Source organism: Rothia sp. QJM3NY_36, from assembly GCF_056173115.1.
Genome location: NZ_CM149658.1, coordinates 1,764,953 through 1,877,104 on the forward strand (window position 1 = coordinate 1,764,953; position 112,152 = coordinate 1,877,104).

The following is a 112,152-nucleotide window of genomic DNA, read 5'->3' on the forward strand; positions in this document are numbered from 1 at the left end:
CTGATCGGCCCAGCCGGCCGCGTCCTGCGGGTAGGCGATGCGCTCCAGGCACAGTCCCTCCGGCGGGGCCAGCCGGATCTCGGAGTCCCGCACGGGGTGCTCCAGGCGCCCGCGCAGCCAGGCCTCGTCCCGGCGGCCCTCCCCCACCGCCAGGCAGGCCCCGACGATCGCGCGCACCATGTGGTGGCAGAAAGCGTCGGCCTGAAGGCGGGCCTCGATCAGCCCGGACTCCGCCCGACGGAAGTCCACCGAGCGCAGCTCGCGCACGGTCGTGGCGTGCGGGCGGGGCTTGCAGAAGGAGAGGAAGTCGTGCAGGCCCAGCAGCTGCCGACCCGCGGCGCTGAGCTGCTCGGGGTCCAGCTCCCGCGGGGTCCAGGCGGTGTACCCGCGGGTCAGCGGAGACTGGTGCCGGGGGCCGTCGGCGATCCGGTAGACGTAGGAGCGAGACAGCGCGGAGAAGCGGGCGTCGAAGGAGGGGTCCACCGCCGCGGCCGAGCGCACGAGGATCGCCCCCAGCCCGGCGGGCCGGGCGCCGGGGCGCGGGGCCGGGGCGATGCCGGAGAGCACCCGGGTCAGCGCCCCGTTGAGCTTGCGCACCAGCGCCGCACCGGGGTCATCCGGGGCGTGGCGCTCGGCCGTCCCGCGGCGTCCGGGCAGCGCCTCCCAAGCTGCGCGCGGCAGGTCCAGGTGGGCGACCTGGTGCTGGGCGTGAACCCCGGCGTCGGTGCGCCCGGCCACGGTCAGGTGCACCGGATGGCGCAGCACCAGCTGCAGGGCGTCCTCCAGGCAGCCCTGCACGGTGGTCAGCCCCGGTTGACGGGCCCACCCGGAGAAGGGGGCGCCGTCATAGGCGAAGTCCAGGCGCACCCGCACCGGCGGGTCGGTCTCCGGGAGCGCCGCGCCCAGCGGGTGCTCGCCCGGGGCCTCCGGGGCGGGCTGGGGGCGGGACGCGGCGTTCACGGCGGGGACCTCCTGACGGGCGGGGCGGCGACGGTGCGGGAAGCAGGGTTGCGGGACTGCGACGGCTGCGGGAAGCGGGATTGCGGTCTGGTGCGGATGCGCCACGGGCCCCGAGGCCCCGGTGGGGGTGCCTCGGGGCCCGTGGCGGGTCCGCGATGGGAGCCGGTGATCCGAAGGATCTGCTCCCGGGCTCAGGTCGTGCCGATCAGGAGACCTGCTGGGCGGCCTCGCCGCCGGCCGGGGCGTAGCCGGCGGCCTTGGCGGACTCGGCGGTGTCGAACCAGATCTCCGCAGTGGTGGACTTGTACCAGCGGGAGCCGGGCACGTGGTACTTCATGGAGTCCGAGTTGCCCTTGACCTCGAAGCCCTCGGGGGCCTCGCCGGACTCCAGCGGGGCGTGCGCACCGGCCGGCAGCTGCTCGTCGGCGGAAGCCTCGGCCTGGGCCGGGGCCTCGGCGGCGGCGGCCGAGGACTCGGCCGGGGCCTGTTCGGCGTTCGAGTTGGCGGCGGCGCGGGCGGCGGTGGTCGCCTCCTCGACGACGGCGCGGGAGGCCACCGGCTCCATGACCAGCTCGATCACGGCCATCGGGGCGTTGTCCCCGGAGCGGTTGCCGATCTTGGTGATACGGGTGTACCCGCCGGGCCGATCCGCCATGGCCGGGGCGATGCTGGTGAACAGCTCGTGGACCACGGACTTGTCGGTCAGGGAGCGCATCACGCGACGGCGGGAGGCCAGGTCGCCCCGCTTCGCGAAGGTGATCAGGCGCTCGGCCACCGGGCGCAGGCGCTTGGCCTTGGTCACGGTGGTGGTGATGCGCTTGTGCTCGAACAGCTGCTGGGACATGTTCGCCAGGATCAGCCGCTGGTGGGAGGGGCTGCCCCCGAGGCGGGGTCCCTTGGTGGGAGTAGGCATATCAGTGAATCTTCCGTTTCGTGCGGTCCCGGGTCCGGCGCATCAGCCGCGCCGGGACGGGACCAGGGTTTGCTTCTCGAGTGCGAACGGCCGGTGGTCCGGCCCGAGCGGATCAGAAGGAGGTCTCCTCCTCGTCCTCCTCCTCATCCACCGCGGCGAAGGGCTCGAAGCCGGCCGGGGAGTCCTTCAGGGACATCCCGAGCTCCTGCAGCTTCTCCTTGACCTCGTCGATGGACTTCTGGCCGAAGTTGCGGATGTCCATGAGGTCCGCCTCGGAGCGGGAGACCAGCTCCCCGACGGTGTTGATGCCCTCGCGCTTCAGGCAGTTGTAGGAGCGCACGGACATGTCCAGGTCCTCGATGGGCAGGGCCAGATCCTGGGCCATGGACTCGTCGGCCGGGGACGGCCCGACCTCGATGCCCTCGGCTTCGGTGTTCAGCTCCCGGGCCAGCCCGAACAGCTCCACCAGCGTGTTGCCGGCCGAGGCCACGGCGTCGCGCGGGGCGATCACCTCCTTGGTCTCGACGTCGAGCACGAGGCTGTCGAAGTCCGTGCGCTGCTCCACGCGGGTGGCGGCGACCCGGAAGGTCACCTTCAGCACGGGCGAGTAGATGGAGTCCACCGGGATCCGGCCGATCTCCGACTCGCCGGCCCCGGCCTTGTTCTGCTGGGCCGAGACGTAGCCGCGGCCGCGCTCCACGGTCAGCTCCGCGGAGAACGCGCCCTGCGCGTTGAGGGTGGCGATGTGCAGATCCGGGTTGTGGATCTCCACCCCGGCGGGCACCTCGATGTCCGCCGCGGTGATCTCGCCCGGGCCCTGCTTGCGCAGGTAGGCGACCACGGGCTCGTCGTTCTCCGAGGAGATCGACAGCTTCTTGATGTTCAGGATGATCTCGGTGACGTCCTCCTTGACCCCGTCCACGGTGGAGAACTCGTGCAGCACGCCGTCGATGCGGATGCTGGTCACGGCGGCGCCGGGGATCGAGGACAGGAGGGTACGCCGCAGCGAGTTGCCCAGGGTGTAGCCGAAACCGGGTTCGAGCGGGGAGATGGTGAAGCGCGAGCGGTTCTCCGCGACGACTTCTTCACTCAGAGAGGGGCGCTGTGCAATGAGCACTGATGTTTCCTTTCAGCGAGCATCCGCTATATGACGCAACACAGGTGGGGGAAAACAGGATCGGTGGGCGCCGCCCGGAGGTGGCGGCCGTAGACGGCCCCGCCGACAGGCGGGGTCTTCCGGACCGGGCCCGCCCCTCCCCGGAAGGAGGATGCGCTCGGTGCCGGCAGAGGCGGCGGATCAGACGCGACGGCGCTTGGGAGGGCGGCAGCCGTTGTGGGCGCTGGGGGTCACGTCCTGGATAGAGCCGACCTCCAGGCCGGTGGCCTGCAGCGAGCGGATCGCGGTCTCACGGCCGGATCCCGGACCCTTGACGAACACGTCCACCTTGCGCACGCCGTGCTCCTGAGCGCGTTTGGCGGCGTTCTCGGCGGCCATCTGGGCGGCGTACGGGGTGGACTTGCGGGAGCCCTTGAAGCCCATCTCGCCGGCGGAGGACCAGGAGATCACCGCGCCGGAGGGATCGGTGATGGACACGATCGTGTTGTTGAACGTGGACTTGATGTGCGCCTGTCCGGCGCTGATGTTCTTCTTGACCTTGCGGCGAGAGGTGCGGGCGGCCGCAGCGCGAGTCTTTGGGGGCATGAGTTGGTTCTCCTACGCGAGAGGGTGCTTACTTCTTCTTACCGGCGACCGTGCGCTTGGGACCCTTGCGGGTGCGGGCGTTGGTCTTGGTGCGCTGACCGTGCACCGGCAGGCCGCGGCGGTGGCGCAGGCCCTGGTAGCTGCCGATCTCGACCTTGCGGCGGATGTCGGCGGCCACCTCGCGACGGAGGTCACCCTCGACCTTGAAGTTGCCTTCGATGAAGTCGCGCAGCGCGACGAGCTGGGCGTCGGAGAGGTCCTTCACGCGGATGTCCGGGCTGACGCCGGTCGCTTCCAGGGCCTCGTGGGCGCGGGTGCGGCCCACGCCGTAGATGTAGGTGAGGGCGATCTCCACGCGCTTTTCGCGGGGCAGATCCACTCCTGCGAGACGAGCCATGACGGCGGTTCTCCTTGTAGTTGATCCAGAGGTTTGAGGCATCACTGCCCGGGTGTCCCCGGTCTCCGGCCTCTGTGTCCGGAGGTATCCCCGCGTGTCACGGGGAGCGGTGCCATGTTCTCGAAGCGTCGGAAGCGATCAGTCCCGACAAGGCCGGGGCTTCAGCCCTGGCGCTGCTTGTGACGCGGATTCTCGCAGATCACCATGACCACGCCGTGGCGGCGGATCACCTTGCACTTGTCGCAGATCGGCTTGACGCTCGGCTGAACCTTCATCGCATTCCTTTGCGTTGTTGCAACTGGGGGTCGGACGGCGCGATGCGCGGATCCCGGAGGGATCCGGCGGCGCCGTCGGGGAGCCCTACTTGTAGCGGTAGACGATGCGGCCGCGGGAGAGGTCGTACGGCGAGAGCTCCACTACCACGCGATCCTCGGGGAGGATGCGAATGTAGTGCTGTCGCATCTTCCCGGAGATGTGGGCGAGCACCTTGTGGCCGTTGTCCAGCTCCACGCGGAACATCGCGTTGGGCAGTGCTTCGACCACGGCTCCCTCGATCTCGATGACGCCGTCTTTCTTGGCCATATCCTCCGCTAACGTCGGTGCCCCGCCTGCCGTGGCCCGCGGGGCAGTCTTGCTCGTATCGGTCGGCTCCCCCGCGGCACCTCACCGCGGACACGGGAGGATGACGGCAGAGACGGCCAACAGTCGAGTGTACGGCATCCCCGCGGGAAAGTTAACCCCGGCGCGGGTGAGCTGCGGCTCACGCGGCGGCGAGTCCCACCCTCGCCCCGCCCGACGGCGTTCGGCCCGGCCGGGGCCGATGGGTCGGGGGCCGGTGGCTCACGAAGCGGCGGATCAGGAGGCGGCGGCCAGCTGCCCGCAGGCGCCGTCGATGTCCGAGCCGCGGGTGTCGCGCACCGTGGTGGGGATGCCGTGGGCGCGCAGGCGCTCCACGAAGTTCTGCTCGACCCCGGGGCGGGAGGCCGTCCACTTGGAGCCGGGGGTCGGGTTCAGCGGGATGGGGTTCACGTGCACCCAGCCGCGCCCGCGCTGGGCCAGCTTCTTGCCCAGCAGGTCCGCCCGCCAGCCCTGGTCGTTGATGTCCCGGATCAGCGCGTACTCGATGGACACCCGCCGTCCCGTCTGGCGGTAGTAGTCGTAGGCCGCGTCCAGGGCCTCGTCCACCTTCCAGCGGGTGTTGATCGGGATCAGCTCGTCGCGCAGCTCGTCGTCCGGGGCGTGCAGGGACAGCGCCAGGGTCACCGGCAGGTTCTCCATCGTGAACTTGCGGATGCCCGGCACCAGCCCGACGGTGGACATGGTGATCCCGCGCGCGGAGATGCCCAGCCCCTCCGGGGAGGGATCGATCAGCCGGTGCACCGCACCCAGGGAGGCCTTGTAGTTGGCCAGGGCCTCCCCCATGCCCATGAACACGATGTTGGAGACCCGCAGCGGACGGGTCGCCTCCGTGCCGTGCTCGGCCTGCTCCAGGCCCTGCATGGACTTCAGCCGCCGGGCCCCGGCCACCACCTGCTCGACGATCTCCGCGGTGGAGAGGTTGCGGGTCAGCCCCGCCTGCCCGGTCGCGCAGAAGGGGCAGTTCATCCCGCAGCCGGCCTGCGAGGAGATGCACATGGTCACCCGGTGCTCGTAGCGCATCAGCACGGACTCCACCAGGGCGCCGTCGAAGAGCCGGTACACGGACTTGATGGTGTCACCGCCGTCGGCCTCCAGGGTGCGCACCTCGGTCAGCAGCTGCGGCATCGCCGCGGCGACCATCTCCTCCCGGGTGGCCGCGGGCAGATCGGTCATGCGCTGCGGATCCGTGGTGAGGTGGTCGAAGTAGTGCGTGGACAGCTGGCTGGCCCGGAAGCCGGGGTGGCCCAGCTCCGTGAGGAACTCCTTGCGCCCGGCCAGGTTGAAGTCCGCCAGGTGCTTCGGCGGCTTCCCGCGGCGCGGGGCCTTCAGCAGGATCCTGCCGGGTTCGGGCCGGGTGGTGATCTCCACCGGCGTGGCGGTGCTCTCAGACACGTGGGTGCCCCTTGATCTGTGGTGGTGTGCGTGGTTCCGGTGCGGGCCCGCGGCTACTGCGGGATCGGCGCCACCCGCACGCCTCGGCGCGCGAGCTCCTCGGCGCCGCCGTCCTCGGCGGTCAGGACCCAGATCCCGTCCCGGTGGAAGGCCACCGAGTGCTCCCACTGGCTGGAGTGCGAGCCGTCCAGGGTCACGACCGTCCAGTCGTCCTCGAGGACCTCGGTCTGCGTCGATCCTGTCACGAGCATGGGCTCGATGGCCAGGGCCATGCCCGGCTTGATCCTGGGACCCGCCTCACGGGTGCGGTAGTTGGGCACGTCCGGGGCCATGTGCATGGCCGAGCCGATGCCGTGGCCCACGTAGTCCTCGATGATGCCGTAGGTCCCGCCGGACTCGGCGCGCACGAAGTCCTCGATCGCCGCCCCGATCTCCCCGACCCGCTGGGCCGAGGCCGCCGCGGCGATGCCGTGCCACATGGCTTCTCGGGTGATCTCGGACAGCTCCCGATCCTCGGAACCGGCTCGGGGCATCAGCACGGTGCGCGCGGAGTCCCCATGCCAGCCCTCCACGATGGCCCCGCCGTCGATCGAGATGATGTCGGCCTCCCCCAGGGCCCGCGGGCCCGGGATGCCGTGGACCACGATCTCGTTCGGGGAGGCGCAGATGGTCGCCGGGTAGTCGTAGTAGCCCAGGAAGTTCGACGTCGCCCCGTGCTCGGCGAGCACCTCGCGGAAGACGGCGTCCAGGTCCGCGGTGGACACCCCCGGGGCCGCGGCGGCCACGGCCGCGTCCAGCGCCCGCGAGGTCACGACCCCGGCGCGGGCCATGGTGCGCAGCTGCGCGTCGGTCTTGTACTCGATCCTCCGGCGTCCGAACATCAGGACCGGCCCAGCGCGGCCAGCAGGCGCTCGGCGACCTCCTGGACCGTGCCCAGGCCGTCCACGCGGGCCACCAGGCCCCGCTGCTCGTAGAGCCCGATGATCGGGGCGGTCTCGGCGCGGTAGACCTCCAGGCGGTGGCGGATGACCTCCTCGGTGTCGTCGCTGCGGCCCTGCTCGGCGGCCCGGCCCAGCAGACGCTGGACCAGCTCGTCATCCTCGGCGGTCAGCAGCAGGACCCGGTCCAGGGACTGGCCGAGCTCCTCCAGGATCGCGTCCAGCTCCTGCACCTGCGCGGTGTTGCGCGGGTAGCCGTCCAGCAGGAAGCCGCCCCGGGCGTCGTCCTGGCCCAGGCGGTCGCGCACCATGCGGTTGGTGACCTCGTCCGGGACGAGGTTGCCGGCGTCGATGTAGGACTTCGCCTCCCGGCCCAGCTCGGTCTGCTCCGAGATGTTCTTGCGGAAGATGTCCCCGGTGGAGATCGCGGGGATGCCGAGCTCCTCGGCGATCCGGGCGGCCTGGGTCCCCTTACCGGCCCCGGGGGGACCGATGATCAGCAGGCGGTTCATCGCAGCAGTCCTTCGTAGTGTCGTTGTTGCAGCTGGGCGTCGATCTGCTTGATGGTGTCCAGACCGACGCCGACCACGATCAGCAGCGAGGTGCCGCCGAACGGGAAGTTCTGGTTGGCGTTGACCAGCACGAGCGCGACCAGCGGGATCATCGCGATGATCCCCAGGTACAGCGAGCCCGGCAGGGTGATGCGGTTGAGCACGTAGGCCAGGTAGCGCTCGGTGGGTCGACCCGCGCGGATGCCCGGGATGAAGCCGCCGTAGCGCTTCATGTTGTCCGAGACCTCCTGCGGGTTGAAGGTGATCGAGGCGTAGAAGTACGCGAAGGCGATGATCAGCAGAAAGTACACGGCCATGTACAGCGGATGGTCCCCGCGCACCAGGTAGGAGTTGATCCAGTTGACCCACTCCGGCGGGGCCGTGCCGTCCTTCGGCGTCGCGAAGTTCGCGATCAGCCCGGGCACCATGAGCAGGGAGGAGGCGAAGATCACCGGGATCACGCCGGCCATGTTGACCTTCAGCGGGATGTAGGTGGAGGTCCCCCCGATCGTGCGCCGCCCGATCATGCGCTTGGCGTACTGCACGGGGATGCGCCGCTGGGACTGCTCGACGAACACGACGGCGACGATCACCACGAGGCCCACCAGCAGGATCAGGGAGAACACCCAGCCGCCCTGCTCCTTGAAGATGTTGCCCAGGGCGGTCGGGAAGGAGGCGGCGATCGAGGTGAAGATCAGCAGGGACATGCCGTTGCCGACGCCCTTCTCCGTGATCTGCTCGCCCATCCACATGATGATGCCGGTGCCCGCGGTCAGGGTGATGATCAGGATGATGACCATGAGGATCGAGTCATCGGGGATGATCGGCAGCGGGCAGCTGCCCAGCAGGGAGCCGGAGCGGGCCAGGGAGATGATGGTCGTGGCGTTCAGGGCCGCCAGCGCCAGGGTCAGGTAGCGGGTGTACTGGGTGAGCTTCTGCTGGCCCTGTCCGCCCTCCTGGTGCAGCTCCTGGAAGCGCGGGATGACCACGCGCAGCAGCTGCACGATGATCGAGGCGGTGATGTAGGGCATCACACCCAGGGCGAAGATGGACAGCTGCAGCAACGCGCCGCCGCTGAACAGGTTGACCATGTCGTAGATGCCGCCGGTGGTGCCGCCCAGGGCCAGGCACTGCTGGACGTTGCCGTAGCTGACCCCCGGGGCGGGGATGAACGTGCCCACGCGGTAGATGACGATCATCGCGAGGGTGAACAGCAGCTTGCGTCGCAGGTCCGGGGTCTTGAACGCCCGTCCGAAAGCGCTGAGCACATGGCCTCCTGTGGCAGAAGATGGGGTGGCGGGGATGACGCCGCGGGCCCCGCGCACCGTCGGGGCGGGCGGGCGCCGTCGACAGACGGCGGGATCTCCCCGGGCCAGTCTAGGACACTCTACCCGGGGTCGCCGGGCGGGGCCGGGACGGGTACGGGGGAACGGCGCAGGCCCCTCCCCCGGAAAGATCGCTCTCCGGGAGAGGGGCCTGGCCTGATCGAGGAGGGTCCGACGCCGAGGGCGCCGGGACCCCCTCGACTACTGGGCGGTCGCGGTGGCGGTGCCGCCGGCGGCCTGGATCTTCTGCGCCGCGGAGGCGGAGAACTTGTCCACGGTGACGTCGACCTTCACGGTCAGCTCACCCTGGCCCAGGACCTTCACGGGCTGGTTCTTGCGCACCGCGCCCTTGGCGACGAGGGACTCCACGGTCACCTCACCGCCCTCCGGGTACAGCTCCGAGATGCGGTCCAGGTTCACGACCTGGTACTCCACCCGGAACGGGTTCTTGAACCCGCGCAGCTTCGGCAGGCGCATGTGCAGCGGCAGCTGCCCGCCCTCGAAGCCGGCCTTGACCTGGTTGCGGGCCTTGGTGCCCTTGGTGCCGCGCCCGGCGGTCTTGCCCTTGGACGCCTCGCCGCGACCCACGCGGGTCTTGGCCTTGTGCGCACCGGGGGCCGGCCGCAGGTCGTGCAGCTTGATGGCGCCCTGGCGCTCTTCGTTGGTCTCTGCCATGGTTACTTGACCTCCTCAACCTTCACGAGGTGAGCGACGGTGTTGACCATGCCGCAGGTCACCGGATCCGCGGTGCGGGTCACGGTGTTGCCCGGGCGCTTCAGGCCCAGGGAGCGCAGGGTGTCGCGCATGTTCTGCTTCTGGCCAACGTAGGACTTGATCTGCGTGATCTCCAGCTTCGCGTCGCTGGGCTGAATCCGCTTGCCGGTCATTACGCACCTGCCTTTTCGCTGCGACGCAGGTAGCTGGGGATGACCTCGTCGTTGGGCAGGCCGCGACGGGCTGCCACCGCGACGGGCTCCTCCAGCTGCTTCAGCGCCTCGACGGTCGCGTGGACGATGTTGATCTGGTTCGAGGAGCCCAGGGACTTCGACAGGACGTCGTGGATCCCGGCGCACTCGAGCACGGCGCGCACCGGACCGCCGGCGATCACACCGGTACCGGCGGTGGCCGGACGCAGCATGACCACGCCGGCCGCGGCCTCACCCTGCACGCGGTGCGGGATGGTGCGGTCCTCGACGCGGGGGACGCGGAAGAAGTTCTTCTTGGCCTCCTCCACGCCCTTGGAGATCGCGGAGGGCACCTCCTTGGCCTTGCCGTAGCCGACGCCGACCATGCCGTTGCCGTCGCCGACGACGACCAGCGCGGTGAAGCTGAAGCGCCGACCGCCCTTGACGACCTTGGACACGCGGTTGATGCTCACGACGCGCTCGAGGAACTTGTCCTTGTCCTCATCGCGCCCGCCGCGGCCGCGGTCGTTGCGTCCGCCGCGGTCGTTGCGACCCCGGCCGCCGCGCTCACCGCGACCGCCGCGGCGGTCGTCGCGCTGCTGGGCGCCGTTGTTCTGGGCCTCGGTGCTCTCGGGTGCAGCGGTGTTGTCTGCCACCTGGGTTTCCTTCTCGTTCGTGGTCTGCTCGCTCACAGTGCCAGCCCACCTTCCCGGGCGCCGTCGGCCACCGCGGCCACGCGGCCGTGGTACTTGTTGCCGCCCCGATCGAAGACGACGGACTCGATGCCGGCGGCCTTGGCGCGCTCGGCGACCAGCTCGCCGACGCGGCGGGCCTTGGCGGTCTTGTCCATCTCGGTTGCGTTGCGCAGCTCGGCCTCCAGGGTGGAGGCGGAGGCGATGGTGTGCCCCTTGGTGTCGTCGATGACCTGCACGAACATGTGCTGGGTCGAGCGGAACACCGACAGCCGCGGGCGGGCCGGGGTCCCGGACACGTGCTTGCGCACGCGCTGGTGACGACGCGTGCGAGCAGCGAACTTCGTCTTGTTAGCCATGGATTACTTACCAGCCTTTCCGACCTTGCGGCGGATCTGCTCGCCGGCGTAGCGGATGCCCTTGCCCTTGTAGGGGTCCGGGGCCCGCAGGCCGCGGATGTTGGCGGCCACCTGGCCGACCTGCTGCTTGTCGATGCCCGAGACGGTGAGCTTGTTGTTGCCCTCCACCGCGAAGGTGATGCCCTCGGGGGCCTTCACCGTGATGGGGTGGGAGTAGCCCAGCGCGAACTCCAGGTCGGTGCCCTTGGCCATCACACGGTAGCCCGTGCCGACGATCTCGAGCTTCTTGGAGTAGCCCTCGGAGACACCCTGGATCATGTTGGAGATCAGGGTGCGGGACAGCCCGTGCAGCGAGCGGGAGACCCGCTCGTCGTCCGGACGGGAGACGGTGATGACGCCGTCGTCCTGGGAGACGGTGATCGGCGCGGAGATCGTGCGGGAGAGCTCCCCCTTGGATCCCTTGACCGCGACGCGCGAACCGTCGATGGTCACCTCGACACCAGCCGGCACCGAGATGGGGAGACGTCCGATACGTGACATAAGATCTCTTCCTTTCTCTATGTACCGACTACCAGACGTAGGCGAGGACTTCCCCGCCGACGCCCTTGGCAGCGGCCTGCTTGTCAGTGAGCAGACCGGAGGAGGTGGACAGGATGGCGATGCCGAGCCCGCCCAGCACCTGGGGCAGGTTGGTGGACTTGGCGTACACGCGCAGGCCCGGCTTGGAGATGCGGCGCACCCCGGCGATGGAGGACTCGCGGTTCTGGCCGAACTTCAGGTCCAGGGTCAGCGTCTTGCCGACCTGGGCCTCCTCTTCGTGCCAGTCCTTGATGTAGCCCTCGGACTTGAGGATCTCGGCGATCCGGCCCTTGAGCTTGGAGAACGGCATCGACACGGAGTCGTGGTGCGCCGTGTTGGCGTTGCGCAGGCGCGTGAGCATGTCTGCGACAGGATCTGTCATGGTCATGTGGGCTCTGGCCCTTCCTCGTGACGGTTTCCTCCCGCCCGCGGGCGGGGGACCTGAAACGTAGTCGTTAGTTGGTCTTGAACGGGAAGCCGAGCGCCTTGAGCACGGCGCGGCCCTCGTCGTCGGTGCGGGCGGTGGTCACCACGGTGATGTCCATGCCGCGCACGCGGTCGATCGAGTCCTGGTCGATCTCGTGGAACATCGACTGCTCGGTCAGCCCGAAGGTGTAGTTGCCGTTGCCGTCGAACTGGCGGTCGGACAGTCCGCGGAAGTCGCGGATGCGCGGCAGCGCCAGGGTCACGAGGCGGTCCAGGAACTCCCACATGCGGTCACCGCGCAGGGTCACGTGGCAGCCGATGGGCTGGCCCTCGCGCAGCTTGAACTGGGCGATGGACTTCTTGGCCTTGGACACCTGCGGCTTCTGACCGGTGATGAGGGTCAGGTCGCGCACGGCCGAGTCGATGAGCTTGGAGTCGCGGGCGGCCTCGCCCACGCCCATGTTCACGACGACCTTGACCAGCCGCGGGGACTGCATCGGGTTGGCGTAGCCGAACTGCTCCTGCAGCGCGGGCACGACCTCGTCGTTGAACTTGGCCTTGAAGCGGGGGGTGGTCTTGGTCTCAGTCATCACAGATCCTTCCCCGAGCTCTTGGACACGCGCACGCGCACGGTGCGCTGGCGTCCGTCGCGCTCGACGGTCTCTTCGCGGAACCCGACGCGGGTGGGCTTGCCGGTCTCCGGGTCGACGATCGCGACGTTGGAGATGTGGATCGGGGCCTCGGTCTTGACGATGCCGCCGCCCTCACCGGTGGTCGGGTTGGCCTTGGTGTGCTTGGTGATGACCCGGACGTTCTCCACCAGCACGCGCTGGGTGGAGGGGAACACGTGCAGGACCTTGCCCTGCTTGCCCTTGTCCGCGCCGGAGATGACCTGAACGAGGTCGCCGCTCTTGATCTTCGCCATGAGTTACAGCACCTCCGGGGCCAGCGAGATGATCTTCATGAACTTCTTGTCGCGCAGCTCGCGCCCGACGGGCCCGAAGATGCGGGTGCCGCGGGGGTCGCCGTCGGTGTTCTTGAGGATCACCGCCGAGTTCTCGTCGAACTTGATGTAGGAGCCGTCCGGGCGACGGGTCTCCTTGCGGGTGCGGACGACGACGGCCTTGACGACGTCGCCCTTCTTCACGTTGCCGCCAGGGATCGCGTCCTTGACGGTGGCGACGATGATGTCGCCGATGCCTGCGTAGCGACGGCCGGAGCCGCCGAGAACGCGGATGGTCAGGATTTCCTTCGCACCCGTGTTGTCGGCGACCTTGAGCCGTGACTCCTGCTGAATCACTGAATACTCCTGTCGTCTCGCCGGTTCTCACGCCGCCGCCGGATGCGCCCTTCGTGAGGGCGGCAGGGCCGGCCGACGCGCCGTGGGCCTTGCGGAACACTTTGGTCGGGATGAGGTGACGCGCCGGTCTCCGCGGCCCGTCCGCTGGGAAGCGGACAGCTGCGGGGTTGGCGGTCGCGCCTGGGATCCCCCATGCCAGGAGCATCTGGACCCGCCCGAGGTCTCGGGCGAATGCGCCCGTCTCAGCGGCATTATGCACTGGCACGAAGGATCCGTGGTGGTGTGCGGTCACGAAGGCCGCACGAATACACAACCATACCACAGCGCACGCGACGGCGCCCCCGCCGCGTCGCGGGGACGACGGGCGGGGGCGCCGACGGGGCGGGTCAGATCACTGCGCGGAGACGGTCACCTTGTACCGTCCGGAGAAGCGGTCCACAAAGGCCGCCATCTGGTCCCGCTTGATCGCGGTCCAGGGACGGAAGGTGCCGTCATCGTAGCCCTTGGTGATGCCGCTGTCCTGCAGCCAGGCGATCTCCTTGTAGAAGGTCTCCCCGCGCTGCACATCCGAGAAGGCGGGGTTCCCGGCCCGGTACTGCGGGGAGCCCGCGGCACGGTAGAAGAACGCGGCCATAGCCCCGCGCTCGACCTTGGCGTTCGGACGGAACGTGCCGTCGCTCCAGCCCTGGGCGATGCCGGTGGCGTGCAGCCAGGAGATCTCCTTGTAGAAGGGGTCGTCCTTGCTGACGTCGGTGAACTGCGGGGTGGCCGGCGCCGTGTAGGACGGGGAACCGGCCATCCGGTAGATGTAGGCGGCCATCTGCCCGCGCTCGATGTTGGCCCAGGGGCGGTAGGTGTTGTCGTCCCAGCCCTCGGTGATGCCCTTGTTGGCGATCGAGCGGATCTCCTTGGCGAAGATCGTGGAGTCGGTGACGTCCTTGAAGTCCCGGTCCGTGAGGACCTTGTCCGTGGTCTTCGTGGCCGCCGGGTAACCCTGGAAGGCGGTGGCCTGCGGGGAGACCTGCGAGACCTCGGAGGCCTCGTCGGCGGAGGCGGGGGCAGCGGCGACGCCGACGGTGAGCACCGCGTTGCGGGCCACATCCCCCTCCTTGCCGGACCCGGAGAGCACGTGGATCGTGTGGGTCGAGCCCACCGTCCAGGCGGCATTCGAGTTCCCGGATCCCGGGAACGGGAAGGTCGCGGAGAACTCGCCCTGGGCGCTCGCGTCCACCGTGGCCACCACGGCATCACCACCGATGGTGGTCTTGCCCTTATCCAGCTTCACACTCACATTCGAGCCCGAACCGTCCTGGGCCTTCCACCCGGTGCCGGTCACCGTCACCTCAGCGCCCTCACGGACCGTCTTCACCGAGGTCACCGTCGCCGTGCCGTCGGAGGCCTTCACAGTCTGCTCCTCCGCGGGAGCCTCCGACTCCGGGGAGGTCTCGGTGACCTTGGTGTCGATCTTGTAGAGGGTGTCCGCGTTGATGGGGCTCAGCTGGGCGCCGTAGCCCTTCTGCTCGGTGTTGGAGGTGCGGGTGGTGCCGCTGGTGAAGTCCAGGGTGAACGGCACGGACTGGTTGGCGTAGGCGCCGGCCTTGTCCACCGCGAAGGCCCCCTCGGGGGTGACCAGGACGTCGTTGGTCGCCCGGGAGCCGGTGTCCACGGAGCTGACGACCTTGCCGGTGCGGGCGTCGATCACCCCGACCTCGCCCTTGCCGAAGTCGGTGACGTAGACCAGGTCACGGGCCTCATCGTTGTCGATGGCCAGGGCCTGGGTCCCGAAGGGGATGGACTTCTTGTACTCACCGGTGGTCAGGTCGTAGACCGTGACCCCGGAGTTCTTGCCGCCCTTGCCCTGGCTGGAGACGTAGATCTCGTTCAGGGACTTGTCCACCGTCACGTCCGACGGGGACAGGCCCGCGGAGGAGTCGTCCGCGTGCACGGTGATGGTCTGCACGACCTTGAGGGTCTTGGTGTCGATCACGCTGACGACGCCGCGGGAGATGTCCGGGGTGTACAGGCGCCCGGCCTCCTCGTCCAGGAAGGAGTTCATCCCGGTGCCGGCGCCCTCGCCGACGTCGATGCGCTGGGCCTCGTGGGTGGTCAGGTCGAAGGCGACGACGCCCTTCCCGTCGGTGACGAAGGCGCGGCCAGTGGCGTCGTCGATCTTGACCTCGCGCGGGTGGTCCACGACCTGCTCGGAGGCCGCCGGGTCGTAGGAGGTCCAGATCTGCTTCAGGGTGGTCTGGTCGAACACGGATACCGCACTGGAGCGGGTGTTGGTGACCCAGACGGTGTTGTTCGCATCGTCCGCGGCGATCCCGTAGGCGCCGTTGTACTGGTAGCCGGCGTTCTGGCCGGTGCCGGTGCGCAGCGTGGGCATCGCGGCGTTGGCCTCGATCTTCATCGTCGAGGGTTTCACCCGGGCGATGGTGGCGGTCTCGATCGGGGGACGCCCGGAGGAGCCGGTGACCCACAGCTTGTCGTTCTTCTGGGAGTAGGCCATCTGGTACTGACCGGGCAGGCCCTGGGTCTGCTGGGCCGAGACTTCGACGCTGCGGGCGCTCGAGGCGGCGCTCTCGGCCGGGGCGGCCTGGGCCGGGACCATCAGGGCGGAGGCCAGCAGGGAGGCGGCGGTGGCTCCCACGGCCAGGTTCTTCAGACGGCGCCGGGGGCGCTGGCAGGAGATCGTCATCTTTCCTCATTCATCGGGTCCCCGCCGTGGGCGGGGACGGTGCGAGGTGGACAGCCGCGCATCACAGGACACACAGCTTAGCATTTCCTAAAGGTGGGCTGAGATAGAGCTTACGCCTCAGTGCGCCGTGCGCCAATGCCGTGGCCGATCGGGATCGACGCGCCGGGCTCAGCCCCGCCCGTCGCCCAGCATCGAGGCCAGGGCCCGGGCGCCCGCGCCCCGGATGACCGCGGCGTGATCCCCGGGCACGGTCTGACGCTCCAGCGCCCCGGTGCGGGCCCAGGCCTGCGCCGGGGCCCCTTCGCCCAGGGTCCGCTCGGCCCCGACGTGCAGCAGCCGGGCGCGCACCGGGGCCGGGTCCGCCCCGCGGGTGTGGGCCATGGCCCGGCGCACCGCCGCGATGCTGGTGCGCAGGGCGGCGTCGTCCAGGGCCGCCAGGGGCGAGCCGTGCTCGCGCAGAGCCGCCAGGGTCTCCTCCAGGTTTCGCGGCGGGGCCTGCGGTTCCACCCCGCCCATGCGCATCAGGGCCCGCCACAGCTCCCCCGGGCCCGGTGCGGGCAGGGACCGCCAGTACGACGGCGGGTAGGCGTCCAGCAGCCCCACCGCACCGATTCGCGGGCCACCCTCCCGTTCGGCCAGGCCCGCCAGGTGCACCGCGGCCATTCCGCCGACGGACCATCCGGCCAGATCCGCGCCGTCGGGGGCGATCTCGCGCAGCAGCGGCAGCTGCTGGGGGGCCAGCTCCTCCAGGTCCGCAGGCTCCGGAGCCTGCGGGTCGGTGAACTGCGGGGCCTGCAGCGTCCACACGGTGCGGGCCGGGCCCAGGGCGGGCAGCAGCCCCGCGTAGCACCAGCCGAGACCCCCGGCCGGGGGCAGCAGCACCAGGGGTGCTGCGGCAGGGTCCGAGCCGCGGCGCAGCAGCAGCGTCGGCGCCAGATCCGCCCCGAGACCGGCGCCCGATTCCTCCCCCAGGGCCGCGGACAGTGCGGCCGGGGTCGGGTGGGCGAAGATCTGCGCCAGGGAGCAGGGCAGGCCCAGCCGCTCGTCGATCCGGGCCACCAGCTCCAGCGCGGTCAGGGACGCGCCCCCGGCCGCGAAGAAGTCCGCGCCGGGCCCCAGCGGCTCGCGCTCGAGCACCTGCCCGAACAGCTCTCCCAGGACCGCCTCCCGCCAGGTGGCCGGGCCGCCCTCCCGTCCTGGGGCGCCGTCCTGCCCCGGGGCCTCGGTGATCTCCCGTTCGGCCAGCGCCCGGCGGTCCGCCTTGCCGTTGGCGGTGATCGGCAGGCGCTGCAGCACCTGCCAGACCGTGGGCACCATGTACCCGGGCAGGTGCCGTTCGGCGTGGTCCCGGGCCCGCTGCACGATCCGGTCCTCCTCCGCTGCGGCCTCCAGGAAGCCGACGAGCACCTCCTGCGCCCCGATCCGGCGCACCAGGGCGACGGCGGCGCTCACCCCGGGCACCGCGGCCAGCACGGTCTCCACCTCGCCCAGCTCCAGGCGCTGCCCGCCGATCTTGACCTGGTGGTCCGTGCGTCCCCGGTACTCCAGGGCCCCGTCCGGGCGCCACCGGGCCAGATCCCCCGTGCGGTAGACCCGCACCCGCTCCGGGCCCTCGTCCCCGAGCCGTCCGGCCGGCAGGTGCCGGAACGCGGCGGCGTCGGCCTCGGGGCGGTGCAGGTATCCGGGAGTGACCTGCACCCCCGACAGGCACAGGTGCCCCACGACCCCGACCGGGCAGCGGTGCCCGCTCGCGTCCAGGACGTGCACCCCGGTGTTCCAGGCGGGCCGGCCGATGGGCACCACGGGCTCCTCCGGGTGCTCCTCGGTGGCCCAGGCGGTGACGTCCACGGCGGCCTCCGTGGGGCCGTAGAGGTTCAGCGGCCCGGTGCCGAGCATCCGGCGGCACCCGGCCACCTGCTCCCGGGTCAGGGCCTCCCCGCTGCACACCACGGTGCGCGGCCGGTGCGCCCCGGCCGCGAGCGTCCGGGCCGCCCCCGGGGAAGCCAGGAACGCCGAGAGCATCGTGGGCACGAAGTGCAGGCAGTCCACCCGGGCCTCGGTGATCAGCCGGGCCAGGTGCTCCGGGTCCTTATGCCCCTCGGGGGCCGCCACGACGACGCCGGCCCCGTGTCGCAGCGGCCAGTACAGCTCCCACACGTGCACGTCGAAGGAGACGGCCGTCTTGTGCGCCACCCGGTCCCCCGGACCCACGGGAGCCAGGTGCTGCTGCCAGGCCAGCCGGTTGTCGATCCCTGCGTGGGTGATGGGCACGCCCTTGGGACGCCCGGTGGACCCGGAGGTGAACAGGATATAGGCGAGGTCCTCCGGGGCGCGCCGGGTGCCGGGCAGCGGGTCCTCGAGGCCTGCGGATGCGGCCTGCTCAGCGCACACCCGCTCCTCGGCCCGGGCCAGGTCCGCAGCGGTCAGCGCGGTCACCGGGTGCTCGGTCACCGGGTGCTCGGTGGCCGAGGAACCCAGCTCCAACGGGTCCAGGCCCGGGCCCTCCAGCAGCCAGGGGCAGCCTGCGTCGGCGAGCATCCCGGCGACCCGTTCGGCCGGCAGCTGCGGGTCCACCGGCAGATAGACCGCACCCGCCGCGAGCAGGGCGTACACGCTGACGTACTGGTCCAGGCCGCGGTGGGTGCGCAGGGCCACCGGGTCCCCGGGGGCCACGCCCAGGCTCGCCAGGGCCGCGGCGCGGGTGCGCGCGGCCTCGGCCAGCTCGGCGTAGGTCAGGCGCCGACCGCGGAACCCCTCCCCGGGGCCCGGGTAGGCCGGGCCCTCGATCACGGCGGTCTCCTCAGGGTGCTCGGCCACGGCGGCCGCGAAGCCCTCCCACAGGGTTCCGGAGCGCCGCGGCACCCGGGTCTCCGCCAGCTCGTCCAGCCGGGCTAGCTCCGCCGGGGTGGCCTGCTCCAGCTCGTCGACGTCAGTCCCGTCAACGGCCGCCCGCCCCCACGCGCCCACCCAGTGCACCAGGCGCTCGGCGTGGGCCTCGGCCTGCTCACGGCCGTACAGGGCGGGGTTGGCGTCCAGCTCCAGGCTGATCGGGTGCCCGCGCCCGGGCATCCCCCGCACGGTCACCGTCAGGTCCGGGACCGGCCCCGCGCTGACGTTGTGCACGCGCGCCGTGCCCTGCCCGAAGGGCAGGACGGCGTCGAAGGGGACGACGTTCAGCTGCGCACCGAACAGCCGGGCCCCGCGGCGCCGGGCCTGCCGCTCCAGCTCCTCCTGGCGCACCAGCCCATGGGCCTGGTTGCGGGCCAGCTGAGCGGTCACCTCCCCCAGCTGCGCTGCCGGGCTCCCGCCGGCGGACACGGCCACCGGCAGCAGGTTCGCCGCCGTGCACCCGGTGCGCGCGGCCATCCGGGGCCCGCCGGGCAGCACGCGGTTCATCTGCGGGACCCCGTAGCGGGCGCTGGACAGGCCGAGCACCCGGGTCAGGTAGGATCCGGCCGCCGCGACGACGGCCGCGGGCCACCCGGTCCCGGCGGCCTTCCCCGCCCCCAGCAGCGCCTCCTGCAGTGCCGGGTCCAGCTCCCGGCGGGCCCGGTGGGCCACCGCCGGGGCGTCCGCGGCGCGTCCGGCCAGGGAGTGATCCTCCCCCTGCTCCAGCTCCTGCAGCAGCGGCTGGAAGGCCTCGGCGTGCTCGGCGCGCACCGGGACGTCGTCGGCGTCCTGGGCGGCCAGCTCGGCCAGGCCCGGGCGCTGCGACGGGACCGGGTCCTGCCCGTTCAGGATCTGCCCGTAGACCCGGCCCAGCCGGCGCAGGGCGTCGAAGGCCGCGAAGCCGTCGGCGACGAGGTGGTGGAAGCAGTGCAGCAGGAAGAACCGGCCTCCGCACTCGATCAGGGCGCTGCGCACGGTCTGCCCGGACAGCGCCTCCAGGGGGTGCCGCAGCTGCTCGGAGCACCAGGCCAGCACCGTCTCGCGGATCGCCTCCTCCCGCTCCCCGTCCGTCTGATCCCCCGCGGCCTCGGGGGCCGGGAGGGTCACCGGGCGCAGCACCTCGACGCCGTCCAGGAACCGCTCCAGCGGGATCTCCCGCCACAGCACCCGCCCGTCCCGCTCGGCGCAGCGCACGCGGAACCCGGGGTTCTCCGCGTACACCAGGCGCAGGGCCCGCTCCAGGGCGGCGACGTCGGGCGCGGCGGGCAGCTGCACGCACTCGGCGGTGGTGTAGCAGGGGTTCTCCGGGTCCAGGCGCGCGGCCATGTAGATGCCGCGGGCGGCCTCGGTGATCGGGTGCCAGGGGTGCTCGGGGGCTGTCATCGGCGGATCCGGTCCTAGCGCTGGGAGGCCTCGCGCAGGAAGGACACGGTGGGCCGGGAGATCAGCTCCGTGAACTCCGCCTGCACCCCGGCCGCGGCCAGGTCATCCAGCAGGGCGAAGGTCGCGATGGAGTCCAAGCCCAGCTCGAACAGGCTGGCCTCCGGGTCGGCCAGGGCCCGCTCGGCGGCGTCGGCCTCGGGCAGGTGGGTGCTCAGGATGGTGCGCAGGGTGGCGTCGTCGATCATGGTGGTGCTCCTCCTCAGATGGGGATGGTGGGTGCGTCAGTCGGCCAGGCGCTCGGCCAGGTGGGCGCGCAGCTGCTTGCGGGAGATCTTCCCGACGTTGGTCAGCGGCAGGCGGTCCATGACCACCACCCGCTCCGGGATCTTGAACTCGGCCAGGCCCGCCTCGCGGAAGCTCGCGCGCACCGCGGCCCGCGGGTCCTCCCCCAGCTCCTGCCCGGGGCGGGGCACCAGGATCAGACCCACCCGCTCGCCCACGGCCTCGTCCGGGATGCCCACCGCGACGGCGTCGGCCACGGCCAGGCGGTCCAGGGCCAGGTCCTCCAGCTCATCCACCGCGATCTTCTCCCCGGCCCGGTTGATCTGGTCCTTGGCCCGGCCGGTGACCTCCAGGTGCCCGGAGGGGTGCCGGCGCACGATGTCCCCGGTGCGGTAGAAGCCGTCCTCGGTGAAGGAGGTGCGGTTGGCGTGCTCCTCCCCGTAGTACCCGCGGATGGTGTAGGGACCGCGGGTCAGCAGGTGCCCGGGCTGCCCCTCGGGCACGGGCCGACCCTCGTCGTCCAGGATGAGCACCTCGTCGTCCGGGCTGATGGGGGTCCCCTGGGTGGTGAGCACCAGCTGCTCGTCGTCGTCCTCCCGGGTGTAGTTGACCAGGCCCTCGGCCATCCCGAAGACCTGTTGCAGCCGGGCCCCCAGCACGGGCCGCACCTGCGCGGCCGCGGCCGGGGCGAACCGCGCCCCGCCCACCTGCACGAGGCGCAGGCTGGACAGATCCGGGGCCCGACGCTTGGCGGAGGCGATCCAGGCCTGGGCCAGCGGCGGGACCAGCGGGGCGATGTCCGCCCGCTCCCGCTCGATCAGCGCGAAGGCCGTCTGCGGGCTGGGGTCGGCGGCCAGGATCACCGCGCCCCCGGCCCACAGGACGCCGAGGATGCCCGGGGAGCTCATCGTGAAGTTGTGCGCGGCGGGCATGGCCACGAGCATCCGGCTGGAGGCATCCAGCCCGCAGATCCGGGCGGATTCCCGCACGGAGTACAGATAGGCGGCGTGGGTGCGCGGGATGAGCTTGGAGACCCCGGTGGTCCCGCCGGACAGCTGCAGGAAGGCCGCGTTCTCGGACAGCCGCTGCGCCCCGCGGTTGCGCACCGGCTCGGGCAGCTCCTCCCGGCGCAGCGGGGTCGGGGCGTGCGCCTGCGGGTCCGCGACGTCGATCAGCGTCGGGGGGATGAGCCCCTGCTCCTCCAGCCGGGCGGCGTACTCGGCGTGCAGGGCCCGGTAATCGTGGTTCTCCGCGCCCTGGGCCACCACGTGCGCGGCGGCGTCGGTGCGCGCGGCGAACTGCTCCAGCTCCCCCGCCCGGTGCTTGGGCAGCGCGAACACCGGCAGGGCCCCGTACAGGAAGGCCCCGACCATGTGCGCCAGGAACTCCACCGTGTTGGGCAGCTGCAGGATCACCCGGTCCCCCGGGCGCACCCCGGCCTCCCGCAGGCGAGCGGCGGCGGCCAGGGCCTGCTCCTCCAGCTGCCCGTAGGTCCAGCGCACCGTGTCCAGGCTGGATCCGCCGGGCAGGCCGTCGGCGGTGCGCCCGACGACGGCGAGGCTCTCCCGGTGCGCGTCGATGCTGCACAGCAGGAACTGCTGGAAGGTCTCATCCACCCAGTGCCCGGCCTCGCGGTAGCGGCGGGCGGCCTCCTCCGGGATCGCGGGAAACGGCGCCAGCGGCGAGCGCCCGGCGGCGCCGGTGCTGGTCGGGGAGGATGTGCTCACGGAAACGGTCTCCTTTGCGGGGTCGGTTCGATGGGGCTGGGCCCGGCGGGATCGGCGGGCCCGGCTCAGTCGGCGGGGTACAGCCGCACGAGGGCGGGGATCAGGGAGCCGCGCCAGCAGGCGTAGTCGTGTCCGCCGTCGTAGCGCAGGTACTCCACCCGGGCCGGGCTGCGGCGCAGCTCGCGGGCGAAGTCGTCGTGGGGGCCGGTGAGCACCCACTCCTGATCCCCGACCTCCAGCACGAAGCGGGAGTCAGCCAGGGCCTGGGCGCCGTCGCGCTCCAGCAGCTCGGCCAGGGCGCGGGCGGGGGCCTCCTGCCACAGGGAGGCCGACTGGGAGACCACCGCGCCCACGACCCGCGGGGCCAGCAGCCCGCACAGCAGGCTGGCCAGGCCGCCGAGGGACTGACCGACCGCGCAGGTGCGCGCCGGGGCAGGGTCCAGCCCGTGCTCGGCGCGCAGCCACGGCAGCAGTGCTTCGGCGACGTAGCGGTGGATCGGCTCGGTGCCGTCCAGCTCCCGCCAGCGCCGCTCCCGGCCGCCGGAATCCAGCAGGACCAGGTGCACCGGTGCCAGGTCCCCGGCGCGCACCGCCTGCTCGACGGCGCCGATCAGTCCGTGCCGGGCCCAGACCTCGCCGTCGAAGATCAGGATCACCGGGGATTGCGAGTCGGCCCCGGCGCTGCGGTGCAGGGCCACCCGGTGCTCTTCGGGGGCGGCGTGCCAGACCAGCTGGGTCTCATCCGCCGGGGCGAAGACGTAGGGCTGCCGGGGTGCGTCGGCCAGCTCCACCACGCTCAGCGCCCGCCCGTCCCGGTTGGGGCAGGTCAGCGCGTTGCGCGGGTCCGGGACCCCGGCGTCCAGGGCCGCGCGCAGCTGCACGTGGTCCTGGGCCGAGATCCAGGGGGCCGGGGCACCCGGGCTCGCGGGGATGAAGCAGTAGGAGGCCCGCCAGGTCCGGCGCATCCGGAAGGAGGCGTGCCAGGGGCCGTCGGGCCCGAGCCGGTGCATCAGCGTCGCCCCCAGCGCGGATTCGTCGGTGAGGCGATTGGCGAAGAGCAGGACCTGCTCGGCCTCGTCGTCCTCGTAGAGGAAGGTCACGATCTGCCTGGCGGGATCCTGCGGGTCCTCCTCCAGCAGCGGCAGCGGCCCGTCCAGCAGCTCGCGCAGCCGCCGGTGGGCCGCGGCGGCGGCCTGCGGGTCGGCCAGCTCCTTCTCGAGTGCGCTCAGGTGCGGCGAGTCCGTGCGGGGCACGGGCTCGCGCCGGGGCGGCTTGGGCGGGCGGCGGGCGGCGGGCATCGGCTGCGTCATTCCTCCTCCTCGGTGGGCACGACCATCGGCGAGCTCGTGCACGGGTCCGGCACGATCACGCAGTCCAGGTCGAAGACCTCGCGGATGATCTGCGCCGTCACGATATCCCGCGGGGCCCCCTGGGCCGCCACCTGCCCGTCCTTCATCAGCACCACGTGGGTCGCGTAGCGGAAGGCCAGGTTCAGGTCGTGCAGCACGACGACGACGGTCTTCCCCGCCCGGTGCAGGCGCCGGGTGAGGTTGAGGACCTCGATCTGGTGGGTGATGTCCAGGTACGTGGTGGGCTCATCCAGCAGCAGCAGCTCGGTGTCCTGGGCCAGGGTCATCGCGATCCAGACCCGCTGGCGCTGCCCGCCGGACAGGGCCTCGATCGGGCGGTCGGCCAGCTCCAGCACCCGGCAGGCGGCCATGGCCGCAGAGCAGATCCGCTCGTCCTCCCGGCTCCAGGTGCGCAGCAGGGACTGGTGCGGGTACCGGCCGCGCCCGACGACGTCGGAGACCGTCACCCCGCTGGGGGCCTCCGGGGTCTGCGGGAGCATGGCCAGGGCGCGGGCGACCTCCTTGGAGCGCCAGTCCCGCAGGGGCGTCCCGTCCAGCAGAACCTGCCCGGAGGCGGCCGGCAGCACCCGCGAGAGGGTCTTCAGCAGCGTGGACTTGCCGCAGGCGTTGGGCCCGAGGATCACGGTCAGCTCGGCGTCGAGCACGTCCAGGTCCACCCCGTGCAGCACCTCGCGGTGCTCGTAGCCGCCGTGCAGGTCCTCGGCCCGCAGCCGGGCGGGGGCCTCGGGGGTCGTGGTGGATGCGGTCATGGTCTTCTCCGTTCCGCGGCGATGAGGTAGACGAGGTAGCACCCGCCCAGAGCCCCGGTGACCACTCCGACGGCGAGGGTCCCGGGCAGGGCGTGCTGGGCGAGCAGGTCAGCCCCGAGGACGAGCACCGCGCCCGTGAGCGCGGCCCCGGCCAGGCCGGCCCCGGTGACTCGGGTGAGGGTCCGGCAGATGTGGGGGGCCGCCAGGGCCACAAAGGCGACGGGCCCGGTGGTCGCGGTGGCCAGGGCCACCAGCAGCACCCCGACGAACAGGGAGAGCACCCGCACCCGGCCCACGGGCACGCCGATGCCGGCGGCGACGGCGTCGCCGTACATCAGCGCGGTCAGGGGCCGGGCCAGCCACAGCAGCGCGGGCAGCAGGATTAGCAGCGCGATCCCGAGCAGGGCGACCTTGGCCCACGTCATGGCGTTCAGCGAGCCCACGAGCCAGGCGGCCGCGGTCTGGGCCTGCGTCAGGGAGGCCCGCACCACCAGCAGGGAGTTCAGGGCGGACAGGGTGGACCCGACCCCGATGCCGATCAGCACCACCCGGTAGCCGCCCAGGCCGGTGCGCCGGGTCAGCCCCCACACGACCACGGCGGTGCCCAGCCCGCCGAGCACCGCGCCCAGGGCGACCCCGCCGGGGCCGGCGTCGAAGACGATGATCTGCAGCAGGGCCCCGGTGGCCGCCCCGTGGGTGAAGCCGATGATGTCCGGGGAGCCCAGCGGGTTGCCGGAGACCACCTGGAAGATCGCCCCGGACAGTCCCAGGGCCACCCCGACGAGGATCGCGGCGAGCACCCGCGGGGCGCGCACCTCGGTCACGAAGTACCGGGCCAGCCGGGGCCCGCCGCCGGTGAGGGTGTGCAGGACCTCCCCGGGGCTCAGCCGGTACTCCCCCTGCATCAGGGCGAGCACGGCCAGCCCGAACAGCACCACGGCCAGTGCGGTCAGCACGAGCGTCTGGCGCAGGCTCACCCGGAGCCCGAATCCGCGGGGCCCGCCGCCCAGGCGCAGGGTGCGCGCGGGGCGGGTCTGGGTCGGGGGACGACGGCGCACGCGGTTCACAGGGCCTCGACCTTCCTGCGGCACATCAGGGCCACGAACACGGGGGCGCCCACGAGGGTCGCGATGATCCCGACCTGCGTCTCCTCCGGGGCCAGGATGGTGCGCGCGAGCACGTCGGCCAGCAGCAGCCAGACCGGTCCGAGCAGCAGGCTCAGGGCGGTGACCCAGCGCAGGTCGGCACCCATGAGCTGGCGGGCGATGAACGGCACCGCGAGCCCGACGAAGGTGATCGGCCCGATCGCGGCCGTGGCCGCCCCGGCCAGCACCGCCACGCACACCAGGGCGATGGTCTGGGTGCGCCGCAGGTGCACACCCAGGGCCACCCCCGCCTCCTCGCCCATCGACAGGGCGTTGATCGCCGGTGCCGCCCAGAGGGCCAGGGCCAGCCCCAGCAGCATCAGGGGCGCCACCGCTGCGGCGATGTCGTAGCCGCGGTTCTCCAGGGATCCGGCCACCCAGAAGCGGAATTCGTTGAAGGCGGTCTGGTCCGCGAGGATCAGCGCCTGGTTCAGCGCGGCCAGGGCCGCGGAGATCGCGACGCCGGCCAGGGCCAGGCGCACCACGGAGGACCGACCGGTGCCCCCGGAGCCCAGGGCGTACACCGCGACGGCGGCCAGCCCCGCGCCGACGAGGGCGCACAGCAGGTAGGCGTGGATCCCCAGGGCCCCGAACAGCACGACGCAAAGCACGACCGTCACGGAGGCGCCGGCGTTGATGCCCAGCAGCCCGGGCTCGGCCAAAGGGTTGCGGGTCAGGGCCTGCATGACGGCCCCGGCCACCGCCAGGCTCGCCCCGCACATGATCCCGAGGAGGGTCCGCGGCAGCCGCTGCTGGGTGACGATGGTCTCGGCCTGGCCCTGGCCGTGCCCGGTCAGCGCCGCCCAGACCTCGCGCGCAGGCAGGGCGTGGGAGCCGAAGGCGATCGACGCGGCGATCGCGGCGACCAGGAGAACGGCCGCGGCGATCAGCCACAGGACCCGGCGGCGTCGGCGCCGGGTCGCGGAGATGGAGCCCATCTAGTCGGCGGACCCCGCGGAGTCGGAGGACTCGGCCTGAGCCGCACGGCGGCGGCGCACCAGCACCACGGCCGCCACGATGGCGACGGCGGCCAGGGCACCGGCCCCGATCCACGGGAACTGGGAGCCGGAGTCCTCGGTGGTGGCCGAGGCCTCGCGGGCGCCGCGGGAGTCCGCGGAGGCGCTGGCCGAGGCCGAGGCGCTGGCGGTGGGGGTGGCCGAGGCCGAAGCCGACTGGCTCTCCTCGACCTCCTCGGTCACCTCCTTGACCTGCCCGCCCTTGCCCTCCTCCTGCAGGGCCTTGGCCTGCTCCTCGGTCAGGGGGTTGCCGTTCTCGTCCACGTACTGGGTGGTGGTCCCGCCCTGCCCGGAGGTCCCGGCATCCGAACCGGAGCCGCCGTTGGACCCCGAGTTCCCTCCGGACCCGGAGCCGGAGCCCTGGCCACCGTTGGATCCGGAGTTCCCGTTGGAGCCGGAGCCGCCGTTGGACCCGGAGCCGGACCCGCCGGAGTTGGAGCCGGCGTTGGGATCCACCTGGGTGCCGGACACGGACCCGCCGCCCTGGGCGGCGGAGTTCACGCCGGTCACGGTGAACTGCGGGCTCTTGTTGGAGTACCCCTTGGAGGACCCGTCATCGCCGACGCGCACCGCGGTGAGGAAGCGCAGGGTGTGCTTGCCCTGCTTGATGTCCTTGGGAACCTGGAAGGAGCCCTTCAGCAACCCGTTGGAGGGGACGACCTGCTGGTGCACCACGCAGGCCCCCTGGGGCGCATTCGAGGAGCAGGTGTTGCCGTCGTCGAACTTGATGGACACGGTGGATCCGGCGGGGAAGCCGTTGAGGGTGAAGCTCAGGTAGTCCCCGGCCCGCACGGATCCGGAGACCGTGCTGGAGGTGCCGGGGCTGTTCCCGGAGGCGCCGCCCGGGGGCAGGGCCGTGGCGGCGGAGGAGCCGATGATCAGGGCGGCGAGGACGGCGACGAGGGTCGCCAGCCATCGGCGGATGCTGGGGCGAGGGTGCGTGCGCATGCTCAATCCTTGGTTGCGGAATCGGAGGCGGAGCCGGCGGCGCCGGCCGTGGTCTGGGTCTTCTTCTTGCCGCCGGTGAGCATGAGGGCCAGGAGAATGGCGGCGGCGGCCACGAGCAGCAGGTTCTCCCAGGAGAACCAGGAGTGCTTCCGGGCGGTGCTCTGGGCGGCGGCCTGGTCCTGATCCTGCCCGGAGCCCCGGGCCTGCTGGGCCTGGGCGGCCTGGGCGGAGGGGCTGGCGGTGGGCTTCTTCGCGACCTTCTTCTTCACCACGCGCTTGACCACGGTCTCGGTGTCCGAGCCCGGGGCCCGGCGGACCACGACGTAGGAGGTCTGGTCCTGCGCGGTGTCGGAGAGGCTGCTGGCGTTCCCACCGGGCACGGCCGCGCCGGTGAGCACCGAGGTGCTCCCGGAGCCCGCCACGGGGCCGGAGGTCTGCTCCGCGGTGCCGGAGGTGCGGTTCGGCGAGGTCGCGGTGGCGCGACCGGAGCCGCTGGTGCCGTGGCCGCCGGAGGAGCCGGAGTCCCCGGAGCCGGTGTCCTTCAGCTCCAGAGTGGTCCAGCCCAGGATCTCCCCGACGTGGCCCTCGTTGCCGTTCTGCACCAGGAGCTGGTACTTCCCGGCCAGCAGCACCTCGCGGTCCACGGTGTAGGTCACGGACCTGCGCGCGTCCAGCTGGTGCCACTCCCCCAGCCAGGCGCTGCGTCGGGAGCCGTCCGTGTAGGCGCTGGTGTGGATCCAGTCTCCCTGCCGGCCCTCCGGCACGGTCACGGTGAGCTTGTCCCCGTCCAGCGTCGCGGAGACGCCGTGCCGGTTGCCGGAGGTCAGTGCGGAGCCCGGATCCACCGGGTCCGGGGCGCCCTGCGGACGGTACTGCCCGACCACGAAGTCGGCGACGCCGGCCCCGCCGACGGTGGAGCCCTTGTCTCCCGGCTTGAGCGAGCCGGAGAGGAAGCGCAGGGTGTGCGCCCCCTCGGGGAAGGCCGGGGTCGAGGTCTTATCGGTGCCGTCGGGCAGCTGGATCCAGGCGTCGAAGGTGCCGTTGGACTGATCGGTCTCGATGATCTGCCAGATGGTCCGGTTGGTGCTCACGGCGTCATCCAGGCGGCTGTACTTGCCCTCGTCCAGCTTCACGGCCACATGGGCGGCACCGGTGTTGGCCGTGGGGTTGCAGTATCCGGAGCCGGTGACGTGCACCTTCCCGCCCACGCCGACGTTCTTCGTCTCCACCGTCACGGTGGGCCGGCTCGTGACGTCGGTGCACTTGACGTCGGAGGTCTGGCTGTCCTCGTCGGCAGCCACCCCGTCGACCTTCAGTGGCCCGACGGCCGTGGAGCGCTGCACGTCCTTCCAGGACGCATCGACATACTCCGCGTTCTTACCGGAGAGGAACTGGGCCTTGAGGTACTGGCCCTGCTTCAGCCCATCGGGCAGGGCGATGTCGACATCGAACTCGCCCTTCTCATCGATGTGGAAGATGCCCGCGGCCTTGTCCTCCTTGGACTGGTCCGGGGTGAGCAGCACCCACACGCTGTCGTTGTTGCCCGCCCGAGCGGTCAGATAGTCGTTGATCTTGGTGTTGGGGGTCCGGGTGTAGGCGTCGCCCTTGCTGTTCTTCAGCAGCTTCACGGCGATGACGGAGCCGCGCTTGCCGTCGGCCATGGTCCAGCCCTCGCCGTGCAGCTTCAGGCGGGCGCCGTCTCCGGTCCCGATCGGCGCGATGCGCACGGTGGCGTCATCGACGGCCGTGTCCCCCACCTTGCCGGGGATGGCGTAGGAGTCCCAGTGCTGCGGATCGTCGGGGTCCACGGTGGTCCCGTCGGCCTTCACGACGCCGACGGTGAGCACCGCGTTGCGGGCCACATCCCCCTCCTTGCCGGAGCCGGAGAGCACGTGGATCGTGTGGGACGAGCCCACCGTCCAGGCGGCATTCGAGTTCCCGGATCCCGGGAACGGGAAGGTCGCGGAGAACTCGCCCTGGGCGCTCGCGTCCACCGTGGCCACCACGGCATCACCACCGATGGTGGTCTTGCCCTTATCCAGCTTCACACTCACATTCGAGCCCGAACCGTCCTGGGCCTTCCACCCGGTGCCGGTCACCGTCACCTCAGCGCCCTCACGGACCGTCTTCACCGAGGTCACCGTCGCCGTGCCGTCGGAGGCCTTCACGGTCTGGGTCTCGTCCTCGGCCGCATGGGCCGGGCTCAGGCTCGGCAGACCCGCGGGCAGGAGCAGGGCCAGCGTCAGCAGCGCGGCCACGGCCAGGCGCAGCGGGTGGGAGATGAGGCGGTTCACGGCGGCGGGGGCTTCCTTCGGGGTGCGGTGGGCGGACAGCGGACGGATCACTGGTCCAGCTCCTTCATCACGTCGGCGACGATGCCCTGCATCAGCAGCGGGCCGCCGGTGGAGGTCCATCGGGAGCCGTCCACGGGGATGATGTGTCCGTCCTTGTAGGCGGTCAGGTCGGTGAAGCCGGAGGCCTTCTCGGCTTCCTTCAGCGCGGTCTGCGCGCCGCTGAGATCGGCGGTGCCGCCGGCGTTGGGGTTGTCCTGGCTGGATCCGCCCAGGGTGCCGAAGAACATGTAGTCGGCGTCGATCTGGTTCAGGTTTTCCAGCGAGACCGGGTCGGAGTGGCCCAGGCCCATGCGGTCCTGGTTCTGCGGGCGCTTGAGCCCGAGGTCGGTCAGGGCTCGGCCGGCAGGCAGCTCCTTGAGGATCAGGGAGGCTCCGCCGCCCTGCCAGCGCACGATGGAGAAGGTCTTGTCCCCGTAACGACCGGCCAGCTTCTGCCTGTCCTGCTCCACGGTGGAGCGGTAGTCCTGTTCGATCTGCCGTGCCTTGTCCTGCAGGTTCAGCGCGTCGGCCACCCGGTCGAAGTTCTTCTCCCAGGGTCCGCCGGCGTACCCGGTGAACACCACCGGGGCGATCTTGCGCAGGATCTCCAGGACGTCCGGGCGGTTGTTCACGCTGGTGCCGTCCACCAGGATCAGGTCCGGGTCCATCGCGCCGATGGCCTCGTAGTCCAGCTCCGAGACGCTGCCCAGCAGCTTCACCCCGTCGGCCTTGTCGGCCAGGTAGTGCGGCACCCCGGACTGCCCGCGCCCAGCCACGGACCCGACGGGCTTGACCCCCAGGGCCAGCGCCCCGTCCAGGGTCGGCTCGGACAGGGTCACGACCCGCTGCGGGTTCTCCGGCACCTGCACCTCGGTGCCCTCGATGTCCTTGACGGTGCGGGTGGGCCCGGCGGAGTCGGACTCGGCGTCCCCGGCGTCGGACCCGCACCCGGCCAGCACGCTGGCGCACAGGAGTGCCAGCAGGAGGGCGAGGAGGGTGCGCAGACGCCCGGTGCGGCGCGGTCCGGCTGGGACGATGACGGGCATGAAGGCTCCCCGGAGTGATCGATTAGCTCAGGCTCACCTTAGTCGGCGGATTCGTTCGCTTCAAGCGATAGCAGCCCCGGGTCACGCAGATGCGACGCAGGACACGAAGGAGCCCCTCCCCCGCAGACGGGGAAGGGGCTCCTTCACGGGATGGAGACGGCGCGCTGGGCACCGCACTCCCGGAGACGCAGGGCTTACTTGGCCCGCTCCAGGATCTCCACGATCCGCCACCGCTTGGTCGCGGACAGCGGGCGGGTCTCCATGATCCGCACCAGGTCGCCGACGCCGGCGGTGTTCTGCTCGTCGTGAGCCTTCACCTTGGAGCTGCGGCGCATGACCTTACCGTACAGCGCGTGCTTGACGTGGTCCTCGACCTCGACGACGACGGTCTTGTCCATCTTGTCGGAGACGACGTAGCCGCGGCGGGTCTTGCGCAGGTTGCGCTCTTCCGTCTTGACTTCACTCACTTGGCATCACCTTCGCTGGCCTTCGCGGCCTTCTTCGCAGCCTTGGCGGCCTTCTTGTCGGCCTTCTTGTCCGAGGCTTCCGGGGCCGAGGCCTCGACCTCGGGGCGGATGCCCAGCTCGCGCTCGCGCAGCACCGTGTAGATGCGGGCGATGTCGCGCTTGACGGCCTTGAAGCGGCCCGGGTTCTCGAGCTGGCCGGTGGCCTTCTGGAAACGGAGGTTGAACAGCTCCTCCTTAGACTCACGCAGTTTCTCGGTCAGAGCCGCGGAGTCCAGGTCCTCGAGCTGATCGATCGACAGATCCTTCGATCCAACTGCCATTTCTATTCACCACCTTCGCGGCGCACGATGCGTGCCTTCATGGGGAGCTTGTGGATGGCCAGGCGCAGGGCTTCCTTCGCCACCTCATCGGTGACGCCGGACAGCTCGAAGAGCACGCGGCCGGGCTTGACGTTGGCGACCCACCATTCCGGGGAGCCCTTACCGGAGCCCATGCGGGTCTCGGCGGGCTTCTTGGTCAGCGGGCGGTCCGGGAAGATGTTGATCCAGACCTTGCCACCGCGCTTGATGTAGCGGGTCATGGCGATACGCGCCGCCTCGATCTGGCGGTTGGTCACGTACGCCGGGGCCAGCGCCTGCACGCCCCACTCCCCGAAGGACACCGTGGTGCCGCCCTTGGCGACGCCGGTGCGCTTGGGGTGGTGCTGCTTGCGGTACTTGACGCGACGGGGAATCAGCATTTATGCCTCACCATTCTCTGCGGTCGTGGTCTCGGCCTGCGCGGAGGCACCGGTGCGAGCCGCATCGCCCTGGGGCTGCTGGCTGTCGGTGCGCCGCTCCTGCCGATGCTCGGCGGAGGCCCCGCGACGACGGCGCTCGCCGCCGCGACGCTCGCCGGCACCGCCGCGACGGTCCCCGCCGCGGCCGCCGCGCCGGTTGCCCTGCGCGGCCTGCTGGGCGGCCAGCTCCTTGTCGGTCAGGTCGCCCTTGTAGATCCAGACCTTCACGCCGATGCGGCCGAAGGTGGTCTTGGCCTCGAAGAAGCCGTAGTCGATGTTCGCCCGCAGGGTGTGCAGGGGCACGCGGCCCTCGCGGTAGAACTCCGAGCGGGACATCTCGGCCCCACCCAGACGCCCGGCGCACTGGATCCGGATGCCCTTGGCACCGGCGCGCTGAGCGGACTGGATGGCCTTCTTCATCGCGCGGCGGAAGGCCACGCGGGAGGCCAGCTGCTCGGCCACACCCTGGGCGACCAGCTGAGCGTTGACCTCGGGGTTGTTGACCTCGAGGATGTTCAGCTGGATCTGCTTGCCGGTGAGCTTCTCCAGCTCGCCGCGGATGCGGTCGGCCTCGGCGCCGCGGCGGCCGATCACGATGCCGGGGCGGGCGGTGTGGATGTCCACGCGCACGCGGTCCCGGGTCCGCTCGATCTCGACGTTGGCGATGCCGGCGCGGTCCATGCCCTTGGACATGAGCTCGCGGATCTTGATGTCCTCACGAACGAAGTCCTTGTAGCGCTGGCCTTCCTTGGTGGAGTCAGCGAACCAGTGCGACTTGTGGTCCGTGGTGATCCCCAGTCGGAATCCGTGCGGGTTGATCTTCTGTCCCACTTAGCGGTCCTCCTCGTTCTCCGGGGTAGCGAGCACCACGGTGATGTGGCTGGTTCGCTTGTTGATGCGGTACGCGCGCCCCTGGGCCCGCGGCTGGAACCGCTTCATGGTGGGGCCCTCGTCCACGAAGGCCTCGGACACGTACAGGTCCTCCTCCGTGAAGGCGACGCTGTCGCGCTGAGCCAGCTGGCGGGCGTTGGCCACCGCGGACTCCACGATCTTGAACACCGGCTCCGAAGCGCCCTGCGGGGCGAACTTCAGAATCGCCAGAGCCTCATTCGCCTGCTTGCCACGAATCAGGTTGACGACGCGCCGGGCCTTCATAGGCGTCACGCGAACGTAGCGCGCAGATGCCTTGGCTTCCATTGCCTATCTCTCTTTCGTCTTCTAGCCGAAGAGCGTGAGCTGCTGGATCGGGGGAACCCGACCTAGCGGCGCTTGCCCTTGCGGTCGTCCTTCACATGGCCGCGGAAGGTCCGCGTGGGAGCGAATTCGCCGAGCTTGTGCCCGACCATCGACTCGGTGATGAACACGGGGATGTGCTTGCGTCCGTCGTGCACGGCGATCGTGTGCCCGAGCATGTCGGGGATGATCATCGAGCGGCGGGACCACGTCTTGATGACGTTCTTGGTGCCCTTGTCGTTCTGAGCGGCGACCTTCAGGTAGAGGTGCTGATCGACGAAAGGGCCCTTCTTCAGACTGCGAGGCATGTGTCAGGCTCCTTAGCGCTTCTTGCCGGTGCGACGGCGACGGACGATGAGCTTGTCGCTGTCCTTGTTCGGACGGCGGGTGCGCCCCTCGGGCTTGCCGTTCGGGTTGACGGGGTGCCGACCGCCGGAGGTCTTGCCCTCGCCACCGCCGTGCGGGTGGTCCACCGGGTTCATGACGACGCCGCGCACGGTCGGGCGGATGCCCTTCCAGCGGTTGCGCCCGGCCTTGCCCCAGTTGATGTTGGACTGCTCGGCGTTGCCGACCTCGCCGATCGTGGCGCGGCAGCGCACGTCAACGTTGCGGATCTCCCCGGAGGGCAGGCGCAGCTGGCCGTACTTGCCCTCCTTGGCCACCAGCTGCACGGAGGCGCCGGCGGAGCGGGCGAGCTTGGCGCCCCCGCCGGGACGCAGCTCCACCGCGTGGATCACGGTGCCCACGGGGATGTTGCGCAGCGGCAGGTTGTTGCCGGGCTTGATGTCGGCGTTGGGGCCGGACTCCACGACGTCGCCCTGCTGCAGGCGGTTCGGGGCGATGATGTAGCGCTTCGCCCCGTCCACGTAGTGCAGCAGCGCGATGCGCGCGGTGCGGTTCGGATCGTACTCGATGTGCGCGACCCGGGCGTTCACGCCGTCCTTGTCGTGGCGGCGGAAGTCGATCAGGCGGTACTGGCGCTTGTGGCCACCGCCCTTGTGCCGGGTGGTGATGCGCCCGGAGCTGTTGCGCCCGCCGTTCTTGGGCAGCGGACGGACCAGGGACTTCTCCGGGGTCGTGCGCGTGATTTCTGCGAAGTCGGCGACGCTCGAGCCGCGGCGGCCCGGGGTCGTCGGCTTGTGCTTACGGATTGCCATAGTTGTCTTCCTCGTTCAAGTGGTCTCCGCAGGCTCAGGCCTGCGGACCGCCGAAGATGTCGATGCTGCCTTCGCGCAGGGTCACGACGGCACGCTTGGTGCTCTTGCGCGCTCCCCAGCCGAAGCGGGTGCGCTTGCGCTTCCCGGCACGGTTGATGGTGTTCACACCCGAGACCTTGACGCCGAAGATGCGCTCCACGGCGTCCTTGATCTCGGACTTGTTCGAGCGGGGGTCGACCTCGAAGGTGTACTTGCCTTCGTCGATCAGGCCGTAGCTCTTTTCCGAGACGACGGGGGCGATGATGACGTCACGGGGATCCTTGATGGTGGCGCTCACTGGGCGACCTCCTGGTTCTTTCCGGCCTTGCTGGCCACGACCACGAACACGTCGTAGGCGTCCTTGGTGAAGACCACGTCGTCGGCCAGCAGCACGTCGTAGGTGTTCAGCTGGTCGGCGTAGAGCACGTGGGCGTTCACCAGGTTGCGCACGGACAGCGCGACGGCGTCCTCCTTGCGGTCGATGACCACCAGGACGTTCTTGCGCGGGGTGATCTCGGCCAGGGCGGCCTTCGCGGCCTTGGTGGACACGGAGTCCACCAGGGAGGAGACCACGTGGATGCGACCGTGGGCGGCCCGATCCGAGAGGGCCTGGCGCAGGGCCGCGGCCTTCATCTTCTTGGGGGTGCGCTGGGAGTAGTCGCGCGGGACGGGCCCGTGGACGATCCCGCCGCCGGTCATGTGCGGGGCGCGGATGGAGCCCTGGCGGGCCCGGCCGGTGCCCTTCTGCTTGAAGGGCTTGCGCCCGGCCCCGGAGACCTCTCCGCGGTTCTTGGCCTTGTGGGTGCCCTGGCGGGCGGCGGCCAGCTGCGCGATGACGACCTGGTGCAGCAGAGCCGTGTTGGGCTCCAGCGCGAAGACGTCGTCGGGCAGGTCGACGTTCAGGGTTTCGACTGCCATGGTGTCAGGCTCCCTTCACAGCGGTGCGCACCAGAACGACGCCGTTCTTGGGGCCGGGGACGGCGCCCTTGATCAGCAGCACGTTGTTCTCGGTGTCGACACCCTGGATCGTGAGGTTCTGGGTGGTGTGGCGGGTGTTGCCCATCCGCCCGGCCATGCGCATGCCCTTGAACACGCGCGCGGGGTAGGAGGCGCCGCCGATGGACCCGGGCTTGCGGTGGTTCTTGTGCGCACCGTGGGAGGCGGAGACGCCCTTGAACCCGTGGCGCTTCATGACGCCGGCGAAGCCCTTGCCCTTGGTCTTGCCGATGACGTCGACCTTCTGGCCGGCCTCGAACATCTCGACCTTCAGCTCCTGGCCGAGGGAGTACTCGGAGGCGTCCGCGGTGCGGATCTCCACGAGGTGGCGGCGCGGGGTGGTCCCGGCCTTCTCGAAGTGCCCCGCCATGGGCTTGGTGACCTTGCGCGGATCGATCGCACCGAAGCCGATCTGCACCGCGGAGTAGCCGTCGGTGTCCTGGTCGCGCAGCTGGGTGACGACGTTGGAGTCGGCCTTGACGACGGTCACCGGCACGAACTTGCCGTTCTCGTCCCAGACCTGGGTCATGCCGAGCTTGGTGCCCAGCAGGCCCTTCACCTGGCGCTCGAAGTGGTTAGTCATGGGGATGCGATCCTCTTTACAGCTTGATTTCGATGTTCACGTCTGCCGGGAGGTCGAGGCGCATGAGCGAGTCGACGGCCTTCGGCGTGGGATCGACGATGTCGATCAGCCGCTTGTGCGTGCGCATCTCGAAGTGCTCGCGGCTGTCCTTGTACTTGTGCGGCGAGCGGATCACGCAGTACACGTTCTTCTCGGTGGGCAGCGGCACGGGGCCGACCACCGTGGCGCCCGCGCGGGTCACCGTCTCAACGATCTTGCGAGCCGAGGAATCGATGACCTCGTGGTCATACGACTTCAGCCGGATGCGGATTTTCTGTCCCGCCATCTGTCGGACTCTCTTTCTTCAAGTACTTCCCTGTGATGGGACCGGACGGTCCCTTGTGGTGGCGTCTTCAGGCAAGCGCCCGCGAGCCGCTCGCCGCTGGGGCGATCGCTACGGGATCCTGGCGCCGCTTCGCACGAGCTGAATCCGGACGGATTCCGGGTTCCTCACCTCGCCGAAGCACCGACCCCCGAACTCGGGCGTGTCGCGCGCGCTGCGCGCGGAGACGCCGTGAACATCTCGGACCGGGTCGTTGTGGCTTGCGCGGAGCGCACCGCCGTGAGCCGGAAGCGGGACTTCCGGTGCACGCGGCGCATCGACGCCTGCAAGCGCTTGAACAACGTCCTCCATCCTGCCATGCCCGGCAAGCCGCCCGCAAGCGCTGGAGGGATTCGTGGTCGAACACACACCCACCGAGGGCAGCGGGCGATGGCGGCGACCCATGGCCGGCGATCGCGCGGCACGCGCCCGGGGACGCCGGAAGGCCCCGACACACCTGAAGTGTGCCGGGGCCTTCTCGCAGATCCGGTCGGCGCGAGGGCTGCCCGCGCCGACCGAGCAGGTCGGGTGACCTTACTTGACGATCTTGGTCACACGACCGGAGCCCACGGTGCGGCCACCCTCGCGGATGGCGAAGCCGAGGCCCTCCTCCATGGCGATCGGCTGGATCAGCTCGACCGACATCTCGGTGTTGTCACCGGGCATGACCATCTCGGTGCCCTCGGGCAGGGTGATGACGCCGGTGACGTCGGTGGTCCGGAAGTAGAACTGCGGACGGTAGTTCGAGTAGAACGGGTTGTGACGCCCACCCTCGTCCTTGGACAGGATGTAGACGTTCGCCTCGAAGTTGGTGTGCGGGGTGATGGAACCCGGCTTCACCACGACCTGGCCGCGCTCGACGTCGTCGCGCTTCAGGCCGCGCAGCAGCAGACCGCAGTTCTCGCCGGCCCAGGCCTCGTCGAGCTGCTTGTGGAACATCTCGATCCCGGTGACCGTGGTCTTCTGGATCGGGCGGATGCCGACGATCTCGACCTCGGAGTTCAGGGCCAGGGTCCCGCGCTCGGCGCGACCGGTCACCACGGTGCCGCGCCCGGTGATGGTGAAGACGTCCTCGATGGGCATCAGGAACGGCTTGTCCTTGTCGCGCACGGGGTCCGGGATGTACTCGTCCACGGCCTCCATGAGCTCCTCGATGGACTTGACCCACTTCTCGTCGCCCTCCAGCGCCTTCAGCGCGGAGACGCGGATGACGGGGGCGTTGTCGCCGTCGAACTCCTGGGAGGACAGCAGCTCGCGGACCTCCATCTCGACGAGGTCCAGCAGCTCCTCGTCCTCGACCATGTCGGCCTTGTTCAGGGCGACCAGCAGGGTCGGCACGCCGACCTGGCGGGCGAGCAGCACGTGCTCGCGGGTCTGGGCCATCGGGCCGTCGGTGGCGGCGACCACGAGGATCGCGCCGTCCATCTGGGCGGCACCGGTGATCATGTTCTTCACGTAGTCCGCGTGGCCGGGGGCGTCCACGTGGGCGTAGTGGCGCTTCTCGGTCTGGTACTCGATGTGCGCGATGTTGATGGTGATGCCGCGCTGCCGCTCCTCGGGAGCGGAGTCGATCATGCCGAAGTCCTGGAGCTCGTTGAGGTCCGGGTACTTCTCGGCGAGGACCTTGGAGATCGCGGCGGTCAGGGTGGTCTTGCCGTGGTCGACGTGACCGATGGTGCCGATGTTGACGTGAGGCTTGGAGCGCTCGAACTTAGCCTTAGCCAAGGGTGTTCCTCCTAGAACGTTTGTGTGGAAGCTTGCGCTGGCCGCGCGCAGTCCGCTGTGGAAGACGGATTCCCTGTCTACCTTAGCGGATTTCCCGCAGACGCGTGAAGCGCCGGCGCAAGCCGGGGGTCCCCGTCGGCCCGCCCCGTGCGGGGCGGACCGGCGGAGTGGGGATCACTCCCCGCGGGACTTCTGGATGATCTCGTCCGCCACGGCCTTGGGGACCTCGGCGTAGCTGTCGAAGGTCATCGAGTACACCGCGCGGCCCTGCGTCTTGGAGCGCAGGTCGCCGATGTAGCCGAACATCTCGGACAGCGGGACGAGGGCGGCCACCAGCTTGATGCCGGCGACGTCCTCCATGGACTGGATCTGGCCGCGCCGGGAGTTCAGGTCGCCGATGACGTCGCCCATGTACTCCTCGGGGGTGCGGACCTCCACGGCCATCAGGGGCTCGAGCAGGACCGGGTTGGCGCGCCGCGCGCCTTCCTTGAAGACCATGGAGCCGGCGATCTTGAAGGCCATCTCGGAGGAGTCGACGTCGTGGTAGGCGCCGTCCACCAGGGTGGCCTTCACGCCCACGACCGGGTACCCGGCGAGGATGCCCAGCTGCATCGCGTCCTGGATGCCGTGATCCACGGACGGGATGTACTCGCGCGGCACGCGCCCGCCGGTGATCTTGTCCTCGAACTCGTAGAGCTCCTCGGAGTCCAGGGCGATCGGCTCGAAGGAGACCTGCACCTTCGCGAACTGACCGGAGCCGCCGGTCTGCTTCTTGTGGGTGTAGTCGACCTTCTCCACGGCCTTCTTGATGGTCTCGCGGTAGGCCACCTGGGGCTTGCCCACGTTGGCCTCCACGCGGAACTCGCGCTTCATGCGATCCACCAGGATGTCCAGGTGCAGCTCGCCCATGCCGCCGATCTCGGTCTGGCCGGTCTCCTCGTTGAGGTTCACGGTGAACGTGGGGTCCTCGGCGGAGAGCTTCTGGATGGCGGTGGACAGCTTCTCCTGGTCGCCCTTGGTCTTGGGCTCGATGGCCACGAAGATCACGGGCTTCGGGAAGGTCATGGACTCCAGCACGATCGGGTGGGCCGGATCGCACAGGGTGTCCCCCGTGGTGGTGTCCTTCAGCCCGATCGCCGCGTAGATGTGCCCGGCCTGGATCTCCTCCACCGGGTTCTCCTTGTTGGAGTGCATCTGGAACAGCTTGCCGATGCGCTCCTTGCGGCCCTTGGTGGAGTTGGTGACCTGCTGGCCGGAGGAGGCCACGCCGGAGTAGACGCGGATGTAGGTCAGCTGGCCGTAGAACGGGTGCGCGGCGACCTTGAAGGCCAGGGCCGAGAACGGCTCGTCCTTCGAGGGCTTGCGGGTCAGCTCGACCTCCTCGTCCTTGGGGTCGTGCCCGATCATGGGGGGCACGTCCAGCGGGGACGGCAGGTAGTCGATGACCGCATCCAGCATGGGCTGCACGCCGCGGTTCTTGAAGGCCGAGCCGCAGAACACGGGGTAGGCCTCGTTGTTCACGGTCAGCTGGCGCACGCCGGCCTTGATCTCGTCGATCGTGAGCTCTTCGCCCTCGAGGTACTTCTCCATGAGCTCCTCGGAGGCCTCCGCGACGGCCTCGATCAGCTCGTTGCGGTACTGCTCCGCGCGGTCCTTGAGCTCCTCGGGGATGTCCCGGGTCTCGTACTCCGCACCCATGGTGACATCGCCCTTGGCGTCGCCGGGCCACACGTAGGCCTTCATCTCCAGCAGGTCGACGACGCCGACGAAGTCGTTCTCCGCGCCGATCGGCAGCTGCATGACCAGGGGCTTGGCCCCCAGGCGCTTGACGATGGTGTCCACGGTGAAGTAGAAGTCCGCTCCCAGCTTGTCCATCTTGTTGACGAAGCAGATGCGGGGGACCTCGTACTTGTCGGCCTGGCGCCACACGGTCTCGGACTGGGGCTCCACGCCCTCCTTGCCGTCGAAGACCGCCACGGCGCCGTCGAGCACGCGCAGGGCGCGCTCGACCTCGACCGTGAAGTCCACGTGGCCGGGGGTGTCGATGATGTTGATCTGGTTGTTCTTCCAGAACGTGGTGGTCGCGGCCGAGGTGATGGTGATGCCGCGTTCCTGCTCCTGGGCCATCCAGTCCATCGTGGAGGCGCCGTCGTGGGTCTCACCGATCTTGTGGTTGATGCCCGTGTAGAACAGGATGCGTTCGGTCGTCGTGGTCTTGCCGGCATCGATGTGGGCCATGATGCCGATGTTGCGGACCTTGTTCAGGTCGGTAAGCACGTCACGTGCCACGGTGTCTCCTTCAGGTGGATCCGTGCCCTCGGGACCCGCCCGCCGGTGCCGGCGGGCGGGTGGGGCATGAGATTACCAGCGGTAGTGGGCGAAGGCCTTGTTGGACTCGGCCATCTTGTGGGTGTCCTCGCGGCGCTTCACAGCGGCACCGAGACCGTTGGAGGCATCCAGGATCTCGTTCATCAGACGCTCGGTCATGGTCTTCTCGCGGCGCAGCTTGGAGAAGCCGACCAGCCAGCGCAGGGCCAGCGCGGTGGCGCGCCCGGCGCGCACCTCGACCGGCACCTGGTAGGTGGCGCCGCCGACGCGGCGGGAGCGGACCTCCAGGGAGGGCTTGATGTTGTCCATGGCCTTCTTCAGCGTGGCCACGGCGTCGCCGCCCTCGGCCTTCTGCGCCACGCCCTCGAGGGCGCCGTAGACGATGCGCTCGGCGGTGGACTTCTTGCCGTCCTGTAGGACCTTGTTGATCAGCTGGGTGACCAGCGGGGAGCCGTAGACCGGGTCGACGACGAGAGGACGCTTGGGAGCGGGACCCTTACGAGGCATTACTTCTTCTCCTTCTTCGCGCCGTAGCGGGAGCGGGCCTGGCCGCGGTTCTTGACGCCCTGGGTGTCCAGCGCGCCGCGCACGATCTTGTACCGCACGCCGGGGAGGTCCTTCACACGACCGCCGCGCACGAGCACGATGGAGTGCTCCTGCAGGTTGTGGCCCTCACCGGGGATGTACGCGGTGACCTCGACGCCGCCGTTGAGCTTCACGCGAGCGACCTTGCGCAGCGCGGAGTTCGGCTTCTTCGGGGTGGTGGTGTAGACGCGGGTGCACACGCCGCGCTTCATGGGGCTGCCCTTCAGTGCGGGCGCCTTGGTCTTCTCGACCTTGGGAGTCCGGCCCTTGCGGACCAGCTGCTGAATGGTAGGCACTGTTCGTGTTCTCCAGTTGGTGCTTCGCCGCGGCCGTCCCCGTGCTGGACACGGGGGAAGCCGCTGCTCGGTGTCTGTCCCAGGCGGTCTCGGGTGAGGAGCCGGTTCTGAGGCACTGATACGTCGCCGACCGGCGGGCGGGGAGATCGGAGCGGTTTTGGGCACGCGGAGACGATGGCATTTTGGCGCAGAGCGTGCGCGCCAGAGGACCGTATCCATACCTGCCATTGATTCCGAAGCCCACCGCCGTGATCGCCTCCGGTGTCGCGTCCGCGAGACTCCGAAGCCGGAGCCCTGTGGGCACGCACCCGCGCTGGGGCTGGTACTTCGTCGTCCAGCATACACGAGGCCCCGCCGCCCCGGAAGAGCCCATGAGCCACCGCACACCCGACGGCCCCGGGCGCTGCCGCCCGGGCCGGACTCACACCCGGTGCTCCCCCAGGCGCAGCTGCTCCTCGATCCGGCCCGCGCAGTCTCGCAGCGCCTCCAGGGTGGGCCCGAGCAGCCGCCGCGGCTCCGCGTGCTCCGTGCCCACGCGCGTGGAGACGTTCAGCCCCGCCACGACCTCTCCCCCGGCCCCGCGCACCCCGACGGCCAGCGAGCGCAGCCCGACCTCCAGCTCCTGGTCCACCAGCGCCCACCCGTCCCGGCGCACCTGCTCGATCCGCTGGGCCACGGCCTGCGGATCGGTCAGCGTGTGCCGGTTCAGCGCCCGCGGAGGGTGCTCACCCAGGTGCCGGTCCACCTCCTGCGGGGATCGCCCGGCGAGCAGGACCCGGCCCATCGACGTCGTCGCGGCCGGCAGCCGGGTGCCCACCGAGATGTCCACGGCCATGATCCGCTGCGCGGCCACCCGCGCCAGGTAGACGATCTCCGGCCCGTCCAGCACGGACAGGGACACCGACTCCCCCAGCCGGGCCGACAGCTCCCGCAGCGGGACCTCGGCCACCTGCTTGAGGGTCTGCCCGGACAGGTAGGCGTAGCCTAGGGACAGCACCTGCGGGCCCAGGCGGAAGGCCCGGCCCTCCACCTGCACGTAGCCCAGGTGGGCCAGGGTGTGCAGGAACCGCCGGGCGCTGGCCCGGCTCATCCCCGTGCGCTCGGCCACCTGCGCCAGGGTGAGCTCCGGGTGCTCGGCGTCGAAGGCCCGGATCACCGCCAGGCCCCGCTCCAGCGACCGCACATACGTGCCGGCGGCCGGCTCCTGCTCGTCGCGGCTCACGCGGCCTCGCCGTCGGGGAAGACCAGGGGCACCTCGGGCATCAGCTCGCGCAGACCGGACTCGTCGATCCCGTGCATCTGGCGCACCCGCACCTTCCCGTCGCCCTCCAGCAGGAACACCCCCAGGTCCGTGTAGACCCGGGAGACGCAGCCGACGCCGGTGAGGGGGAAGGTGCACTCGGGGACGATCTTGGCCGTGCCGTCCCGGGTGAGCAGGCGCATCATCACCCAGGTGGACTTCGCCCCGATCGCCAGGTCCATCGCCCCGCCCACCGCGGGGATCGCACCGGGCTTGCCGGTGGACCAGTTGGCCAGATCCCCGCCGGCGGAGACCTGGTAGGCCCCCAGCACGCACACGTCCAGGTGCCCGCCGCGCATCATCGCGAAGGAGTCCGCGTGGTGGAAGTAGGAGGCGCCCGGGGTCTCGGTCACCGGGATCTTCCCGGCGTTGATGAGGTCCTCGTCCACCTCCTCCCCGTGCGCGGCCCGGCCCATGCCCAGCATCCCGTTCTCGGTGTGCAGGGTGACCCCCTGCTCGGGGCCGAGGTGATCCGCGACGGTCGTGGGCTGGCCAATGCCGAGGTTGACGTAGGAGCCCGGGGCGATGTCCGCGGCGACCAGCCGGGCCAGGGCCTCCTTCTCCAGGGGCCCCTCGTCGGGGGACTGCGGCTCGGGCGTCTGCTGCTCGGGGGTGCTCATCGGCGGTCTCCTTCCGCGGGGGTGCTGGACGGCCGCCCGGCGCGCTCGCGCGCGGCCAGCCGCCCGGATTCGCTGGGGATGCGCACCAGCACGTCGGTGTAGACCCCGGGGGTCACGATGACCTCCGGGTCCAGCGGCTCCCGGGAGATCTCATCCACCTGCGCGATGGTGCGCCGGGCGGCCGTCGCCATGACGGGGCCGAAGTTCCGGGCGGTCTTGCGGTAGACGAGGTTGCCCCAGGCATCCGCGGCGAAGGCCTTGATCAGGGCGGCGTCGGCGTGGATCGGGGTCTCCAGCACGTGCCCGCGCCCGTCGATCATCCGGGTCTCCTTGCCCTCGGCCAGGGCCGTGCCGTAGCCGGTGGGGGTGAAGAACCCGCCGATGCCGGCCCCGGCCGCGCGCAGCCGCTCGGCCAGGTTCCCCTGCGGGACCAGCTCCAGCTCGATCCGCCCGGCCCGGTAGGCCTCGTCGAAGTGCCAGGAGTCGGACTGGCGGGGGAAGGAGCAGATGATCTTGGCGACCCGCCCCTCCCGGATCAGCCGCGCGAGCCCGACGTCGCCCTGCCCGGCGTTGTTGTTGACCACGGTCAGGCCCGTGGCCCCGCCCTCCAGCAGGGCGTCGATCAGCTCCATGGGCTGCCCGGCGTTGCCGAAGCCCCCGATCAGCACGGTCGAGCCGTCCTCGATCCCGGCGACGGCCTCGGCCGCGCTCTGCGCGATCTCGGTCATGCCCGCTCCTTCCCGTCATTCTCCTCGGACCGGGGTTCCTCGTCCCCGGCGACGTTCTCCAGGACCACGGCCAGGCCCTGGCCCACCCCGATGCAGATCGCGGCCACGCCCCACCGGCTGCCGGTCTCCCGCAGCCGCGCGGCCAGGGTGCCCAGGATCCGCCCGCCGGAGGCGCCCAGGGGGTGTCCGATGGCGATGGCCCCGCCGCGGGCATTGACGATCTGCGGATCCACCTCCCAGGCGTCCAGGCAGGCCAGGGACTGGGCGGCGAAGGCCTCGTTCAGCTCGATCGCCCCGACCTCGCCCCAGCCGATGCCGGCCCGGGCCAGGGCCTGTTCGGCCGCGGCCACCGGAGCGATGCCGAAGTCCTGCGGGACCAGGGCGTGGGCCCCGCGCGCGGCGATGCGGGCCACCGGGTCCCGCCCGATCAGCTCCGCGGCCTCCTCGCTGCCCAGCAGCACCGCGGAGGCGCCGTCGTTCAGCGGCGAGGCGTTTCCGGCGGTGATCCGCCCGCCGTCCTTGCGGAAGGCGGGGTTCAGCCCGGCCAGCTTCTCCTCGGTGGTCCCCGGGCGCAGGGACTCGTCCCGGGTCAGCTCGGTGTCCGGAACCTGGGCCACCAGCGCGTCGTAGAAGCCCTCCTCCCAGGCCTGTGCCGTGAGTCGGTGCGAGCGCGCGGCGAAGGCGTCCATCCGCTCGCGGGTGATCCCGCGGGTCTCGGCCAGCTGCTCGTTGGCCTCCCCGAGGGACACGGTCCAGGCCGGATCCATCCGGGGGTTGACCAGGCGCCAGCCCAGGGTCGTGGAGGCCAGCTCCAGGTTCCCGGCGGGGAAGGGCCGCTCGGTCTTGGGCAGCACCCAGGGGGCCCGGGACATGGACTCCACCCCGCCGGTCAGCACGATCCGCGCATCCCCGACGGCGATCTGGCGGGAGGCCTGCATCGCGGCGTCCAGGGAGGAGCCGCACAGCCGGTTGATGCTGGTGCCGGGCACGGACACGGGCATCCCCGCCAGCAGCGCGGCCATGCGGGCGACGTTGCGGTTCTCCTCCCCGGCGCCGTTGGCGTTGCCCAGCATCACCTCATCCACCGCCGCCGGGTCCAGCGCGGGGCTGCGCCGCAGGATCTCGGCCAGCACGAAGGCCGCCAGGTCATCCGGGCGGGTGCCGGACAGGCCGCCGCGGAAGCGCCCGAAGGGGGTGCGCACGGCGTCGTACACGTAGGTCTGTGCAAGGGCGCTCATCGGCGCTCATCCTCCTGGGCATCGGTGGGGTCATCGGCGTGGCCGGGGTCCTGGGCCGGGCCCGGATCCTGGGCAGCGGCCGGGGGCAGGTCCCCGATCTCGCGCAGGACCCGCTGGGCGCGGGCGAAGGCCGTGTTGGCCGAGGGCACGGAGCAGTAGATCGCGGTCTGCAGCAGGATCTCCTGCAGCTGGGCCACGGTGACGCCGTTGCGCCTGGCGGCCCGCACGTGCATGTCGAACTCCTCCCAGTGCTGCCCGGCGATCATCGCGGTCAGGGTCACGGCGCTGCGAGTCGGCCGGTCCAGACCGGGGCGGGTCCAGATCTCCCCCCAGGCGTAGCGGGAGATCAGGTCCTGGAAGGGGGCGGTGAACGCGGTGGCGGTGCGCGCGGCCCGATCCACGTGCGCGTCGGAGAGCACCTGGCGGCGCACCGCGGTGCCCTCGGCGTGGACCCGGTCCCGGTCCGCGGACCGCTCGGGCAGCTCGCCGTTCGGCCGGGAGCCGTCGGCCTGCACGGCGTCGGTGGGGGCGGCATCGCCAGCCGCGGGGGCGGCGCCGGCGGCCGCGGCGTCGGCGGCGGGCCGGTGCTCGGCGAAGAACTCCCGCAGCGCCCCGGCCACCTCCCTGGGCTTCTCCGCGCAGGCCAGGTGCGCGGCACCCTCGATGACCGCCAGGCGCCCGTCGGGCACCCCGTCGGCGATCTCGCGCAGGGATGCCGGGGGCGTGGCGGGGTCCTCGGCCCCGGCGATGGCCAGGACCGGCACCCGGATCTCCCGGAGGCGCTCGCGCAGATCGTGGCGGCTCAGGGCCCGGCAGATCTGCGCGTAGCAGTGCCGGTCCGCCTCCTGCAGGCTGTGCATCAGCTCGGTGGCCACGACCGGCTGGGCCGCGAGGAAGCCGTCCGCGAACCAGGTCTGGGTGCTGCGGATGACCTGGCTGGGGGTTCCGGAGGCGGCCGCGAACTCCGCCCGCTCCAGCCAGGCCTGCTCGGTGCCGATCTTCGCCCCGGTGCACAGGGCCGCCAGGGCGCTCACCCGCTCCGGGTGGGCCAGCGCCAGCTCCAGGCCGACGGCCCCGCCCACCGAGACCCCGGCGTACAGGAACGGGGTGTCCTCGGGCAGGCCCCGCTCGCGCTGCAGGCGCGCGGCCAGCGCGGCCACGCCCTCGGCCAGCTCGGCCAGGCTGTGCTGCGCGGTGTCGGCGGCCCCGCGGCCGTGCCCGGGCAGCTCCCAGCCGACCGGCTCGACGTCGCCCGCCAGCTGCGCGGCCGCCGGGGCCCACAGCGGGGTCACGGCGGTGCCCAGGGAGGGTCCGAGCATCAGCAGCGGACGGCGCGGGCGGTGGGCCGGCGCGTCGGGTTCGTCCCGGAGGTTCTCCCCCAGGGCGACGGCGGTCAGGGTCGGGGTGCTCATGGGCGTGCTCCTCGGTTCGCGGGCTCATCCGGTGCGATGCGGTCGCGCCATCGGCGGGCGGCGGCCAGGGCCAGGGCCACGGCGTCGCCGTAGGTCCCGGTGTCCTCGGGGTCGGTGTCGGGGGCCTCGGGGAAGGTCAGGGCGAGGTTGCGGGCCATCGGCTCGGGGTGGACCTCCAGGCCCTCCAGGAGACGACGCCCCAGAGCGGCGGCGATCATCCCGTGGGCCAGGACCTCGCGCAGCGGCTCCCACCCCAGGTGCCAGGCCACGTCCGAGCGCTCCTCCAGGGCCAGCGCGGCGCACTCGTGCAGCCGGCCCATCGCCGAGGCGGCGGCCAGCCCGGAGCGGCGCATCAGCACGGACAGCACGGGGTTGCGCTTGTGGGCCATGGCCGAGGAGCCCCCGCACCCCGGTGCCGCGGGCTCGGACAGCTCCCCGATCTCCCGGCGCGCCGAGACGACGACGTCGCCGCCGATCCGGGCGAAGCACTGCGCAGTCAGGGCCGGGGCCTGGGCCGCGGCGAGCACCGGCTGTCGCCGGGTGTGCCAGGGCGCGGCGGGCAGCGCCAGGCCCAGGCGCCGGGCCCAGGCCGCCAGCAGGGCCTGGGGGTCCCGCCCTCCCCGAGGGTCCCGGGGCAGCTGGGCACCGGTGCCCGCGGCCCCGCCGATCGCGACCGGCAGCCGCCGCAGGCTCGCGGTCAGCTCGGCCCGGGCCTCGGCGAGCCCGTCCAGCCAGCCGCCGGCCCGGGCCCCGAAGGTCGTGGGCAGGGCGTGCTGGGCCAGGGTGCGCGCGATCATCGGGGTGCGGGCCTGCCGCTGCGCGATCTCGGCCAGGGCGTCCCCGGCGGCCATCACCTCCGCGAGGATCCGCTCGGTGCCGGCGCGCATGCGCAGCATCAGCGCGGTGTCCATGACGTCCTGGCTGGTCAGCCCGCGGTGCACCCAGGCCCCGGGATCGGAGTCCGGCCCGTCCGGGGAGCCGGTGCCGCCCAGCCGGGACCGGACCCGCTCGCGCGCGGCGCGCACCAGCCCGATCACGGGGTTGCCCCCGGCTTCGGCCTCGGCCGCCAGGCCCGGCAGGTCGTAGTCCTCGGCCGCGCCGAGGGCCGCGGCCACCTGCTCAGCCCACCCGGAATCGAGGATGCCGGTCTCGGCCTGCGCCATGACCCAGGCCCGCTCGACCTGGAGGAGCGAGTCCAGGAAGGCCTCGGGGTCCAGGGCCTCCCCCGCGTGCTGCCCGCCGGGCAGCAGCAGGTCGCGGAACTCAGCCATCGGCCGCGACCCCCCGCCGGTCGGCGCGATCCTGCCCGACGCCCTCCTCATCGGCACCCTCCTGTCCGGCGTCGTCGGCCGCGGCCTCCGGGCCGGTGCCCGGCAGCTGCCCGGGGGCGGGATAGGCGTCGTTGCCCGAGTACTGCAGGAAGACCGTCTCGTCCTCGCCCTGCAGGGTGATGTCGAAGCGCACCGAGCCGTCCGCCTCGCGATGGGCGATCAGGGTGCGCCGGCGCTGCGGGTCCAGGGAGGCCAGCAGCGGGTCCGCCGCGAGCGCCTGCTCGTCCTCGGGCAGGTACGCCCGGGTGAACAGGCGGTTGAGCAGCCCGCGGGCGAAGATCGTGACCAGCCAGAACGGGGCGTGGCCGGGATCGGTCGGGCCCGGCTGCACCGTGGTGAAGGAGAACGTCCCCTCCCGGTCCACGAAGTCCCGGCCCCAGCCGGTGAACTCCCAGCCGCTGCGCACCAGGGAGCCGGTGCGCTGCGGGATCGAACCGTCCCGATCGGCCTGCCAGATCTCGATCATCGCGTCCGGGACCGGCTGCCCGGCGCCGTCGCGCACGGTGCCGAAGAAGCGCATCGCGCCCGGCACGCCGACGTGGACCAGCTCGCTGCCCCCGCCGAAGGGCAGGCCGTTGTTCTCGTAGGCCGTGGCGTAGCCGAAGAACGGGCCGATGGTCTGGCCCGGCGTCGGCGTGAGGTCCTCCGGCGGGTCGGTGACGGGCCGGCCGCGGCTGACCGGCACGGTCACGGGGGTGCGGTTCTGGGTGCTCATGCGTCCTCCTCGGGTTCCATCCAGGTGCGGCCGCTGCCGCCGAGCACGATGTCCCAGCGGTAGCCCAGCAGCCATTCGTGCTCGGAGACCTCGTGGTCGTAGGCCGCGATCAGCCGGTCCCGGGCCTTCTGGTCGGCGATGGACTGGTAGATCGGGTCCAGCGGGAACAGCGGGTCCCCCGGGAAGTACATCTGGGTGATCATCCGCTGGGTGAAGTCCGTGCCGAACAGGGAGAAGTGGATGTGCGCTGGGCGCCAGGCGTTGCGGTGGTTCTTCCACGGGTACGGCCCGGGCTTGATGGTCACGAAGGAGTAGGAGCCGTCCTGCCCCGTGATGGTCCGGCCGATGCCGGTGAAGTTCCGGTCGATCGGCGCCGGGTGCTGGTCCCGCTTGTGGATGTAGCGCCCGGCCGTGTTGGCCTGCCAGATCTCCACGAGCTGCCCGCGCACCGGGCGCCCGGCCGAATCCAGCACGCGCCCGCTGACCCGGATGCGCTCCCCGATCGGCTCCCCGCCGTGCTGGATGGTCAGGTCGCTCTCCAGCTCGCCGACGTCGCGGTGCCCGAAGGCCGGGGAGGTCAGCTCGATCAGCTCGGGGTCGGTGTGGTGCAGGTCCTTGGTCGGGTGGCGCAGCGCGGAGCTGCGGTAGGGGGCGAAGTCCAGGCGCGGCTGGGTCTCCCGCGTCCCCGAGGCCGCGTACTGCTCGTGCTGCTCCCGGATCTCCCGGCTGATCGCCTGCTGGCTGGCCGCGGCGGCGTCGGGGTCGGTGGGCACCTGAGCGTTCGTCTCGGCTCCGGCGGGCCGTTCGTCGTGGGTGGTGTGGGTGGTCATGGCTCGTCCTCTCGCGGGCTCGACGGCGGATGCGGGGTACCCGGGCCGACGCCGCGGGCGGCGTCGGCCCGGGCGGGTATCAGGTGCGGACTCGGCGCCGCTCGGCGTCGCTGCGCCGCTGCTCGGCGGCGGCACGCCGCTGCTCGCGCACCGCCTGCTGCACGGCCTTCCCGCCGAGCCGCTCCTGCGGCACGAAGGCCGTCTCCCGGGCCGAGAGGATCGTGACGCAGCTGATGAGGATGGAGACGACGACGAAGACGACCACGCCCTGCCAGCCGAAGCGCGGTTCGATGATCGCGGCGATCGAGGGAGCGAAGCCGATGAGCACCAGACCCAGCTGGTTGCCCATGGCCATGCCGGTGTAGCGCACGGGGGCGGCGAACATCTCCGGGAAGAACACCGTCCACACGGCGTTCCAGCAGGAGTAGAACAGGCCCTGGTTGACGATGCACAGCAGGAAGATCAGCCCCCAGCTGCCGGCGTGGATGGCCTCGAAGTAGAACCAGACGCTCACGATGCAGCCCAGGGCGCCGACCAGCAGCACGGGCTTGCGCCCGACCCGGTCCGAGAGCACCGCCAGCAGCGGGATCGCGGCCATGGACACCGCCATCGCCACGGCGTTGACCAGCAGCATCCGGGAGCGGTCCAGCCCGACGACGTTGGAGGCGTAGTTCAGGGCGTAGACCATCATGATGGACTGCACCACGGAGAAGAAGGTGATGAGGAAGACCCGCAGCACGTCCGTGCCCTGGGTGCGCAGCACCCCGACGGCGGGCACGGCCTGCAGCTGCCCGGTCTCCTTGGACTCCTCGAAGGCCGGGGTCTCATCCAGGTGGGCCCGGACGAAGTAGGCCAGGGCCAGCACGACCCCGGAGATCAGGAACGGGATGCGCCAGCCCCACCCGTACAGGGCGTCCTCGGGCAGGTTGGCCACGGGGATGAACACCAGGGCTGCCAGGACGTTGCCGGCCGAGCAGCCGATCATGGTGAAGCTGGTGAAGAAGGCCCGCCGCCCGTCCGGGGAGTGCTCCATGGTCAGGGTGGAGGCCCCGGCGGCCTCGGCCCCGGCGGAGAAGCCCTGCGCGGCCCGGCACAGCACGAGCAGCACCGTGGCCCAGGCGCCCACGGCCTGGTAGGTGGGCAGCAGGCCGATGGCCACCGAGGACAGGCCCATGATCATCAGGGTGATCAGCAGGGACAGCTTGCGCCCGACCCGATCCCCGATGTGGGACATCACCAGCCCGCCGATAGGCCGCACGATGTAGGCCACGCCGAAGGTCGCCAGGGAGGCCACGGTGGCGACGACGGGATCCCCCTCCGGGAAGAAGATGTGCCCGAAGACCAGGGCCGAGGCGGTGCCGTAGAGCACGAAGTCGTAGTACTCCAGGGTGGCCCCCAGGAAGGCGGCCAGGGCGGATTTGCCCGGTGTCTTGCGCACCGGATCCGACGGATCCGGGGCGTGCGATCCGGTGCGGGAGGCGTCCGGCGCGGGGGCCGGGGTGGTCTGCTCGCTCATGGGACTCCTTCGTCTCGTGGGCACGGGCGGCGCGCGGTGCGACGCCCGCCGCAGAAGGGCCCATGTGTTCGCTGTGCGAACTGTTGTACGTGATGCGCACCTCCGCGTAGTGTCGACGACGATACCCCGTCGGCGAGATCTGCGCCACTGCGGCGCCGCTGCCCCGACGCACCGACCCCGGGGACCCTCCCCGGACCAAGGAGCATCCCCATGAGCCTTCCCGGCCGATCCCACCTCGTGGGTCTGATCGGCGGCGGCATCACCGCCTCCCTGACCCCTCCCCGGCACGAACGCGCCGCGGACCGCCTCGGGCTGCGCTACCTCTACCGCCCGGTGGACCTCGAGGCCCTGCCCGGACACCCCGGTCCCGTCTCCGCCCAGCACGGGGTGGAGCTGCTCGGCGCGGCCCGCGAGCTCGGCTTCAGCGCCTGCAACGTGACCCACCCGTGCAAGCAGCTGGCCGTGGCGCCGATAGACGAGCTCTCCGAGGAGGCCGCCCGGCTGGGCGCGGTGAACACCGTGCTGTTCCGGGACGGACGGATGATCGGGCACAACACCGACGTCACCGGCTTCGCCGCCGCGCTGGCCGCGGGCCTGCCCGCGGCAGACCTGACACGGGTGGTGCAGCTGGGCACCGGCGGTGCCGGCTCGGCCACCGCCTACGCCCTGCTGGCCGCCGGCGCCCAGCGCCTGGAGCTGTTCGACGTGGATCGGCAGCGGGCCGAGGAGCGGGCCGCCGAGTACGCCCGGCTGTTCCCCGGGGCCGAGGTCCGCGCCCTGTCCCGCGAGCAGCTGCCCGAGGCCGTGGGCGAGGCGACCGGACTGCTCAACGCCACCCCCATCGGGATGCACCACCACCCCGGTGCGCCCCTGGATCTGGAGCTGGTGCACCCGGGACTCTGGGTGGCCGATGTGATCTACCTGCCGCAGGAGACCCCGCTGATCCGGCGCGCCCGCGCCCTGGGCTGCCCCGTGCTTCCCGGCGGCGGCATGGCCGTGGGGCAGGCCGTGGACGCCTTCACCCTGATCACCGGGCAGGCCCCGGACCGGGAGGCGATGGCCCGGGACTTCGCCGAACTGGTCACCGCCCAGCAGGGGCCCGGCACCCCGACGCCGCCGTCCCCCGCCGAGTCGACCCCCGCCCACGCGGAGAGCCAGCCCGCCGCCGAGGACGAGGAGGCCGGACGATGAGGACCTCGATCGCGACCGTGAGCCTGTCCGGGACCCTGGTGCAGAAGCTGCGCGCGGCCGCCGCGGCCGGATTCGACGGGGTGGAGATCTTCGAGCAGGACCTCGTCGTCGCCCCGGAGTCCCCGGAGCGGATCCGGGAGCTGGCCGCCGGGCTCGGGCTGAGCCTGGACCTGTACCAGCCCTTCCGCGATGCCGTGGGGGTCAGTCAGGAGGACTTCGCCCGGGTCCTGCACCGAGCCGAGGCGAAGTTCAAACTGATGGGCCGGCTCGGGATGGACCTGATGCTGGTCTGCTCCACCGTCGCCGGCGGGGTCACGGCCGATGACGCCGTCGGCGACGAGCTGACCGCCCGGCAGCTCGGGGAGCTGGCCGACGCCGCCGCGGCCCACGGCATCCGCCTGGCCTACGAGGCCCTGGCCTGGGGGGCCGCGGTGAACGACGTGGACCACTCCTGGCGGATCGTGCGCGCCGCGGACCGGGGGAACCTCGGGATCTGCCTGGACAGCTTCCACATCCTCTCCCGGGACTGGCCCACCGAGGGCATCCTGGACATCCCGGCGCAGAAGCTGTTCTTCCTGCAGCTGGCCGACGCCCCGCCGATGTCCCTGGACGTGCTCTCCTGGTCCCGCCACCACCGGGTCTTCCCCGGGGAGGGCGGCTTCGCCCTGGCCCGCTTCCTGGACACGGTGCTGCGCGCCGGCTACGCGGGGCCGCTGTCCCTGGAGATCTTCAACGACTCCTACCGCCAGACCAACGTCTACCGCACCGCCCAGGAGGCCCACCGCAGCCTGGTGTGGCTGCAGGACCGCGTGGCCGCGCTGCGGGCGCAGCGCGGGGAGGACGAGCGGCTTCCCGCCGATGCCGCGCTGACCCGGCTGCCGCAGGCCCAGGCACCCACCGGGATCCAATGGGCGGAGGTGCGCGGGCAGCGCACCGACGGGCTGCAGGCCCTGCTGGCGCAGCTGGGCTTCAGCCCCCGCGGGCGGCATCGGACCAAGCCGGTGCGGCTGTGGGAGCAGGGCGCGGCGCGCGTCGTGCTCAACGAGGACCATTGGGCCCGGGAGGAGGCGAGCCTGGCCTCCCTGGCCGTGCAGGTGCCCTCCGCGCAGGCCACCGCCCGCCGGTGCCGCGAGCTGGGCTTCCGCGAGGTCGCGCGCCTCGCCCACGACGACGAGCAGCGCTTCCCGGCCTTCCTCGCCCCGGACGAGACCGAGGTCTTCCTCACCGAGGCGACCGAAGGCCAGCCCGCGTGGGTCGCGGAGTTCGACCGGCCCGACGTCGGCGCGGCCCCCGCGGCCCAGCCGGAGGCCGACGCGGCGCTGATCACCGGGATCGACCACGTCAACCTCGCCCAGCCCCGCCACCACCAGGCCGAATCCATGCTGTTCTACCGCGCGGCCCTGGGCCTGGAGCGGCGGGCGGCCACGGACGTTCCGGGACCGGACGGGCTGATCAGCTCCCAGGTGGTGCGCACCGAGGACGGGTCGGTGCGCCTGCCGCTGAACGTGGCCCCGGACCTCAGCGCCCACCCCGGCCGGGAGCACGTGGCCTTCGCCTGCCGGGACATCCTGACCCTGGCCCGGCGGGCCCGGGAGGCGGGGCTGGGCTTCCTGCCGGTGCCGGAGAACTACTACGAGGACCTCGCGGCCCGCTTCGACCTGCCGGACTCGCGCCTGGGCACCCTGCGGGAGCTGGACCTGATGTACGACCGGGACGAGCGCGGGGAGTTCCTGCACTTCTACACCCGCACCGTCGGGCAGGTGTTCTTCGAGGTGGTCCAGCGCCTGGACGGCTACGACGGCTACGGCGGACCGGACGCCCCGGTGCGCCTGGCCGCCCAGGCCCGCCTGGCCGACGGGCTCTGAGAGCCCCGGCGAAGCACCTGGGAAACGGGGAAGGGCCCCGCACCGGCCCCCGACGCTCATCAGGCGTCGGGACCGGGGCGGGGCCCTTCACGGTGCCGTCACCGTGCGGGCGCGGTGCTCACCGCGCCCGCACGGTCCGGCATCAGGAGCCGTACCCGGGGTACTCCTCCAGCGGGATCGCGTGGAACTCCGCGGCCACGGAGCCGTCCGTCTCCCCCGCGTAGGAGAAGTCGGCGAATCCGGTGGAGTTGGCGTACATCTGCTCGCGCGCCTCCTCCGTGGGCTCCACCTCGATGTCGTTGTACCGATCCAGACCGGTGCCGGCCGGGATCAGCTTGCCGATGATCACGTTCTCCTTCAGGCCCACCAGCGGGTCGGACTTGCCCTCCATCGCCGCCTGGGTCAGCACCCGGGTGGTCTCCTGGAAGGAGGCGGCCGACAGCCACGAATCCGTGGCCAGGGAGGCCTTGGTGATGCCCATCAGCTCCGGACGCCCGGCGGCCGGGCGGGCCTGCTCCTGCACGGCCTTCTTGTTGGCCTGCTGGAACTGGACCGTCTCCACCAGCTCACCCGGCAGCAGATCGGTGTCACCGGACTCGATGACGGTGATCCGCCGGGTCATCTGGCGCACGATGACCTCCACGTGCTTGTCGTGGATGCCCACGCCCTGGGAGCGGTACACGCCCTGGACCTCGTCCACCAGGTGCTTCTGCGCCTCGCGGGGCCCGCGGATGCGCAGCACCTCCTTGGGATCCACCGCACCGGAGACCAGCTGCTGGCCGACCTCCACGCGGTCCCCATCCGAGACCAGCAGCCGCGCCCGGCGCAGCACCGGGTAGGACATCGGCTCGTCGTCCTTGCTCTCCGGGGTGATGACCACCTTGAGGGACTTCTCCGTGTCCTCGATGGACACGGTCCCGGCGATCTCGGAGATCGGGGCCACGCCCTTGGGGGTGCGGGCCTCGAACAGCTCCTGGATGCGGGGCAGACCCTGGGTGATGTCATCCGCGGAGGCCACACCGCCGGTGTGGAAGGTGCGCATGGTCAGCTGGGTGCCCGGCTCGCCGATGGACTGCGCGGCGATAATGCCCACGGCCTCGCCGATGTCCACCAGGTTCCCGGAGGCCATCGAGCGGCCGTAGCACTTGGCGCACACGCCCACCGCGGACTCGCAGGTCAGCACGGAGCGGACCCGCACCTTCCGGATCCCGGCCTGGTACAGCTTCTGGATCACGGCGTCGGAGACGTCCGCGCCGCCCTCGGCCAGCACCGTGCCGTCCTCGTCCTTGACGTCCACCGCGAGCACGCGCCCGTGGATGGAGTTCTCGACGTCGTCGTGCAGGTGCACGGCCCCGGTGTCCGGGTCCACCTGGACCAGGTCCAGGTTCAGGCCCCGCTTGGTGCCGCAGTCCAGCTCCCGCACGATGACGTCCTGGGAGACGTCCACCAGACGCCGGGTGAGGTACCCGGAGTTCGCGGTGCGCAGCGCGGTGTCGGCCAGGCCCTTGCGGGCGCCGTGGGTCGCGATGAAGTACTCCAGCACCGACAGACCCTCGCGGTAGGAGGACTTGATCGGACGCGGCATGATCTCGCCCTTGGTGTTGGACACCAGCCCGCGGATGCCCGCGATCTGGCGGACCTGCATCCAGTTGCCCCGCGCCCCGGAGGAGACCATCCGGTTGATGGTGTTCAGCCCGGTCAGGTTCTCCATCATCGCCGCGGCGACCTCGTCGGTGGCCTTGGTCCAGATGTCGATCAGCTCGGAGCGGCGCTCGTCGTCGTCGATCAGACCCATGTCGTACTGACCCTGGATCTCGCTGGCCTGCTTCTCGTAGCCGGCCATGATCTCCGGCTTGGACGGCGGGGTGGCGATGTCGGAGACGGCCACCGTGACCCCCGAGCGGGAGGCCCAGTAGAACCCGGTGTCCTTGAGGTTGTCCAGGGTGCGGGCGACCACGTGCATCGGGTAGTTCTCGGCGAGGTCGTTGACCAGCGAGCCCAGGCCCTTCTTATCCGCGATCCCGGTGTACCAGGGGTAGTCCTCCGGCAGGGTCTGGTTGAACAGCACCTGCCCCAGGGTGCACTCCAGCAGCACCGGCTGACCCGGGTCCCAGCCCTCGGGGGCTTCCCAGCCCTCGTAGGGCACGAAGTCCTCCAGCTCGATCTTCACCATCGAGTTCAGGTGCAGCTCGCGCCGGTCCAGGGCCATCAGGGCCTCCGCGATCGAGGAGAAGGACCGGCCCTCGCCGGCGGCCCCCTCCCGGACCGTGGTCAGGTGGTACAGCCCGATGATCATGTCCTGGGACGGCACCGCCACGGGGCGCCCGTCCGAGGGCTTGAGGATGTTGTTCGAGGACAGCATCAGCACGCGCGCCTCCGCCTGGGCCTCCGGGCTCAGGGGCAGGTGCACGGCCATCTGGTCGCCGTCGAAGTCCGCGTTGAACGCCGAGCAGACCAGCGGGTGCAGCTGGATGGCCTTGCCCTCCACCAGCTGCGGCTCGAAGGCCTGGATCCCCAGGCGGTGCAGGGTGGGGGCGCGGTTGAGCAGCACCGGGTGCTCGGTGATGATCTCCTCCAGCACGTCCCAGACCTGCGGGCGGAAGCGCTCCACCATCCGCTTGGCGGACTTGATGTTCTGCGCGTGGTTCAGGTCCACCAGGCGCTTCATCACGAAGGGCTTGAACAGCTCCAGGGCCATCTGCTTGGGCAGACCGCACTGGTGCATCTTCAGCTGCGGGCCCACCACGATGACCGAGCGGCCCGAGTAGTCCACGCGCTTGCCCAACAGGTTCTGGCGGAACCGGCCCTGCTTGCCCTTGAGCATGTCCGACAGGGACTTCAGCGGGCGGTTGCCCGGCCCGGTGACCGGGCGACCGCGCCGGCCGTTGTCGAACAGGGAGTCCACGGCCTCCTGCAGCATCCGCTTCTCGTTGCTCACGATGATCTCGGGCGCGCCGAGATCCAGCAGGCGCTTCAGGCGGTTGTTGCGGTTGATGACCCGACGGTACAGGTCGTTCAGGTCCGAGGTCGCGAAGCGGCCGCCGTCCAGCTGCACCATCGGACGCAGCTCCGGCGGGATCACCGGCACCGCGTCCAGGACCATGCCCAGCGGGGAGTTGCTGGTGGTCAGGAACGCGTTGACGACCTTCAGCCGCTTCAGGGCGCGGGTCTTGCGCTGGCCCTTGCCGTTCTGGATGGTCTCCTTCAGGGCCTCCGCCTCGGCGGCCATGTCGAAGGTCTCCAGGCGCTTCTTGATCGCCTCGGCGCCCATCGCGCCCTCGAAGTACATGCCGAACTTGTCCACCATGGACCGGTACAGCGCCTCGTCGCCCTCCAGGTCGGTGACCTTGAGGTTCTTGAAGCGGTCGAAGACCTTGTCCATGTGGGCGATTTCGGCGTCCACGCGCTTGCGCACCTGGGCCATCTGACGCTCCGCGGCGTCGCGCAGCTTGCGCTTCTCCGCGGCCTTGCCGCCCTCGGCCTCGATGCGGGCCAGCTCCTCCTCGGTCTCCTTCGCGATCGCGGCGATGTCCGCGTCCCGCTCGGATTCCAGGGTCCTCTTGTCCCGGTCGTGGGCGGCCTGCAGGTTCGGCAGGTCCTCGTGCCGGGCCTCCTCGTCCACGGAGGTGATCATGTAGGCGGCGAAGTAGATGATCTTCTCCAGATCCTTCGGCGCCAGATCCAGCAGGTAGCCCAGGCGGGAGGGCACGCCCTTGAAGTACCAGATGTGCGTGACGGGCGCGGCCAGCTCGATGTGGCCCATCCGCTCACGGCGCACCTTGGCCCGGGTCACCTCGACGCCGCAGCGCTCGCAGATGATGCCCTTGAAGCGCACGCGCTTGTACTTGCCGCAGTAGCACTCCCAGTCGCGGGTCGGCCCGAAGATCCGCTCGTCGAACAGACCCTCCTTCTCCGGCTTGAGGGTGCGGTAGTTGATGGTCTCCGGCTTCTTGACCTCGCCGTACGACCACGAGCGGATGTCCTCGGCGGTGGCCAGACCGATCCGCATCAGTCCCAGTGAAGATTCGTTGGACATGGGGTCCTTTTCTCTTGAAAAACGAATGAACGATCTCGTGGATGGGGTGGGAGGATCAGACCTCTTCGACCGAGCTGGGCTCGGCGTGGGAGAGGTCGATGCCCAGCTCGTCGGCGGCCCGGTAGCTCTCGTCCTCGGAGTCGCGCATCTCGATGGCGTGCCCGTCGCTGGAGAGGACCTCCACGTTCAGGCACAGGGACTGCATCTCCTTGATGAGCACCTTGAAGGACTCCGGCACCCCCGGCTCGGGGATGTTGTCGCCCTTGACGATGGCCTCGTAGACCTTCACGCGACCGTGCACGTCATCGGACTTGATGGTCAGGATCTCCTGCAGGGTGTAGGCCGCGCCGTACGCCTCCAGGGCCCACACCTCCATCTCGCCGAAGCGCTGACCGCCGAACTGCGCCTTACCGCCCAGCGGCTGCTGGGTGATCATCGAGTACGGGCCGGTGGAGCGGGCGTGGATCTTGTCGTCCACCAGGTGGTGCAGCTTCAGGATGTACTGGTAGCCCACCGAGATCGGGTCCGGGAACGGCTCGCCGGTGCGCCCGTCGAACAGCTGGGCCTTGCCGGTGGAGTCGATCAGCCGCTCGCCGTCGCGGTTGAGGTTGGTGTGGTCCAGCAGGTCGAAGATCTCGTCCTCGTCCGCGCCGTCGAACACCGGGGTGGCGACCTTGGTGGGGCCGGACTCCTTGGGGAAGTTCGGCAGCTTCTCCAGCCACGCCGGGTTCCCCTCGATCTTCCAGCCCTGCTTGGCCAGCCAGCCGGTGTGCACCTCCAACACCTGCCCGATGTTCATGCGCCCGGGCACGCCCAGCGGGTTGAGGATGACGTCCACCGGGGTGCCGTCGGCCATGAAGGGCATGTCCTCCACGGGCAGAATCTTGGAGATCACGCCCTTGTTGCCGTGGCGCCCGGCGAGCTTGTCCCCGTCGGTGATCTTGCGCTTCTGGGCCACGTACACGCGCACCAGCTGGTTGACCCCGGGGGGCATATCCTCGTCGTCGTCCTCGCGGTCGAACACCCGCACCCCGATGACGGTGCCGGACTCGCCGTGCGGGACCTTCAGGGAGGTGTCGCGCACCTCGCGGGACTTCTCGCCGAAGATCGCGCGCAGCAGCCGCTCCTCCGGGGTCAGCTCGGTCTCGCCCTTCGGGGTGACCTTGCCGACCAGGATGTCCCCGGCCTCGACCTCGGCGCCGATGTGGATGATGCCGCGCTCGTCCAGGGCGGAAAGCACGTCCTCGGAGACGTTCGGGATGTCCCGGGTGATCTCCTCGGCGCCGAGCTTGGTGTCGCGGGCGTCGATCTCGTGCTCCTCGATGTGGATCGAGGTCAGCACGTCGTCGGAGACCATCCGCTGGGACAGGATGATCGCGTCCTCGTAGTTCAGCCCCTCCCAGGACATGTACGCCACCAGGAGGTTCTTGCCCAGGGCCAGCTCGCCCTGGTCCGTGGAGGGACCGTCGGCGATCAGCCCGCGCACCTCCACGCGGTCCCCCTCGGAGACCACGACGCGGTGGTTGTAGCAGTTGCCCGGGTTGGAGCGCTGGAACTTGGAGATCGGGTAGGAGGTGGTGGTCCCGTCGTCGTTGCCCACCACGACCAGGTCCGCGGAGACCTCCCGGACCACGCCGGCCTTGCGGGCCAGCACGGAGTCCCCGGAGTCCAGGGCCGCGTAGCCCTCCATGCCGGTGCCGACCACCGGGGACTCGGACTGCAGCAGCGGCACGGCCTGACGCTGCATGTTCGCGCCCATCAGCGCGCGGTTGGCGTCGTCATGCTCCAGGTACGGGATCAGCGAGGTGGCCACGGAGACCATCTGGCGCGGGGAGACGTCCATGAACTGGACCTCGTCCGCGGCGATCGCCTCGGCCTCGCCGGAGCCGTTGGCCGCACGGCACAGGACGGTGTCCTCGGCGAAGCGCTGGTCCTCGGTCAGCGGGGCGTTGGCCTGCGCGATGATCGAGCCCTTCTCGTCATCGGCGGTCAGGTACACGACCTTGTCGGTGACCTTCCCGTGCTCGACGACGCGGTACGGGGTCTCAATGAACCCGAAAGGGTTGATCCGGCCGAAGGTGGCCAGCGAGCCGATCAGGCCGATGTTCGGGCCCTCAGGGGACTCGATGGGGCACATGCGGCCGTAGTGGGAGGGGTGCACGTCGCGCACCTCCATGCCCGCGCGGTCGCGGGACAGACCGCCCGGGCCCAGCGCGGACAGGCGCCGCTTGTGGGTCAGGCCCGCCAGCGGGTTGTTCTGGTCCATGAACTGCGACAGCTGGGAGGTCCCGAAGAACTCCTTGATCGAGGCCACCACGGGGCGGATGTTGATCAGGGTCTGCGGGGTGATCGCCTCGACGTCCTGGGTGGTCATGCGCTCGCGCACGACCCGCTCCATGCGGGACAGCCCGGTGCGGATCTGGTTCTCGATCAGCTCGCCGACCGCGCGGATGCGGCGGTTGCCGAAGTGGTCGATGTCGTCGGTGTCCACGCGGATGTCCACGGACTGCCCGTCGCGCACGCCCTTCATGGTCGTGCCGCCGTCGTGCAGGGTCACCAGGTAGCGGATCATCGCGACGATGTCCTCCTGGGTCAGCACCGAGGAATCGTTGTCCGCGAGGTTCTTGTCCAGGCCCAGCTTCCGGTTGATCTTGTACCGGCCGACCTTCGCCAGGTCATAGCGCTTGGGGGTGAAGTACATGTTGTCCAGCAGGGACTGGGCGGCGTCCACCGTCGGCGGCTCACCCGGGCGCAGCTTCTTGTAGATGTCGATCAGCGCCTCGTCGCGGGTCTCGACGGTGTCCTTCTCGAGGGTCGCGCGGATCGAGTCGAACTCGCCGAACTCCTCGAGGATCTTGGACTCGGTCCAGCCCAGGGCCTTCAGCAGCACGGTCACGGACTGCTTGCGCTTGCGGTCCAGGCGCACCCCGACCTGGTCGCGCTTGTCGATCTCCAGCTCGAACCAGGCCCCGCGGGAGGGGATGATGCGCGCGGAGTAGATGTCCTTGTCCGAGGTGCGGTCCGCGGACTTCTCGAAGTAGGCGCCCGGGGAGCGGACCAGCTGGGAGACGACGACGCGCTCGGAGCCGTTGATCACGAAGGTGCCGGACTCGGTCATCAGCGGGAAGTCGCCCATGAACACGGTCTGCTGCTTGATCTCGCCGGTCTCGTTGTTCATGAACTCGGCCTTGACGTACAGCGGGGCCGAGTAGGTGGCGTCGCGGTCCTTGCACTCCTCCATGGAGTACTTGGGGTCGGCGAACTCCGGCTCGGAGAAGGACAGGGACATGGTGCCCTGGAAGTCCTCGATCGGGGAGATCTCCTCGAAGATCTCGGTCAGGCCGGAGACGGTGGACACGGAGGTGTCCCCGGTCTTCTCCGCCTCGGCGACGCGCTGGGCCCAGCGCTCGTTGCCGACCAGGCGGTCGAAGCTGTCCGTCTGCAGGGCCAGCAGATTCGGAACGCTCAGCGGCTCGTGGATCTTCGCGAATGAGATGCGGGACGCGGAGCCGTCGTGCTGGGCTCCGGTCGCGCCAGCGGCGTCGTTGTTTGAGGTGCTCGAGGCGACCAAGATTGGATCCTTCCACAGACCTGTCTGTACTCGAAGGCTCCCCTTCAGGATCCGACCGCTCCCGCGGGTCCTTGGCGCTGCACGACGCTCACCCGGCGCCCGCGCCGCGCGGTGGCGGCGGCGTCATGCGGTGCGGACGGTGGTCGTGCTGGCGTGGACGGGAGGAAGCTGGATCCATCGGTTGTACCCACCGCTATATGAAGGCACAAAGAACTAGGGAAAGCGCAAATCTCCACACTACACACACCCTGCCGTCCTGTCCAGGGGACGGGCTCAGCGCTTCCCGCGGTCTCGACGACGCCGCCGGGGCGCTCGGGCGCCGGGCTCGGGACTGGAGCTCAGGCGCCGGTGGCCTCGTACCGGCGGACCCCGCCCTCGATGCCGACGAAGCGGTAGGGGCCGGCGGTGACCCGCGGGTTGGCCTGCTGCTCGGCGGCGGAGACCGCCGTGCCCGGGTGCAGCTCGCGGTAGCGGGTGACGTCCACGGGCTCGCGGGCGGCCAGCTGGGCGGCGTGCTCGGCCCGGTGCAGGTGGGCCCGGTAGCCCGGGAGCACCCGCACGGAGAAGAACTCGGAGACCGCCCCGGAGCCGTAGGAGAAGATCCCGATGCGCCGCCCGGTCAGGTCCGCGTCCCCGTCCAGCAGGGCCAGGAGGGCCAGGAACACGGAGGCGGTGTAGCTGTTGCCCACCACGCGGTTGTATCCGACGGTCGGGGCGAGCTCCTCGACCACCTCCGCCTTGGGCAGGGGCTCCCCCACGTGCCGGCGCAGGCGCTGGTGGGCCTTGACCGCCATCATGGTGAAGGGCTGATGGTAGCAGAAGGCGTCGATCTCCTCGAAGGCGGCCCCGCCGTGGGCGCGGTAGTCCTCCCACGCCCCCTCCAGGGCGTCCATGTACGCGGAGATGGAGAACTTCCCCTCCACCAGCGCCGTGACCCGGTGGTTGGGCCGCCAGAAGTCCGGGACGTCCGCGGTGTGCACCCCGGAGGCCGGCTCCACCTCCAGCAGGGCGGGATCGGCCTGCACCAGGAAGGCCACCGCGGCCGCGCCCTGGGTGGGCTCCCCCGGGGAGTCCAGGTCGTAGCGGGCCACGTCCGAGGCGATGACCAGCACCTTCTCCTCCGGGTGCCGGGCCACCACGCCCAGGGCCAGCTGCAGGGCCCCCGCCCCGGAGTAGCAGGCCTGCTTGGTCTCCAGCACCCGGATCTGGGCGGGCAGGCCCAGCAGGGCGGCCACGTGCACCCCGGCGGCCTTGGACTGGTCGATCCCGGATTCGGTGGCGAAGATCAGGGTGCGCAGCCCCTCGACGTCGTTGTCGGCCAGGATCCGGGCCGCGGCGGCGGCGCCCATGGTGACGACGTCCTCGTCCTCGGCGGGCAGGCTCATGGCCTCCTGACCGATGCCCACGGAGAACTTGGCGGGGTCGATGCCCAGGTGCTGGGCCAGCAGGTCCAGGTCCAGGCGGTGGTGGGCGGTGGCGAAGGTGATGTCCTGGATGCCCAGGGCGGGGGTGGTCATCGGGCGTTCCTCTCGATCTTCACGTGGGCGGCCATCAGCTCACCCGGATTGGTCTGGGCGGCCAGCAGGGACAGCTCCCCGCACAGCACCGCGCCCGCGCACAGCACGGCCAGGCGCCGGGCGTTGGCCCCGGGCTCGCGCTCCTCGCGGCAGCCCAGCCGCCGCAGGTTCTCCTCCACGGTCTCCAGCCCCGCGCCCTTGCCGTTGCCCACCGAGCCGACGATGAGGCTGGGCAGGTTGCAGGCGAAGTACAGGTCCCCGTCGCGCACCTCGGCCTGGGTGATGCCCTGGGAGCCCTCCACGATGTTGGCCGCGTCCTGCCCGGTGGCCAGGTAGAAGGCCAGCAGCATGTTGGCGTAGTGGGCGTTGGCCGAGCGCAGCCCCCCGGCCAGGGTGGTGCCGATGAGGTTCTTCTCCGTGTTCAGCCGGGCGATGGCCTCCGGGGTGGATTTCAGCAGCCGCTGCACGATCCGCCGCGGGATGGTCAGCTCCGTGACCACGTTCTTGCCCCGGCCCAGGATCCCGTTGACGGCGGTCGCCTTCTTGTCCGAGCAGAAGTTCCCGGAGATCGAGCCGTACTCCAGCTCGGGGTGCAGCTGGAGGATCCAGGGCATCAGGTGGTCCGCGGCGAGGGTGACCATGTTGTGCCCGGAGGCGTCCCCGGTGGTGAACTCGAAGCGCACGAACAGCAGGTTCCCGGCGTGCTGCACGTGCAGGTCCACCAGCCGGGCGAAGCGCGAGGCCCCGGAGACCACCTCCTGCATCTGCTCCCGGCGGGTGCGCAGGTCCTCGGCGGCGGCCAGCGCGGCCCCGGCGTGCTCGGCGCGGAAGTACACGGAGCGGCTCATCCGCTCGTCCACCAGGGTCGCGCGGATGCCGCCGTCGACGAACGCGGAGACCTTCGCCCCGCGTTTGACGGAGGGCCACAGTGGGGATTCGTAGGTGGCCAGCGGGACGCTGACCTCCTCGCCGTCGATCACGTTGCCGCTGAAGCGCAGCGGGCCGACCCATTGCAGGGGGATGGGGGCGTAGAGGGGCTGATCGGTCATGCGCGGTCCTCCTCGAAGGCGGTGGTCTCGGAGCGCGCGGCCAGGGCGGCCAGGTCCGCTCCGCGCAGGGCGGCGGCGTGGGCCAGGCGGCCCTCCACGAGCACGTCCGTGCGGGTCAGCTCGGCCGGGGTGCGCACCCCGAGCAGGGCGCACAGCTCGCGCAGCCGCTCGGTCCAGGCGCGGATCAGCCCGGTCAGGCGCTCGGCGCCGTCGGGGGCGACGGGCCCGGCGGACCCGGCCGGATCCTCGGCGAGCACGGCGTGCAGGAAGGTCCCGGCCACCCCGACGGCCCGCGCCCCCAAGGCCAGTCCGCGCACAACGTCGTAGGGGTGGCGCACCCCGCCCGAGGCCAGCAGGGCGGGCAGCCGGGTTCCCGCACGGGCGCCGAGGGCGTCGAGCAGGACCATCGGGGCGGACTGCCCGAAGCCCTGCAGGAAGGCGTAGTCGCGCCCGTCGCGCCGGTCGTTCTCGATGCGGGCGAAGTCCGTGCCGCCGCGCCCGGCCACGTCCACCAGCTGGACCCCGGCGCGGGCGAGCTTGGCCAGGGTGGTGCGGGTCATCCCGCAGCCGACCTCCTTGACCACCACCGGCACGGGCAGCTGCTCGGCCAGGGCCGCGATGCCGTCGCACCACGCGGAGAAGCCGCGGGCGCCCTCGGGCATCACGGTCTCCTGCACCGCGTTGATGTGGATCTGCAGGGCGTCGGCCTCCAGGGCCTCCACGACGCGGCGGGCCTGATCCGGGGTGGCCTCGGCGGAGAGGTTGGCCATGACGAAGCCCTCCGGGTTGGCCTCGCGCAGCACCCGGAAGCTGGGCAGGGTGGAGGGGTCCTTGAGGTACATGCTCATGGACCCGGTGGCGATCGGCAGGCCGGTGGCCGCCGCGGCCTCCCCGAGGGCTGCGTTGACCGCACCCGTGTGCTCGGAGCCGCCGGTCATGCCGTTGAGGTAGAAGGGCACGGGCCAGCGCACCGGCCCGCGCTCCCCGGCCCAGGGCAGGGTCACGGACAGGTCCACGTCCTCGGCCTCGATCCCGGCCAGGGCCTCGTGCAGCAGGCGCACGTCGTCCCAGTCCGTGGGGACCGGGTCCCGGTGCAGCCGCCGCTGCTGGCCGGCGGCCAGGTGCAGGTGGTCGTCCTTGCGCTGTCCGCTCATGCTGCCGCTCCTCGGCTCATCGGCTGCTCCTCCTCCCGCGTGCGGCGCACGCGCAGTCCCTCGGGGGCCACGGCCAGATCCAGCGGGCGGATCCCGGCCGCACTCCAGGCCGCGCCCAGCCGGCCCGGGTCCGTCTCGCGCGCGGCCAGGGCGATCCCGCAGTCCCCTCCCCCGGCTCCCGAGGACTTCGCGGCCCAGCCGTGCGCGGCGGCGGTCTCGCACAGCACCCGCAGGTGCGGGGTCTCGATGACGGTGCCGCGCAGCGCGGACAGCTCGGCCAGCACCGCGCGGGCCGCCTCCACGGCCTTCCCGGCCGCCTCGACGTCCGCCGCGCGCAGGGCGGCGCGGAAGGCGGTCACGGCGGCGTCGCTGCGCTGCAGCAGGTGCTGGGGGATGCCCGCGGTGCGGCGCACGGCCCCGACCAGCTCGGGGGTGTCCGCGGGGGTTCCGGTCCACCCGATGGCCAGGCGCACCGGCAGGGGCGTGCCGGCGGGCAGGGCCGGTTCCAGGCGCAGCCCGGGCCAGGGAGCCCGCAGGGTGCGGCTCACGCCGTCGCGGGCCAGCATGTCCGCCACGGCCTGGCGGTCCGGGGAGGCGTAGTGCACCCACCCGCCCAGGGCGGAGGCGGCCAGGTCCCCGCCGGAGGTCAGGGTCGTGACCATGACGGTGGCCATCAGGGCCAGGCGGTAGACCTGCTCGGGGGTGGGATCCAGCCCGTAGGCCGCGGCCACGGCCCCGACGACGGCCACGGTGACCGCCGCGGAGGAGCCCAGGCCGAACTTCGCGCCGGAGACGGCGTCGTCCAGGCCGCTGGTGATGCGCAGTCCGTAGTGGCGCGGGGCCAGCCCGGATTCGGCGCGCCAGGTCTCCACCACGGTGATCGCCGCGCGCACGTACCGGTAGTAGCCCTGGCCCTCCTCGGAGAAGCTCGGCCCGCCCGCACCGTGGCGCCAGGTGACCGGGGTGGGGTCCGGGGCGTGGGGGGATTCCAGCAGCCCGGTCTCCTCCAGGTCCCGCAGCTGCACGGTGACCCGCCGGTCCACGGCCACCAGCACGGCCTGGCGTCCCGGCTCCACGACGGCGTACTCCCCCAGCAGGTACAGCTTGCCGGGGGCGTCGGTCGTGACCCGCGGGGCGGGGTCCTCCGGGATCATGCCCGCCCCCGGTCCAGCAGGTGCGCCCCGGGGCCCGCCTGGGCGCTGATCAGCCGGAGATCCGGGAAGCGCTCGGCCAGCCGGTCCCGCAGGGCCGGGACATCCTCGGCGCGGGTCAGCACGGCGACGTTGGGGCCGGCGTCGGCGGTGGCCCAGGCGCCCAGGCCCTCGGCGCGCAGGGCGGCGACGGCGTCGAACAGCGCCACGGAGGTAGGGGCGAGGTAGCGCACCGGGGGCCGATTGCCCATGATCGCGGCGTGCATGCGCAGGGCGCTGGACTCGGTGAGCTCTCCGACGGCCTCCACGTCCCCGGCGGCCAGAGCCGCGCGCATGTCCCGCAGATCCTGAGCGGTGGACTCCACCCAGCCGGGGAAGTACGGGGAGGTGGCCACGGTCTCGCGCATCGCGGTCCGGGAGGAGACGGCCTTGGTCCGCGCGGAGACCACCGCGATGACCATGCCGAGCTGCGGGCCGGGCACCTGCTCGGCGAAGGAGGCGGCGTCGGGATCCTCGGCCCCCTTGCCGTCGTGCCAGATCACGAGGTTGCCCAGCACCGAGCGGGCGGCGGAGCCGGAGCCGCGCCGGGCCAGGCGGGAGACGGTGCGGGCGTCCTCCGGCAGGCCGTAGGCGGCGGCCGCCGCGCGGGACAGGGCGGCGAAGCCCGAGGCGGAGGAGGCCAGCCCCGCCCCGGTGGGCACGGAGTTCTCGGAGACCACCCGCGCGTGCGCGGTGGAGCCGGCCAGCCGGCGCACCAGGTCCAGGAAGGCGGTGACCCGTGCCGCGGAGGTGCCGGTCTGCTCGACGCCGTTGAGGGTGAAGGCGTCCGCGCTCAGTTCCGGGTCCGGGGTGACGGTGGTGGTGGTCGGGAAGACGTCCAGGGTCAGGGAGAGGCTGCCGGTGTGCGGCAGGACGAGCTGCTCGTCGCGTTTGCCCCAATACTTGATCAGGGCGAGGTTGGGGTGGGCCACGGCGGTGGCGGGCTGCCGGCTCACGCGGTGAACTCCTCGGGGTCGATGATCCAGGTCTGGGAGGCCCCGGCCTCCTCCAGGGCCCGGGCCAGTTGGGGGGCGTGGCCCCGGTCCCGGGCCAGGGCGATGATGCAGCCGCCGCGCCCGCCGCCGGTGAGCTTGGCCCCGTGGGCCCCGGCCGCGCGGGCGGTGCCGACCAGGTGGTCCAGCTCCTCGCAGGAGACGGACAGGATCTGCAGGGTCTCGTGCACGGCGTCCATGTGGGCGCCGAGGGAGGCGGCGCGGTCGGCGGCGAGGTCCGCCCGGGCGGCGACGGTGTGGTGGCGGATGGTCTCGAAGTAGTCGGCGGCCAGCTCCGGGTCCGAGCGGCGGATCTCCCCGACGGCGGCCACCGCGGAGTGGGTGTCCCCGGGGCGCCCGGAGTCGGCGACCACCAGCGGGGCGGACAGCGCGACCTCGAGGTCCTCGACCCGCCCGGCCTGGAACCAGATGGGCCGCTGGGTGACCACGGTGTAGGCGTCCAGCCCGGAGGGGCTGCCGTGGGCGACCCGCTCCCCGGTCTGGACCAGCTCGTAGCGGGTGCGCTCGTCCAGCTCGGTGCCCATCAGGTCCGCGAGCGCGTTGACGATCGAGGAGGCCCCGGCCGCGCTGGATCCGAGGCCGCGCTCCAGGGGGACGTCGCCCAAGCAGGTCACGTGCACGCCCTCCAGGGGGTGGTGCAGCAGGTCCAGGGTGGATTCGATGGTGGTGACCAGGGAGCCGAGGCGGGCCGGGGCGTGGGCCAACGGGCCGTCGTAGATGTCCACGGTCAGACGCAGCGGGCCGGGCACGGGAGCGGCGGTGGCCTGCAGGCCGATCTTGCGCAGCGGGAAGGCGATGGCGGGCTGCCCGTGGACCACGGCGTGCTCGCCGAAGAGGATGATCTTGGCGTGGGCCCACCCGGTGCCGATGTGCCCGGGGGCCGCGGCGGTGTCGGGCCCCGGGGTCCGGGTGGGGTGGGCGGCCGGGTGCGCGGGGGTCTGCGGGGCCGCGGGGAGGGGGTCGGTGGCGCCGGGTGCGGCGCGCAGGTCCGAGCGGTTCTCGACCGCGCCGTGTTCCATCCTGAGCTGTTTCCGTTCCTCGCCTGTGCTGTGCCGGGCCCCGCGGGCGGCGTCCGCTCGGGGCGCGGCGCGTGGGGGCCGTGGTCCTCCCGCCCGCGGCGAGGGGATCCCCTCGATCCTACGTCCTGTCCCGCGGGAGGGCCCATTCGGCCCCTGTGCGCCCCCGTCAGCACTCGACGACGTTGACCGCCAGCCCGCCCTCCGAGGTCTCCTTGTACCGGTGGGACATGTCCGCGCCGGTCTGGCGCATCGTCTCGATGACCTGGTCCAGGGAGACCCGGTGCTCCCCGTCCCCGCGCAGGGCCATCCGGGCGGCGTTCACGGCCTTCGCCGCGGCCATCGCGTTGCGCTCGATGCACGGGATCTGCACCAGCCCGCCCACCGGGTCGCAGGTCAGACCCAGGTTGTGCTCCATCGCGATCTCCGCGGCGTTCTCCACCTGGTGCGGGGTCCCGCCCATCACCTGGGCCAGTCCGGCCGCGGCCATCGAGGAGGCGGAGCCCACCTCCCCCTGGCAGCCGACCTCCGCCCCGGAGATCGAGGCCTTCTTCTTGTACAGGGTCCCGACGGCGGCCGCGGCGAGGAAGAAGTCCACCACGGCCCGGTCCCGGGCCCGGCGCCCCGCCGTGCGGATGCCCGGCAGGTAGTTCATCGCGTAGTGCAGCACCGCCGGCAGGATGCCGGCGGCCCCGTTGGTCGGCGCGGTGACCACCCGCCCGCCGAAGGCGTTCTCCTCGTTGACGGCCAGGGCGATGAGGTTGACCCAGTCGATGGCCCAGCTGGGCTCCTTGCGCGGATCCTCCTCGAGCAGCTCCCGGTGCCACTGCCCCGCCCGGCAGCGGACCTTCAGCGGGCCCGGCAGGTAGCCGATGCGGGACAGGGAGGAGCCGATGCACTGGCGCATCACCTGGTAGATGTGCAGGATCCCCGCGGTGACCTCCTCCTCCGTGCGGGCGGTGGTCTCATTGGCCAGCTTGATCTGGGCGATGGACAGCCCGGCGTCGTCGGCGATCTGCAGCAGCTCGGCCGAGGAGGTGAAGGCGTGGGGCACATCCGTCAGGCTGTCCCCGCCGGCGGCCTCCTCCCCCTCCTCGATGACGAAGCCGCCGCCGATCGAGAAGTACGTGCGCTGCTGCAGCACCGCCTCATCCGCGTCCACGGCGGTGAAGCGGATCCCGTTGGTGTGCCGCTCGAGCACGGTCAGCGGGCGCAGCACCATCCCGGCCTCGGTCAGCGCGACCTCCGGGCCGGACACCAGGTCCTCCCGGGCGGCCTCGCGCGGCTCGATGCCGGGGGCGAACCCGGCCAGGCGCAGCCGCCCGGTGGCCTGATTCTCCTGCACGAGCCGCTCCGAGGCGGGCACGTCGATGGTCTCCGGGACCCACCCGGCCAGGCCCTTCAGCGTGGCGGACATGGTGCCGTGCCCGGCGCCGGTGGCCGCCAGCGAACCGTACAGGTCCACCCGCAGGTCCGCGACGTCGTCCAGCTGGTGCGCGCGGATCAGCTCCGTGATGAAGCGGTTGGCCGCTCGCATCGGGCCCACCGTGTGAGAGCTGGAGGGTCCGACGCCGATGCTGAACAGGTCGAACACGCTGATGTCGGTGGCCACGGGCCTAGCGCTCCCGCCGGTAGAAGGGCAGCGGGACGACCTCGAACTGCGCGTGCTTCCCGCGGATGTCCACCGTGACCTCGGTGCCGGGCTCGGCCCGGTCCGCGCGCAGGAAGGCCATCGCGATCGGATGGCCCAGGGTGGGCGAGGGGATCCCGGAGGTGACCTCCCCGATCGTCTGCCCGTCCTCCACGATCGCAGCACCGGCCCGGGCCGGGCGCTTGGCCAGGCCACGCAGCCCGACCAGGACGCGGGCGTCCTCGGCCTCGGCCCGCTCACCGGCCCCCTCCAGCCCGGCGCGGCCGACGAAGTCCTCCTTGGCCTTCAGCCCGGCGCGCACCAGCCCGCCCAGGCCGGCCGCGTAGGGGGAGATCCGCGCGCCCAGCTCGTGGCCGTACAGCGGCATCCCGGCCTCCAGGCGCAGCGAGTCCCGGGCCGCAAGCCCCGCCGGCATGACCCCGCGGGACTCCCCGGCCTGGGCGAGCACGCTCCACAGCTGCTCGGCCTGCTCCCGGGCGACGTACAGCTCGAAGCCGTCCTCCCCGGTGTAGCCGGTGCGGGCCAGCAGCACGTCGATCCCGCCGACCACCGCGGGGGCGCAGGCGTAGTAGCGCAGCCCGGACAGCTCGGTGCCGCCGTCGGCCAGGTGCAGCTCCTCGAGCGCATCCCCGAGGATCTCGACGGCGGCCGGGCCCTGCAGGGCCACCAGGGCGCTGGCCGCGGACTCATCGGCCACCTCGGCGTCGAAGCCGGCCCCGCGCACGGTGAGCTCGCGCAGCACGGCGTCGACGTTGGCGGCGTTGGGCACCACCAGGTAGTCCCGCTCGGCCAGGCGGTAGGTGATCAGGTCATCCACCACCCCGCCGTCCTCGGTGGCCATCAGGGAGTACTTGGCCCGTCCCACGGCCAGGGCGCCGAAGGCGGAGACCAGGGCGTGGTCCAGCAGGTCAGCGGCCTGGGGCCCGCGCACCCGGATCTCGCCCATGTGGGAGAGGTCGAACAGCCCGGCGGCCTCGCGCACGGCCTGGTGCTCGGCGACGTCGTTGGCGTACTTCAGCGGCATGTCCCAGCCGCCGAAGTCCGTGAACTGCGCCCCCAGGGCCTCGTGCACGGCGTGCAGGGCGGTGCGGCGCGGGCCGTCCTCGACGGCGGGGGGAACGGGGGTCTCGGTCATGGCGGTTCAGTCCTCCTGGGCCGCGGCGGACTGCGCGGCGTCGTCGTGGGCGTCGATGTCGAAGGCGGAGATCGGCGGGCACTCGCACACCAGGTTGCGGTCCCCGGCGGTGCCGTCGATGCGGCCCACCGGCGGCCAGTACTTCCCGGTGCGCAGGGCGGGCAGCGGGTAGGCGGCCTGCTCGCGGGTGTACGGCCGGTCCCAGTCCGCGCCCAGCAGGGCCTCGGCGGTGTGCGGGGCGCGGCGCAGCGCGGATTCCGCGGCCGGCACCCGCCCCTCGGCCACCGCGGTCATCTCCGCGTGGATCGCGCTCATCGCGTCGACGAAGCGGGTCAGCTCCGCGAGGTCCTCGGACTCGGTGGGCTCGACCATCAGGGTGCCGGGCACCGGGAAGGCCAGGGTCGGGGCGTGGAAGCCGTAGTCCATGAGCCGCTTGCACACGTCCTCCGCGGTGATCCCGGAGGCCTCGGTCAACGGGCGCAGGTCCAGGATGCACTCATGGGCCACGAGCCCGCCGGGCCCGGTGTAGAGCACCGGGAACAGCGGATCCAGCTTCCGGGCCAGCCAGTTGGCGTTGAGGATCGCGGTGCGGGTGGCCTCGCGCAGGCCTTGAGCCCCCATCATCGCGATGTACATCCAGGAGATCGGCAGCACCCCGGCGGAGCCGAACAGCGCCTGGGAGACCGCCTGGGCCCGGCCGGCAGCGGTGCGGGAGGAGCCCGACGCCGCGGCGTCGTGCCCGGCACCGGCGGCGGCCGCATCCCCCGGCAGGTAGGGCAGCAGCTGCTCGGCCACCGCCAGGGGCCCGACGCCGGGCCCGCCCCCGCCGTGCGGGATGCAGAAGGTCTTGTGCAGGTTCAGGTGGGAGACGTCCCCGCCGAAGGCGCCCGGCGCGCCGAGGCCCACAAGGGCGTTGAGGTTGGCCCCGTCCAGGTACACCTGGCCGCCTGCGGCGTGCACCCGGGCGCACACCTCGGCGACGTCCTCCTCGAAGACCCCGTGGGTGGAGGGGTAGGTGATCATGATCCCGGCCAGCTCCTCGCGGTGCTTGCCGATCTTCGCGTCCAGGTCATCCAGCAGGATCGAGCCGTCCTCGGCGGTGGCCACCGCGACCACCCGCAGCCCGGCCAGGGCGGCGGAGGCGGCGTTGGTGCCGTGCGCGGAGGCCGGGATGAGCACGACGTCGCGGCCCTCCTCGCCGCGGTCCCGGTGGTAGCCGCGGATCGCCAGCAGCCCCGCGTACTCCCCCTGGGAGCCCGCGTTGGGCTGCAGGGAGACCCCGGCGTACCCGGTGATCGCGGACAGCCACCGCTCCAGGTCCTCGATCAGCTCCAGCCACCCGGCGGTCTGCTCGGCCGGGGCCAACGGGTGGATCCCGGCGAACTCGGGCCAGGAGATCGGCTCCATCTCCGCGGCGGCGTTGAGCTTCATGGTGCACGAGCCCAGCGGGATCATGGTGCGATCCAGCGCCAGGTCCTTGTCCGACAGCTCCCGCAGGTAGCGCATCATCGCGGTCTCGGAGCGGTGCCGATGGAAGACCGGGTGGGTCAGGTACTCGTCCCGACGGGCCAGCGGCGCAGGGATCTCCCGGCCGAAGCCGGCCCCGGGCTGCCCGTCCGGGGCGGCGTCGAAGGCGGCCAGGACGTCGTCGAGCTGGGCCCAGGTGTGCGGCTCGCCCACCGAGATCCCGAGGGTGTCCGCGTCGATCCGGCGCAGGTTGATCCCGGCGCGCTCGGCGGCGGCCAGCACCGCGTCGGCCCGGCCCGGGACCCGCACGGTCACGGTGTCGAAGAAGTCCGCGTGCACCGGCTCCAGGCCCGCAGCGCCGAGCCCCGCGGCCAGGTAGGCGGCCTTGACGTGCACGTCCTCGGCGATGCGCCGCAGGCCCTGGGGCCCGTGGTAGACGGCGTAGGCCCCGGCGACGATGGCCAGCAGGGCCTGGGCGGTGCAGATGTTGGAGGTGGCCTTCTCCCGGCGGATGTGCTGCTCGCGGGTCTGCAGGGCCAGGCGGTAGGCCGGGCGGCCCGAGGAGTCCGTGGAGACCCCGACCAGGCGCCCGGGCAGGGAGCGCTCCAGGCCCTTGCGCACCGCCAGGAAGGCCGCGTGCGGGCCGCCGAAGAACGGCGGGACCCCGAAGCGCTGGGAGGAGCCGACGGCGGCGTCGGCGCCCAGCGCGCCCGGGGAGGCCAGCAGGGTCAGGGCCAGCGGGTCGCAGGCCACGGTGGTCATGGCCCCGGCCTCCTTGGCGGCGGCGATCAGCGGGGCGACGTCGATCAGCTGCCCCTCGGAGCCGATCTGCGTCAGCAGCACCCCGAAGACCGACTCCTCGGGCAGGGGCTGGCCCGCGGCGAAGTCCACGGTGCGGTGCTCCAGGCCCAGGGCGTCCAGCCGGCCCCGGGTGATCTGCAGGGTCTGCGGCAGCAGCCGGGCGTCCAGCACCGCGACCCCCCGCTTCACCTTCCGGTTGGCCCGGTGCATCAGCAGCACGGCCTCGGCGGCGGAGGTGGCCTCATCCAGCATGGAGGCGTTGGCGATGTCCAGGCCGGTCAGGTCCATCATCGCGTTCTGGAAGTTCAGCAGGGCCTCCAGCCGGCCCTGGGAGATCTCCGCCTGGTAGGGGGTGTAGGAGGTGTACCAGGCCGGGTTCTCCAGGATGTTCCGGCGCAGCACCGCCGGGGTCACGGTCTCGTGGTAGCCCTGCCCGATCATCTGGGCGCGCACCGTGTTCTTCGCCGCGAGCTCGCGGATGCGGGCTAAGGCGGCGGTCTCGTCCAGGGGCTCTTCCAGCCCGGGCAGGGTCAGCTCGTCGGCGCGGCGCACCGATCCGGGCACGGCTGCGTCGATCAGGGCGTCCAGGGAGTCGCGTCCGAGGTCGGCGAGCATGGTCTCGATCTCGTCGGGGCGGGGTCCGAGGTGGCGGTCGAGGAAGGTCATGGCAGCTCCGCTGGGGGTGGGGTCTCGCCTCCCCGCTCTGTCCGGTGACCTGAGGGTTTCGGCCAGCGCCTTGCCCCGTCGGCGGGTCCTGCTGAGGGCCCTCTCCAGAGTCGCCTGGGCTGCGGCGGTACCTTGGCCTGAGAGTTTCCCGGGGAGGGTTTGCTCCTTCGGCGCCCGGTGGGGCCCGGGGCTCTCCCGCCGCGCGTGATCGGCTGGGTCCAGTGTGCCACACCGCACGCGCCGGCGCGTCATCGAGGGGCCGCCGGTGCCGGTCCCGACGCGGGGGCCGCCGCGTAGACTGTGTCTGCCCCGTTCCCCGCGCAGGAGATGACCGTGCCCCAGCCGAAGCTCGCCGATGTGGCCGCCGCGGCCGGGGTCTCCCCGACCACCGTCTCCCGGGTGCTCAACGATCGCGGCTACCTCTCCCAGAAGACCAAGGACGCGGTGCACGCGGCGATGGCGGAGCTGGGCTACCGCCCCAATGCCATCGCCCGCTCCCTGCAGCAGCGCTCCAGCCGCCTGGTCGGCATCATCTTCCCCACGGTGGCCCACCCGTTCTACGGGCAGATGGCCGAAGCCCTGGAGACCCGCCTGGCCGGGGCCGGCTACAAGGTGCTGCTGTGCGACTCCGCCGGGCGGCCGGATCGGGAGCGGCGGCACCTGGACATGCTGCTGGCCAACCAGGTGGACGGGATCATCACCGGGGCGCACTCCCAGGTGGTCGGCGACTACCCGGGGCTGCGGGCGCCGGTGGTCACGATCGACCGGCCGAAGGGCCACGACTTCCCGGACATCTCCTGCGACAACCGGACGGTGATGCGCGAGCTGACCCGCGGCGTCATCGCCCGGGGCGCCCGGCGGATCCTGCACCTGACCTCCTCGCGGGATCCGCAGGCCCCGCGCCTGCTGGGCCACGCCGAGGCGATGGCCGAGGCGGGGCTGGAGCCTGCGGTGCTGCGCCCGGAGCCCTCTCGGGGCTGGTGGCCCGACCCCGAGCAGATCGATCCCGTGCTGGATCGGGCGTGGGAGGCCGCCGCGGCCCCGGAGGCCGTGATGTGCAGCAACGACCTGCTGGCCGCCGCGGTGCTGAGCTGGGCCCGACGCCGGGGCCTGCGGGTGCCGCGGGATCTGCAGGTCACGGGCTTCGACGGCTCCGCGGCCTCCCGGATCTTCTGCCCCGAGCTGAGCACCGTGGTGCAGCCCTACGGGGCGATGGCCCGGGAGGCCGTCGCGGCGATCCTCGCCGCGGTGGACGGCGAGCCGCTGCCGGCCGGCACCCGCGAGCTGCCGGCCACCATCGACTGGCGCGAGACCACCCGCCCGGCCTGAGCCCCGCGCCCGCATCGGGGCGGGGGCCCGGGCCGGGCGGGCTCGGGTCGGCTCAGGACTGCGCGGCGGCGGCCGGCTTCTCCTTCGGGGTGATGCTCAGGAATGCCTCCCCGTGGGCGACGGTGCTTCCGGTGTCCGCGGTGAGCTGCGTACCCTCGATCCGCTTCGCCGAGGTCACGACCATCGGGGTGGTCAGGTCGTAGCCGGCCGCGCGGATGGCCGCGGCGTCGAAGCGGGCCAGGACGTCCCCGCGGCGCACCACGTCTCCCTTGCGCACCAGCGGGGTGAAGTGCTCCCCGTCCAGGGCCACGGTGTCGAAGCCCAGGTGGATCAGCACGTCCAGCCCGCCCGCGGTGCGCAGCCCGTAGGCGTGGCCGGTGGGGAAGGCGACGGTGACGACGGCGTCGGCCGGGGCGTAGAGCACCCCGTCGCTGGGGTCCAGGGCCGCGCCGGGACCGAGCATCTGCTGGGCGAAGGTGGGGTCGGAGACCTCGGACAGGGCCAGCACCCGCCCGTCCAGCGGGGCGGTCAGGCGCCAGTCCTCGGCGTCGTCGGCCAGCACCGGGCCGGCCTCGCCCTCGTGCCGCTCGGCGTCGTCGCCCTCCGCGCCCAGGGCCACGGCGGAGCCCTCGGCGGCGGCCGCGGCGTTGCGCTGGGCCGCACCGACCTTCCGGCGGGCCACCGCGTAGGTCACGGCGAAGGAGATCGCGGTGGTGATCAGCAGGGCGATGAAGAACCGGCCGATGTCCGTGGCCCGGATGGACACGAAGCCGAGGTAGCCCGCGGCCCCCAGGGCGACGGCGCGGATGTTCATCAGCGCCACGAGCGCTCCGCCGACCGCGGCCGCGCCCATGCCGATGAACAGCGGGTAGCGCAGGCGCAGGTTCACCCCGAAGATCGCCGGCTCGGTGATGCCGAGGAACGCGGAGAAGGAGGAGGCCCCGGCCACGCCCTTGAGCTTCTTCTCCCGGGTGGTCAGGTACACGGCGAGGCAGGCCGCGCCCTGGGCGGCGTTGGCCATCGAGGCGATGGGGAAGATGAAGGAGCCGCCGGCGGCGATCAGCTGCAGCTCGATCGGCGGGAAGGACTGGTGCAGCCCGGTGATGACGATGGGGCTGTAGAAGAACGCGAAGACCATGCCGCCGAGGGGCCCGGCCACGGTGTAGAGCCATTCGATGCCGCGCCCGAGGGCGTCGCCGGCGGTGAACAGGAACGGGCCGATCGCGACGAAGGTGATGAAGCCGGTGATCAGCAGGGACAGGGTCGGGGTGAAGATGAAGCCGATGGTGCCCTTGAGCACGCGGTTCAGCCCCTTCTCCAGGTTCGCCAGGATGAAGGCGACGACGAGGATGGGCAGCACGGTGCCCTGGTAGCCGGACTGCTGGACCTGCAGGCCGAAGACGTCCCAGTAGGTCATCCGGTTCTCGGCCAGGGCCTGGGCGACGTCGTAGCCGTTGACCAGCTGCGGCATGACCATGGCCATGCCCATCGCCGCACCCAGGTACGGGTTGCCGCCGAAGCGCTTGGCCGCGGAGAAGCCGACCAGGATCGGCAGGAAGGCGAAGGGGGCGGCCGCGAGCATGTTGATGATGCCGGCCAGGCCCTCCCAGGCGGGGTTGGCCTCGATGAACGACTGCCCGCCGTACCAGGGCATCAGCCCCTCGGCGGTGAGGACGTTGTTCAGGGCCATGAGCATGCCGCCGCCGACCAGCACCGGGATCAGCGGCACGAAGATGTCGGCGAAGACCTTGAGGAAGCGCACGAACCAGGAGGAGCGCTGGTCGGCGACCTGCTTGAGCTCGTCCTTGGAGACCTCCTTGACCCCGAGCGGGGCCAGGTGGGCGAAGACCCGGTCGACGTCGCCGGGCCCGACGATGACCTGGAACATGCCCCCGCCCTCGAAGGTGCCCTTCAGGTCCGGGTCCGCATCCAGCGCGGCCTGGTCCACCTCGTCGCTGTCCTGCAGGACGAAGCGCAGGCGCGTGGCGCAGTGGGCGGCGGCCTGGATGTTGCTGGGTCCGCCGACGGCGTCGACGACCCTCTCTGCTACGGCGGCGTGTTCCACGGAAGTCTCCTTCGCTCGGCCGTGGGCGCCCGCGGGATGCGGCGCCTGTCAATCGATTGACACACTAGCACGGCCGCGCCCCGGCGTGACCCCCTCCCGTTGTGCGTGGCGGGTGCATGGCGGGCCTAGGGCCCGGGCAGGAGCGCGGCCTCGGCGCTGAGGAGGCGGGCTCCGGCGTCGCACCGGGCGGTGACGGCCACGGGGCCGGTGAGGAAGAGACGCTGGCTGAACACGCACGCGCCGTCCTCGGCGAAGATCTCCAGGCTGGACGAGTCCGCGAAGAGCTCGACGGCGCGGTGCCCCGCCGCGGGAAGGGTGCGGGTGCGCTCGGGGCCGCCGGCCTGGTACCGGCTGCCGCCGCGGTCCACGGTGATGCCGGTGGCGCAGATGCTGACGGCCACCGCGATCCCCCGAGGATACAGATACTCCAGATGGGCCGCAGGATCCGGGGCCGCCCCGACCGAGGCGCCCTCGAAGGAGACCTCCATCCGCAGCCGGTGCGCGGGGCGAGGCTGCGGCGGGATGAGCTGCGCGGCGTCGGCATCGGGCAGGTCCAGCTCCCCCAGGGGCAGCAGTCGGTCCACCTCGGGCACCGGCCGCTGCAGCAGCCGGCCGCCGCGCAGGATCAGCTCCCGGGGCAGGGTCATCTGGTGGACCCAGCCGTGGTCCAGGGAGGGCTGATCGTCCTCCCCGGCGTTGCCCATCCATCCCATCAGGACGGTGCGCTCTCCGGTCCCGGCGAAGACCTGCGGGGCGTAGAACTCGAAGCCGGCATCCAGCTCCTCCAGCGCGGTGGCCTCCCGGAAGGCGCACCCCTCCAGCACCCCCACGGTGTACGTGCACGGGTGGGGGTTGCGGAAACGCTCGCCCTCGGGCCCCAGGCCCTGCGGACAGAAGATCAGCACGTGGCGCTCCTCCCCCGTCGCCTCATCGCGCAGACCCACCAGCTGGGGGCACTCATCCATGAATCCCGGGGCGCGCAACTCCGGACGGTCGAAGCGCACCTCCCCCGTGAACCCCCAACGGCGGCGATCCGTCGAGTCCCACCGCAGGATCGCGCCCGTGCCGTCCTCGCGCTGGGCCCCCAGCAGCATCATCCAGCCGCCCTCCGGGGCGGGCAGCACCTGCGGGTCTCGGAAGTGCGCGGTGTATCCCGGCGGCGGGCCCGGGATCAGCGGGTTGTCCGGGTCCGGGAGCAGCCGCCCGGACCCGTCGCCGGCGGGCACGGCCCGGCACTGGTATGCCTCCCGGCCGCCGTTCCGGGTGCGCACGTTGCCGGTGTAGTAGAACTCCACCCCGCCCCCCGGCAGCGGCAGGGCCCCGCCGGAGTAGCAGCCGTCGCGGTCGTACCAGCGCACCGGCTCCAGCGCGGTGCCGAGGTCGCGCCAGCGCAGCAGGTCCTCGGAGACCGCGTGGCGCCAGAACACGGCCTTCTCCGGGTGCAGAGGGCTGTACTGGTAGAAGGCGTGCCAGCGCCCGTCCAGATGCACCAGGCCGTTGGGGTCGTTGAGCCTGCCCACCGGCGGGGCCAGGTGGTAGCGGGGACGGTCCGGGTCCGCGCGCACGGCGGCGGCAAGTTCGCGTTCGCGCGCCGCGGCCCGGCGGGCCCGATCCAGCAGCTCGGGATCGACGACGGCAGGATCCTCGACGCCGGGGATCCCGACGGCCGGGTCCTCGGCGGCAGCCCCCTCGGCATCGGGGCGGGCGGGCTCGGGAAGGCAGGAAGGGGGCATGAGACCACCCTAGACACTGTGACCATCGTTTGACACATCGCTTCGACCCGGAGGCGGACGCGCGAGAGCCCCCGCCCTCCCGCGAACGGGATGACGGGGGCTCTCGCGGATCAGCAGGGGCTCTCCCCGGTGCGGGGAGAAGCGTCCTTACTTGAGGGTGACGGTGGCGCCGGCGCCCTCGAGCTGCTCCTTGGCCTTCTCGGCGTCCTCCTTGGAGGCGCCCTCGAGGACGGCCTTGGGGGCGCCGTCGACCAGGTCCTTGGCCTCCTTCAGGCCGAGGGAGGTCAGGGCGCGCACCTCCTTGATGACCGCGATCTTCTTGTCGCCGGCACCCTCGAGGATGACGTCGAACTCGGTCTGCTCCTCGGCGGCGTCCGCGCCACCGTCGCCACCGGCGGCGGGGGCGGCGGCCACGGCGGCCGGGGCGGCAGCGGTGACGTCGAAGGTCTCCTCGAAGGTCTTCACGAACTCGGAGAGCTCGATCAGGGAGAGCTCCTTGAAGGCCTCGATCAGTTCGTCGATGGACAGCTTAGCCATGTGATTGGCTCCTCACTTCGTCTGGTTGCAGGTCGGAACTGCAACGGATCTTGGTTCCCTGGCCCCGGGTGGGCACCAGGCACAGCGTGCGATCCGCGAGCGGATCAGCGGCTGTCGGCATTCGCGGAGAATGCCTTAGGCAGCGGATTCTCCACCCTGTTCCTCGACCTTGACGCGCAGCGCCTCGGCGGTGCGCGCGGTCTTGGACAGCGGTGCCTGGAACAGTGCGGCGGCCTTGGCCATGGTGCCCTTGGCGGCACCGGCGACCTTGGCCAGCAGCACCTCGCGAGATTCAAGATCCGCAAGCTTGATGACGTCAGCTTCACTGAGCGGCTTACCCTCGAAGTAACCGCTCTTGATGATCAGCTGGGGGTTCTCCTTGGCGAAGTTGCGCAGGCCCTTGGCCGCCTCCACCGGTTCCCCGGTGATGAAGGCGACGGCGGTGGGGCCCTGCAGGTCGTCGAAGTTCAGGCCCTCGACGCCCGCCTCCCTGGCCGCGATCGCGGTCAGGGTGTTCTTCACCACGGCATATTCGGCGTGCTCACCGAGGGAACGGCGCAGCTCCTTGAGCTTCGCCACGGTGAGACCACGGTACTCAGTCAGAACAGCGGCAGTGGAGGAGGAGAAAAGATCCCTCAGCTCCGCTACGGCGGCTGCCTTCTCCGGTGTCGCCATGGTTCTCCTTCCGGTCTGAATGCCGGGCGCCCATGAGCCCACGAAAAAAGCCCCGCGCAGGCGGCGGGGCGACGCTCCCCTCACGGAATCCTCGATGCGCTGGGCAGAGGAACCCGGGGGTTCGGCGTGTCACGGTCACCTGCGCTGGCCGTCCTCGCGGGACTCTTATGGCGGATTGGTCTGCCTGGCGGCATGACCGAACCTACGACCGGCGGTCTTTGGTGTCTCCATTGAACCACACCCGCGGCGGATGCGCCAGCGGGCGGGGGCGCGGCACGCGAGGTGCGGATGCGAGAACGCCCCGCCGGACCCGGTGCCTGACCGGATCCGACGGGGCGCTGCGACCGCCATGGCGGCGGCTCACCGAGGCTCAGCTGCGCCTGCGGCTCACTTCTCCGCGACGGAGGGGTCCACCGGCACGCCGGGACCGAAGGTGGTGGCCACCGTCAGCTTGGAGATGTAGCGGCCCTTGGAGGAGGACGGCTTCAGCCGCACGATCTCCTCGACGGCGGCGCGGAAGTTCTCCACCAGCTGCTCCTGGGTGAAGGAAGCCTTGCCGATGATGAAGTGGAGGTTGGCGTTGCGATCGACGCGGAAGTCGATCTTGCCGCCCTTGATGTCGCCCACGGCCTTGGCCACGTCCATGGTCACGGTGCCGGTCTTGGGGTTCGGCATCAGGTTGCGCGGACCCAGGACCTTGCCCAGGCGCCCGACCTTGCCCATCATGTCCGGGGTGGCCACGGCGGCGTCGAAGTCCGTCCAGCCGCCGGCCACGCGGGCGATGAGGTCATCGGAGCCGACGAAGTCCGCACCGGCCTCCTCGGCGGCGGCGGCCTTGTCACCCTGGGCGAAGACGACCACGCGGGCGGTCTTGCCGGTGCCGTTGGGCAGGTTCACGGTGCCGCGGACCATCTGGTCGGCCTTGCGGGGGTCCACGGACAGCCGCATGGCGACCTCCACGGTGGGGTCGGCCTTGGAGCTGTTGATCTCCTGGGCCAGGGCGATCGCCTCGGGGGCGCTGTAGAGGCGGCCCTCCTCGATCTTCTCGGCGGCTGCCTTGTACGCTTTGCTGCGCTGTGCCATCTGCTTGCTCTCTCCTTGTGCAGTCGTGGTCTGTCGGATCGCGCGCGATCCTGCCACACGCCCGGCGCCTGCTGCGCTGCGGACGGCCCGCCGCGGCGGCGGGTCTTTCGGGTCGGCATCGGGATGATGCCGGTGCCTCGCGGTGGAGGCGAGGGGACTACTCGACGGTGATGCCCATGGAGCGGGCCGTGCCGGCGACGATCTTCGCGGCGGCGTCGATGTCGTTGGCGTTGAGGTCGGGCATCTTGGTCTGGGCGATCTCGCGGACCTGGTCCATGGAGATCTTGCCGACCTTGTTGGTGTGCGGGATGCCGGAGCCCTTCTGCACGCCCGCGGCCTTCTTGATCAGGTCAGCGGCCGGCGGGGTCTTGGTGATGAAGGTGAAGGAGCGGTCCTCGTAGACCGTGATCTCCACCGGCACCACGTTGCCGCGCATGGATTCCGTGGCGGCGTTGTACGCCTTGCAGAACTCCATGATGTTGACGCCGTGCTGACCCAGGGCCGGGCCGACCGGCGGGGCCGGGTTGGCGGCGCCTGCCTGGATCTGCAGCTTGATGAGGCCAGAGACCTTCTTCTTGGGAGCCAATGCTTGGTCCTTTGCTTACGTGGGACGGACCGCCGCGCAGGAGCGCACGACGGCGGGTGGCCGCCGTGGCGCGGCGACCGGCGTGAGGGCGCACCCCAGCGTTCGGGTGCGCACACGCAACCATCCACTCTACGCCGCGGCGGGGGTCGGGCTCCACCCGCAGCGGCCCACCTCACAGACAGACGGCGCCCGTCGTCTCCCGGTGCGGGAGGCGGCGGGCGCCGTCGGAGCCTGGCGGATCAGATCTTGGAGACCTGATTGAACCCCAGGGTCACGGGGGTCTCGCGCTCGAAGAGGGAGACCAGGACCACCAGCTGCTGGGCCTCGGGGTTGATCTCGTTGACGGTCGCCGGGAGGGTCTCGAACGGGCCCTCCTTGACGACCACGGACTCCCCGATCTCGAAGCCGACGCTGACCTGCGGGGCCAGCGGCTCCGGGATGGGCTCGCCGGCCTGCTTGGCGGCCTCCACCTGCTCGGCCTCGAAGACCGGGGCCAGCATGTCCACGACCTCGTCCAGACGCAGCGGCACGGGGTTGTAGGCGTCCTGCCCGACGAAGCCGGTGACGCCGGGGGTGTGGCGCACCACGCCCCAGGACTCGTCGGTGAGGTTCATCCGCACCAGCACGTAGCCCGGGATGCGCACGCGGCGCACGGTCTTGCGCTGGCCGTTCTTGATCTCCACGACCTCTTCCATGGGGACCTGGATCTCGAAGAGGTCGTCCTCCATGTTCATCGACTGCGCGCGGGTCTGCAGGTTGGTGCGGACCCGGTTCTCGTAGCCGGCGTAGGTGTGGATGACGTACCAGTCGCCCTCCTGGCGGCGCAGCTTGGAGCGGAACTCGGCCATCGGGTCCGGCTGCTCCTCCTCGGCCGCCTCGGAGCCCTCCTGGGCCTGGACTGCCTCCGCGGCCTCGGCCGCGGTGTCCTCGAAGCCCTTCTCCGGGTTCTCCGGCTGGGCGTCGGTGGCCGCGATCAGCCCGGCGTCGGTGTTCTCGAAGCCGGAGCGAGACTCCCCCGCCTGCGCGGCGGCGGCCTGCGCGGCCTGCTCCGGGGAGACCTCCTCCGGGGTGCCGGCCTGCTCGGCGTCGGGAGTCTGGTTGGTCGGGGTCTCGGGGCTCACGCCCTCGGCGTTCTCGCGTTCCTGCTCGGACACTGTTGCTGTTCCTGCTTTCTGGGAGGGTGCGCCGGACGCCGCCCCGCCGGGGGCGGGTCCGCGCGAGCGGACCGGGGATCGGACGGACGGTGCGGACTACTGTCCGGTCATGGACTGGCCGTTGCCGAACAGCCAGAAGGCTCCCTTGCCGAAGAGGAAGTCCAGACCGGAGATCAGCAGCAGCATGAAGGCCACGAAGATCAGGACGATGATCACGTAGTTGACCAGCTCGCGGCCGGTGGGGGTCACGACCTTCTTCAGCTCGGCGAGGACCTGGCGGAGGAAGAGGAAGATCCTCCCGAAGAAGCCGCGGGCCCGGGCGTCTTCGATCCCGGCTCCTCCTGCGGCGGCGGCCTTGGCCATGGGATCCGCCCCTTTCTGCGACGTGCGACGAGCGTTCGGGACCCTGGGGCCCCGGTCCCCGCGGACGGGCCGCGACGACGGGGTGCGTGCAGGGCAGACAGGACTCGAACCTGCAACCTGCGGTTTTGGAGACCGCTGCGCTACCAATTGCGCCACTGCCCTTCGGAAGGCCCCGGGCCTTCCGCGGCGACTCTCCTCCGCGTCGGGGCCCGTGACGGCGCGCGGGATCCTCAGGGGGTGAGTACCGGGTACCGACTGTAGCCGAGAGCCCGCGCTCGGCGCAATCCGCCGTCGATCCCGGCCCGGGCGCAAGGCCCGACCCTAGGATGGGAGCTGGGCGGGCTGCCCGCGCCGCGGGTCCCGCACCGGCCACCGCCCCCGACGTCGAAGGAAGCCCCGACCATGACCTCCCACGAGCGCATCTCCGCCCGCATCAGCGCGATCGCCCCCTCGGCCACCCTCGCGGTGGACGCCCGCGCCAAGGAGCTGAAGGCCGCCGGGCGCCCGGTCATCGGCTTCGGCGCGGGCGAGCCGGACTTCCCCACCCCGGAGTTCATCGTCGACGCCGCCCGGGCGGCCCTGGATGACCCGGCGAACTTCCGCTACACCCCGGCCGCGGGCTTGCCGCAGCTGCGCCGGGCCATCGCCGAGAAGACGGCGCGGGACTCCGGCTGGGAGGTGGAGGCCTCCCAGGTGGTGGTGACCAACGGCGGCAAGCAGGCGGTCTACGAGGCCTTCGCGACCGTCATCGGGCAGGGGGACGAGGTCCTGCTGCCCGCCCCGTACTGGACCACCTACCCCGAGGCGATCCGCCTGGCCGGGGGCGAGCCCGTGGAGGTCTTCGCCGGCTCGGAGCAGGGCTACAAGGTGACCCCGGAGCAGCTGGAGACCGCCTGCACCGAGCGCACCAAGGCGCTGATCTTCGTCTCCCCCTCCAACCCCACCGGGGCGGTGTACTCCCCCGAGGAGACCGCCGCGATCGGGGCGTGGGCCGCGGAGAAGGGGATCTTCGTGATCACGGACGAGATCTACGAGCGGCTCACCTACGACGACACCCCCTTCACCTCCCTGGCCGAAGCCACCCCGCAGCTGCGGGAGAACCTGGTGATCCTCAGCGGGGTGGCCAAGACCTACGCGATGACCGGCTGGCGGGTGGGCTGGCTGGTGGCGCCGGCCGACGTGGCGAAGGCCGCGACCAACCTGCAGTCGCACCTGAGCTCCAACGTCAACAACATCGCCCAGCGGGCTGCGCTGGCGGCCCTGACGGGCCCGCAGGAGGAGCTCGAGGCGATGCGCCGGGCCTTCGACGCCCGCCGCCGGCTCATCGTGGATGGGCTCAACGCGGTGCCCGGCTTCTCCTGCCCCGTCCCGCAGGGCGCGTTCTACGCCTACCCGGACGTCACCGCCCTGCTGGGCCGGGAGATCGCCGGGCGGCGCATCGAGTCCTCCCAGGACCTGGCGACCCTGATCCTGGAGGAAGCGGAGGTCGCCGTCGTGCCGGGTGAGGCCTTCGGCCCCTCCGGATACCTGCGCCTGTCCTACGCCCTGGGCGAGGAGGATCTGCGCGAGGGCGTCGGGCGGATCCAGCGGCTGCTGGCCGACGCCGCCTGAGCGCACCACCCGAGCCGACCGCCGATTCCCACACGAACCCACATGTCGGAAGTGTGACTCCCCTCGCCCTGAGGCCGTGATTCCCCGGAATTCAGCGGAACCACGGCCTCTGCCGACTCCACAGAAACGCAACCGCTCGCTAGACTGGTTCCGGTTGACGAATCCATCCGAACCATCAGTCGAGGAGACCACCATGAAGATCGGACTGCTCACCAGCGGCGGGGACTGCCCCGGCCTGAACGCCGTGATCCGCGGCGCCGTGCTCAACGGAGTCAAGACCTACGATGACGAGTTCGTGGGCTTCCGGGACGGCTGGCGCGGCCTCGTGGAGGACGACATCATGGATCTGCCCCGCACCAAGGTGCGCGGCCTGGCCCGCACCGGCGGCACGATCCTCGGCACCTCCCGCACCAACCCCTACGATGGCCCGCACGGCGGCCCGGAGAACATCTCCATCGTGCTGGAGAAGAACCAGATCGACGCCGTCGTCGCGATCGGCGGGGAGGGGACCCTGGCCGGGGCCCGCCGCCTGGCCGACGCCGGCCTGCCCGTCGTCGGGGTGCCGAAGACCATCGACAACGACCTCAACGGCACGGACTACACCTTCGGCTTCGACACCGCGGTGCAGATCGCCACGGATGCGATGGACCGCCTGCGCACCACCGGCGAGTCCCACCACCGCTGCATGGTCGCGGAGGTCATGGGCCGCCACGTCGGGTGGATCGCGCTGCACTCCGGCATGGCCGCCGGCGCGCACGCCGTGCTGATCCCGGAGCAGCAGGTGCCGATGACGCAGGTGGCCGAGTGGGCCAAGGAGGTCCACGACCGCGGCCGCTCCCCGCTGGTCGTGGTGGCCGAGGGCTTCATCCCGGAGGGCTTCGACGAGGTCATGCACGACAAGGGCGTGGAGAAGGACGGTCGCCCGCGCCTGGGCGGCATCGGCGAGTACGTGACCCGGGAGATCGAGAAGCTCACCGGCATCGAAACCCGCAACACCACGCTGGGGCACATCCAGCGCGGCGGCTCCCCCACCAGCTTCGACCGCGTGCTGGCCACCCGCTTCGGGATGAACGTGGTGGACCTGGTGCACGACAAGGAGTGGGGCAAGATGGTGGCCCTGCACGGCACCGACGTGGTGCGCGTGGGCTTCCACGAAGCCCTGGACTCCGGGCTGAAGGAGGTTCCGCAGGACCGCTGGGAGGAGGCCAAGACCCTCTTCGGACGCTGATCCCGCGTCGGCCGGGCGCCGGTGCCCACCGACGCCGCCCGGCCGAGCACGACGACGGCCCGGCCGTCCTCCCTCATCGCGAGGGGAGACGGCCGGGCCGTCGTCGTCGGTGCGGCCGGGCTAGCCGGACATCACGGCTGGCGCAGGAAGTCCGCGCGGTGCCGTCGGCCGGCCACCTGCCCGGCCTCCGGGTCCACGATCACGGTCTGGGCCGCGGCGTAGACGGTCTCCGCGGGCTCCCCGTCCTCACCGGGCTGCCCCGGATCCACCACCCGCAGGGCGGCGGCGGGGTCCACCGAGCGCTTGAGCACGGCCAGGGCGATGGGCCCGGCCTCGTGGTGCAGGGCCGCGGAGGTCACCCGCCCCACCGCACGGGTGCCACCCTCCGCGTAGACCGGCGAGCCGAGAGCGGGCAGGGTGTGCTCCGAGCCGTCCAGGTCCAGGAAGGCCAGGCGCCGGGGCGGGTGGCCCAGGTTGTGCACGCGGGCCACGGTCTCCTGGCCCTTGTAGCAGCCCTTGGCCAGGTGCACGGCGGTGCGCATCAGATCCAGCTCGTGCGGGATGGTCCGCTCATCGATCTCCCGGGCGGCGCGCGGGCGCCACTCCTCGATGCGCAGGGCCTCCGCGGCCCACAGCCCGGCCCAGCCCAGCGGCGCCGGGTCCGCCTCGGCCAGGCCCGCCAGCTCCGGCAGCCGCTCGCGCGGCACCAGGGCCTCGTACCAGGTGCGCTGGGCCCCGGGGTGCTCCGCGATGGCGGCGTAGCTGGTGCCGCCGGGCACGACGCCGGGCCACGGGTCCCGCCACACCAGCGGCAGCCCGGACTCGCCCGCGCGCGCCAGGAACGGCGCCAGCACGGCGGCATCCCGCGGGTCCACACGCAGCCCCACCACGGCCCAGTCCGCGGCGGCCGCCCGGACCTGCACCCGCAGCATGAAGCGCATCGAGTCCAGGAACGCCGTCAGCGGCTGCTCCTGCCCCGGCTCCACGATCAGCAGGATCCGGTCCTCGCCGATGATCGCGTGGGGGACGTACTCGAGCCGCCCCTGCGCGGAGAGCAGGGCCAGCTCCGCGGAGGACCCGGCGGGCAGGCCGGTGAGCACCTGGGAGGACAGGGTGGTCAGCCAGCTGGCCCGGTCCTGCCCCGTCACCTCGACGACGCCCAGGTGGGATGAGTCCACCAGCACCGGGGAGGCGGGGGTGGAGCGGGCCAGGCGGCGCTGTTCGCGCAGGGGGTCGCCGTAGTGGGCGGGGACCGCCTGGTCCGGGGCCTCCGCCGGCACCGCGCCGTGCCGGTCCAGCAGGGGTGAGCGTTCGGGACTCACCGCACCACCTCGGCCGCGTCCGTGCGGCGCAGGCGCGCGGAGGCGTGGGAGGCCATCTCGTGCCCGAGGGCGGCCATGTCCCAGGCCCACATCAGCTCGCCGTTGACCAGCCCGTACATCCGGGAGGCGGCGGTGTACTCCTTGGCTCCCTCGGCCCGCATCACGGCGTCGGTGGCCATCTGGATGCGGGGCCCGTCGATGACGCCCACGTACAGCTCGCTGACCCCGCCGGGGTGGTTGATGTTCGCGGTGATCTCGAAGCCGCCCTCCTCTCGGCGCAGCCTCTCCACGTCCGCGGCGGTGGCCAGAGTCGGTTCGGCCGCGCCGGGGATGAGCCCGGGGCCGAGGTCGCCCTCCTGCAGCTTCCGGCCCAGCTGCCAGAAGCCGGTCTCCACGCTGATGGGGCGGGTGCGCTGCCCCTCCTCGTCCAGCAGGTAGGACTCGGCGCGGTACTCGATGAACGGCAGGCCGGACTGGGTGAAGGAGACGATCTGCCCGAACTGCCGATCGGGGACGTCCTGGCCGTAGCCGAGCACGCCCACGCCCTCCCACTGGCCGAGCAGCCAGGCGAAGGGGACGAGCTCGGGAGTCATGTCTGAGGGGATCTCGATAGCCATGGCCCCATCCTAGGCGCGCAGCCTCAGGCCCGCGCGGGCTTTCCCTCGGACGCGAACGGGCCCCGGGCGGCAGTGCCCGGGGCCCGTTCGCGCGACCGCCGCGGCGGTCAGCGTCGATGGGTCACTTCTGGCCCTTGAACAGCCGGGCCACCACGAGGACCGCGGAGCCCGCGATGCCCAGGGAGGCCAGGCCCAGCAGGGACAGGAAGAAGATCTCGAGTGCCATGATCATGGTCACCAAGCTACCACGCGCAGCAGCAGGAAGGTTCCGGCGCAGCCCAGGATCCCGAAGAACGCGACCGGCACCAGCCCGAGGGTCACGGCCCCGCGCCGCGGGCCATCCGCAGGCCCCGCCGCGATCAGCCGGACGCCGACCCCGGCGATCAGCACCGCGATCACCGCGCCGCAGACCCACACGGCCCACCCAGCCCGGGTCTGCTCGTGCACCAGGGCCATCGCGATCCACCCGGCGGAGCTGACCGCGGCCAGCACCCCGGTCACCGCGGAGATCACGGACTCCAGCCGGGCGGGCGCCCCCTCCCCGCGCACCAGCTCCCCGATGAAGCAGGCCAGCACCCCCACGGCGACGACGGCCGGCAGCAGCGTCACCAGCGAGGCCGAGGCCGTCAGCAACACGACCGCGCAGGCCGCCAAGCCGCTGGCGCCGATGATCCCGGTGTGCACCGGCAACACCTCCCCGCCGCGCTGCTGGGCCACCCCGGAGGCTGCCGGCCAACCCCACGCGATGACCAGGACCATCGCGACGGTGGCCACCGCGGAGGCCTGCGGGGCCCACACCGCGCACAGCAGGGAGACGGCCAGGCCCAGGACGGCGGATCCGGCGACGAGCCGGTAGCGGGAGGGGCCGGAGCGCCCGGCGCTGCGCAGCCGCTCACCGCGGGTGGGAGTCGCTGACGGGGTCACGGCGGGCGGGCCTCCTGAATCGATCGGGGCGGGCGACGGCGCGGGGCCGGCACGGGCCTGGCGGCGCCCGAGGGCGGACGGTGCCGAGTCTACCGGGCGCCGTGGCCGACGTCGGGGGCTCGCCGGGTCCCCGCGCCATCGGCCTATACTGTGCTCGTCCGCACAGACGCGGTCGCATCCCGCACCCGTGACCGAGGGAAGGAAGCCTCCGTGTCCCAGATCCTCGTCCTCAGCGACACCGCCGAGCAGGCCGCGGCGGCCCTGCCCGCCCTGGAGCTGCTCGCCCATGACGTGCACCGCGTGGGCCTGGGGACGAGCCTGGACTCCATCCGACGCCACGGCCCGGACCTGCTGCTGCTGGATGCCCGCGCGCAGGTGCTGCAGGCGCGCAACGCCGCCCGGCTGCTGCGCGCCCAGGCCCCCGAGCTGCCGATCCTGGCGGTGCTCACGGAGGGCACGCTCAGCGCGGTGACCCCCGAGTGGCCCGTGGACGACTTCCTGCTGCCCGACGCCGGCCCGGCCGAGGCCGAGGCGCGGCTGCGCCTCCTGCTGGGCGACCGTCGCAGCCCCACCCCCGCCCCCGCTCCCGCCGCGGAGCTGATCCGGTGCGGGGCAGTCGTCGTGGACGAGGCGGGCTACAGCGCCCGGATCGACGGGCAGCCGCTGAACCTGACGTACAAGGAGTTCGAGCTGCTGAAGTTCCTCGCGCAGAACCCCGGGCACGTGTTCACCCGCGCCCAGCTGCTCAGCGAGGTGTGGGGCTACGACTACTACGGCGGCACGCGCACCGTGGATGTGCACATCCGGCGCCTGCGGGCCAAGCTCGGGGCGGATCACGAGCAGATGATCACCACGGTGCGCAACGTCGGCTACTCGATGCACGCGCCGAAGGGCTGACGGCTCAGCCGCTCGCGGCCCCGGGTTTGGCGGCCAGGATGGTCCCGCGCACCAGCTCGCGGTCTTAGCACACCAGGGCGTCGTTCTCCAGGAGGCGCTCGCGCCCGATGGTGTCCCCGGTGCGTCGGCTGCGGGTCTCGCGCACGATGACGTTGTGCCGACGCACCTGGGCGGCCCCGGCGTCGTCGGCGTCCTCGTAGAAGTACGCGTCCTCCTCGAGGATGTGGTATTTGAACTCCCCCGGCCGCTCCGCGCGCAGCTGGCCCCGCAGGTGCTCCCCGTCCACGGCGACCCGGAACTGGTGGGTGCGGTCTGTGCCGTTGTGCACCCGATAATCCAGGAAGTTGTAGATGATCGAGGTCCCGGTGCCGTAGGGGATCTGGCGCTTGAAGTCCGGGAACAGGTCCAGCCCGGAGTGGTGGTGGTGCTCGGTGATGGTCAGCTCGGAGTGCAGCGCCATCCAGTGCAGCAGGTTGGTGAACTGGCACATCCCGCCGCCGATGCCCGACTCCGCGTGGTCCCCCTGGATGACCACCCCGGGCTGGAAGCCGCGGGCGGCGGTGGGGTTGCCCACCAGCCGCCAGAAGGAGAAGGTCTGCCCCGGCCGGATCAGGATCCCGTCCACCAGGGGGGGCGGCGATGGCCAGGGACCGGGCCTTGCCCTTCTGCAGGTGCTGCTCCGTGCTGCCCAGGCGACGCCGGATCAGCGAGTTGTGCCCGTAGATCCGCGTCGGCAGATCCTCGGCGCTGCGCTGCGCGGCGAAGCTCCGACGCCGCGGCAGGTCGGCCAGGTGCCGCTGCAGGCGCTGCCGCTGGATCGCGATCTGATACGTCAGCGGGGAGATGTCCGAGAAGAGTCTGCGAGCCATATCACAGAAGATAGCCCACGGCGCGGCATCCGCCCAGCCCCGTCCCGCGGCCCGGCACGGCTCAGTCCTCCATATCCTTCGCCGCGGCCCGCCGGGCCGGCAGCATCTCGCGGTCCACCCAGCCGAGCACCTCGTCGAGGATCGGCAGGACCTGCTCCAGCTCCTGGGTGGTGATCGTCAGGGGCGGACTGACGTGCAGGGTGTTCTCCCGCCCGAAGGTGCTGAAGCCCCGGTCGTACAGCCGACCGATGATCCGCTTCATCACCGGGTCCGAAGACCGGTACCCCACCAGCGGGGTGCGGGCCTCCCGGTCCGAGACCAGCTCCACCGCGGCGAACATCCCGAGGTGGCGCACCTGGCCCACGCACTCGTGCTCCCGGGCCATCCGGTCCAGGAAGTCCGCGAGCACCGGGGCGATCTGCGCCACGTGCTCCAGCACCCCGTCCTGCTCGTAGGCGTCCAGGGCCGCGTTGGCCGCGGCGCACGCGAGGGTGTGCCCGGAGTAGGTGAGCCCGCCGGGCAGCGGGTGCTCCTCGAAGAACCGGGCGATCTCCCGGGAGACCAGCACCCCGCCCAGCGGCACCGCCGCGTTGTCCACGCCCTTGGCGAAGGTCATCAGATCCGGCACGACGCCGAAGCCCTGCCAGGCGAACATCGTCCCGGTGCGCCCGAAGCCGGTCATCACCTCGTCGAAGATCAGCAGGATCCCGTACCGGTCGCACAGCCGCCGCAGCCCGGGCAGGTAGCCCTCCGGCGGGATGATGACGCCGTTGGCCCCGACCACCGGCTCCACGATGATCGCGGCGACCGTCTCCGGGCCCTCGAAGCGCAGCTGGCGCTCCAGATCCGCCAGGGCCCGCTCCGTGGCCGCGGCGTCCGCAGCCTCGCCGGACCAGCCGTCCTGGTACGGGTGCGGGGACAGGAACTTCACGAAGCCCGCGCCCGCGCCCTGCTCGGCCCCGAGCCGGCGCCAGTCCCCGGTGGCCTGCGCGGCCCCGGCCGTGGCCCCGTGGTAGCTGCGGTAGCTGGAGAAGACCTTGGTCCGGCCCGTGACGGTGCGGGCGATGCGCAGCGCGTGCTCGTTGGACTCCGCCCCGCCGTTGGTGAACATCACCCGGGCGAAGTGCTCCCGCCCGGCCAGGGCGACCAGGCGCGCGGCCAGCCGAGACTTGGGCTCGGTGGCGAAGGCGGGGGACATGAAGCAGAAGCGGCGGGCCTGCTCGGCGATCGCCTCGGCGATGCGGGGGTGGCCGTGGCCGAGGTTGGCGCAGACCATCAGCGAGGACATGTCCGCGATCCGCCGACCGGTCTCATCTCACAGCCAGATCCCCTCCGCCCGGGTGATGGTGTGCACCGGGCCCCCGGAGACGGACCAGGACTGCAGTACGTGATCCCGATGCTGGGCGGCGATCTCCTGGGTGTCGATCCCCAGAGTGTCGATCTCCGAGGTCCGGCCCGGATCCGCACCGGGCGCGGGATCGGCCTGCCCGCAGGCGTCGGAGACGGGGGTGATGCGGGCGGAGGTGACGGTCATGGCGGGTCCTTCCTCGTGCCGGAGGTCGTCCCGGGGCGGGTCCGGCGCGGCGTACGGCGAGCCTAGGAGCCGCGTGTTTCCCGCGCATTGCCGCCGGACGACGGCGCGCACCGTCGGAACGACGTCTGCGCCGTCGCACCGGGCGGGCAGTAGACTGGGAGCAGTCGTCGCGCGTGCGCGGCGCGATCCTGGCCGCGAGAGAAACGGGAACGTCCACGTGTCCACTTCCGCCGAGCTGCACACCCAGAACCCCTCCCAGACCCCCAGCGGGCAGCCGCACCCCGCGGTCCTCGCCCCGACTCCCGAGCGCGTGCGCGCCGTCGAGCGCCTGGCCGAGCAGGCCCGCGAGCACGACGGCGCCGCCCCCTTCTCCGAGCAGACCCTCCTGCAGCTGCGCCGGGCCGCCCGCGACGACGCCGAGCGGATCCTGCTGGTCATCGCCGAGGAGGACGGGCAGGCGCTCGCCGCGGCCGTGGCCACCGCCCCGGACCCGCAGGACGAGGAGTCCACCGGCACGCTGGAGGCCGTCGTCGCCCCCGATCGACGCGGCGCCGGGCTCGGCCGGGCCCTGCTGGAGACCGCCCTGGGCGAGGAGGGCCTCGGCGAGGACCTGCCCCGCTACCGCGCCTGGGTGCACGGCTCGGGGCTGGCCGGGGACTCCCGGGAGTACTCCGCGCCCCTGGCCGCCGTGCAGCTGGCCAAGGACCTCGGGCTGCACGCGGTGCGCGAGCTGTGGAAGATGCGCCTGGAGCTCACCGATGCCGCCCGCCGCTCGATCGCCGAGCAGGCCGCCGCCCATGAGCCCGCCGCCCCGGTGCACCTGCGCACCTGGACCCCCGAGGACGCCGAGGCCTGGCTGCGCCTGAACGCCCAGGCCTTCGCCGAGCACCCCGAGCAGGGCCGCCTGACCCGCGCGGACCTGGACGCCCGCACCGCCGAGGACTGGTTCCGCCCCGAGGGCTTCTTCCTCGCCGAGACCTCCGAAGGCGCCGACGGCGGCTCCGGGCTGCTGGGCTTCCACTGGACCAAGATCGAGACGGATCAGCAGGGCCCGCGCGAGGGCGAGGTCTACGCCGTCGGCGTGGCCCCGGACGCGCAGGGCACCGGGCTGGGCAAGGCCCTGACCTTGGCCGGCATGGACTGGCTGGCGCGCCTGGGCACCGGCGAGGACGCGCAGGAGGAGCCGCTGGCCGCCATCGTCCTGTACGTGGACGCGGACAACGCCCCGGCGGTGAGCCTGTACCGCTCCCTGGGCTTCGTCCCGTGGGACGTGGACACGATGTACGCCCCCGGGCCCGCCGGGCAGGACGACGCCGCCCCCGCCCCGAGCGCGAACCTCACCCGCCCGGCCGAGATCTCCGACATCGCCAAGATCGAGCGCGCCGAGACCCGCGGGGACCGCATCGACGAGCCCGAGCACTTCTCCACCCCGCTGCTGCAGGGGGACTTCGGCTCGGAGCGCTTCCTGGACCGGGAGACCTCCTGGCTGGACTTCAACACCCGGGTGCTGGAGCTGGCCGAGGACCCGAACCTCTACCTGCTGGAGCGGCTGAACTTCCTCTCCATCGTCGCCTCCAACCTGGACGAGTTCTTCATGGTCCGGGTCGCCGGGCTCAAGCGGCGCATCGCCACCGGCATCGCCGTGCCCTCCGCGGCCGGGCTGACCCCGGAGGAGCAGATGGAGGAGATCTCCGAATCCGCCCACCGGCTGCAGCAGCGCCACGCGCAGGTCTTCCATGAGCAGGTGCTGCCCCGCCTGGAGGAGGAGAACCTGTTCATCGTCGGCTGGGAGGACCTGGAGGAGGAGGCCCGGCAGCGGCTGTCCGCCGAGTTCCAGGAGCGGGTCTTCCCGATCCTCACCCCGCTGGCCGTGGACCCGGCCCACCCCTTCCCGTACATCTCCGGGCTGGCCCTGAACCTCGCCGTCATCGTGCGCAACCCGCAGACCGGCAAGGAGCTGTTCGCCCGCGTCAAGGTCCCGGACCAGCTGACCCGGATGATCTCCGTGGACGGGCCCAAGACCACCAACTCCTCCTCCCGCCCGGCCCGGTTCATCCCGCTGGAGACCGTCATCGCCCAGCACCTGGACCAGCTGTTCCCCGGCATGGAGGTCGTGGAGCACCATGTGTTCCGGGTGACCCGCAACGAGGACCTGGAGGTCGAGGAGGATGACGCCGAGAACCTCCTGAAGGCCCTGGAGAAGGAGCTGCTGCGCCGACGCTTCGGCCCGCCCGTGCGCCTGGAGGTGGAGGACTCCATCAACCCCGCGATCCTGGACCTGCTGGTCTCGGAGCTGCGCATCGACGAGTCCGAGGTGTACCAGCTGCCCGCCCCGCTGGACCTGCGCGGGGTGTCCAACATCGTCAAGGTCAACCGGCCCCGGCTGCACTACCCCACCTATGTGGCCCACACCAGCCGCTTCCTCAACGCCGCGGAGACCGCCAAGGCCGCGGACGTGTTCGCCGCGACCCGGGACCACGACGTGCTGCTGCACCACCCGTACGACTCCTTCGCCACCAGCGTCCAGGCCTTCCTGGAGCAGGCCGCGGCGGACCCGAACGTCATGGCGATCAAGCAGACCCTGTACCGCACCTCCGGGGACTCCCCCATCGTGGACGCCCTGATCGAGGCCGCGGAGGCCGGCAAGCAGGTGCTGGCCCTGGTGGAGATCAAGGCGCGCTTCGACGAGCAGGCCAACATCTCCTGGGCCCGCAAGCTCGAGGAGGCCGGGGTGCACGTGGTCTACGGCATCGTCGGGCTGAAGACCCACTGCAAGCTGTCCCTGGTGGTGCGCCGGGAGGCCGACGGGCTGCGCCGGTACTGCCACATCGGCACCGGCAACTACCACCCCTCCACCGCCCGGTTCTATGAGGACCTCGGCCTGCTGACCTGCGATGCGCAGATCGGCGAGGACGTCTCCCGGCTGTTCAACCAGCTCTCCGGGTACGCCCCGAAGACCACCTTCAAGTCCCTGCTGGTGGCCCCGCGCTCGCTGCGCTCGGGCCTGATCGACCGGATCAACCGGGAGATCGCCCACCAGCGGGCCGGGCTGGCCGCGAAGATCCAGATCAAGTGCAACTCCATGGTCGATGAGGCGATCATCGACTCCCTGTACCGGGCCTCGCAGGCCGGGGTGCGCGTGGACGTCGTCGTGCGCGGGATCTGCGCGCTGCGCCCGGGCGTGCCGGGACTGTCCGAGAACATCACGGTGCGCTCCGTGCTGGGCCGGTTCCTGGAGCACTCGCGGGTGTTCACCTTCGCCAACGGCGGCAAGCCGGTGGTCTACATCGGCTCCGCGGACATGATGCACCGGAACCTGGATCGGCGCGTGGAGGCGCTGGTGCGGATCAAGGACCCGGTGCACGTGGAGTACCTGCTGACCCTGTTCGACCTCTACCTCTCCGAGCGCACCTCCACCTGGCACCTGGACGGCGACGGCGTGTGGACCCGCCACGCGCTGGACGCCCAGGGGCGCCCGCTGATGGATGTGCAGAGCCACTACCTGGAGTCCCGGGCCCGGCAGGGCTCCTCCTCCCGAGGCTGAGCCAGCCTCCCGCGGGTCCCGCCGCCCCGGCGCGTCGGGGCCCCAGTGCGCGCGCAGCCGTCATCGATCCCCTCACCCGAAGGAAGCTCCCCGATCATGTCCAAGCCCTCTTTCCCCGCCGTCGTCGCCGCCGGCGCCCTGTGCTGGCGCGAGCGCGAGGGCGTGCTGGAGGTCCTGATCATCCACCGCCCCAAGTACGACGACTGGTCCTGGCCCAAGGGCAAGCGCGACGACGGCGAATCCGTGCCGCAGACCGCGATCCGGGAGGTCGCCGAGGAGGTGGGCCTGAGCATCACCCTGGGCGCCCCCCTGGCGGTGACCACCTACCAGGTCAAGCAGGGCCGCAAGGACGTGCACTACTGGGCCGCGCACGTGCCCGCCTCCGCCCAGGCCCACCAGGACGGCGGCGAGGTGGACGAGCTGCGCTGGGTCACCCCGGAGCAGGCCCGGGACCTGCTGACCAACGCCACGGACACCGAGCCCCTGGACCGGCTGGTGGCCCTGCACGAGGCGCAGGACCTGCGCACCCGCGCCGTGATCGTGGTGCGCCACGCGAAGGCCAAGCCGCGCTCGTCGTGGTCCCGGGCCGAGGGCGATCGGCCCCTGGCCGCGACCGGCAAGCGCCAGGCGGTGGCCGTGGGGAAGCTGCTGGCGGCGTGGAAGCCGCAGAAGGTCATCTCCAGTCCGTGGGTGCGCTGCATGCAGACGGTCGCCGGGTACGCGAAGGCCGAGGGCCTGGCGATCAAGGAGAAGAAGCGCCTGACCGAGGCTGAGCACTCCCGCAAACCGGGGAAGGTGGAGAAGCTGATGGAGGCCGTGTTCGAGTCCGGGACCTCCACCGTGGTGTGCACGCACCGGCCGGTGCTGCCCACGGTGCTGGCCGTGGTGGATCGGCACCTGCCCAAGGCGCTGCGCGCCCAGCTGCCCACCGAGGACCCGTACCTGAGCCCCGGGGAGATGATCGTGCTCAATGTGAGCCGGAAGCACCGAGGCCGCGTCGTCTCCCTGGAGCAGGTGAAGCCCAGCGATGACTGAGACGACGTCGATCCCCACGCCCTACGAGGACCTGCTGCGCGACATCCTCGCCCACGGCACCCACCGTCCGGACCGCACCGGCACCGGGACCACCGGGGTGTTCGGCCGGCAGATGCGCTTCGACCTGGCCGCGTCCTTCCCGCTGCTGACCACCAAGCGGGTGCACTTCAAATCCGTGGCCCTGGAGCTGCTGTGGTTCCTGCGCGGCTCCTCCAACGTGCGCTGGCTGCAGGAGCGCGGGGTGAGCATCTGGGACGAGTGGGCCGATGAGGACGGCGAGCTGGGCCCGGTCTACGGGGTGCAGTGGCGCTCCTGGCCCACGCCGTCGGGCGGGCACATCGACCAGATCGCCCAGGTGATCCGCTCCCTCCGGGAGAACCCGTTCTCCCGCCGGCACGTGGTCTCCGCGTGGAACCCGGCCGAGGTGGAGGACATGGCCCTGCCCCCGTGCCACGCGCTGTTCCAGTTCTACGTGGTTCCGGATGCCTCCGGGGCGCCGCACCGGCTGTCCTGCCAGCTGTACCAGCGCTCCGCGGACATGTTCCTCGGGGTGCCGTTCAACATCGCCTCCTACGCGCTGCTGACCCTGCTGGTCGCCGATCAGGTGGGTCTGGAGCCCGGGGAGTTCGTGTGGTCCGGCGGGGACTGCCACATCTACGACAACCACCGGGAGCAGGTGGCCGAGCAGCTGAGCCGCGAGCCGCGCCCGTACCCTCAGCTGCGGTTCCGGCACCGCGACTCCCTGGATGCCTACGAGTACGAGGACTTCGAGCTGGTGGGCTACGACCCGCACCCGACGATCAAGGCGCCGATCGCCGTATGAGCGGGGTGGGCCCCGAGCTGGCGGCGATCTGGGCGCAGGCCGCCGGAGAGGTGATCGGACGGGACGGGGGGATGCCGTGGCACTGTCCCGCGGACTTCGCGTTCTTCCGCGAGCGCACGATGGGCTATCCGGTCATCATGGGCCGGGCCACCTGGCAGTCCTTCCCGCAGCGGTTCCGCCCCCTGCCGGGGCGGACCAACATCGTGCTCTCGCGCACCGTCTCCCCCGGGGAGCACGACGGCGCCCGGTGGGTCCGCGATCTGCCCGAGGCCCTGCGGGTCGCCGCCGAGGCGCCCAGTGGGTCGGAGCGGATCTGGCTGCTCGGCGGGGCGTCCCTGTACGACCGGGCGCTGGGGACCGAGGACCTTCCGGTGGTGCGCGGGGGCCGGGTGTCCCGGGTGCTGGTCACGCAGCTGGACGCCGAGGTGCCCGGAGACGCCCGCGCCCCGCAGCTGGGCCCGGAGTGGTCCGTGCGGGAACTGGGCTCCGGCGTCGACCCGAAGGCCCGAGTGGCCGGTCCCGACGGCGCCCTGTCCCCCGCGGCGCTGCCCTATCGCTTCCTGGAGGCCACCCGCTGAGCTCACGCTCCGCGGCCGTTTGGGGAGCGGTCGGCGGGTTGTGGAGCGGCCTCACCGCTTCGCAACCCGCCGACCGCTTCCGAAACGCCCGGCCACCGCGGCGCGGCCCCCACCCGGCGGGGCATCTTCCGTAGACTGGGGCCCATGACTTTCCACCCTGGAGATCCCGTAGGATTCGTCGGCTGGCGCGGCATGGTCGGCTCCGTGCTGATGCAGCGCCTGGAGCAGGAGGGGGACTTCGCGGACTTCACCCCCGTGTTCTTCTCCACCTCCGCCGCCGGCTCCCCCGCGCCGACCTTCCGCGGCGCCGAGGAGCCCAGCACCCTGCAGGACGCCCACGACCTGGACGAGCTGGCGCTGCTGCCGGTCATCGTCACCACCCAGGGCGGGGATTACACGAAGGCCGTGCACGGGAAGCTGCGCGAACGCGGGTGGGACGGGCTGTGGATCGACGCCGCCTCGACCCTGCGCCAGGAGCCGGACTCCGTGATCGTGCTGGATCCGGTGAACAGGGACGTCATCGACCGGGCCCTGGAGGCCGGGATCCGGGACTTCATCGGCGGCAACTGCACCGTGTCCTGCCTGCTGATGGGCCTGGGCGGACTGTTCCGCCGCGGGCTGGTGCAGTGGAGCACCGCGATGACCTACCAGGCGGCCTCCGGCGGCGGGGCCCGGCACATGCGCGAGGTGCTGGCCGGGTTCCGCGACGTCGCCGGGACCGTCGCGCAGGAGCTGTCCGATCCGGCGTCGGCGATCCTGGAGGTGGACCGGAAGGTGCTGGCGATGCAGCGCTCCGGTGAGCTGGACACCACCCAGTTCGAGGTGCCGCTGGCCGGCTCCCTGATCCCGTGGATCGACGCGGATCTGGGCAACGGGCAGTCCCGCGAGGAGTGGAAGGCGGATGCCGAGACCAACAAGATCCTGGGCCTGGACGGCGATGACCGGGTGGTCATGGACGGGCTGTGCGTGCGGATCGCGACGATGCGCTCCCACGCCCAGGCCCTGACGATGAAGCTCACCGAGGATCTGTCGGTGGAGGAGATCGAGCGGATCATCGACGAGGACAACGAGTGGGCGCACGTGGTGCCCAACACCAAGGAGGACACGATCCGGGACCTGACCCCGGTGGCGGCCTCCGGGTCCCTGCGGATCCCGGTGGGGCGCATCCGCAAGCTGGCGATGGGCCCCGAGTACATCTCCGCCTTCACCGTGGGGGATCAGCTGCTGTGGGGCGCGGCCGAGCCGGTGCGCCGGATGCTGAAGATCGCCGTCGGCACCCTCTGACGGGCAGCCGCCCCCGGCTTTGGGAGGGGTTTCGGCGTTTGGGAGGCGCGAGGACGCTCCCAAACACCGAAACCCCTCCCAAACGGGTGCGGAAGGAGGGCGCGGGCGGCGGATAGGGTGAGGGGATGGAGATCTGCGCGACCCGGGCGCTGGAGCGCGCCGAGCTGATCCGCCTGTACGACGCCGTCGGCTGGTCCGCATACACCCGCGAGCCGGAGCTGTTCGGCCCGATGATCGACGGCGCCTGGCTGGTCCTCAGCGCATGGGACGAGGACCGTCTGGTGGGACTGGTCCGGGTGGTCGGCGACGGCGCCACCGTCGCGTGCGTCCAGGATCTGCTGGTGCTGCCCGAGCATCAGGGCCGCGGCATCGGGAGGGCGCTGCTGGGCCGGGCGCTGGAGGCCTGCGCGGGGATCCGCCAGATCTACATCACCACGGACGACGCCGCGGCGAACCAACGGGTCATCGATCTCTACCGCTCGCTGGGCTTCCGCCCCACCCCGGAGATGGGGCTGACGACCCTCACACTGCAGCGCTGACCCGCCGCCCTGCCCTCCCCGGCCCCGGTCTTGGGAGGGGTTTCGGCCTTTGGGAGCGTCCTCGTGGCTCCCAGACGTCGAGACCCCTCCCAAACGCGGGGGGGGACGCTACGGCTCAGGCGCGGGCGGCCGGGCGGTGCGGGGCGCAGCAGTGGCGGGAGTGCCAGGCGGCCTTGATGCGCGCCTGCCGCACCTTCGCCTCGGCGCGCCGCTCGGCCCGACGGACTCGGCGCTGGGCCTTCGCCGCCCGGCGCTCGGCCCGCCGCGCCTGGATCCGATGCCACACGGCCAGCACCTTGGCCTTGGCCCACTGGTTGAAGCGGTGCACGATCGGGTACTCGGTGGCCAGCACGCCCAGCCCCAGGAAGATCGCGAGCCACCCCGGGCCCGGGGTCACCAGCATGACGACGCCGGCCAGCACGATCACCCCGCCGACCAGGGTCACCAGGGTCTTGTGGACGAAGCGCAGCACCGGGTGGCGATGGGTGAAGGCCTTGAAGCGCCCCAGGGCGCGGTGCACGCGCCCCTCGCGCTGGCCCTGTTCGATCTCCCGCTCCAGGGAGGAGGCGGGCTGGGTGCGCACCTCGAAGGCAGCCTCGGCGGAGGCGGTGCTCGGGTGCGTGCGGACTGCGGTGGATGATGCCATCAGTCGGCATCCTACGGCCTGGTCTCCCGGGAATCCATGGCCCGGACCGCCGGCGGATCGATTCTCCTCGCATTCTCCGGGAACGCACCGGAAACACTCCGCTCAGGTCCTTGTCCGCGTCGGCGGCCGGTGGTGTGATGGCGGTATGAAGAAGCTCATCAACGATCCCGCCGACGTGGTCCGCGATTTCCTCACCGGATTCGCCGCCGCGCATCCCACCACCCACCGCGTGGACGCCGAGCAACGCCTGGTCCTGCGCTCGAGCATTCAGGAGGGCAAGGTCGGCGTCGTCTCCGGTGGCGGCTCCGGACACGAGCCCCTGCACGCCGGCTTCGTCGGCCCCGGGATGCTCGACGCCGCGGTGTGCGGGGAGGTCTTCACCTCTCCCGTCCCGGACCAGATCCAGGCCGCCACCGAAGCCGCTGACACCGGCGCCGGGGTGCTGCACATCGTGAAGAACTACACCGGCGACGTCATGAACTTCGACATGGCCGCGGAGCTGGCAGAGGACACCCGAGTGGAATCCGTGATCGTGGCCGACGACGTCGCGGTGGAGGACTCCTCCTTCACGGCCGGTCGCCGAGGGGTCGGCGGCACGGTGTTCGTGGAGCGCCTGGCCGGGGCCGCGGCCGCCGAGGGTCGGGACCTGGACGGCGTCGTGGCCGTCGCCCGGAAGGCCGCCGAGTCCTGCCGCTCGATGGGGGCGGCCCTGACCTCCGGCACGCTGCCCGCCCACGGGAAGCCGTCTTTCCAGCTGGGTGAGGATGAGCTGGAGCTGGGCGTCGGGATCCACGGCGAACCCGGTCGCTCCCGTGAGCCGATGGCCCCCGCCGCGGAAATCGCCCGGAAGCTCACCGAGCCCGTACTCGCCGAGATCCCCTCGGGCCAGCCCGTCATCGCGATGCTCAACGGCATGGGCGCCACTCCCCTGTCCGAGCTGTACCTGATGTACGGCGAGGTCGCGAAGGTCCTGGCCGAGCACGAGGTGGAGGTCGCCCGCGTGCTGGTGGGCGACTACATCACCAGCCTGGACATGGCCGGCTGCTCCCTGACCCTGATGCCCGCCGATGACGACCTGCTGCGCCTGTGGGATTCCCCCGTGGACACCCCCTCGCTGCGCTGGGGAGCCTGAGACTCCCGGACGATGCCGCCCGGGAGCCGGGCCGATTCTCGGCCCGTCCCAGCCCCGATACCCCGTCCGCCGCGGCCCGAGTCCGGGAGGCCGCCTCGGATGTCACCCCGTTCCCGGACGGATGCGAGGAGAAGCATGGATACCGCCGATGCCGCCACATGGGTCGAGCGCGCCGCCGCGCTGATGCACGAGCACGCCGAGGAGCTGACCGAGCTGGACGCCGCGATCGGGGACTCCGATCACGGGGCCAACATGGATCGCGGCTTCGCCGCCGCGGCCCGCCTGGGCTCCGCGGATTTCGACGACGCCGCGGCGTACCTGAAGAAGGTCGGGATGACCCTGGTCTCCACCGTGGGCGGGGCCTCCGGCCCCCTGTACGGGACGTTCTTCCTGCGCTTCGCGAAGGCCTACGATGCCGGGCAGGATCCGGCGTCGGCCTTCGCCGCGGCCTTCGAGGCCGGGGCCGAGGGCACAGCCGAGCGGGGGAAGTCCCAGGAGGGCGAGGCGACGATGCTCGATGCGCTGCTGCCCGCCTCCCGGGCCCTGACCGAGAAGAGTGGGGACGGGCTGGGTCCCGCCCTGGAGGCCGCGCAGCGGGCCGCCGAGGAAGGGGCCGCCGCGACCGAGGACATGGTGCCGACCAAGGGCCGGGCCAGCTACCTGGGCGAGCGGGCCAAGGGCCATCGCGATCCCGGGGCGGCGTCGGCCGTGCTGCTGGTGCGCGCCGCACGGGAGGTGCTGGCATGATCGGGATCGTCATCGCCTCTCACTCCGCGCCGCTGGCCGAGGCGGCCCGGGAGCTCGCCCTGCAGATGGTCGCCAAGAATCCGCCGGCCCTGGAGCTGGCGGCCGGCACGGAGGACGGCGGGCTGGGCACCGACGCCGCGAAGATCGTGGAGGCCGTGCAGCGGGCCGATTCCGGAGACGGGGTCGTGGTCCTGATGGACCTCGGCTCGGCCGTGATGTCCGCCGAGATGGCCGTGGAGATGCTCGAGCCGGAGCTGGCCGAGCGCACCCGCCTGTCCCCCGCCCCGCTGGTGGAGGGCCTGGTGGTCGCGGCCGTCACGGCCGCTTCCGGCGGGGACCTGGACCGCGTGGATTCCGAGGCCCGCGGCGGCCTGCGCCCCAAGGAGAAGCACCTGGGCTGACGCACCGGGGCGGCCACCCGGGCCGCCCCGGCCGCGCCCCGCCTCACCTGCGAGGCCCGCGGGGTCCGGCGGGGTCCCGTCAGATCCGGGTGCCGACCACCACGGGCTCGGCCTCCAGGCGCACCCCGAACTCCCGCTGGACGCCCTCGCGCACCGCGCGGGCCACTGCCACGACGTCGGCGGCGGTGGCCTGCCCGCGGTTGGTGATGGCCAGGGTGTGCTTGGTGGACAGGGCGGCCCGGCCGCCGGCGACGGCCGCGGACTCCCCCTCCAGCCCGTAGCCCTTGTCGAAGCCCGCGTGCTGGATCAGCCAGGCCGCGGAGAGCTTGGTCAGGGACTCGTCCACCGCGCCGTCGGCGTCCAGCACCGGGTAGCGCGGGGCATCGGCCGGCAGGTCCGCCCCGGCGTCGGCCGGGATGATGGGGTTGGTGAAGAAGGAGCCGGTGGAGTGCGTGTCGCGGTCCGCCGGGTCCAGGACCATGCCCTTGCCGGCGCGCAGACGCAACACGGCCTCGCGCACGCGGGACGCCGGGACCCGCTCACCGACCTCGGTGCCCAGGCTCCGGGCCAGCTCCGCGTAGCGCAGGGGCGCGGAGTCCGCGCGGACCTCCAGATCGAAGCTGACCTGCAGCACCGCCCAGCGCGGGGAGGGCCCGAGCATCTCCCGCTTCAGCGCGGAGTCCCGGTAGGCGAAGGCCATCCGCTGCCGGTCGAAGACCTCCACGCGCCGTTCGACGCGGTCCCACAGCCGGGCGGAGGCGAAGTGCTGGGAGATCTCCGTGCCGTACGCGCCGACGTTCTGCACCGGGGTGGCCCCGACGGTGCCGGGGATCCCGGAGAGGGTCTCCAGCCCGGACAGGCCCTCTTCGAGGCTGCGGGCCACCAGGCCGTCCCAGTCCTCCCCGGCCTCGGCGCTCAGGCGCGCGCTGCGTCCGTCCTCGGCGCGGCGCACGGTGACGCCGGTGCTCGCGGTGTGCACCACGGTGCCGTCGAAGCCGTCGTCGCCGACCACCAGGTTGGAGCCGCCGCCTAAGATCAGCACCTGATCCCCGGCGTCATCGGCCGCGATCAGGGCGTCGATGATCTCCTGCTCGGTGCGCGCGCGCACGTAGGTGCGGGCCGGGCCGCCGACGCCGAGGGTGGTCAGTTCGCTCAGAAGGGTCTCGCTCACTCGGCCCAGTCTAGCCGCGGGCCGTCAGCCGACCAGGCCCGGCGCCCGCCGGTGCCCGCCGGGACGCGGGCGGCTCGGGCAGCACCGACGAGACGGACTCAGCTGAGCCGGTGCACCCGCTCCTCCTCCGGGGTGGCCAGCTGCGGGACCAGAAGGAAGGACACGACGACGAGCACCAGGACCACGGACAGCCCCTGGCGCACCCCCAGCGCCTCCCCGAGCAGACCCAGGATCGGCGGGCCGCCGAGGAACGCGCTGTAGCCGACGGTGGAGACCACCGAGACCCGCGCGGAGGCCTTCATCGGATTGTCCGCCGCGGCGGACATGCCCACCGGGAACCCCAGGGCCGCCCCCAGACCCCACACGAAGATCGCGCCCATGCCCAGCCACAGCCATGGGGACAGCACGAAGGTGCCCAACCCCACCACGGCCAGCACACACGCGATCCGCATGACCCGCACCCGCCCGTAGGCGTTGAGCAGCCCCGTGCCCAGCAGCCGCCCGGAGGTCATCGCGGTGACGAACAGCCCGTAGCCCACGGCCCCCACGGAGTCGGAGGCGCCGTAGCCGTGGGTCAGGGCCAGCGCGACCCAGTCGTTCGCGGAGCCCTCGGCCAGGGCCATGCCCAGCACGAACACCCCGAGCAGCACGGTGCGCTTCTCCATCCACGCGTGGCGCACCGAGAACCTGCCCGGCACGGCCTCCGGGTCCACGATGGCCATGATCCCGGTGGTCGCCGGACGCACATCCTCGGATTCGGTGCGGGTGAAGGCCATGCACACCACCACCAGCACGATCACGACGGCGTAGACCGCCGTCATGTGCGCGGCCACGGACACGCCCAGGGCCGTCATCGCGGTGCCGACGATCGAGCCGATCACCGTGCCGACCGAGAAGCAGCCGTGCATCAGGGGCATGCGCTGCTTGCCCAGGGCCCGCTCCACGGCCGCGCCCTGCACGTTCGCGGCCACCGAGTAGGTGGCCTGCCCGAGGCCGAACAGCCCCAGCCCGATGCCGGCCAGCGTCACCGAGCCCAGCACCGACACGGCGTAGGCCAGGCCCAGCCCGCCGAGCATCATCAGCGCGAAGGTGATCCACAGGGTCCGCTGGGCCCCCAGGCGCATGACCACCATCCCGGAGGCGGACACCGACAGGAACGCCCCGAGGGTCTGCGCGAGCAGCAGCAGCCCGAGCGGGCCGGCGCTGAGGTGCAGCTGCTGGGCGATCGCCGGGACGCGCACGAGCCACGCGGAGATGGACAGGCCGCTGGCCAGGTAGATCCCGAGCACAGCGAAGAGCCAGGCGCGGTCGGTCACGGGGCGGCGCCCGGTGGTGCGGGTGATCATGGTCTTCTCCTGGCGACGCACGAGAGCGGATCCGGTGCGGATCCGGCGGCAGGTGTTGCGATGACGAGGCGGCGCCCCTCCCGGAGAGGGCGTACCCCTCCGGAGGGGCCGGGGCAGGAGCCCGAACGCCGCGGGATGCTTCCGGGCGCGGCAGGGCTGTTCCCGGCGGCGGCGCCGGGTCTCAGAGGGCGACGACCGCCTGGGCCTTGACCAGCACCTTCTGCGCGGTGCCCTCGGCGTCCGGGGCGGTGACGGTCAGATCCACCCGGGCCGTGCGCGCCTGCGGATCCAGCGCGCCGATCTTCCCGGACACGGCCAGCACGGTGCCGCCGGTCTCGGGGCTGGCCGCCCCCTCGGCATCGGGCACGGGCACGGGCTTGGTGAAGCGGGTCTGGTAGTCCACGATCGCCGCCGGGTCCTGAGCCCAGTCGACGACCAGCTGCACCGCCGCCCCCATGGTGAGCATCCCGTGGGCGATCACCCCGGGAAGCCCCACGGCCTCGGCGAAGCGCTGGTTCCAGTGGATCGGGTTGAAGTCCCCGGAGGCGCCGGCGTAGCGGATCAGATCCGCCCGGGTCAGCGGGATCTCTCGAGTCCCGATCTGCTGGCCCTTCTCCAGGTCATCGAACTGCGGCCTGCTCATGCCTGCTCCTCCCCTCGCACCAGCAGGGAGGACACCGCGGTGCACACCGGGGCACCCTGCGCGTCGGCGATCTCCTCGCGGGTCGTGATCATGGCCCCGGTTCCCAGGGCGCGCACCGCGTCCACATGCACGACGGCGCGCAGCTCGTCCCCGGCCACGATGGGCCGGTGGTGGGTGAAGCGCTGGTCGGCGTGGACCACCCGGGAGAAGTCGATGCCTGCGGTGGGGTCCTGGATCAGCTGGGCGTCGGCGGCCTGGGCGATCACGACGGCGTAGGTCGGCGGGGCGACGAGATCCGGGTGCCCGAGGGCCCGGGCGGCGTCGACGTCGGTGTGGGCGGGGTGCTCGGCGTGCACCGCGCGGGCGAAGGCGCGGATCGCCTCGCGGGAGACCTGGTAGGCGGGGGCGTCCTCGTAGACGCGCCCGGCGAGGTCTGCGGCGAGGCCCGGCTGCTGCTCGGGCATAGCTCTCCTCGTGGTCGGGATGGGGGCGCTCCCCAGCCTATCCCCCGCGCCCGTTCCCGCTCCCGGACCGGGGATGAGAGAAGGACCCCCGTCCGCCGCGGCGATGGCCGCGGGGACGGGGGTCCTTTCCGGAGGTAGCGGTGGACGGGCTCGATCCGTCGACCTCACGATTATGAGTCGTGCGCTCTAACCAGCTGAGCTACACCGCCTTACATGTGAAGCACCCGCGCGCGGCCTCAGCCGTGCGCGGGCCCTCATCATGAGAGCCCCGACCGGGAATCGATCCCGGGACCTCCATCTTACCAAGATGGCGCTCTACCACTGAGCTATCGGGGCAACGACATAAGACTATACAGACCGGTTCACAAGCCCGCCAAATCCGTCAGCCATGTCGTCCATCACAGCGGAAGCGCTGTGATGAGCTCGCCCTCGGGCGGGGCCTCAGCGGCCGCGGTAGCCCTCGCGCCCGTCGCGCTCGAAGCGGTCCCGGTGTCCCCGGTACCCGCCGCGATCCCCGCGGTCCCGGTTCCCGCGGTAGCCCCCGCGATCCCCGCGGTCCCGGTTCCCGCGGTAGCCGCCGCGGTCATCCCGGTCGCGCCCGCCGCGGTAGCCCCCGCGGGGACCGCCCTGGCCGCGCCCGCCGAGGCGTCCGCCCGAGCGTCCGCCGCGATCCGGGGCGATGTCGATCCGGTGGCCGTTGATCTCCAGGTCCCGCAGGGAGTCCACGTCCAGATCCTCCGGCAGGTCCACCAGGGAGAAGCCGCCGCGGATGTCGATGTTGCCGACCTGGGAGCCGGTCAGCCCGCCCTCGTTGGTCAGGGCCCCGACGATCGCGCCGGGCAGCACCCGCTGATCGTGGCCCACCTGGATCTTGTAGGTGCGCAGGCCCTCGTCGCTGCGACGCCGCGGGCCGCGCTCCCGACCGCCGTCGCGATCCCCGCGCTCCCGGTCCCGGCCGCGCGCCGGACGCTCCGGCAGCTCCTCGGCGAAGAACGGGCGCCCGTCCTGGGCGATGAACGCGATCGCGGCGGCGACGTCCTCGGCGGGCACGTCGTGCTCGGCGACGTAGCCCTCCACCAGGCCCTTGAACAGGGTCAGGTCCTCGGACTCGAGGGTCTCGGTGATCTGCTGGGCGAAGTTGTCCAGGCGGGACTGGTTCACGTCCGCGGCGCTGGGCATGTGCATCTGCTCGACCTTCTGGTGCGTGGCCTTCTCGATCTGACGCAGCATGTGCTTCTCGCGCGGGGTCATGAACAGGATGGCCTCGCCCTCCCGCCCGGCCCGCCCGGTGCGCCCGATCCGGTGCACGTAGGACTCGGTGTCGTGCGGGATGTCGAAGTTGACCACCAGGGAGATCCGCTCCACGTCCAGCCCGCGGGCGGCGACGTCGGTGGCCACCAGGATGTCCACCCGGCCCTCGCGCAGGGCCTCCACGGTCCGCTCCCGCTGGGTCTGGGGGATGTCCCCGTTGATCGCGGCGGCCTGGAAGCCGCGGGCCTTGAGCTTGTCCGAGACCTCCTCGGTCTCCTTCTTGGTGCGCACGAAGGCGATCACGCCATCGTAGTCCTCGACCTCCAGCACCCGGGTCATGGCCTCGAGCTTGTGGGAGTGCATGACCTGCATGTACCGCTGCCGGATGTTCGCCGCGGTGGTGGTCTTGGCCTTCACGCGCACCTCCACCGGGTCGCGCAGGTAGTCCTCGGCGATGCGGCGGATGGACTTGGGCATGGTCGCGGAGAACAGGGCCACCTGCTTCTCCGCGGGGGTCTGGGAGAGGATCTCCTCGACGTCCTCGGCGAAGCCCATGCGCAGCATCTCGTCGGCCTCGTCCAGCACCAGGTGGCGCAGCTGGGACAGGTCCAGGGAGCCGCGCTTGAGGTGGTCGATGACGCGCCCGGGGGTGCCGACGACGACCTGCGCGCCGCGGCGCAGACCGGCCAGCTGGGGGCCGTAGGGGGAGCCGCCGTACACGGGCAGGACGGTGAAGTCCTCGAGGTGCTTGGCGTAGGAGGAGAAGGCCTCCCCGACCTGCAGGGCCAGCTCGCGGGTGGGGGCGAGCACCAGCACCTGCACGGCCTTGGAGGGGCCCTCCAGGTCGGACAGCTCGGCCAGGTGGGACAGGGCCGGCAGCGCGAAGGCCGCGGTCTTGCCGGTGCCGGTCTGGGCCAGGCCGACGACGTCGCGGCCCTCCAGCAGCAGCGGGATGGTCTCCGCCTGGATCGGGGAGGGGGTCTCGTAGCCGATCTCCTCCAGCGCGGCCAGCACGCGCCCGTCCAGGCCGAGCTCGACGAAGCGGGGGCCGGCCGGCTCCTCGGCGGCGAGCTCCTCGGCCTGCGTGGTCTCCGCCGGAGCGGTCGCGGTCGTCTTGGTCTCGGCGGGGACAGCCTCCGCGGCGGGAGCCGGAGTCTCGGCCTGCTGGGTCTGCTCGGGCTGCGCCGGGGTCTCGGCCGACTGGGTCTCGGGGTCCGCGGGGGTGGTGCGGGCGTCGTCGGGCAGGGGGGTGGTGTTTTCGCTCACCGAAAGGTCCTTTGCTTGGCGGGGGTCGTGTCCCGGCGAAGATCTCGCCGGAGGCCGGATGTCTCCCCTCATGGCTCCGCCCGCGTGATCCGACTCCGAGTTGCAGCGGAGGACGTCATCTTCGGTGGGCGCACCCGTCCCGCTGATCTGCGGGTGTCTGTGGTCTTCAGGCGGTGCGCGCGGCGGCGAGCTCGAGATCGAGTGACGGCCTTCCGCTCCGCTGTCTCAGCGGGCGTGGGGGCGCGTCTCGGGGAATCCCGGTGTCCCCCACCCTACCCCACCGCGGTGCGCCCGCGGCCGGGGCGTGACGCACCGCTCGGTGCCCCGCACCCCCGATCGGACGGGGCCGGGCGTGGGGCGGCGTCGGACCCCTGCGGGGCGGGCACAGTCAGGCCCGGCGCAGCACCACGACGCTCTGCTCCCGGAACACGACGTCGTAGGACGCGCCGTAGTGCTCCCGGGCGTAGGCGCCCGGATCGGCGGGGCCGCGCCCGCCCCAGGTGGCGCCGTCGGTCTGCAGCACGAGGTACTCCGGGGCCGGGTCCCCGGCGGTGCCGATCCAGTGCACGTCCCGGCCCGGGACCAGGCGGGTGAGCACCGAGAGGTCCGCGGCCACGCTCACGCCCTCCGGCACGTGTTCGACGGCCCGCTGCCGCGCCTGGATCACCTGCCGCTGCGTGGCATCCGGCTCCCGCTGCCGCCAGGCCTCGGCCAACGGTCCCGAGGGCACCAGGGCCACCGCGAGGACGGCGGCCAGCACCGGCCCGGCCGCGCAGACGGCGTCCACCGTCGCTCGCGCCCGCGAGCGCAGGACGGCGGCGCGCCCGCTCGCCCCGGGATCCCCGGCATCGCCATGGTGCACGACCTCGCGCCGACGGCGCTGCGCGGGGGCCGCAGCGCGGGCCCGCAGGGCGGCGTCGAAGACCGCGGCGAACAGCACGGGCATCAGCACGAGGCTGTAATGCCAGGTGGGCCCCCAGTACCCCTCGTTCGGGGAGAGGAAGCGCCACACGAGGGTCGGCAGACCCACCCAGGACAGCGGCGAGCGCAGGAACACCACGGCCCCGCTGAGCAGCAACAGCCCCCAGGTGCGCAGCTTGGCTTCAGGGGTGAACAGCTGGGCGAAGGCCTGCAGCGGGTCGCCCAGGGCCCGCGGCACATCCACTTTGTCCGCGTAGTCGAAGGTCCCGTGCGGATTCAGCGCGGGCAGGATCACGCTGACGGCCAGCACGCTCCAGGCCAGGCCCCAGCACGCCAGGATGATGCCGGCCGGCGCCCCGGGCCGACGCAGCGCGCCCCGCACCCGGTGCGCCGCCGCGCTGCACAGGCCGGGCGCGGGGCGGATACCGGACGCGGATCGCTGCTCGCCGGAGCCCTCCGACGCCGAACCGGACCCGGGCTCAGGCCCCGCGCCGTGCCCGTCCGCGGCGGGGGCGCGAAGGGCCGTCCAGAGGATGACCAGCCCGATGACCGCGACGGTGATGCCGAGGTCCTCCTTGACGAAGACCAGGGGCGCTGCCCACCCGGCGGCCGCGCGCAGGCGGCGCAGGGCCAGCAGGCACAGGCTCATCGCCAGCAGCGGCACCGCGAAGGCGACCTCGTGGAACTGCACCCGCACCGCCTCGAACACCCCGAAGCTGAGGGTGAAGGCCGTGCCCAGGCAGAGCCCACGCGCCCACCCGAGGAAGCGGGTGCCGAAGCCGGCGAGGATCCCGGCCCCGAGCCCGAGCAGCGCGTCCTGGGTGATCATGATGGCCAGGCCGCTGGGCCACAGCGCCCAGACCGGGCCGAGCAGGATGAGCAGGGGGTGGAAGTGGTCCCCCAGAAGGTTGAAGCCGTGGCCCTTGATGTCCACGATCGGGGCCCGCAGGTGCGCGTAGTCCTGGGCCAGCTGGGAGAAGATCGCCAGGTCCCAGGAGGGGCTGTCCCAGCGTTCCCACTGCCCCACGGACATCCAGGAGAACAGCCCCGCAGCGAGCAGCGCGCAGACCGCGCCGAGCGCCCAGGTTGCGCGTCGCGAACCCCGCGGCGCGACAGCCCGACCGGCGGCGGGGTCGGCGCTGCCGCCGGAGGTGGCGGCGCGTCGACCGCGTGAGACGATGGATCCCATGCCTGCTCCCTGCGTTCGCGAGCGTCTGCTGCGCCCGGATTCACCCGTGGATCTGGCGCGCACGCTCGCGGTGCTGCGGCGCGGCACATCGGACCCCACTGTACGCATCCGCAGCGGATCCCACGGCACCCGCGCGGTGCTCACCGCACGCATCCCGGAGGACACCGGGTCGGGGGTCACCGCGGTGCTCGAGCAGGGCCCGCACCTGGTGCCCGACGCCGCGGCGCGCGAGGCCGCGTCGGGTCCGGCCTGCTGGCCGATCCTGGTCCGGGCCTGGGGGTGGGATCCGGAGGAGATCGCGGCCTTCCTGGATCGAGCCGCCGGACTGACGGGGCTGGCCGATGACTGGCCCGGCTTCGCGGCCTCACCGGAGCACCGGCTGATCCCAGCGGACATCCGGGCGGCGTTCCGCACCCGTCCG

General features: G+C 71.8%; 102 protein-coding genes, 3 tRNA genes, 2 pseudogenes and 1 riboswitch (2 of these 108 only partly in view). Of the genes and pseudogenes, 17 read left to right on the top strand and 90 right to left on the bottom strand.

The features are described 5' to 3' along the window. The 55 genes from AC0VXQ_RS07840 to AC0VXQ_RS08110 form a co-directional block, all read right to left on the bottom strand. Positions 1–960 carry the 5' portion of a tRNA pseudouridine synthase A gene (locus tag AC0VXQ_RS07840; protein WP_318247404.1) on the bottom strand. The gene continues 54 nt to the left of window position 1, outside the view, so only the first 960 of its 1,014 coding nucleotides appear in the window; the start codon lies at positions 958–960; its stop codon lies beyond the left edge, outside the window. 205 nt (positions 961–1,165) lie between these two features. After that, positions 1,166–1,873, bottom strand: a complete 708-nt coding sequence (gene rplQ, locus AC0VXQ_RS07845; RefSeq protein WP_061225890.1) for a 50S ribosomal protein L17, sunset domain variant — start codon at positions 1,871–1,873, stop codon at positions 1,166–1,168. A 112-nt stretch (positions 1,874–1,985) separates the two neighbouring features. After that, positions 1,986–2,990, bottom strand: coding sequence for a DNA-directed RNA polymerase subunit alpha (locus AC0VXQ_RS07850; RefSeq protein WP_055684551.1), 1,005 nt, complete (start codon positions 2,988–2,990; stop codon positions 1,986–1,988). A 180-nt stretch (positions 2,991–3,170) separates the two neighbouring features. Then, complete coding sequence (rpsK, locus tag AC0VXQ_RS07855; RefSeq protein ID WP_055684552.1) at positions 3,171–3,575, bottom strand: 30S ribosomal protein S11; 405 nt, start codon at positions 3,573–3,575, stop codon at positions 3,171–3,173. A 28-nt stretch (positions 3,576–3,603) separates the two neighbouring features. Continuing rightward, positions 3,604–3,972 carry a 30S ribosomal protein S13 gene (rpsM, locus tag AC0VXQ_RS07860; RefSeq protein ID WP_055684553.1) on the bottom strand — a complete coding sequence of 123 codons (369 nt, stop codon included), beginning with the start codon at positions 3,970–3,972 and terminating at the stop codon, positions 3,604–3,606. A gap of 161 nt (positions 3,973–4,133) precedes the next feature. After that, on the bottom strand, positions 4,134–4,247 hold the full coding sequence (gene rpmJ, locus AC0VXQ_RS07865; RefSeq protein ID WP_055684554.1) for a 50S ribosomal protein L36: 114 nt from the start codon (positions 4,245–4,247) through the stop codon (positions 4,134–4,136). 85 nt (positions 4,248–4,332) lie between these two features. After that, on the bottom strand, positions 4,333–4,554 hold the full coding sequence (infA, locus tag AC0VXQ_RS07870; protein ID WP_030015001.1) for a translation initiation factor IF-1: 222 nt from the start codon (positions 4,552–4,554) through the stop codon (positions 4,333–4,335). A 273-nt stretch (positions 4,555–4,827) separates the two neighbouring features. Beyond that, positions 4,828–6,003, bottom strand: coding sequence for a 23S rRNA (adenine(2503)-C(2))-methyltransferase RlmN (rlmN, locus tag AC0VXQ_RS07875; protein ID WP_475528239.1), 1,176 nt, complete (start codon positions 6,001–6,003; stop codon positions 4,828–4,830). Positions 6,004–6,056: 53 nt separating this feature from the next. Beyond that, positions 6,057–6,884, bottom strand: a complete 828-nt coding sequence (gene map, locus AC0VXQ_RS07880; protein ID WP_055684556.1) for a type I methionyl aminopeptidase — start codon at positions 6,882–6,884, stop codon at positions 6,057–6,059. Beyond that, a complete protein-coding gene (locus AC0VXQ_RS07885; protein ID WP_058731646.1) occupies positions 6,884–7,453 on the bottom strand; it encodes an adenylate kinase in 570 nt (189 codons plus the stop codon). Before AC0VXQ_RS07885 ends, map begins: the two co-directional genes overlap by 1 nt. Continuing rightward, complete coding sequence (gene secY / locus AC0VXQ_RS07890; protein ID WP_055684558.1) at positions 7,450–8,760, bottom strand: preprotein translocase subunit SecY; 1,311 nt, start codon at positions 8,758–8,760, stop codon at positions 7,450–7,452. Before secY ends, AC0VXQ_RS07885 begins: the two co-directional genes overlap by 4 nt. Positions 8,761–9,018: 258 nt before the next feature. Beyond that, positions 9,019–9,492: a 50S ribosomal protein L15 gene (gene rplO, locus AC0VXQ_RS07895; protein WP_058731654.1), complete on the bottom strand. Its 474-nt coding sequence runs from the start codon at positions 9,490–9,492 to the stop codon at positions 9,019–9,021. 2 nt (positions 9,493–9,494) lie between these two features. Next, a complete protein-coding gene (gene rpmD / locus AC0VXQ_RS07900; RefSeq protein WP_055684560.1) occupies positions 9,495–9,704 on the bottom strand; it encodes a 50S ribosomal protein L30 in 210 nt (69 codons plus the stop codon). Continuing rightward, the gene (gene rpsE / locus AC0VXQ_RS07905) at positions 9,704–10,414 is read right to left on the bottom strand and encodes a 30S ribosomal protein S5 (RefSeq protein ID WP_055684561.1); all 711 of its coding nucleotides are present in this window, start codon (positions 10,412–10,414) and stop codon (positions 9,704–9,706) included. The genes rpmD and rpsE overlap by 1 nt, the downstream gene beginning before the upstream one ends. Beyond that, positions 10,411–10,773, bottom strand: a complete 363-nt coding sequence (rplR, locus tag AC0VXQ_RS07910; protein ID WP_055684562.1) for a 50S ribosomal protein L18 — start codon at positions 10,771–10,773, stop codon at positions 10,411–10,413. Before rplR ends, rpsE begins: the two co-directional genes overlap by 4 nt. A gap of 3 nt (positions 10,774–10,776) precedes the next feature. Next, positions 10,777–11,313, bottom strand: a complete 537-nt coding sequence (rplF, locus tag AC0VXQ_RS07915) for a 50S ribosomal protein L6 (RefSeq protein ID WP_055684563.1) — start codon at positions 11,311–11,313, stop codon at positions 10,777–10,779. Positions 11,314–11,341: 28 nt separating this feature from the next. Next, positions 11,342–11,740, bottom strand: coding sequence for a 30S ribosomal protein S8 (gene rpsH / locus AC0VXQ_RS07920; RefSeq protein WP_055684564.1), 399 nt, complete (start codon positions 11,738–11,740; stop codon positions 11,342–11,344). 67 nt (positions 11,741–11,807) lie between these two features. Further along, a complete protein-coding gene (gene rplE / locus AC0VXQ_RS07925) occupies positions 11,808–12,368 on the bottom strand; it encodes a 50S ribosomal protein L5 (protein ID WP_055684565.1) in 561 nt (186 codons plus the stop codon). After that, positions 12,368–12,703 carry a 50S ribosomal protein L24 gene (rplX, locus tag AC0VXQ_RS07930; protein ID WP_058731653.1) on the bottom strand — a complete coding sequence of 112 codons (336 nt, stop codon included), beginning with the start codon at positions 12,701–12,703 and terminating at the stop codon, positions 12,368–12,370. The genes rplE and rplX overlap by 1 nt, the downstream gene beginning before the upstream one ends. A gap of 3 nt (positions 12,704–12,706) precedes the next feature. Continuing rightward, positions 12,707–13,078 carry a 50S ribosomal protein L14 gene (rplN, locus tag AC0VXQ_RS07935; RefSeq protein WP_055684567.1) on the bottom strand — a complete coding sequence of 124 codons (372 nt, stop codon included), beginning with the start codon at positions 13,076–13,078 and terminating at the stop codon, positions 12,707–12,709. Between the two features lie 391 nt (positions 13,079–13,469). Further along, positions 13,470–15,776, bottom strand: coding sequence for an S-layer homology domain-containing protein (locus AC0VXQ_RS07940; RefSeq protein ID WP_475528247.1), 2,307 nt, complete (start codon positions 15,774–15,776; stop codon positions 13,470–13,472). A gap of 168 nt (positions 15,777–15,944) precedes the next feature. Next, positions 15,945–20,048: a non-ribosomal peptide synthetase gene (locus AC0VXQ_RS07945; RefSeq protein ID WP_061225931.1), complete on the bottom strand. Its 4,104-nt coding sequence runs from the start codon at positions 20,046–20,048 to the stop codon at positions 15,945–15,947. A 14-nt stretch (positions 20,049–20,062) separates the two neighbouring features. Then, on the bottom strand, positions 20,063–20,293 hold the full coding sequence (locus AC0VXQ_RS07950; protein WP_061225930.1) for a phosphopantetheine-binding protein: 231 nt from the start codon (positions 20,291–20,293) through the stop codon (positions 20,063–20,065). A 36-nt stretch (positions 20,294–20,329) separates the two neighbouring features. Beyond that, a complete protein-coding gene (locus AC0VXQ_RS07955; RefSeq protein WP_058731676.1) occupies positions 20,330–22,057 on the bottom strand; it encodes a (2,3-dihydroxybenzoyl)adenylate synthase in 1,728 nt (575 codons plus the stop codon). Positions 22,058–22,122: 65 nt separating this feature from the next. After that, positions 22,123–23,367 (bottom strand): enterochelin esterase domain-containing protein, encoded by a 1,245-nt coding sequence (locus AC0VXQ_RS07960; protein ID WP_058731677.1) that lies wholly within the window; start codon positions 23,365–23,367, stop codon positions 22,123–22,125. Next, positions 23,364–24,176 carry an ABC transporter ATP-binding protein gene (locus AC0VXQ_RS07965; protein WP_058731678.1) on the bottom strand — a complete coding sequence of 271 codons (813 nt, stop codon included), beginning with the start codon at positions 24,174–24,176 and terminating at the stop codon, positions 23,364–23,366. Before AC0VXQ_RS07965 ends, AC0VXQ_RS07960 begins: the two co-directional genes overlap by 4 nt. Then, positions 24,173–25,243: a FecCD family ABC transporter permease gene (locus AC0VXQ_RS07970; RefSeq protein ID WP_061225929.1), complete on the bottom strand. Its 1,071-nt coding sequence runs from the start codon at positions 25,241–25,243 to the stop codon at positions 24,173–24,175. The genes AC0VXQ_RS07965 and AC0VXQ_RS07970 overlap by 4 nt, the downstream gene beginning before the upstream one ends. After that, complete coding sequence (locus AC0VXQ_RS07975; protein WP_055684575.1) at positions 25,240–26,259, bottom strand: FecCD family ABC transporter permease; 1,020 nt, start codon at positions 26,257–26,259, stop codon at positions 25,240–25,242. Before AC0VXQ_RS07975 ends, AC0VXQ_RS07970 begins: the two co-directional genes overlap by 4 nt. Beyond that, positions 26,260–27,285, bottom strand: coding sequence for a hypothetical protein (locus AC0VXQ_RS07980; RefSeq protein WP_055684576.1), 1,026 nt, complete (start codon positions 27,283–27,285; stop codon positions 26,260–26,262). A gap of 2 nt (positions 27,286–27,287) precedes the next feature. Further along, positions 27,288–29,630, bottom strand: a complete 2,343-nt coding sequence (locus AC0VXQ_RS07985; protein ID WP_196825828.1) for a hypothetical protein — start codon at positions 29,628–29,630, stop codon at positions 27,288–27,290. After that, positions 29,627–30,664, bottom strand: a complete 1,038-nt coding sequence (locus AC0VXQ_RS07990; protein WP_475528254.1) for an ABC transporter substrate-binding protein — start codon at positions 30,662–30,664, stop codon at positions 29,627–29,629. The genes AC0VXQ_RS07985 and AC0VXQ_RS07990 overlap by 4 nt, the downstream gene beginning before the upstream one ends. 194 nt (positions 30,665–30,858) lie before the next feature. After that, positions 30,859–31,131 carry a 30S ribosomal protein S17 gene (rpsQ, locus tag AC0VXQ_RS07995; protein ID WP_055684579.1) on the bottom strand — a complete coding sequence of 91 codons (273 nt, stop codon included), beginning with the start codon at positions 31,129–31,131 and terminating at the stop codon, positions 30,859–30,861. Next, a complete protein-coding gene (gene rpmC / locus AC0VXQ_RS08000) occupies positions 31,128–31,451 on the bottom strand; it encodes a 50S ribosomal protein L29 (RefSeq protein ID WP_055684580.1) in 324 nt (107 codons plus the stop codon). Before rpmC ends, rpsQ begins: the two co-directional genes overlap by 4 nt. 2 nt (positions 31,452–31,453) lie before the next feature. Then, positions 31,454–31,870 (bottom strand): 50S ribosomal protein L16, encoded by a 417-nt coding sequence (gene rplP, locus AC0VXQ_RS08005; RefSeq protein ID WP_055684581.1) that lies wholly within the window; start codon positions 31,868–31,870, stop codon positions 31,454–31,456. Beyond that, on the bottom strand, positions 31,871–32,740 hold the full coding sequence (rpsC, locus tag AC0VXQ_RS08010) for a 30S ribosomal protein S3 (protein ID WP_058731520.1): 870 nt from the start codon (positions 32,738–32,740) through the stop codon (positions 31,871–31,873). Beyond that, the gene (gene rplV, locus AC0VXQ_RS08015) at positions 32,741–33,106 is read right to left on the bottom strand and encodes a 50S ribosomal protein L22 (RefSeq protein ID WP_055684583.1); all 366 of its coding nucleotides are present in this window, start codon (positions 33,104–33,106) and stop codon (positions 32,741–32,743) included. Positions 33,107–33,168: 62 nt separating this feature from the next. Further along, a complete protein-coding gene (gene rpsS / locus AC0VXQ_RS08020; protein WP_055684584.1) occupies positions 33,169–33,450 on the bottom strand; it encodes a 30S ribosomal protein S19 in 282 nt (93 codons plus the stop codon). A 12-nt stretch (positions 33,451–33,462) separates the two neighbouring features. Beyond that, positions 33,463–34,299 (bottom strand): 50S ribosomal protein L2, encoded by an 837-nt coding sequence (rplB, locus tag AC0VXQ_RS08025; RefSeq protein WP_058731519.1) that lies wholly within the window; start codon positions 34,297–34,299, stop codon positions 33,463–33,465. Positions 34,300–34,333: 34 nt separating this feature from the next. Further along, positions 34,334–34,636 carry a 50S ribosomal protein L23 gene (gene rplW / locus AC0VXQ_RS08030; RefSeq protein ID WP_055684586.1) on the bottom strand — a complete coding sequence of 101 codons (303 nt, stop codon included), beginning with the start codon at positions 34,634–34,636 and terminating at the stop codon, positions 34,334–34,336. Then, entirely contained in the window at positions 34,633–35,256 is a 624-nt protein-coding gene (gene rplD / locus AC0VXQ_RS08035; protein WP_475528264.1) for a 50S ribosomal protein L4, read from the bottom strand. The genes rplW and rplD overlap by 4 nt, the downstream gene beginning before the upstream one ends. 4 nt (positions 35,257–35,260) lie before the next feature. Continuing rightward, on the bottom strand, positions 35,261–35,917 hold the full coding sequence (rplC, locus tag AC0VXQ_RS08040; protein ID WP_055684588.1) for a 50S ribosomal protein L3: 657 nt from the start codon (positions 35,915–35,917) through the stop codon (positions 35,261–35,263). Between the two features lie 16 nt (positions 35,918–35,933). Beyond that, a complete protein-coding gene (gene rpsJ, locus AC0VXQ_RS08045; RefSeq protein WP_030015043.1) occupies positions 35,934–36,242 on the bottom strand; it encodes a 30S ribosomal protein S10 in 309 nt (102 codons plus the stop codon). Between the two features lie 570 nt (positions 36,243–36,812). Further along, positions 36,813–38,003: an elongation factor Tu gene (tuf, locus tag AC0VXQ_RS08050; RefSeq protein ID WP_055684589.1), complete on the bottom strand. Its 1,191-nt coding sequence runs from the start codon at positions 38,001–38,003 to the stop codon at positions 36,813–36,815. Positions 38,004–38,177: 174 nt separating this feature from the next. Then, a complete protein-coding gene (gene fusA / locus AC0VXQ_RS08055) occupies positions 38,178–40,292 on the bottom strand; it encodes an elongation factor G (RefSeq protein WP_055684590.1) in 2,115 nt (704 codons plus the stop codon). A 72-nt stretch (positions 40,293–40,364) separates the two neighbouring features. Beyond that, on the bottom strand, positions 40,365–40,838 hold the full coding sequence (gene rpsG / locus AC0VXQ_RS08060; protein ID WP_055684591.1) for a 30S ribosomal protein S7: 474 nt from the start codon (positions 40,836–40,838) through the stop codon (positions 40,365–40,367). Continuing rightward, on the bottom strand, positions 40,838–41,212 hold the full coding sequence (gene rpsL / locus AC0VXQ_RS08065) for a 30S ribosomal protein S12 (protein WP_055684592.1): 375 nt from the start codon (positions 41,210–41,212) through the stop codon (positions 40,838–40,840). The genes rpsG and rpsL overlap by 1 nt, the downstream gene beginning before the upstream one ends. A 421-nt stretch (positions 41,213–41,633) precedes the next feature. Further along, positions 41,634–42,434: an IclR family transcriptional regulator domain-containing protein gene (locus AC0VXQ_RS08070; RefSeq protein WP_055684593.1), complete on the bottom strand. Its 801-nt coding sequence runs from the start codon at positions 42,432–42,434 to the stop codon at positions 41,634–41,636. Then, positions 42,431–43,132, bottom strand: coding sequence for a CoA-transferase (locus AC0VXQ_RS08075; protein WP_058731518.1), 702 nt, complete (start codon positions 43,130–43,132; stop codon positions 42,431–42,433). Before AC0VXQ_RS08075 ends, AC0VXQ_RS08070 begins: the two co-directional genes overlap by 4 nt. Continuing rightward, positions 43,129–43,860: a 3-oxoacid CoA-transferase subunit A gene (locus AC0VXQ_RS08080; protein ID WP_475528270.1), complete on the bottom strand. Its 732-nt coding sequence runs from the start codon at positions 43,858–43,860 to the stop codon at positions 43,129–43,131. The genes AC0VXQ_RS08075 and AC0VXQ_RS08080 overlap by 4 nt, the downstream gene beginning before the upstream one ends. After that, entirely contained in the window at positions 43,857–45,098 is a 1,242-nt protein-coding gene (locus AC0VXQ_RS08085) for a thiolase family protein (RefSeq protein WP_475528272.1), read from the bottom strand. The genes AC0VXQ_RS08080 and AC0VXQ_RS08085 overlap by 4 nt, the downstream gene beginning before the upstream one ends. Next, a complete protein-coding gene (gene pcaDC / locus AC0VXQ_RS08090) occupies positions 45,095–46,510 on the bottom strand; it encodes a bifunctional 3-oxoadipate enol-lactonase/4-carboxymuconolactone decarboxylase PcaDC (RefSeq protein ID WP_081275376.1) in 1,416 nt (471 codons plus the stop codon). The genes AC0VXQ_RS08085 and pcaDC overlap by 4 nt, the downstream gene beginning before the upstream one ends. Further along, positions 46,507–47,781: a lyase family protein gene (locus AC0VXQ_RS08095; RefSeq protein ID WP_055684597.1), complete on the bottom strand. Its 1,275-nt coding sequence runs from the start codon at positions 47,779–47,781 to the stop codon at positions 46,507–46,509. The genes pcaDC and AC0VXQ_RS08095 overlap by 4 nt, the downstream gene beginning before the upstream one ends. Next, positions 47,774–48,556, bottom strand: coding sequence for a protocatechuate 3,4-dioxygenase subunit alpha (gene pcaG / locus AC0VXQ_RS08100; RefSeq protein WP_064724941.1), 783 nt, complete (start codon positions 48,554–48,556; stop codon positions 47,774–47,776). Before pcaG ends, AC0VXQ_RS08095 begins: the two co-directional genes overlap by 8 nt. After that, positions 48,553–49,386, bottom strand: a complete 834-nt coding sequence (pcaH, locus tag AC0VXQ_RS08105; protein WP_231376972.1) for a protocatechuate 3,4-dioxygenase subunit beta — start codon at positions 49,384–49,386, stop codon at positions 48,553–48,555. The genes pcaG and pcaH overlap by 4 nt, the downstream gene beginning before the upstream one ends. Positions 49,387–49,465: 79 nt before the next feature. Continuing rightward, entirely contained in the window at positions 49,466–50,902 is a 1,437-nt protein-coding gene (locus AC0VXQ_RS08110; RefSeq protein ID WP_064724942.1) for an MFS transporter, read from the bottom strand. 210 nt (positions 50,903–51,112) lie between these two features. Here AC0VXQ_RS08110 and AC0VXQ_RS08115 point away from each other — a divergent pair, with 210 nt between their 5' ends. Next, positions 51,113–52,093: a shikimate dehydrogenase gene (locus tag AC0VXQ_RS08115; RefSeq protein WP_475528276.1), complete on the top strand. Its 981-nt coding sequence runs from the start codon at positions 51,113–51,115 to the stop codon at positions 52,091–52,093. Next, positions 52,090–53,958: a bifunctional sugar phosphate isomerase/epimerase/4-hydroxyphenylpyruvate dioxygenase family protein gene (locus AC0VXQ_RS08120; RefSeq protein WP_358292956.1), complete on the top strand. Its 1,869-nt coding sequence runs from the start codon at positions 52,090–52,092 to the stop codon at positions 53,956–53,958. The genes AC0VXQ_RS08115 and AC0VXQ_RS08120 overlap by 4 nt, the downstream gene beginning before the upstream one ends. A 142-nt stretch (positions 53,959–54,100) precedes the next feature. Here the strand turns inward: AC0VXQ_RS08120 and AC0VXQ_RS08125 are convergent, their stop codons facing one another. From AC0VXQ_RS08125 to gcvP, 11 genes are all read right to left on the bottom strand, one after another. Beyond that, on the bottom strand, positions 54,101–57,994 hold the full coding sequence (locus AC0VXQ_RS08125; protein WP_058730519.1) for a DNA-directed RNA polymerase subunit beta': 3,894 nt from the start codon (positions 57,992–57,994) through the stop codon (positions 54,101–54,103). A gap of 55 nt (positions 57,995–58,049) precedes the next feature. Continuing rightward, entirely contained in the window at positions 58,050–61,565 is a 3,516-nt protein-coding gene (rpoB, locus tag AC0VXQ_RS08130; protein WP_058730518.1) for a DNA-directed RNA polymerase subunit beta, read from the bottom strand. 338 nt (positions 61,566–61,903) lie between these two features. Then, the gene (locus AC0VXQ_RS08135; protein WP_055684601.1) at positions 61,904–63,082 is read right to left on the bottom strand and encodes a hydroxymethylglutaryl-CoA synthase; all 1,179 of its coding nucleotides are present in this window, start codon (positions 63,080–63,082) and stop codon (positions 61,904–61,906) included. Next, complete coding sequence (locus AC0VXQ_RS08140) at positions 63,079–64,131, bottom strand: hydroxymethylglutaryl-CoA reductase (RefSeq protein WP_055684602.1); 1,053 nt, start codon at positions 64,129–64,131, stop codon at positions 63,079–63,081. The genes AC0VXQ_RS08135 and AC0VXQ_RS08140 overlap by 4 nt, the downstream gene beginning before the upstream one ends. Then, positions 64,128–65,285 (bottom strand): type 2 isopentenyl-diphosphate Delta-isomerase, encoded by a 1,158-nt coding sequence (fni, locus tag AC0VXQ_RS08145; protein ID WP_475528285.1) that lies wholly within the window; start codon positions 65,283–65,285, stop codon positions 64,128–64,130. The genes AC0VXQ_RS08140 and fni overlap by 4 nt, the downstream gene beginning before the upstream one ends. Further along, on the bottom strand, positions 65,282–66,439 hold the full coding sequence (locus AC0VXQ_RS08150) for a phosphomevalonate kinase (protein ID WP_475528287.1): 1,158 nt from the start codon (positions 66,437–66,439) through the stop codon (positions 65,282–65,284). The genes fni and AC0VXQ_RS08150 overlap by 4 nt, the downstream gene beginning before the upstream one ends. Continuing rightward, complete coding sequence (mvaD, locus tag AC0VXQ_RS08155) at positions 66,436–67,431, bottom strand: diphosphomevalonate decarboxylase (protein ID WP_475528289.1); 996 nt, start codon at positions 67,429–67,431, stop codon at positions 66,436–66,438. Before mvaD ends, AC0VXQ_RS08150 begins: the two co-directional genes overlap by 4 nt. Then, a complete protein-coding gene (gene mvk, locus AC0VXQ_RS08160; RefSeq protein ID WP_100464454.1) occupies positions 67,428–68,507 on the bottom strand; it encodes a mevalonate kinase in 1,080 nt (359 codons plus the stop codon). The genes mvaD and mvk overlap by 4 nt, the downstream gene beginning before the upstream one ends. A gap of 166 nt (positions 68,508–68,673) precedes the next feature. Beyond that, complete coding sequence (locus AC0VXQ_RS08165; protein WP_061225620.1) at positions 68,674–70,116, bottom strand: L-serine ammonia-lyase; 1,443 nt, start codon at positions 70,114–70,116, stop codon at positions 68,674–68,676. 4 nt (positions 70,117–70,120) lie between these two features. Further along, a complete protein-coding gene (gene gcvT / locus AC0VXQ_RS08170; RefSeq protein WP_475528295.1) occupies positions 70,121–71,290 on the bottom strand; it encodes a glycine cleavage system aminomethyltransferase GcvT in 1,170 nt (389 codons plus the stop codon). 6 nt (positions 71,291–71,296) lie between these two features. After that, positions 71,297–74,224, bottom strand: a complete 2,928-nt coding sequence (gene gcvP, locus AC0VXQ_RS08175) for an aminomethyl-transferring glycine dehydrogenase (RefSeq protein WP_100464456.1) — start codon at positions 74,222–74,224, stop codon at positions 71,297–71,299. 115 nt (positions 74,225–74,339) lie between these two features. Beyond that, a riboswitch (glycine riboswitch) is annotated at positions 74,340–74,432 on the bottom strand. Positions 74,433–74,557: 125 nt separating this feature from the next. Between gcvP and AC0VXQ_RS08180 the strand changes: the two genes are divergently transcribed. Further along, positions 74,558–75,553 (top strand): LacI family DNA-binding transcriptional regulator, encoded by a 996-nt coding sequence (locus tag AC0VXQ_RS08180; protein ID WP_081046299.1) that lies wholly within the window; start codon positions 74,558–74,560, stop codon positions 75,551–75,553. A gap of 52 nt (positions 75,554–75,605) precedes the next feature. On the opposite strand, the gene AC0VXQ_RS08185 is transcribed toward AC0VXQ_RS08180, so the two are convergent. The 9 genes from AC0VXQ_RS08185 to AC0VXQ_RS08225 all read right to left on the bottom strand — a co-directional run bounded on the left by AC0VXQ_RS08185 (position 75,606) and on the right by AC0VXQ_RS08225 (position 83,911). After that, positions 75,606–77,618 carry a sucrose-specific PTS transporter subunit IIBC gene (locus tag AC0VXQ_RS08185; RefSeq protein ID WP_058730962.1) on the bottom strand — a complete coding sequence of 671 codons (2,013 nt, stop codon included), beginning with the start codon at positions 77,616–77,618 and terminating at the stop codon, positions 75,606–75,608. Positions 77,619–77,743: 125 nt separating this feature from the next. Then, positions 77,744–79,351, bottom strand: coding sequence for a glycoside hydrolase family 32 protein (locus AC0VXQ_RS08190; protein WP_055684611.1), 1,608 nt, complete (start codon positions 79,349–79,351; stop codon positions 77,744–77,746). A 147-nt stretch (positions 79,352–79,498) separates the two neighbouring features. Then, the gene (rplL, locus tag AC0VXQ_RS08195) at positions 79,499–79,888 is read right to left on the bottom strand and encodes a 50S ribosomal protein L7/L12 (RefSeq protein ID WP_055684612.1); all 390 of its coding nucleotides are present in this window, start codon (positions 79,886–79,888) and stop codon (positions 79,499–79,501) included. A gap of 135 nt (positions 79,889–80,023) precedes the next feature. Further along, entirely contained in the window at positions 80,024–80,563 is a 540-nt protein-coding gene (gene rplJ, locus AC0VXQ_RS08200; protein ID WP_475528302.1) for a 50S ribosomal protein L10, read from the bottom strand. A 387-nt stretch (positions 80,564–80,950) separates the two neighbouring features. Further along, positions 80,951–81,646, bottom strand: a complete 696-nt coding sequence (gene rplA / locus AC0VXQ_RS08205; protein WP_055684614.1) for a 50S ribosomal protein L1 — start codon at positions 81,644–81,646, stop codon at positions 80,951–80,953. Positions 81,647–81,803: 157 nt separating this feature from the next. Next, entirely contained in the window at positions 81,804–82,232 is a 429-nt protein-coding gene (gene rplK, locus AC0VXQ_RS08210; protein ID WP_058730686.1) for a 50S ribosomal protein L11, read from the bottom strand. A gap of 239 nt (positions 82,233–82,471) precedes the next feature. Continuing rightward, entirely contained in the window at positions 82,472–83,386 is a 915-nt protein-coding gene (nusG, locus tag AC0VXQ_RS08215; RefSeq protein ID WP_058730687.1) for a transcription termination/antitermination protein NusG, read from the bottom strand. A gap of 96 nt (positions 83,387–83,482) precedes the next feature. Beyond that, positions 83,483–83,749, bottom strand: a complete 267-nt coding sequence (secE, locus tag AC0VXQ_RS08220) for a preprotein translocase subunit SecE (RefSeq protein ID WP_055684617.1) — start codon at positions 83,747–83,749, stop codon at positions 83,483–83,485. A gap of 89 nt (positions 83,750–83,838) precedes the next feature. After that, positions 83,839–83,911: transfer RNA gene (locus AC0VXQ_RS08225), tRNA-Trp, on the bottom strand. A gap of 240 nt (positions 83,912–84,151) precedes the next feature. On the opposite strand from AC0VXQ_RS08225, the gene AC0VXQ_RS08230 reads away from it, so the two are divergent. After that, the gene (locus tag AC0VXQ_RS08230) at positions 84,152–85,360 is read left to right on the top strand and encodes a pyridoxal phosphate-dependent aminotransferase (RefSeq protein WP_475528306.1); all 1,209 of its coding nucleotides are present in this window, start codon (positions 84,152–84,154) and stop codon (positions 85,358–85,360) included. 193 nt (positions 85,361–85,553) lie between these two features. Further along, positions 85,554–86,588 (top strand): 6-phosphofructokinase, encoded by a 1,035-nt coding sequence (locus AC0VXQ_RS08235; protein ID WP_055684619.1) that lies wholly within the window; start codon positions 85,554–85,556, stop codon positions 86,586–86,588. A 131-nt stretch (positions 86,589–86,719) separates the two neighbouring features. Here the strand turns inward: AC0VXQ_RS08235 and ygfZ are convergent, their stop codons facing one another. The 3 genes from ygfZ to AC0VXQ_RS08250 form a co-directional block, all read right to left on the bottom strand. After that, a complete protein-coding gene (gene ygfZ / locus AC0VXQ_RS08240; protein ID WP_475528310.1) occupies positions 86,720–87,910 on the bottom strand; it encodes a CAF17-like 4Fe-4S cluster assembly/insertion protein YgfZ in 1,191 nt (396 codons plus the stop codon). Beyond that, positions 87,907–88,527, bottom strand: coding sequence for a nitrobindin family protein (locus AC0VXQ_RS08245; protein ID WP_058730692.1), 621 nt, complete (start codon positions 88,525–88,527; stop codon positions 87,907–87,909). The genes ygfZ and AC0VXQ_RS08245 overlap by 4 nt, the downstream gene beginning before the upstream one ends. A 234-nt stretch (positions 88,528–88,761) precedes the next feature. Beyond that, entirely contained in the window at positions 88,762–89,451 is a 690-nt protein-coding gene (locus tag AC0VXQ_RS08250; protein WP_058730693.1) for a hypothetical protein, read from the bottom strand. A 210-nt stretch (positions 89,452–89,661) separates the two neighbouring features. On the opposite strand from AC0VXQ_RS08250, the gene AC0VXQ_RS08255 reads away from it, so the two are divergent. Further along, positions 89,662–90,348: a winged helix-turn-helix transcriptional regulator gene (locus AC0VXQ_RS08255; RefSeq protein WP_058730694.1), complete on the top strand. Its 687-nt coding sequence runs from the start codon at positions 89,662–89,664 to the stop codon at positions 90,346–90,348. A 64-nt stretch (positions 90,349–90,412) separates the two neighbouring features. Here AC0VXQ_RS08255 and AC0VXQ_RS08260 read toward each other — a convergent pair whose 3' ends face one another. The 3 genes and pseudogenes from AC0VXQ_RS08260 to AC0VXQ_RS08270 form a co-directional block, all read right to left on the bottom strand. Continuing rightward, positions 90,413–90,973 (bottom strand): VanW family protein, encoded by a 561-nt coding sequence (locus AC0VXQ_RS08260; RefSeq protein ID WP_358293282.1) that lies wholly within the window; start codon positions 90,971–90,973, stop codon positions 90,413–90,415. A gap of 305 nt (positions 90,974–91,278) precedes the next feature. Then, positions 91,279–92,520, bottom strand: a pseudogene (locus tag AC0VXQ_RS08265) (aminotransferase class III-fold pyridoxal phosphate-dependent enzyme); the annotation flags it as partial. Between the two features lie 12 nt (positions 92,521–92,532). Next, complete coding sequence (locus tag AC0VXQ_RS08270; protein ID WP_475528314.1) at positions 92,533–92,751, bottom strand: hypothetical protein; 219 nt, start codon at positions 92,749–92,751, stop codon at positions 92,533–92,535. Between AC0VXQ_RS08270 and mshD the strand changes: the two are divergent. The 7 genes and pseudogenes from mshD to AC0VXQ_RS08305 form a co-directional block, all read left to right on the top strand. Then, a pseudogene (gene mshD, locus AC0VXQ_RS08275) lies at positions 92,750–94,000 on the top strand (mycothiol synthase); the annotation flags it as partial. The gene AC0VXQ_RS08270 and the pseudogene mshD sit on opposite strands and share 2 nt — an antisense overlap. A gap of 30 nt (positions 94,001–94,030) precedes the next feature. Continuing rightward, entirely contained in the window at positions 94,031–96,295 is a 2,265-nt protein-coding gene (locus AC0VXQ_RS08280) for an RNA degradosome polyphosphate kinase (protein ID WP_375542949.1), read from the top strand. Positions 96,296–96,391: 96 nt separating this feature from the next. Next, positions 96,392–97,330: an NUDIX hydrolase gene (locus AC0VXQ_RS08285; protein WP_058730696.1), complete on the top strand. Its 939-nt coding sequence runs from the start codon at positions 96,392–96,394 to the stop codon at positions 97,328–97,330. Then, a complete protein-coding gene (locus AC0VXQ_RS08290; RefSeq protein ID WP_100464466.1) occupies positions 97,323–98,153 on the top strand; it encodes a thymidylate synthase in 831 nt (276 codons plus the stop codon). Before AC0VXQ_RS08285 ends, AC0VXQ_RS08290 begins: the two co-directional genes overlap by 8 nt. Beyond that, complete coding sequence (locus AC0VXQ_RS08295) at positions 98,150–98,731, top strand: dihydrofolate reductase (protein WP_100464467.1); 582 nt, start codon at positions 98,150–98,152, stop codon at positions 98,729–98,731. The genes AC0VXQ_RS08290 and AC0VXQ_RS08295 overlap by 4 nt, the downstream gene beginning before the upstream one ends. A gap of 144 nt (positions 98,732–98,875) precedes the next feature. Beyond that, complete coding sequence (gene asd / locus AC0VXQ_RS08300) at positions 98,876–100,015, top strand: aspartate-semialdehyde dehydrogenase (RefSeq protein ID WP_058730699.1); 1,140 nt, start codon at positions 98,876–98,878, stop codon at positions 100,013–100,015. A gap of 125 nt (positions 100,016–100,140) precedes the next feature. Further along, positions 100,141–100,554: a GNAT family N-acetyltransferase gene (locus AC0VXQ_RS08305; RefSeq protein WP_058731139.1), complete on the top strand. Its 414-nt coding sequence runs from the start codon at positions 100,141–100,143 to the stop codon at positions 100,552–100,554. 115 nt (positions 100,555–100,669) lie between these two features. On the opposite strand, the gene AC0VXQ_RS08310 is transcribed toward AC0VXQ_RS08305, so the two are convergent. Beyond that, the gene (locus AC0VXQ_RS08310) at positions 100,670–101,200 is read right to left on the bottom strand and encodes a PGPGW domain-containing protein (protein ID WP_224799828.1); all 531 of its coding nucleotides are present in this window, start codon (positions 101,198–101,200) and stop codon (positions 100,670–100,672) included. 145 nt (positions 101,201–101,345) lie between these two features. Between AC0VXQ_RS08310 and dhaK the strand changes: the two genes are divergently transcribed. From dhaK to dhaM, 3 genes are all read left to right on the top strand, one after another. Continuing rightward, on the top strand, positions 101,346–102,332 hold the full coding sequence (gene dhaK / locus AC0VXQ_RS08315; protein ID WP_058731141.1) for a dihydroxyacetone kinase subunit DhaK: 987 nt from the start codon (positions 101,346–101,348) through the stop codon (positions 102,330–102,332). Between the two features lie 135 nt (positions 102,333–102,467). Next, positions 102,468–103,079 (top strand): dihydroxyacetone kinase subunit DhaL, encoded by a 612-nt coding sequence (gene dhaL, locus AC0VXQ_RS08320; protein WP_196826217.1) that lies wholly within the window; start codon positions 102,468–102,470, stop codon positions 103,077–103,079. Further along, on the top strand, positions 103,076–103,480 hold the full coding sequence (gene dhaM, locus AC0VXQ_RS08325; protein WP_058731143.1) for a dihydroxyacetone kinase phosphoryl donor subunit DhaM: 405 nt from the start codon (positions 103,076–103,078) through the stop codon (positions 103,478–103,480). Before dhaL ends, dhaM begins: the two co-directional genes overlap by 4 nt. Positions 103,481–103,559: 79 nt before the next feature. Here dhaM and AC0VXQ_RS08330 read toward each other — a convergent pair whose 3' ends face one another. From AC0VXQ_RS08330 to AC0VXQ_RS08365, 8 genes are all read right to left on the bottom strand, one after another. Then, positions 103,560–104,651, bottom strand: coding sequence for a UDP-N-acetylmuramate dehydrogenase (locus AC0VXQ_RS08330; protein WP_058731144.1), 1,092 nt, complete (start codon positions 104,649–104,651; stop codon positions 103,560–103,562). A gap of 98 nt (positions 104,652–104,749) precedes the next feature. Further along, the gene (locus AC0VXQ_RS08335) at positions 104,750–105,997 is read right to left on the bottom strand and encodes an MFS transporter (RefSeq protein ID WP_475528328.1); all 1,248 of its coding nucleotides are present in this window, start codon (positions 105,995–105,997) and stop codon (positions 104,750–104,752) included. 181 nt (positions 105,998–106,178) lie between these two features. Beyond that, positions 106,179–106,640, bottom strand: a complete 462-nt coding sequence (locus tag AC0VXQ_RS08340; protein ID WP_061225606.1) for a MaoC family dehydratase — start codon at positions 106,638–106,640, stop codon at positions 106,179–106,181. Further along, entirely contained in the window at positions 106,637–107,104 is a 468-nt protein-coding gene (locus AC0VXQ_RS08345) for an FAS1-like dehydratase domain-containing protein (protein ID WP_061225605.1), read from the bottom strand. The genes AC0VXQ_RS08340 and AC0VXQ_RS08345 overlap by 4 nt, the downstream gene beginning before the upstream one ends. 135 nt (positions 107,105–107,239) lie before the next feature. Continuing rightward, a tRNA-Met gene (locus AC0VXQ_RS08350) sits at positions 107,240–107,313 on the bottom strand. 55 nt (positions 107,314–107,368) lie between these two features. Next, a tRNA-Thr gene (locus AC0VXQ_RS08355) sits at positions 107,369–107,440 on the bottom strand. A 105-nt stretch (positions 107,441–107,545) separates the two neighbouring features. Further along, positions 107,546–109,621 (bottom strand): DEAD/DEAH box helicase, encoded by a 2,076-nt coding sequence (locus AC0VXQ_RS08360; protein ID WP_475528331.1) that lies wholly within the window; start codon positions 109,619–109,621, stop codon positions 107,546–107,548. 388 nt (positions 109,622–110,009) lie between these two features. Further along, the gene (locus AC0VXQ_RS08365) at positions 110,010–111,731 is read right to left on the bottom strand and encodes a DUF2079 domain-containing protein (RefSeq protein ID WP_475528333.1); all 1,722 of its coding nucleotides are present in this window, start codon (positions 111,729–111,731) and stop codon (positions 110,010–110,012) included. Here AC0VXQ_RS08365 and AC0VXQ_RS08370 point away from each other — a divergent pair. Next, positions 111,730–112,152 carry the beginning of a DNA-3-methyladenine glycosylase family protein gene (locus AC0VXQ_RS08370; protein WP_064725839.1) on the top strand. It continues 639 nt past the right edge of the window, so only the first 423 of its 1,062 coding nucleotides appear in the window; the start codon lies at positions 111,730–111,732; its stop codon lies beyond the right edge, outside the window. The genes AC0VXQ_RS08365 and AC0VXQ_RS08370 overlap by 2 nt on opposite strands.

Coding starts and splice junctions, on each gene's coding strand:
- AC0VXQ_RS08335 (WP_475528328.1), bottom strand. CDS start 105,997: ATGATCACCCGCACCACCGGGCGCCGCCCCGTGACCGACCGCGCCTGG.
- AC0VXQ_RS08295 (WP_100464467.1), top strand. CDS start 98,150: ATGAGCGGGGTGGGCCCCGAGCTGGCGGCGATCTGGGCGCAGGCCGCC.
- rpsM (WP_055684553.1), bottom strand. CDS start 3,972: ATGGCTCGTCTCGCAGGAGTGGATCTGCCCCGCGAAAAGCGCGTGGAG.
- rplE (WP_055684565.1), bottom strand. CDS start 12,368: ATGACTGAGACCAAGACCACCCCCCGCTTCAAGGCCAAGTTCAACGAC.
- AC0VXQ_RS07960 (WP_058731677.1), bottom strand. CDS start 23,367: ATGACGCAGCCGATGCCCGCCGCCCGCCGCCCGCCCAAGCCGCCCCGG.
- pcaDC (WP_081275376.1), bottom strand. CDS start 46,510: ATGAGCACCCCGACCCTGACCGCCGTCGCCCTGGGGGAGAACCTCCGG.
- rplP (WP_055684581.1), bottom strand. CDS start 31,870: ATGCTGATTCCCCGTCGCGTCAAGTACCGCAAGCAGCACCACCCCAAG.
- fni (WP_475528285.1), bottom strand. CDS start 65,285: ATGAGCGGACAGCGCAAGGACGACCACCTGCACCTGGCCGCCGGCCAG.
- gcvT (WP_475528295.1), bottom strand. CDS start 71,290: ATGACCGAGACCCCCGTTCCCCCCGCCGTCGAGGACGGCCCGCGCCGC.
- AC0VXQ_RS08115 (WP_475528276.1), top strand. CDS start 51,113: ATGAGCCTTCCCGGCCGATCCCACCTCGTGGGTCTGATCGGCGGCGGC.
- dhaL (WP_196826217.1), top strand. CDS start 102,468: ATGGATACCGCCGATGCCGCCACATGGGTCGAGCGCGCCGCCGCGCTG.
- AC0VXQ_RS08075 (WP_058731518.1), bottom strand. CDS start 43,132: ATGAGCACCCCCGAGCAGCAGACGCCCGAGCCGCAGTCCCCCGACGAG.
- gcvP (WP_100464456.1), bottom strand. CDS start 74,224: ATGACCTTCCTCGACCGCCACCTCGGACCCCGCCCCGACGAGATCGAG.
- AC0VXQ_RS08125 (WP_058730519.1), bottom strand. CDS start 57,994: ATGTCCAACGAATCTTCACTGGGACTGATGCGGATCGGTCTGGCCACC.
- AC0VXQ_RS07965 (WP_058731678.1), bottom strand. CDS start 24,176: ATGACCGCATCCACCACGACCCCCGAGGCCCCCGCCCGGCTGCGGGCC.
- rpmJ (WP_055684554.1), bottom strand. CDS start 4,247: ATGAAGGTTCAGCCGAGCGTCAAGCCGATCTGCGACAAGTGCAAGGTG.
- AC0VXQ_RS08270 (WP_475528314.1), bottom strand. CDS start 92,751: ATGACCGTCACCTCCGCCCGCATCACCCCCGTCTCCGACGCCTGCGGG.
- AC0VXQ_RS07940 (WP_475528247.1), bottom strand. CDS start 15,776: ATGACGATCTCCTGCCAGCGCCCCCGGCGCCGTCTGAAGAACCTGGCC.
- AC0VXQ_RS08085 (WP_475528272.1), bottom strand. CDS start 45,098: ATGAGCGCCCTTGCACAGACCTACGTGTACGACGCCGTGCGCACCCCC.
- AC0VXQ_RS08135 (WP_055684601.1), bottom strand. CDS start 63,082: ATGACCACCCCCGCCCTGGGCATCCAGGACATCACCTTCGCCACCGCC.
- rplR (WP_055684562.1), bottom strand. CDS start 10,773: ATGGCTAACAAGACGAAGTTCGCTGCTCGCACGCGTCGTCACCAGCGC.
- AC0VXQ_RS07950 (WP_061225930.1), bottom strand. CDS start 20,293: ATGATCGACGACGCCACCCTGCGCACCATCCTGAGCACCCACCTGCCC.
- rpmD (WP_055684560.1), bottom strand. CDS start 9,704: ATGACCGGCAAGCGGATTCAGCCCAGCGACGCGAAGCTGGAGATCACG.
- rpsJ (WP_030015043.1), bottom strand. CDS start 36,242: ATGGCGGGACAGAAAATCCGCATCCGGCTGAAGTCGTATGACCACGAG.
- dhaM (WP_058731143.1), top strand. CDS start 103,076: ATGATCGGGATCGTCATCGCCTCTCACTCCGCGCCGCTGGCCGAGGCG.
- AC0VXQ_RS08305 (WP_058731139.1), top strand. CDS start 100,141: ATGGAGATCTGCGCGACCCGGGCGCTGGAGCGCGCCGAGCTGATCCGC.
- AC0VXQ_RS08150 (WP_475528287.1), bottom strand. CDS start 66,439: ATGATCCCGGAGGACCCCGCCCCGCGGGTCACGACCGACGCCCCCGGC.
- AC0VXQ_RS08280 (WP_375542949.1), top strand. CDS start 94,031: ATGTACGCCCCCGGGCCCGCCGGGCAGGACGACGCCGCCCCCGCCCCG.
- rplC (WP_055684588.1), bottom strand. CDS start 35,917: ATGACTAACCACTTCGAGCGCCAGGTGAAGGGCCTGCTGGGCACCAAG.
- secE (WP_055684617.1), bottom strand. CDS start 83,749: ATGGCCAAGGCCGCCGCCGCAGGAGGAGCCGGGATCGAAGACGCCCGG.
- map (WP_055684556.1), bottom strand. CDS start 6,884: ATGTTCGGACGCCGGAGGATCGAGTACAAGACCGACGCGCAGCTGCGC.
- AC0VXQ_RS08095 (WP_055684597.1), bottom strand. CDS start 47,781: ATGGCTGAGTTCCGCGACCTGCTGCTGCCCGGCGGGCAGCACGCGGGG.
- rplQ (WP_061225890.1), bottom strand. CDS start 1,873: ATGCCTACTCCCACCAAGGGACCCCGCCTCGGGGGCAGCCCCTCCCAC.
- rpmC (WP_055684580.1), bottom strand. CDS start 31,451: ATGGCAGTTGGATCGAAGGATCTGTCGATCGATCAGCTCGAGGACCTG.
- rplO (WP_058731654.1), bottom strand. CDS start 9,492: ATGGCAGAGACCAACGAAGAGCGCCAGGGCGCCATCAAGCTGCACGAC.
- rpsK (WP_055684552.1), bottom strand. CDS start 3,575: ATGCCCCCAAAGACTCGCGCTGCGGCCGCCCGCACCTCTCGCCGCAAG.
- AC0VXQ_RS08110 (WP_064724942.1), bottom strand. CDS start 50,902: ATGAGCGAGCAGACCACCCCGGCCCCCGCGCCGGACGCCTCCCGCACC.
- AC0VXQ_RS08340 (WP_061225606.1), bottom strand. CDS start 106,640: ATGAGCAGGCCGCAGTTCGATGACCTGGAGAAGGGCCAGCAGATCGGG.
- AC0VXQ_RS08290 (WP_100464466.1), top strand. CDS start 97,323: ATGACTGAGACGACGTCGATCCCCACGCCCTACGAGGACCTGCTGCGC.
- rplX (WP_058731653.1), bottom strand. CDS start 12,703: ATGGCGAAGATCAAGAGCGGCGACCTCGTTCAGGTCATCTCCGGCGCG.
- AC0VXQ_RS08190 (WP_055684611.1), bottom strand. CDS start 79,351: ATGCCCCCTTCCTGCCTTCCCGAGCCCGCCCGCCCCGATGCCGAGGGG.
- AC0VXQ_RS08345 (WP_061225605.1), bottom strand. CDS start 107,104: ATGCCCGAGCAGCAGCCGGGCCTCGCCGCAGACCTCGCCGGGCGCGTC.
- AC0VXQ_RS08140 (WP_055684602.1), bottom strand. CDS start 64,131: ATGACCGATCAGCCCCTCTACGCCCCCATCCCCCTGCAATGGGTCGGC.
- rplD (WP_475528264.1), bottom strand. CDS start 35,256: ATGGCAGTCGAAACCCTGAACGTCGACCTGCCCGACGACGTCTTCGCG.
- AC0VXQ_RS08310 (WP_224799828.1), bottom strand. CDS start 101,200: ATGGCATCATCCACCGCAGTCCGCACGCACCCGAGCACCGCCTCCGCC.
- AC0VXQ_RS07885 (WP_058731646.1), bottom strand. CDS start 7,453: ATGAACCGCCTGCTGATCATCGGTCCCCCCGGGGCCGGTAAGGGGACC.
- AC0VXQ_RS08285 (WP_058730696.1), top strand. CDS start 96,392: ATGTCCAAGCCCTCTTTCCCCGCCGTCGTCGCCGCCGGCGCCCTGTGC.
- AC0VXQ_RS08230 (WP_475528306.1), top strand. CDS start 84,152: ATGACCTCCCACGAGCGCATCTCCGCCCGCATCAGCGCGATCGCCCCC.
- infA (WP_030015001.1), bottom strand. CDS start 4,554: ATGGCCAAGAAAGACGGCGTCATCGAGATCGAGGGAGCCGTGGTCGAA.
- pcaG (WP_064724941.1), bottom strand. CDS start 48,556: ATGAGCACCCAGAACCGCACCCCCGTGACCGTGCCGGTCAGCCGCGGC.
- rplV (WP_055684583.1), bottom strand. CDS start 33,106: ATGGAAGCCAAGGCATCTGCGCGCTACGTTCGCGTGACGCCTATGAAG.
- rpsG (WP_055684591.1), bottom strand. CDS start 40,838: ATGCCTCGTAAGGGTCCCGCTCCCAAGCGTCCTCTCGTCGTCGACCCG.
- rpsH (WP_055684564.1), bottom strand. CDS start 11,740: ATGACCATGACAGATCCTGTCGCAGACATGCTCACGCGCCTGCGCAAC.
- rpsS (WP_055684584.1), bottom strand. CDS start 33,450: ATGCCTCGCAGTCTGAAGAAGGGCCCTTTCGTCGATCAGCACCTCTAC.
- AC0VXQ_RS07980 (WP_055684576.1), bottom strand. CDS start 27,285: ATGCGCACGCACCCTCGCCCCAGCATCCGCCGATGGCTGGCGACCCTC.
- rplB (WP_058731519.1), bottom strand. CDS start 34,299: ATGGCAATCCGTAAGCACAAGCCGACGACCCCGGGCCGCCGCGGCTCG.
- dhaK (WP_058731141.1), top strand. CDS start 101,346: ATGAAGAAGCTCATCAACGATCCCGCCGACGTGGTCCGCGATTTCCTC.
- AC0VXQ_RS07975 (WP_055684575.1), bottom strand. CDS start 26,259: ATGGGCTCCATCTCCGCGACCCGGCGCCGACGCCGCCGGGTCCTGTGG.
- AC0VXQ_RS08120 (WP_358292956.1), top strand. CDS start 52,090: ATGAGGACCTCGATCGCGACCGTGAGCCTGTCCGGGACCCTGGTGCAG.
- AC0VXQ_RS07945 (WP_061225931.1), bottom strand. CDS start 20,048: ATGACAGCCCCCGAGCACCCCTGGCACCCGATCACCGAGGCCGCCCGC.
- asd (WP_058730699.1), top strand. CDS start 98,876: ATGACTTTCCACCCTGGAGATCCCGTAGGATTCGTCGGCTGGCGCGGC.
- mvk (WP_100464454.1), bottom strand. CDS start 68,507: ATGGAACACGGCGCGGTCGAGAACCGCTCGGACCTGCGCGCCGCACCC.
- rplF (WP_055684563.1), bottom strand. CDS start 11,313: ATGTCACGTATCGGACGTCTCCCCATCTCGGTGCCGGCTGGTGTCGAG.
- AC0VXQ_RS08245 (WP_058730692.1), bottom strand. CDS start 88,527: ATGGCTATCGAGATCCCCTCAGACATGACTCCCGAGCTCGTCCCCTTC.
- pcaH (WP_231376972.1), bottom strand. CDS start 49,386: ATGACCACCCACACCACCCACGACGAACGGCCCGCCGGAGCCGAGACG.
- AC0VXQ_RS08080 (WP_475528270.1), bottom strand. CDS start 43,860: ATGACCGAGATCGCGCAGAGCGCGGCCGAGGCCGTCGCCGGGATCGAG.
- rplL (WP_055684612.1), bottom strand. CDS start 79,888: ATGGCTAAGCTGTCCATCGACGAACTGATCGAGGCCTTCAAGGAGCTC.
- AC0VXQ_RS08235 (WP_055684619.1), top strand. CDS start 85,554: ATGAAGATCGGACTGCTCACCAGCGGCGGGGACTGCCCCGGCCTGAAC.
- AC0VXQ_RS08365 (WP_475528333.1), bottom strand. CDS start 111,731: ATGGGATCCATCGTCTCACGCGGTCGACGCGCCGCCACCTCCGGCGGC.
- AC0VXQ_RS07990 (WP_475528254.1), bottom strand. CDS start 30,664: ATGCCCGTCATCGTCCCAGCCGGACCGCGCCGCACCGGGCGTCTGCGC.
- rplA (WP_055684614.1), bottom strand. CDS start 81,646: ATGGCACAGCGCAGCAAAGCGTACAAGGCAGCCGCCGAGAAGATCGAG.
- rplJ (WP_475528302.1), bottom strand. CDS start 80,563: ATGGCGACACCGGAGAAGGCAGCCGCCGTAGCGGAGCTGAGGGATCTT.